Origin of the sequence: Salegentibacter agarivorans, assembly GCF_900113135.1 — a bacterium.
Lineage (GTDB): Bacteria > Bacteroidota > Bacteroidia > Flavobacteriales > Flavobacteriaceae > Salegentibacter > Salegentibacter agarivorans.
Map to the genome: position 1 here is coordinate 1 of NZ_FOOH01000008.1, position 115,343 is coordinate 115,343.

Here is a 115,343-nt window from a genome sequence, read left to right on the forward strand (position 1 = left end):
CAGCTGACCTCTCACAGTAAATCTTGTTTCAACCATAGGTTCATACGCTGTTTCGCCTATGTCTGTGAGATCTCCCGCGGTAAGACGTATCACTTTCATTCCATATATCCGCATCATTTACACCCTGATCTCCGTATAGCTTTAGGATTTCGCTTTGTAGTGCAAGCTCATCCAGATCAGATATGCCTCATATGATGTTCGTGTTCCTCGGACCGGAACTTTGCCGCCGGCTTCCTTCAGATTCCACCTCGCGGTGGACACCCTTGCCTTTGGCTAATGATAGGTAGCTATAAACCCTCATAACGGACTTGCACCGTCAAGTGATACGCCATGCACGGCGCACACTAAAAAACCCGAAGCTTTCACTTCGGGTTTTCACGCACTAATACTACTAAGATGATAGGCTTATCGTAATCGGTCCACAGATTTTACGAGATCTTCGTCCTTTTTAATGGCCTTATTGGCCAAAACAAGAAAAACGATAGAAATGATTGGAAGAAACATCCCAATACCCTTCTCTGAAATATCCATTTCTCCAGGTAAACTTAGCGACCAATAAACAAACACTCCTAGTAAAAAAAAGTTTAATAAGATATTTAGACGCCCCAATACAAATTGAAGCTTTCTATTTTTGAACATAAAAATACTCACCAAAGATAATAAAGCTGAAGCCAGAAATGCAATAAAAACCATAAGATAATCTTGTGCATACATAGCTACACCTTCACTATTTTCCCAAAGTGAAAATACGAAAATAAGTCCGCCGCTAATAATGGCAGCAATAAGTAAATATACTGTTTGTATTCTTTGTAGCATAACTTCTGGTGGAATTCGCGAACAAAAATAAAGATTCTTTTTAGAAATGCTATTTAAAATATTAAAATAAAGTTGTATACTTGCAGGAACATTTCGTAACCAATTCAAAACAGGTTACTTAAGTCTCCAAATTTTTTTCGATTCTTCCTCGAGAAGTTTAACAATCAACCCAAACACAAATTTATTCTTAATTATTCATGTTTGAAATTTCAGAATTAAAAGCTAAAAAGCTTCCTGAGCTGCAGGATATCGCTAAAACTTTAAATGTTCCCAAATTTAGAACTTTAAAAAAATTAGACCTGGTTTATCAAATCCTGGACTATCAGGCTGCAAATCCTAAAAAAGCTAAAGAAGCCTTAACCGACGATACTAAAAAGGAAGAAACTCCTAAAAGTGACGATCGTAGTAAAACTTCAGAAAAGCCACAACCAAAAAAAGGTGGCAAAATAGGAAGTAATAAAAAACCACCACGGGCTGCTGCAACCGCAGAAAACAAAGAGCCCCGCCCTGCAAGAAAGGAAAATTCTTCTCCTAAGAAAGAAGATGCGCCGGCAAAAGCCAGGGAACCAAAAAAGCAGGAACAAAAACCAAGGGAAGACAATAGTAATTCTTCTCAAGGTAAAAATAATCCTCGCGACCATAAAAAAGACACACGTAGCAATAATAGCAACAAAAACAATGGAGGCCGCGATTCTGGCAACCGTGACGGGCGAAACCGCTACCGCGAACCAGACTATGAGTTTGACGCGATTATAGAAAGTGAAGGTGTATTGGATATTATGCAGGATAACTATGGTTTCCTAAGATCTTCAGACTATAATTACCTTACTTCTCCAGATGATATTTATGTATCTCAATCTCAAATTCGCTTGTTCGGATTAAAAACAGGGGATACCGTTTTAGGGCAAATAAGACCTCCAAAAGAAGGTGAAAAATATTTCCCTTTAATCAAGATCAACAAAATTAACGGATTAGACCCGCAGGTAGTGAGAGACCGTGTTTCTTTTGAACACTTAACTCCGCTTTTCCCAAAGGAAAAATTCAATATTGCTGAAAAGCAAAGCAGCATGTCTACCCGTATTATGGACCTCTTTTCCCCTATTGGAAAAGGCCAGCGTGGTATGATTGTTTCCCAGCCTAAAACTGGTAAAACAATGTTGCTTAAAGATATTGCGAATGCAATTGCAGCAAACCATCCTGAAGTTTATCAAATAGTTCTACTAATTGATGAACGTCCTGAAGAGGTTACCGATATGCAACGTAATGTACGTGGGGAAGTGGTAGCTTCAACTTTTGATAAGGAAGCACACGAACATGTTAGAGTTGCTAATATCGTTTTAGAAAAAGCAAAACGTTTGGTAGAATGTGGTCATGATGTAGTGATTCTTTTGGATTCTATTACACGTTTGGCCCGTGCTTACAACACCGTACAACCTGCCAGTGGTAAGGTTTTAAGTGGTGGTGTAGATGCCAACGCGCTGCACAAACCAAAACGATTCTTTGGTGCTGCCCGTAATATTGAAAACGGGGGATCCCTTTCAATTATCGCTACCGCCCTAACCGATACCGGTTCTAAAATGGACGAAGTAATTTTTGAAGAATTTAAAGGAACTGGAAACATGGAGCTGCAATTAGACAGAAAAATTGCTAACCGTAGAATTTTCCCTGCAATAGATCTTACTTCGTCCAGTACACGTCGCGACGATCTTTTATTAGACGAGGCTACATTGCAAAGAATGTGGGTGCTGCGTAAATATCTTGCCGATATGAACCCAATTGAAGCTATGGAATTTATAAACGATAGAATTAAGCAAACAAAAAACAACGAAGAGTTTTTGATCTCGATGAACGGATAAAACCTTGTTAGTTATAAATTTAAAAATCCGGAAGCTTTTAGTTTCCGGATTTTTTTATGCTGAAATATTATTCTTTTAAACTATTCACATCTGAATCCTTCGCTACCAATCTAAAATTCTCAATTTTTTTACCCTTTAAATGCTTGCTCCATTTTTCCATAAGTGGAGCTTCCAGTTTAAATTCCCGGTATTCATCGGGATTCATAATTGGAATCCCTTTTATCATAGGGTAAATACGTTTGCATTTCTTACAACTTAAAAATCCCTCTATAATCTTCCCTTCCAAATCTTTTGAAATTGTTGTGAGTTCCAGGTCCTTTTTATCAAAAGGGCAGCATAATTTATCTATTGTTGAAGTTCTCATTTTTTATTTTTTTAAATTCTGAATTATAATTTTCTGCTGAAATTGAAGGGTTTTCGGCACTCATTATTCCTGAAATAACCGCTACGCCTTCAAAATCCAACTCTTTAAGCAAATGCATATTGGAAGGTTTAATTCCTCCCGCCAAAAAAATTGGCATTTCGGTAATTTCCCGGGCTTTCTTAATGATCTCAAAATCTACTAAATCACAACTATTTGCGGTTGAGGAAGGAAAAATGGAACAAAAAGAAATATAGTCCATGTTATTTCTATCGGCCCATTTTACAGTTTCCAGGTTGTTATTACAGGTTAATCCCAGTAAAGCTTTTGGCGGAATGTTATTTTTAATCTCTTTGAAATTATTGGGAATTTTATCAAAATGTATCCCGCTTGCTTCAGTTTGATTTAAAAGATCCCAATTATTATTCAGTAAAACAGGAACCTTATAGTTTTCACAAACTTTACAGATTTCATTTATAAGGGAAATTTTATTCTCTGCATTTTTGAAATTATCCCATATTTGAACCGCGGCAATTTCACTTTTAGCCATAATCTGCTTCAGCTTATTTATTAAAACAGTTTTCTGCATCTGCGGATCTACAACGAGGTACACCCCTTCTTTTATTTTCTTCTTTTTTATCATTTCCAGCCAGATTTAATTGCGGTAAAAAAGGCTTTCCAGTAAGGATCTTCAGATTTATATTCTAAATCTTTAATTTCATCGTTTTTAGCTATTTTAATTCCTTCTTCTTCACTTTTAATCTCACCAACCGCAGTACAGGCAATGTTTTCAGCATTTAAACGTGAAATTACCTGCTCTTCTTTTCCTTTTTCGCAAGATATTATCATTGAACCTGCCCCTATTATCTCCCTGTAATCCAGTTGGAATAAATCACAAACTTCCTTTTGCCAGGAAGTTACCGGCAAAGCTTTATCATAAATAATAGCTCCTTTTCCTGACGCTTTAACCATTTCATATATTGCCCCAAGCACACCGCCTTCAGTTACATCGTGCATAGCGTGAATTTCGGGAAATTTACTTCCTGTTCCTGCTGCTGTAAGTCCGTCTTTTAAAGACGAGGTTTGCCAAAACATTTCACGGCCTGCCGTATAAGTTCCTTTTCCCAGTTTATTCTTTATAGTTTCAGGAAAACTCAAGGTTAATAAGGCAGAAGATGATAAGGCACAGGTTTTGGTTACCAGAATTACATCATTTTCCTCTGCGGCTTTAGAAAGAATAATCTCTTTTTTGGGAGCCACACTAAAAAAAGTTCCTCCACCCGAAATTGTTGAATTCTGGCCTTCTACAAATCCGGTATGTCCGCCAGTTATAGCCACTCCAATTTCTTTACTGAATTGATGAATATAATTCCAGTAAGTTTTAAAATCATTCCTCGAAAGTGATGCCGGAAGATTCAAAACCATTTGCGCATATTGTGGAGCAAACCCGGTAGTAGCCATATCGTTGGCCATTAGATGTACCGAAAGCCAGGCTGATTCTTCCAGGCCGAGCGTAGGAATAAGTGACAACGGATCACTTGTGGATATTAAGGCCAGCTCGTTGGGTAATTCTATTAATGAAACATCTACCCCAAACTTTGGTTTTGTGCTGACTTCCTTACGAGTATGCCCGCAATTTTCCAGGATAAATCCCTCTAATTCTGCTTCGGCTATTTTTCCTAGTTTCTCACTCATCATTTTACATCTTTAAATTCTACATACAATCCGAAAAAATCACCATAGGGTAATCCCCATTGCTGAACTGGGAACCATTTTGGTAAACCGGTGCAAGACCATTCTATACTGTATTCCCGCCCCTGCAAGGCTTCTTCTATAATTTTAGTAAGTTTTTTGGGTGTATAAAAAGTTGCGGTAAGATAAAATGGATTGGCACCAAAAATTTCCTGGACGCGGCGACGAACTACTTTGGTAGAATTCCTGTTCATCATTCCAAGGGCTATACCGTATTTTCCAACCCTGGCTGCTTCCCGAATAACTTTTACGGGATCTTTATAATATTCAAAAGTGGTTATAAATGCGAGGGAATCAAAAGTATGATCTTTAAATGGCATATGATGGGAATCTGCCATTACCAGATCTCCCTCAAATAAATGTACGGCTTGTGATAACATTAGTGGGGAAATATCACCACCGGTAGCCTCAATTCCTATTTCTTTCCACCACCTGGTAAAACGCGTGGTTCCACAACCAAACTCGAGTAGGGTTTTAACGCGTTTATCTTTAGAAACAAGTTGCTCCATCACCTTTTTCTGCCAGACTTCGGCCCGTTTATATCGCCCTTCGTACCACTGCTCGTAGGTGTCGGTGTGTTTTCGGTTAAAAAACCATTCTTCCCGATTTTGCCAATTTTGATGATTTATGGGAAGTAATTCAAATCGACTGCTTTTCTCAATTTCCATATTTACTTTTTAAAAAAGAAAAACTCCACGCTACCCGGAAAATGCCAGAAAACATGGAGTCTTAAAATGGAAATTTTAATCCTGCATCCCTACGTTGGCATTATCCAAATCAGGTTTTCGGGTGTTATCTCAGCCTTGCGGCACCCCGTGCGTGAATTTATCTGTTTATACTAAATCTCTATTTATTAATTTTATCAGTTAATCGGGAGAAAAATACAAAATAAAGAAGGAAGTGGAAAGTTATTTCGGACTGAAAAATAATATATCAAATGTGTAATTACCCCTTTCTTCAGCAAAGCTGAATTCACTCCCAGTCCGCAGTACGGAGGAATTTAATTTCATCAAACTGAACTTGTTTCAGTTTCTAACATGTTACTAATTTTCACAACTTAGATCCTGAAATAAATTCAGGATGACGTAAAAAATTATAAGGGACAGCCGGTTCAAGCTCTAATCGGGACAGGCTTCTCACCCGGTGGTATTCTTCTCTGATTCTTTTCCATAAAAAAACCCCAACTTTTCTGTTGAGGTTTTTCTTTGAGCGGGAGACCGGGTTCGAACCGGCGACATTCAGCTTGGAAGGCTGACGCTCTACCAACTGAGCTACTCCCGCCTGCCCTGCAAATATAAAGTTTAAAGATTTCAAATTCCAAAGGAAAATTAAAATTTTTTGGGTGTAAAATGCTATCACCCTTGTATTCAGTAAAAAACCGGAGCTAAGCGATAAAATCTTGTTAAATGGGTAATGAAAAAACAAGTGTTCCGACAAATAAATCTTATTTTTAATGCCTAACAGTATATATCTTAAAATAATTTTTTATGAGCAATAAACCCGGTAAAACCCAGGACCTAATAGACGCAAAATTCCTTAAAGAACGTAAAATTTTTCTTTGGGGTGAAGTAAATGATAAATCGGCCAAGCACGTTATTGACAGACTTTTATATCTTGATATGGAAGGCGATAAAGAAATCCAGTTTTTTATTAATAGTCCCGGTGGATACGTAACCGACGGATTTGCAATCTACGATACTATGCAGAGTTTAAATAGCCCTGTTTCTACCATTTGCAGTGGTTTGGCTGCTTCAATGGGTTCTATCTTACTTTCAGGAGGAACCAAAGGCCGACGGTTTATACAAACCCACGGAAAAGTGATGATTCACCAACCTATGGGCGGTGCAAGAGGCCAGGCATCAAATATCGAAATTCAGGCGAACGAAATATTAAAAACAAGAGAATTAAGTGCTAAAATTCTTGCTGAAAACTGCGGACAAACCCCGGAAAAGGTACTCAAAGATTTTAACCGTGACTACTGGATGGATGCACAGGAATCTCAGGATTACGGAATTGTAGACGGTATTTTTAATAAATAGGACTATGGATATTAAACACCGAGAAAACGATAGTCGCGGAATGTTTTTCGTGGAGGACGAAAAAGGTATCTATGCAGAACTAACCTATACTAAAAAACCGGGTGATGTTCTTACCATAGATCATACAGAGGTAAGACCGGAACTGGAAGGCCAGGGAATTGCCACAAAACTCCTGGCGCATAGTGTAGATTTTGCCCGTGAGCACAACTATAAAATAGATCCTTTATGCCCTTTTGCCGAAGTACAATTTGACCGAAATGAGTCTTACAAAGACGTAAGGGCATAATTCCCCGTTTATCCCCAAAAGATCAATGAACCTGCTTTTTCCTATGAAGTTTTTTAAATTTTTAATGCTCTTTTTTTTCGCGTTTTTAATATCCTGCGGGGACGATAAAAACAGGGAGCCTGGCATTGAAACCGCTAAAGAGGAAGAAGCAGAAGTCATTGAAAAACTGGCTTCAGCCGATTTAATTGCCAGGAAATTTCCAGAGATTTCAAATTCGGTTGGAAATATCGCATTACAGCACGCTAATTTGCTCGACTCCATTTATTCAAAAAGAGATTATACACCAATTTGGACCGATAGAGCATTGCGGGAAGATCTTTACAGAAGTATTGAAAGAAGCACAGAAGACGGCCTAGAACCTGAAGATTATCATTTAACCTATTTACAAAACTCTTTAGCTAATTTATCGCAGTTAGATGATGAGGAACGCAGTCTAACCGAAATTATTCTTACCGATGCCTTTTTAGGACTTGCTTCCGACTATAATTCTGGTAAGCTGAATCCCAAAGAAATTTATAGTATCTGGGGAGTAGAAAGTAATAAAATTAATCTTCCCGGACTTTTGGAGTATGGAGTTCAACAAAATGATATTCTTGCCGCCATAGATTCAGTGGTACCAAAACACGAAGTTTACAAAGGTTTAAAACGCTCTTTGAAACAATACCGAGAACTTGCTGAAAACGAAGAAAATTCTACGATAATTTCCGAAGAAGGAGAAAACATTAAAGCCGATGAAAAAGATTCCCGCATTCCTAATATAAAACGTCGCTTAAAAGAACTGGGATATTGGGATAAAGAAATTATAGATACTGCTACAGTTTACGATGAAGCGCTTCAGAATGCAGTAAAGGAATACCAGGAGAAATATGGAATAGAAACCGATGGTGTGATTGGCGGCGGCACCATAAAAACTTTAAATAAAACTTATCAGGATCGGCTGGAACAAATACTGGTAAACCTGGAACGTTGGCGCTGGTATCCCAAAGATTTGGGAGATCAACATATTGTAGTAAATATTGCCAATTACCGCTTACATTTTGTTAGAAATGGAGATACTGTTGCCACACATCGCACAATGGTGGGTACGGAAGCTAGAAAAACCCCGGTTTTCTCTGATGAAGTAGAACATATAGTCTACAACCCCACCTGGACAATCCCTCCTACTATTAAGAGTAAAGATGTAATTCCTTCAGCAAAAAAAGATCCCAATTATATTTCCCGAAAAAATTACAGCATTTTTAATCGCAGCGGACAGCGATTAGCTCCCAGCGAGGTAGACTGGTCTTCATCTGAGGTAAAAGCTTATACTTTTAGACAGGAAGCAGGACCGGCAAATCCGCTTGGTTTGGTTAAGATTATTTACCCTAATGAATATATGATCTATTTACACGATACGCCTTCTAAATCGCTTTTCAACAAAAATTTACGGGCACAAAGTTCGGGGTGTGTTAGGGTACAGGATGTTTTAGAACTGGCAAAGATGCTATTAAGTGATCAACCAAAATATGATAATGAGAAGATTAAAGAAATTCTTGATTCAGGCAGAACCACTACAATTAAAGTTACCCAAAATGTGAAAGTGCACCATCTTTACTGGACGGCCTGGAACGAAAATGGCAGCACCCGTTTTGCAGAAGATATCTACAAAAGAGATGCTGCCATCTATAAATTACTTACTGCCAATTAATTTAGCAGCGAAGAATTATTTAAATAATTATTATCGTTTTTGTGAATATATACTACAGATTCCTCTTTAATAGTATCTATTACATCTTTAGCGATAGTATTTGGCACTGCGGGACAACCGTAGCTTCTTCCCAATCTTCCCAATCTCTTTATAAAACTGGGTTCGGCATAATCGGCTCCGTGAATTACCACATAACGCTTACGGGCGTTGCTGTTAAAGCCTTTTTCCATCCCATCTATAAATAGAGACAGGCCGTTTTTCCCATAGTAAGTTTCAGCGGTAACGTAAAATCCAAGGGAACTTTGCAGGGAATTCACGGTATTAGAAAATTTGGTAGCAAACTCACCACCGGTATTTTTTCCGTGGGAAACATAGGTGTTAAACAATACTTCTTTAGTTTCCATATTCATAATCCACATACGTTTTTTGGTAGAGGAAAGTCCGAAATCTATTACGGTAAGTATTTTTTTACCCACTTTACCAGTTTCGTCTAATTGTTCATAGCCTTTAATGGCCTTTTCGAACACAGGCATGGCAGGAACACTAATATTTTTGGTGGAAAATTCGCTATAAAGAGTAGCGACTTTACTTTCGAAATTTGATTTATTATCTTCAGGAATTGAAGAAGCGATTGCTTTTATTTCTGAATTTTCAAGCTTAGGTTTTAAATTATCTGTAGTTGTAAATGCAAAGGAAAAAGTTAGTATTGCAAATACAGTCAGAATTCTATAAATCATACACGTTGTTTTAAATTAAATGTTCTGTTAATTTATTCCAAATGTGATGCCAACATACAAAATATTCTCGATAATTAGATTTTTTAAGCCTAAGAACGGAAAATTTAACATTTTTAGACTTATAAAGCTAAACTTCAGCATATTACCACATCAATTCGGTGCTTTTTAAGAACGTAGAATAAAAGAGAAAAGTATTCCAAAGTACAGTGAAGAATGTTAAAATTTTAGTTTTTTTCAGAAGTAAATTGATTTTATAAGTTTTACAGAATCATTTTATAAGTAAATTTCTTCTAAAACCGCTTCCTCAATCCATATTTAATAAAACATTAGCGGGTGTGCATTTAGCATACCGGCAATTTGTTTTTATCTTTATGCCCAAATTAACTAATATTATGAATAAGAAAGTTCTACTAATGATTTTAGACGGTTGGGGAATTACGCAAAACCCCGACGTATCAGCTATTGCCAAAGCAAAAACCCCTTTTATGGACAGTATTCTGGAAAAATACCCGCACGCGGAATTACGTACCGACGGGATGCAGGTTGGCCTTCCGGAAGGACAAATGGGAAATAGTGAAGTAGGACATATGAATCTGGGCGCCGGCCGAATTGTTTACCAGGATTTGGTAAAAATAAATATGGCGGTAGAAAAGAACACTTTAAAAGACGAACCTGTATTGGAAGAAGCTTTTAATTACGCAATAAAAAACAATAAACCTATACATTTTATGGGGCTTTTAAGTGATGGTGGAGTTCATTCTCACATCAATCATTTAAAAGGACTACTTTCAGCTGCAGAAGAATTTGGTGTAAAAGAGAAATACGTACATGCTTTTACCGATGGCCGTGACGTAGACCCACATTCTGGGGAAGGTTTTATTAAAGAAATTGAAGAACACCTGGCAAAAACCAATGGTAAACTTGCATCGGTAATTGGGCGTTATTTCGCGATGGATCGTGATAAGCGCTGGGAAAGAGTGAAAAAAGCTTACGATCTTATTGTAAAAGGCGAAGGCACCAAAAGCACTAATGCTGCTGAAACCATTGCTAAAAGTTATAAAAACGATATTAGTGACGAGTTTATTGAACCCATTGTAATGACCAATGAAGCCGGCGAGCCGGTTGCAACTTTAAAAGAGAAAGAAGTTGTAATCTTTTTCAACTTTAGAACCGATAGAGGAAGGCAGCTTACCCAGGCTTTAACCCAGGACGATTTTCCTGAATATAATATGAAGAAATTACCGCTATATTATGTAACGGTAACAAAGTATGACGATAGTTTTAAAGGTATAAATGTAGTTTTCAAAAAAGATAATATTAAATCTACACTGGGAGAAGTTCTGGAATATATGGGCAAAAAGCAAATTAGAATTGCTGAAACCGAAAAGTATCCCCACGTTACCTTCTTCTTTAGTGGTGGTCGAGAAAAGCCATTTAAAGGGGAAAAGCGTTTAATGTGTAATTCGCCAAAAGTAGCTACTTATGATCTTCAGCCCGAAATGAGCGCTTTTGAAATTAGGGATAAAATTATTCCTGAACTTAAAGACGAGTCGGCAGATTTTATTTGTTTGAATTTCGCAAACCCTGATATGGTTGGCCATACCGGTGTTTTTGATGCTGCTGTAAAAGCTGTGGAAACCGTAGATTCTTGCGCTAAAGATGTAGCTGAAACTGCGCTAGAAAATGATTATTCGGTAATTATTATTGCAGATCACGGGAATAGCGAAATTATGATTAATGAAGATGGAAGCCCAAACACGGCCCATACAACCAGTCCTGTGCCATTAATTTTACTGGACAAAGACGTGAAATCTATTAAAAGTGGTAAGCTTGGAAACATCGCGCCGACTATCCTAAAGTTAATGGGAATAGACCAGCCGGAAATGATGACTGAAGACCCACTAATTTAATTGAAAAATGATAAATAAGGTATTATTGCTTTTTTTGGGATTCTCCCTAATTTCAGGCGAGGTTTCCGATAAAGAAGTAAGTATAGAAAATAAAAATTCAGTAGAGATTCTTTTAGGTGAATTCACGCAGGCCGATTTAGAGAAAGCACCGCATTCTCGGTGGTTCACTCCCGCTTATGAAAATTACAAACCTAAAAAAGAAGCTTTAAAAACTATTAAAAAGAATATTCACGATTATGAAATTCTAATGTTTATGGGAACCTGGTGTGGCGATAGCCGTTACGAGGTACCAAAGTTTTTTAAGCTTTTAGATGAAGTTAATTTTGATAGAAAAAACCTTAAAAATATTGCTGTAAACCGGGCTAAAAAAGCTCCCGGTGATCTAGATAAAGAATACAAAATTCATCGTGTTCCTACCATAATTTTTATGAAAGATGGAAAGGAAGTGAACCGTTTTGTAGAGTATTCTATAGAAAGCTTGGAAGAAGATATAGCCAAAATAGTGAAAGGGAAGAAATATACAGATCCTTATTCAGAATAAACAGGCACTTCTGAAGTTAATATTCGGTAAATCTTACTAATTTTGCGTTATGCCCCATACCTTAACCATTGCAGTAGATTTTGATGGCACTATTGTAGAAAATAAATTTCCGGAGATAGGGAAACCAAAGCTTTTTGCTTTTGAAACCCTTAAAAAGCTTCAGGAAGACGGGCACCGATTGATTTTATGGACGTACCGGGCAGAAGATAAACTGGAAGAAGCAGTTAAATTTTGCGAAAAAAGAGGTATTCAGTTTTACGCTATTAATAAAAGTTATCCTGAAGAGGTTTTTGAGGAAAACATAAGTCGTAAGATCCTGGCCGATATTTTTATAGACGATCGCAATATAGGCGGAATGTGGGGTTGGGGAGAGATTTACCAGCGATTGAAAGACAGAGCTATAATTAGAGAAAATAAAAAGCAAAAGAAGAGATTCGGTTTTTTAGGCCGATTTTAAATTCAGAATATGATAATTACCAAAAATCCTGAAGAAATAGAATTGATGCGTGAGAGCGCACTTATCGTGTCTAAAACCCTGGGAATGCTTGCGCCGCAAATTAAACCCGGAGTTACCACTTTGGAATTAGATAAAATGGCCGAAGAGTTTATTCGCGATCACGGTGCAGAACCGGGTTTTTTGGGAATGTACGATTTTCCCAACTCGCTTTGCATGAGTCCTAACGCACAGGTAGTACACGGGATTCCTAACGATAAACCTTTAGAAGAAGGCGATATTATCTCTATAGATTGTGGCGCTCTAAAAAACGGATTTTATGGTGACCACGCTTATACCTTTGAAGTTGGTGAGGTAAAACCTGAAGTAAAGGAACTTTTAAAAGCCACAAAAGAATCCTTGTATGTTGGTATTAGGGAATTTAAAATTGGCAACCGTGTTGGTGATGTTGGTTATGCCATTCAAAAATATACTGAAGACAGGGGCTATGGCGTAGTAAGAGAATTGGTAGGTCACGGCTTAGGTGCTGATATGCATGAAGATCCCGAAATGCCTAACTATGGTAAACGCGGTCGCGGTAAGAAATTTATAGAGGGAATGGTTGTGGCTATTGAGCCAATGATAAACCTGGGAACCAGAAGAATTAAACAATTGCCAGACGGCTGGACCATCTTAACTGCAGATAATAAACCAAGCGCTCATTTTGAACATGATGTTGCACTTGTAGAAGGTAAACCACAATTATTATCTACCTTCGATTATATTTATGAAGCTTTAGGAATTGAGAGTGATGAAGAAGATGAGTTTAAAGCCGAGGTATATGGTAAAGAAATTTAGAGGCGAAATTTGGAAAAGACTTCATAAAGAAGAATGGCAGGACCGTTTTGTTTATGATGTTTCCAACTATGGTAGGATCATTAGCTATGTGCAGAATCCTGATGGCGAATTAATAAATGGCGGACGCACAAATGGTTACACCAGTTTTTCACCAAGACTTCAAAATGGTAAGCATAAAGCATATTACGTGCACCGCATTGTTGCTGAACTTTTTCTTGACAAAAAAGACGACGATAAATTCGTAATACATAAGAATTTTAAAAAAGACGATAATCGTCTAGAAAACCTTGCCTGGACCACCCAGGAAGAATGGGTAAAACACCAGCATAACAGTCCTGGTGTAAAAGAAAACAAACGGAAGCGAAAGTTAAGACGTGTTGTTACCTATTCAAAACTTACCTATGCACAAGCGGTAATATTAAAAAAGAAACTTTTAGACCCAAAAAGAAAAACCAGGATAAAGGTTTTAGCAAAACAATTTGGAGTTTCAGAAATGCAACTTTATCGTATTAAATCTGGTGAAAACTGGGGCGATATAAAAGTCTGAATCGCGTTAGCAATTTTTAATGAGCAAGCTTTTTAAAGTAGTTTTAAACACCGTTCCAAGACCTTTGCTTATCAGGTTAAGTTATTGGGTAAAACCCTTCTTTAAATATGCGCTTCGCGGAAGCAAATACACCGATCCTATAGACGGGAAAAGCTTTTCTAAATTTTTACCATACGGATATATTAATCAGCGGGAAAATGTACTCTCCCCTTCTACCCTTTCCCTGGAACGCCATCGCCTACTTTGGCTTTATTTAAAAAATGAAACTGAATTTTTTAGTAAAAATCTTAAAGTATTACACTTCGCCCCAGAACAGGCTTTTTATAAACGCTTTAGAAAGCTGAAAAACCTGGATTACACCACTACCGACCTGAACTCTCCTTTAGCCGATGTTAAGGCTGATATTTGTAATTTGCCTTTTAAAGAAAATGAATTCGATTTTATTCTCTGCAACCACGTTTTAGAACATATCCCAAATGATACTAAAGCAATGCAGGAACTTTACCGCATTTTAAAACCCGGCGGTACGGCTATTTTGCAAATTCCGCAGGATTTAAAGCGGAAAACTACGTTTGAAGATAATTCAATTACCGATAGAAAAGAACGAGAGGGAATTTTTGGCCAATATGACCACGTTAGAATCTACGGCAGGGATTATTTTGAAAAATTAAGAAGTATTGGTTTTAAGGTAGAAGAAGTGGATTACACCAACCAATTATCTGTAGAACAAATCGATAAATACCGATTGGCAAAAGGGGAAGTTATTCCGGTTTGTTATAAATGAAAAAATAAATTGCACTTCAAAAAAGGAAAACTTTTATTAATCACTAAAGTTACCCTTGAGAACTTTTTCAATCGCTAAGTCTGAAAATTCATTATTTGAATAGAAGCTTTTATAAAACATAAATCTTTTAGTGGGGTAATTTAACTCATAATCTACAGGAACTCCTTCTTTTTCGTAAGCACGCCCTTCCCTATCCATATAAACTTCATTGGAGAGACTATATTCCCAGCCATTGGGAAGTTTTTTCCATAATATTTCTGAAAAGATTCCGGCACTTTTCGTACCCAAAATTTCGATATTAGAATAACTAAGGGCACCAAGCGCAAAAATTTCGGCAGCACTAGCTGTTACAGGACTTATTAATAAATAGATTTTCTTAGGATTCTGTGTTTCTGGTTGTAATGAAATTATTTGAGCAGGTGTAAATCCCTCTTTAGTTCTTGCCTTTATTTTTATAATCTCTTTGTCTTGAGCAACAAAATAGTTTAACAACTCTAAGGCTACAGTTTCATATCCGCCGCCATTAAACCTAAGGTCTACTATCACTGGATCGTTATCTTTTAAATCACTGAGAACCTTTTTCATAATCCGGTTAACCCCGTTAATTTCTTCTTGAAACTGCCCCAAAGGCTCTGCAGCGTATTTTCTCAAATTATAAATACTATCAAATTTAATTGTCTTTTGATATTCCTTCGGGACGTAATTCGCAAAATCATTCATATCGCTTATTCTTATATAACCAATATTAGAATCTTGCACAGTACCCCATTTTATTACCCCGTTATTATAAGAATTTATCTCTTTCAGGTAATTAGAATCTATATCTGATACTATGTCTTCCTGGGTAAATGAGTTTTCAACCGACTTAGATTGTGGCTTATTTTCCAAAATTGAATCTGGAATTTCAAGGTTTATATGTCCATCGTTGAATTTTCTTGTTATCTCCTTCAGCAGTAAAGCAAATTCGTGATTGGTTTGTACTTTTTGAACTTTTGGTAAATAATTATTATATACTTTTTGCCAGTCTAAATCTCTTTCTTCAAAAAACGCATAATTGTTATCGAAGGTTTCCCAGAATGCCTTGAAATTATCCTCGAAAGATTTCTCTTTTTTAGTGCTTCTCTTCGTGCATATTTCCGGTAGTTTTTCAGTTCTTTTAAACCTATAATCTACAATCCCACCCGGATTCAAAATTAATTGATCGTCAGTACTATTTACAATTCTAAACCTTCCGGCAAATTTCCCATCTACCAAAGTTGCGCAATCGTATTTATCAATATTAAAATAAGAGTAAGTAGAATCTTCAATTTTTAAAATTCTGTCATAACCCTCTTGGGTCCATACTGTATTTTTTAAGCTCTCAGGGATTTGAGAATAGAAATTTATTCCGGAAAATATAAAAATAAGAACGTATAATCTTTTAAATAACATTAAAGAAGTTTTAATAAAGACAATTCAAATTATTATTTGTTACACCTATATCTAAATGTCAAAATATTTAGTTGGTAAATTCTATTTCAACTAAATAATAATGTGGAATATTGAATTCTTTACCAAAATTATCAGGATCTATTTCTGATTGTGCGACTCTGCAATAGGACGCTGATCCGTCCGGGTTTCTATTTGGAGTAATTATTGCCAAAATGTAAAACGGATTATTTATATTTTTTTCCAGAACCGTTCTAGCTCCAAAGAAATCTTTGGCTACATAATTTCCATTATCCTCATCAATAGGAAAATATAATTTCTTACTCCCAAACCTATTGCCTCTAATCCAGGTTTTAAGATCTTCTCTCCCTATTTTACTAAGAAATTTAAATGATGTTTGGGTAGAATCTATTTTAAAGTAATCATTGCCGCTTTCATCAAATAAAGTGGTGGTATTTATTAAATCGCCATTGGAAAATTCTTTCATTCTTATCACAAAATACTTCCCCTTAATTGATTCTCCCTGAAAAGAAAATTCAGAATAATTAATATTTTCAAAATCAAATAAGGTTTGTAAATTTGAATCTTCCAGGCCGTTTTGTATGGAAACATTCACAACATCAGAATGCTCAATAGATTTTGCCTGAGCATTTGTGAGGATAGGAATTAGAAAAATGAGGAGTAAGAGTTGGTTCATTATGTTAAAGTTCTTAATTCCTCACCAATATAAGTTTTTACCACTAAATTCTATGAAATTGACATAAGGTATAAACAAATAACTTTAAAAAACGGTAAAAATTTACCTGAACGTACAGTTATAAATAAGTGAATGGGAGAAAACGCCACAAGAGTATCTAACGCAAAGCTTCCTCAAAACCGGTGGATGTAAAAACCCGAATACTTTCTTGCTTATCAACATAGATAAAATAAACATCTACATTATCCAGTTTTTCCAGCATCTCTAAGGATTTTTCATAACCTAAAGCCATAAAAGCGGTGGCATATCCATCGGCAAGAGTACAATTTTCAGCAAGGACAGATGCGCTGAGCAAATTGCTTTTTTCGGCTTTGCCGGTTAAAGGATTTATAGTGTGTACATAACGATTTCCAGTAATGCTGTCTATTCTGAATTTTCGGTAATTTCCCGAAGTTGCCATCGCACGATTCTTCAGGGCAAGTACCGTTTGTAAAGTACGTTCTGCTTCAGTTTGCTGCGGATTATCTATTGCAACGTTCCAACTGGATTCACGTTCTAAATTTTTGCCTTTGGCTACCAATTCTCCCCCCAACTCTATCAGGTAGTTTTCAACTTTCTTAGAATCTAAATATTCCGCGATTACATCTATAGTGTAACCTTTGGCTATAGCATTAAAGTCGAGATAGATATTCGGGTTTTCTTTTTGAATAGTATTATCACTGGATAACCTGACTTTCTCAAATCCCACCAGTTGCTTTATAGAATCTAAAACAGCACCATCAGGTTCATTTAAAGGCTTATTAGGGCCAAATCCGTATGCATTGACCAAACTACCTACCGTGGGATCAAAATAACCATTGCTTTCCTTAAAAATCTGCTTGGAAAGCTGAAATACCTCTTGGAAATGAATATCCACCTTTATATCCTCATTTCGGGTATTAATTCGGGAAATATCAGAATCATCCTGGTAGGTGCTCATTGAAGTATTGATTACTTCAAAAATAGAATCTAAAGCCTTTTCAGTATTAAAGTTTTCCGAAGAAAAATATTTTATCTGGTAAGTAGTTCCTAATGCTTTCCCAGTCTCGGTATAGACCTGGGGATTATCATTTTTACAGGAAAAACTAAGAAAAATAAGAAGAAGTAAAACTGAGATTTTTTTCATCTATATAAGATTAGCGGAAATTAATTAAACAGAAGTTGAACCCTGGCTGATACGGTAGGAATTAAATTTCTTGCCAGCCTTCGTAATTTACTACATATTCTTCGCCGTGCATTACCGGTTTTTCATAATCGGAAGAATTGGCCAGACCTACCCCGGCGTAAAAAGTACGGGCTTTAAATTTAACGGCATGGTCTTTTATAGATCTAAGAAACGTAAGATCATAATCTTTGGGATTATGCGGATATTCTATTGCCCTAACGATTACAAAATGCAGTTTCTTATCTCTTAATGCCACGAATTGCGGATCTTTTTTTAGCTCGCTATTAACTCCAAGAAATTCGTAACCCTGTGCTTCGAGCTCTTTTCCCACAATATTCATTGCAAGATTATGTAGTTCCTGATCGTTTAACTTTGCCATAGTGCAAAAATAAAAAATCCCGCTTTAAAAAGCGGGATTCTATTTTCATTAACCTCCAAAATCATCGAACCTTATGTTTTCGGGCGGCATTCCAAAGTCTTCACCCATTTTCTGAACAGCTTTGTTCATTAATGGGGGTCCACAGAAATACAATTCAATGTCTTCCGGTTCTTCGTGATGACTTAAATAATTATCTATTACAACCTGGTGAATAAATCCAACAAAACCGTCCCCTTCATCGTCAAGGCTTTCCTTCACCTTCCAGTTATCTTCTTCCATTGGTTCAGAAAGCGCTAAGTAAAATTTAAAGTTAGGGAAATCTCTTTCCAAGGCTCTAAAGTGTTCTATATAGAATAATTCTCTTTTAGAACGACCTCCATACCAGTAAGTCACTTTTCTACCCGTTTTAAGCGTACGGAATAAGTGGTAAAGGTGAGAACGCATTGGCGCCATACCAGCTCCACCACCTACATAAAGCATTTCGGCTTCACTGTGATTAATAAAGAATTCACCGTAAGGTCCAGAGATGATTACTTTATCTCCTTTTTTCCTTGAGAAAATATAAGAAGAAGCAATACCAGGATTAACATCCATCCAGGTATCTTTTGCTCTATCCCATGGCGGAGTAGCTACACGTACATTAAGCATTATCTCACGCCCTTCTGCAGGGTAAGATGCCATAGAGTAGGCACGTTCTACAGTTTCTGGGTTCTTCATTACCAGTGGACGAAGTTTAAACTTATCCCACTCTGCTTCAAACATATCTGGAGTATCGTGTTCTTCAGGGTGAGCAGTGATATCCATATCTTCGAATTTCACTTCACACTTAGGAATCTCTATCTGGATATAACCCCCAGCTTTATAATCCATATCTTCAGGAATTTCAACTACAAATTCCTTGATAAATGAGGCAACGTTGTAATTTCTTACTACAGTAGCTTCCCATTTTTTAATTCCGAATACTTCTTCCGGAATAGTGATTTTCATATCTTCTTTCACCTTCACCTGGCAACCTAATCGCCATCCCTGTGCAATTTCTTTACGGGTAAAGTGAGGCTCCTCTGTAGGAAGAATGGCACCGCCACCTTCTTTTACAATACATTTACACTGTACACAGGTTCCACCACCACCACAGGCAGAAGGTAAAAAGAGTTTATTATCTCCCAGGGTTGAAAGTAAAGTTCCACCGGAACCAACTTCCATATCCCTTTCCCCATTGACGTTTATGGTAACAGGACCAGAAGGCGCTAATTTTGCCTTTGCTCCCAGTAACACAGAAACCAATATAAGTATCAATGCTAAAAATACTACTATACTTGCTATAATAACTGTCATAATCTTTCTTTTGCGATTATAATTTAATTCCCATAAAACTCATAAAACCTAATGCCATAAGTCCGGTGATAATAAATGTTATCCCTAAACCTTTTAATGGGGCTGGCACATTAGAGTATGCTATTTTTTCACGAATAGCTGCAATACCAAGAATTGCAAGGAACCATCCAATTCCACTACCAAACCCGTAGGTGATAGCTTCGGTTATAACTCCAAAATCTTTTTGTTGCATAAATAGCGCACCACCAAGAATAGCACAGTTTACAGCAATAAGCGGTAGGAAAATACCTAAAGCACCGTATAATGCAGGAGCAAATTTCTCAACGATCATCTCTACTAATTGTACCATAGATGCAATTACCGCAATAAACATTATAAAGCTTAGGAAGCTAAGGTCTACATCGGCAAATTCGGCACCAAGCCAGGATAAAGCTCCAGGTCTTAATAAGTAATTATCCAGCAAATAGTTAATAGGTACAGTAATGGTAAGTACAAAGATTACCGCCGCACCTAACCCAACAGCTGTTTTCACGGTTTTTGACACTGCTAAATAGGAACACATTCCCAAGAAGTAGGCAAAAATCATATTTTCTATGAAAATACTTCTAACAAATAAATTTATAAAATCCATAATTTAGTTTTATTTAAGCTGTTGTGCTTTTAGTTCTCTTCTATCAGTTTACGGTTTCTGGCACGTTGCACCCAAATGAGCAAACCAACCACAATAAGTGCCATTGGCGAAAGCAACATTAAACCGTTATTTTCATAACCTAAAGCATATAGACCAGTAGAATCTGCTACTGTTGCTGCTTTATGTCCTAAAACTTCAAATCCGAATAATTTTCCTGATCCTAAAAGCTCACGGAAAAATGCAACGATTATAAGAATTAAACCATATCCTGCTGCGTTTCCTATTCCATCAAGGAAAGACTTGTAGACTCCGTTCCCTAAAGCAAAAGCTTCAAGACGTCCCATTACAATACAGTTGGTAATAATAAGACCAATAAATACCGAAAGCTGTTTACTTACATCGTAAGCGTAAGCCTTAAGAACCTGGTCTACTAAAGCCACAAGGGAGGCAACAACAACAAGCTGAACAATAATCCTGATTCTACTAGGAATCATATTACGCAGCATAGAAACAATAATGTTACTAAATGCCATTACAAATACAACGGCAATTGCCATAACCACTGCTGGTTCTAATTGTACCGTAATTGCCAGTGCCGAACATATACCCAGTACCTGTACGGTAATTGGGTTGTTATCGTCTAAAGGATCTGACAATAATTTTCTATTGCCTTTAGAAAGGAAGTGTTCTTTTTCTTCTGAACTAGATAGAAAAAGGATCATTTCTTTCTTTTTGGCTTCTTTCTCTTCTGAAATATTTTTTTTCTCTGTAGCCATAATTACTTTGTTGCAACTTTAATATCTGTTTGCTTTTTGAAGTAAGGCAGATAACGCTGAAGTCTTTCAGAAATCATATCAGAAACCCCGTCTCCGGTAATTGTAGCTCCCGATATTGCATCTACCTGGTTATCTTCTTTATCTGAAGGATCTATATCGCCTTTTACAACCGATACTCCTACAAGATTTCCGCTTCCATCAAAAATCTTTTCTTCGGCAAAACTTTCTTTAAACCATTCTTTGGTGATTTCTGCACCAAGACCAGGAGTTTCCCCAAGGTGATCAAAAGTAGCTCCTTTAATAGTATTCACATCATCTTTTAAAGATATGTAGCCAAAGATTGCATTCCATAATCCATTACCTCTTAAAGGAACTATGTAATATTTTTCTCCTTCATATTCGGCAATATAAAGTGGGAAATTCTGCTCTTCATCTTCCCTCTTAATTTCCTTGGCCAAATCTACCGTAAAGGCATCAACATCTTCTCTTTCTTCTCCCTGGTAATCAAGAGTAACTGCTTCTGTAATATAACGGTTGTAAAGCTCTTCAGCTCCTGCCCTGTCGGTTTCAACACCAATAGTAGCAAGAATACTCTGCATCTTTTCCTGGCGTACGTTTTCTCTTTGAATAGGCTGAAGTGATGTTGCTGTAAAAGCCAATACTGAGGCCACAACAATCACCATAATCACCGCAAAAAGAAACGTATAGCCGTTACTATTTGTTTTATTTACTGATTTCTCTTCCATAACTAAACTGTTGTTTTCACCTGTGCGGTGGCGGATTGAATTCTTTTCTTTCTACGCTTAATATTCGATTGAATTACATAGTGATCTATCGTAGGCGCAAAAACGTTCATAAGTAAGATTGCAAGCATTACCCCTTCTGGATATGCCGGGTTAAACACCCTAATCATTACCGATAGAAAACCTATTAAAAATCCGTAGATCCACTTTCCTTTCAATGTTTGTGCTGCCGATACAGGATCTGTAGCCATAAACACAATACCAAACGCAAGTCCTCCTATTATTAGGTGCCCGTACCATGGGAAGTTTGTAAGTTCGTTGCCGGTAACTCCCATTGCAGGTAAAGCGTTAAAAATAAGCGCCATTGCAGCGGCTCCTATAAATGCACTTAACATTATTCTCCAGCTTCCTACTTTTGTTAGAATTAAAAGTAAGGCTCCTACAAGTATTAAAAGCGTTGAAGTTTCGGAAACCGAACCTGGAATAATTCCGTAGAACATATCCATCATTCCATAACTTACATTATCTCCTGCTGCCAGAGAACCAAGAATTGTTTCTCCAGAGATTGCATCTACATTACTTGCCTCACTAACCCAAACCTGGTTACCAGACATATAAGTAGGATAAGCAAAAAAGGCGAATGCCCTTGCTGTAAGCGCCGGGTTAAGAATATTCATTCCTGTTCCTCCAAAAGCTTCTTTACCAATAAGTACAGCAAATACTACAGATAATGCCAACATCCAAAGTGGAAGGTCTATAGGCATAATCATAGGAATTAATAAACCTGTTACCAGGTAACCTTCGTTAACCTCGTGCCCTCTAAAGATGGCAAAGGCAAACTCAATTCCCAGTCCTACTGCATAAGAAACCACGATCATTGGAATAAATTTCAATGCCCCGTGGCCAAGTGCTTCCCAAAAGGTAAATGCTTCACCTAATTGAGAAAAGTGCTGGTAACCTGCATTCCACATCCCGAAAAGTAAAGCCGGAACAAGTGCAAGCACCACTGTTATCATCGTACGCTTTAAATCTACTGCGTCACGAATATGAGCTCCCTTTTGCGTGGTATGATTTGGGGTAAATAGGAAAGTATCTATTGCGTTAACCGCAGGCGCATACTTTTCATATTTTTTTCCCGGTGCAAAGGGCTCCTTTATTTTGTCTAATCTTTGTCTAATCCATTCCATAATTCTACTGCTTTTTAACCTACTTCAGTAATCATTAAATCTAAACCAAGACGAATCACCTCCTGAATTTCAATCTTAGATGTATTCACATATTCTACCAAAGCAAAATCTTCAGGAGCTACTTCATAGATCCCAAGATTCTCCATTTTCTCAATATCCCCGGCCATACATGCTTTTATAAGCTGCATTGGGTAAACATCCATAGGTAAAACTTCTTCCATTTCGCCTGTAACTACAAGAGCCCGCTCTTCACCATTTAAATTTGTGGTAGGCTTAAACTTCTTGTTTGGAAACAAAAAGGATAATGAAGTTCTTGAGTTAGAGTGAATGTTATTATATGTAAATGGCAACCAACCAAATGCCCTGTAATTATTTCCTTCAGGAATTAGGGTTACTTCGTTAGAAAAGAAGCTTATGTGTTGATCGTAGGCTAATTTAAGTCCGGTAAGTACGTTTCCAGAAATGATACGTACATCTTCATCAACTTTATTGATGATATCTGCCACCTCAGCGCCAATTATAGTAGAGAAGTATTTACGGTTAGTGGCTTCACTTCCTGTTACGGCAACGGTTTTATCGGCTATAAATTTTCCGGTTAGGAAAACGTTACCAATAATAGTTACATCTTCAGGATTCACTGTCCAAACTCTATCTCCCTGATTAATAGGATCTATTTTATGAATTTGAATCCCAACATTTCCTGCCGGGTGCGGTCCTTTTACAGTATGAAGTTCTACGCCCTTAATATCTTTTAAATATTGTGCTGAACTTGCATCTACAGCCAGGTGAACTTTACCCGGAGTAAGTTTTTTAAGCGCATTTACTCCTTCTTGAAAAGCAGCTATCTTATCTTTTAAGATAAAGCCCCAATCTGGAGCTAAAGGCGCCGTACTTACTGCAGAAATAAAGATAGCCTTTGGCGTATCTTTAGGATCGGCTACAATATCGTAAGGACGTTGATTAATAAATGCACCGCAACCGCTTTCTAAAACGCGTTGTTTTACAGCTTCCGCATCAGAAGAAGCAGCGTCCATTTTTCCAAAATCTCTGTAAGTGTCTTCAGGATCAGCCTCAATAATCACTTCCATGATTTTACGCTTCTCACCACGCTTAATTGTCTTAAGCGTCCCGCTAACGGGGCTGGTAAAACGTAATTCATCAGTGTATTTTGAAAAGAAAAGTTCATCACCGGCAAGGACTTTAGCTCCTTCTTTTAAGACCATTTTTGGTACCAAAGCATGAAAATCTGGCGGTTTAATTGCGTAGGTTTTAGACCTTGGAGCTTTTACAAGCTCTTTTTCCGCCTCCCCTTCTAATTTTAGAGATAATCCTCTTTTAATTCGAATGTCTTTTGACATAGGATGGAGTGTATGTTAAAAATATTATGTTTTAAGTCGTGCAAATTTAGGAATTTTAACTGCACTTCTCCCAAGAAAACAAAGAATTTTAAGCACTTAAAACTGTTAAAATGAAATGTTAAAAATTGCGGAATAAGATTTGTAAGTACATTTGCGTAGATTCTGTTTTAATGAAAAACTATTTTATATTCTTTTTTGTAACAATTTTCTCGCTAAACCTGGCTGCCCAGGTTGTAGAAGAAACACTTCCGCCCAGTTATATAAGAAGCGTTCAGCTCTCAGGAAACAGTCAAAGCAATATGGGAAATCCTATTTTGCAACTTGGAGAACAGCTTTCTCTAAAGTTTGACGATATTATTGGTGACGAAGCCGATTATTATTATACCATAGAACATTATAATTACGATTGGACGCCTAACCAACTGGCAAAATCTGAATATTTAATTGGTTTTGATGATATTAGGATTTTTAATTATTTGAATTCTTATAATACGCTTCAGCCCTTCTCGCATTACGAGCTCAAAATTCCCAATGAAGATACCGGCGGATTTAAATTAAGCGGAAATTATATGATAAAAATCTTTAACGGGCAGAAAGAACTGGTTTTTTCTCGAAAATTCATGGTTTACGAAAATATTGCCCGGGTTAGGTTAAACCTTAGACGTTCCAGGGATTTGAATTTTATAGATGAAAAACAAGTGGTGAATTTCAATATAGAATCTCCAGACTTGATACTTAAAAATCCTGATAATACGGTGAATGTTCTCATTACACAAAACCACAATTTAAAGACCGCAATTAAAAATATAAAACCACAGTACACAGTGGGGAACGACCTGGTTTACCGTTACGATTCTGAAACCGCTTTTTGGGGCGGCAACGAATATATTCAGTTTGACAATAAAGAATTAAGAGCCTCTTCTGCCGATATTAGTTCAGTTTCACTTAACGAACTTTATCATCATTATCTATTTCCAGATCGCACCCGTGCCAATGAACCTTACACATACAATCCCGATATTAACGGGCAGTTTGTAATAAGAAGCCTGCCTGCAGAAAATCCTTCAATTGAAGCTGAATATGTTTGGGTTCATTTTAAACTTCAAAATTATTCTGAATTAAATGGAGGCGAAGTACATATTTACGGAGGTTTTAATAATTTTACTTTAGATAAAAGCACCCGACTTACTTATAATGAAGGAAACGATCTTTATGAGGGAGCCAGGTTATTTAAACAAGGATTTTATAATTATAAATATGTTTTAAAACGGCCCGACGGAACTATTGATGAAGGCTTTTTTACCGGAAATTTTGACGAAACCGAAAACTCCTACCAGGTTTTGGTTTATTACCGAAGTCCGGGCGCAAGATACGACCGTTTAATTGGGGTGGGTTCAGGAAATTCTACCACGATTACCAATTAGATTGAGAGACTAACCAACTCGTTACAAAAATGGCAGGTAGCAGATACGATTTAAAGTACAGGGGCACCAAATGTCTTAACTGTGAACATCCGCTGGATAAGAGTGATAAATATTGCCCCAACTGTGGACAATTAAACAGCACTAAAAAGTTAAAATTCGATGATTTTTTTACAGAATTTTTCTCCGGTATTTTTGCCTACGATTCCCGTTTTCACCGCACCATACGAGTTTTATTATTTTCTCCCGGGAAAATTTCTAAAGATTATATCCAGGGAAAAAGAATGCGGTATGCAAATCCCTTTAAATTTTACTTAAGCGCTTCAATTATCTTTTTTCTGATCTGGGGCTTTGGAAATTCTTTTGATATAGAACCCATAGTAAATGATGACGAAATTGAAGAATTAGTTCAGGATAGTATTACCGGTCCAAATATGATTCCTACGCCCGGCGGGAAAGAAATTAATCTCGACTCCTTAATTATAAATCAACAACGCAACGCCAAAAAACCTTACCGGGAATTTTACAAACCTCACGAGGAGCTGGATACCATGAGTTACCTAGACGCCGGGAATTTAAAATTTGATCTTTACTCAAGGTTTTATAAAGAAACAACCATTAGAAATGCCGAAACTGCCATGGACAGTCTTTCATATCCGCAAACCAGCTATAATCACTGGCTCTATAAAAAAGCGGTAGATTGGAATACTTTAAAGGAGAATCCTGGGTTGTTTTTAAATTATTTTATCAATAAACTTCCTTTTATCATCTTTTTCTATTTGCCGGTTTTCGCACTATTTATCTGGTTATTATATATTAGACGACCTTTTAATTATATTGAGCATTTAGTTTTTACTTTTCACGTACAAACCACCTTTTTTATACTATTAAGCCTGGCGCTATTCGTAGATTACTTATTTCCGGGCAACTGGGCATTTATACTTTTCAACTTTATTTTTGCTTTTTATTTATATAAAGCCTTACGTGGTTTCTATTGCCAGGGGCGTGTTAAAACGATTGTAAAGTTTATGCTCTTAAACTTTATATTTTTTATTTTAGCGGGAATCGCTACAATAATTTCAATTTTAGCATCTTTTGCCATATATTAAGATATGATTCAACAAGTTACAAGAGGCATAAAAATTTCGGTCCACACCAATTTTGAAGGTACTTTTTTAAAGAACCTTGGCTCTCGTTTTGCCTTTTCTTATCATATAACTATAGAAAATCAAAGTAACGATTCAGTACAATTAACTTCGCGTTTCTGGAAAATTAAAGATGCTTTACACAATACCGAGATTGTACAGGGTGAAGGCGTTATTGGACAAAAACCGGTTTTAAAACCCGGGGAATCCCATACTTACCAGAGTGGCTGTTTGCTTAGTTCTCCTTTTGGATCTATGAGTGGTTACTATAATATGGTAAGCTTTACCTCAACCCGAAAATTCAGGGTTAAGATTCCTACTTTTAAATTAAGCGCCCCATTTGCTTTAAATTAAATCCCGGTAAATTCTTTATTACTTATTTTTCCCTGTTCCAGGTCTTCATATTTAAAATTCAATTTTCCCGGTAAAAATTCTATCTGGGAAATACTCTTGGTTTTCAAAAAACCTCGATCAATTATCAAATCTTTCTCTTTATCACCTTCTCCTGCAGAATGATGAAATTCCCATAGATTTTCAGCAGAAAGATTTCTTTCTTTTTGAAACTTAGAAAACCATTCTTCCCGCAGTTTTTTCATGGCTGAAGTATATAAAGGAGAAGAAGACCATATTTGTGGCTGAAGCGGCAATTCTTTAAAATGTTTCTGCGCTCCATCCCAAACAAATTCAGCAAAAAATAATTCTGAGGACCAATCGGCTATCACTACTGTGAAGGGTTCTATGTTTTTGAGATTGTAGTTTTCAATTTCGGTTTTAATATCTTCAGCAATTAGCCAGTCTTTTAATACCACGCCCCTGCTTTTTCGATAAGAATCTTCGCGTTTATGAGCTTCAAAACCGCCATTCATCAAACATAAAACCCGTTGTTTTTCACTCACACCAATCCAGCTTCCACCGGCCACGGCATCTTCAGGAAAAAGTAATAAAGTATTTTTTTCGATTTTAAAATCAGGCGGATAGGTTTCCCGCTCCGTAGCTTCGTCTCTATTAGATGTTAAGATAAATCCGTTGGAATTTTTGAAATGAGGCGTGAGACTTATGGTGCACATAAAATTATCTTAATAAAAGTATTGAATTTACAAAAATAGTTAAGCTTTCGTGAATGCGCCTTCATAAGGATTCAAAATCACCTAAATTTTTTACCTTTATACTCACAATAATTAAAAACCAAAAAAACATAAAATAACTATGGGAAAAGGATTTTTTCACGTTCCACAGGCGGTTAACGAGCCGGTAAAAACTTATGCTCCGGGAACCCCGGAAAGGGAAGAAGTTTTACTCACTTATAAAGATCTCTACAATTCCAATATGGAAGTACCACTTTATATTGGATCTGAAGAAATAAAGACAGGAGATACTGCAGATATTCGTCCTCCTCATGATCATAAACATAAAGTAGGAACTTACCACCGCGCCAAGAAGAAGCACGTTCAACAAGCGATAGACGAGGCTTTAAAGGCCAGAGAAAAATGGGCAAAACTGGAATGGGAACAACGTGCTGCGATTTTCTTAAAAGCAGCCGACTTAATTGCAGGGCCTTACAGATCAAGAATTAACGCTGCCACTATGATTGGGCAGTCAAAAAATATATACCAGGCAGAAATTGATTCAGCTTGCGAACTTTGTGATTTTTTACGTTTTAACGTAGAATATATGTCAGATATGTACAATGAGCAACCTGAATCTTCTGACGGAAACTGGAACCGAGTAGAATATAGACCATTGGAAGGTTTTGTATACGCAATTACACCTTTCAACTTTACCGCTATTTCTGGCAACCTTCCTTCAAGTGCAGCCCTTATGGGTAATGTAGCTGTTTGGAAACCCAGTGACAGCCAGATTTTCTCTGCGCAGGTGATTATGGAAGTATTCCAGGAAGCCGGTCTACCAGATGGTGTAATTAATATGGTTATGGGAGATCCTGAAATGATCACCAATACCGTGCTTGACAGTCCTGATTTCTCCGGAATTCACTTTACAGGAAGTACAGACGTATTTAAAGGAATTTGGGGTAAAATTGGTAACAACATCAATAAATATAAAACCTACCCAAGAATTGTAGGAGAAACTGGTGGTAAAGACTTTATTGTGGTTCACCCAACTTCTAACGCAAAAGAAGTAGCTACGGCAATTTCCCGTGGTGCTTTTGAATACCAGGGACAAAAATGTAGTGCCGCTTCAAGAGTTTACCTTCCAGAAAGTCTTTGGCCAGAGATTAAAGAATTTGTGAAAACAGATTTAGAATCTTTTAAAATGGGTTCTCCAGAAGATATGTCTAACTTTATTAATGCAGTTATCCACGAAGGAGCATTTGATAAACTGGCAGGCTATATAGACCGCGCCAAAAAAGACAAAAACGCTGAAGTAGTAATTGGTGGAAATTATGATAAATCTGAAGGTTATTTTATTGAACCTACCGTTATTCTCACCTCAGATCCTCATTATACTACAATGGAAACCGAATTATTTGGCCCAGTGGTAACCATCTATGTATATGATGATAAAAACTACAGTGAAGAAAAGTGGAGAGACTTACTAAAAACTGTAGATAACACCAGTATTTACGGACTTACTGGAGCAGTTTTCTCTGGAGACCGTTATATGGCGGCAATCGCTACCGACTTACTTCAAAATGCTGCAGGTAATTTCTATATAAACGATAAACCTACCGGCGCAGTAGTTGGACAGCAACCATTTGGTGGTGCCCGCGCCAGCGGTACTAATGATAAAGCCGGTTCTAAAATGAACTTACTAAGATGGGCTTCAGTTAGGCTGATTAAAGAAACTTTTGTACCAGCAAAAGATTACAGATATCCATTTTTGGGAGAATAATTCTGTAAAATATAATTTCAAAAAGCCACAGTTTAAAAGCTGTGGCTTTTTTATTTAATAATTTTTGAAAGTTAATTTTGTATTTCCTCCTGCTTTAAAATCCTTACAGACTACTAATTTTCAGTACTTCATTAATTTTAGTAGGAAAAATCGTAAAATCAGTAGTTAATCGAATAAAACTTCACTTCAACGATAATCACTTAGAACGATTTTTTAAAGTAGTATTTTTAATTGTTAATCGACTTCACCCCAGGGACTTATCGTCTCAAGCCATTTAACCTTATACCCCTACGTATTTTTTTTAATCGGCTAATCCATTACAATTATGGGAAAAATACTACTCCTAATATTTATAATAGTTCCTTTAGGTATTTACGGGCAGGCCTGCCCCAACTCGCTAAGTATAAGTTCTAACAACGGCAGGGAAATTTGTGCGGGAGAAGAAGTCACTTTCAGCGCCACGGCAGATACTGGCAGTAATCTTAATTATCAATGGCAAATTAACAATACGAATACTGGCCCTAATGCCGCCGAATTTACCACCAGTACTCTTTCACATAATGACCGCATAAAAGTTATTGTGACCAGTGATGATGATACAGAATGTAACCTTACCAGTGATTATATTCAGATGACAGTAAACCCCGTTAGAGTAGGAAGCGCGGTGATTGCAGCCAATTCAGAAGAAATTTGTCCCGGTGACCTCATCAGCTTTAATATAGCATCTTCTTCAAATACAGGAACCAACCCAGATTATCAATGGCAGGTGAATGGTGAAATTCAAGGTTCAGGCAATTCTTTTTCCGGAAACTTAGTTGAAGGAGATAACGTACAGCTTTTAGTAAGTTCCAGCTTACCCTGTACAGAAGATTTTTCCAGTAATGTTATTAGTATAAGCGAAAAAGACGGTCCACCGGCAAGTATTGGAAACATCCAGGGAGAAATAAGTATTTGTCCGGGCATAAGCACCACTTATAATATTTCAGCAGTAAATTTTGCTGATTCCTATATATGGGAATTACCTGAGGGTTGGGATGGTAGCAGCACCGGCACCAGTATAGAAGTGACCACAGGAAGCCAGGGAGGAGAAATTAGTGTAAGAGCTATTAATGATTGTGGGGAAACTGAGCAGACACTTTCTGTAAATGTGGAACCGGGTGCCCCTACTCAGCCGGGAGGAATTTCCGGCAATACTGAAGTATGTCCCGGCACCCCTGAAAGTTATTCAATAAGTGAAGTTCCAAATGCAGAGTCTTACCAATGGATTGTTCCTAGCGATTGGAGCGGCAGTAGTACCACTAATACAATTGACCTAACAACCGGGAATCCAGGCAATACGATTTTAGAAGTAATCGCTATAAATACTTGTGGAGAGAGTATTGCACGTGAGTTAAACATCACTGTGCAAGCAGATATTCCTAATACCCCTGGTAACATTTCTGGCGTGAACCAGGTTTGTCCGGGTATTATAGAAACCTATTCCATTTCTCAGGTTCCAGATGCTGAAAGTTATAATTGGACAGTACCAGCAGGTTGGACTATAAATGGCGATGCAAATTCAAATCAAATTAGCGTAACCACCGGGAATTATGATCAAAACGGAAACATTAGCGTTACAGCTGTAAATTCCTGTGGTGAAAGCGAAGCAAATAGTCTAGCAGTAAATGTAGACTATGGAACTCCTCCCCTTCCCGGTGAAATAAGCCTGCAAATAGCAGACGGATTTGAAGTGATTTGTCCTGAAAGTTCTTTAAGTTTTTCAATTTCTGAAATGAATGAAGCTGAGTCGTACACGTGGGACCTGCCCCAGGGCTGGACTATAGTTTCAGGTCAGGGTACACCACAAATTCAGGTTATCAGTGGGCAATATGGAGAGAGTGGAGAAGTTAGTGTTTCAGCAACTAATAACTGCGGTACAGGTAATTTACAAACCCTGGAGGTAAATATTGATCCACCTGCCCCAGTAATTGAGAATATCCAAATAACCGGGGAAGTTGAAGTTTGCGCAGATGCAACTCAATTGGAATATAGTATTCCCCAAATTAGCTACGCTGATTCTTATGAATGGTCATTACCCTCCGGCTGGGTAATTACTTCAGGAGAAAACACCAACAGTATTATTGTTAGTGCCTCTCCAACTTCCGGAAACATTGAAGTGTTTGCCAAAAATGAGTGCGGTGAAAGTGAGATAATTAGTCTGGCAGTAACAGCCGTAAACGATGTGCCAAATCAACCCGGAACTATCTCTACAGATTTGGGAATAGATGCCATTTGCCCACCTCGTAATGATATCTCTTTTAGTGTTCCTAATGATTCTGAAGTTGATTATTATCGTTGGATTTTACCTTCGGGATGGGAAATAGTAAGTGGCGAGAATACCAATGCAATTCTTGTGAATGTTACTAATAGTGCTCCTTATTCAAATGAAATAGTAAAAGTAGTGGCTGGAAATATTTGCGGTGAGAGCACTGAAAGTCAATATTCAGAAATTACGGTTTCTGATTTTGTAATAACCGATCTTGGAGAAAACCAGGATCTATGTTCTACCACTACGGCCGTTCCAATTGATGTAACTATTGAATTTGGAGGTTTCAAAAAATTTAAACCTGCATTTTCACATAATGGAGGGGGAAGCTTTACAGATATTCCACCTATTACAAATAATTATCCTAATAATTTTACTATCCAATATATACCAACCTCAGCCGATTTTGGTCAGGAAATAACTATCACAGTGAATGTGCCAGAACCAGAAACCAATAAGAACGATCCCGATGCTTGTGGAGATGGTTATGCTGAAGTTACTCTCTACTTTGCACCAAACCCTACGGCCAGTTTCCTAACAGAGAATCATGATATTTGTGAAAATTCAACTACAGGTATTACACTTTCAGGTACACCCAATACTCAAGTCACCTATACTGAAAACGGAACCACAAAAACCATAGATTTAAATGAGAATGGGGAAGCCGTTTTTAATTCCGGGAATCTCACAGAATCTACCACCTATGAATTAGTAAGTACATCATACCAGGAAGAACCCACTTGCGTTCAAACGCTTTCCGAAAGCCTTGAAATAACCGTAAATCCGGTTCCTTCAGTAGAATTAGTATATGAAGAATCTATATTCTGTGAAGATGATGACCAGGCTAAATCAGTGACTTTTGAAAATACCATCGGAGCTTATGAAAACGGAACTTTTAGCGCTGAACCCGGGCTTCAGATTGATCCCGGCACAGGAACAATAAGTCCTTCCAGTAGTGAACCCGGTGATTACAATATTACTTATACAATTCCGGCAAGTTTAGGTTGTGAACAGGTATTAATTACCACTACCATCAGCATTAAAGAAATTCCTCAAGTAGACTTTAGCTATGAGACGCCAATGTGCTCGGCCGGTGATTCAACCAAAGAAGTAACTTTAACGGGTAGCGGAAATTACCAAAATGGTTCATTTACGGCAGAAGCAGGCTTATCTATTGATGCTAATACGGGAACTATAAATCCATCTGATAGCACGCCAGGAACTTACACGGTAACATATACTACTCCTGCTGCCGATGGGTGTAATGAATATGAATTTACAAGTGAGGTAGTAATTACTGAAATTCCAACTCCTGAAATCACATACGATTTCAATGAATTTTGTAAGGGTGATTCCTCAACTTTCACTCCTGCGATTACCGGAGGTGGGGCAATAACCGGAGGTGCTTTTTCTTCGACCTCAGGTTTAGCGGTTAACGCAGAAACCGGTGAAATAAATCCGGCAAACAGTGATCCAGGCACTTATACAGTGACCTATGTCTTAGAAGCTTCAGCGGGATGCGAAATGATTTCTACAGAAACTGAGATCCTAATTACAGAATTACCAACAGCAACTTTAAATTATGCCGGGCCTTTTTGTGCTTCAAATAATACACCTCAACAAATAAATTTTTCGGAAGTGAGTGGAACTATTGCCGGCGGAACTTTTTCAGCTTCTCCTGTGGGACTTTCAATTAATGAAAATTCCGGAGACATTCTCCCCGGCTCAAGTGATCCGGGAGATTATACAGTCACATGTATTATAGCAGCTGCGGGAGGTTGCGAAGAAGTATTTTTAACCACTAATGTAAGTATTACCGAAGTTCCTTATGCGAGTATTTCTTACAATGCACCATTTTGCAGTTCAAATAGTGAAAACTTTCCTGTTAATTTTGAAGAAACACCAGAGCTTTATAAAACCGGAACTTTTTCTGGAAGTCCCGGTTTAGTTATAGATAGTGAAGGGAATATTAATCCTGCAGCAAGCGAACCCGGCGAACATACCATAACATATACACTTCCAGAAATTGATGCCTGTACTGCTTCAGAAGTTACCACCAACATCATAATTTATGAAGCTCCGGCAATTACCTCTCAACCATTTAGTGTAGGGATTTGCTCTACAGAACCCAGTGAACTTTCTGTAGTTGCAACTGGTGATGAACTTCAATATCAATGGTTCCGGGATGGAGAAGCAGTTTCAGGAGCTACCGAAACCACTTTATCTTTTAATAATACCACTTCCCAAAACGCCGGCGAATATTTTGTTGAAGTTAGTGGACCGGCAGGTTGTTCACCGGTTATTTCAGAAACCGTTAGCTTAAACGTAGATGAAGATATAATTATAGAAGAACCTGTGACCGAAGTGCCGATTTGCGGAGACGGTTTTTCAGAAGTTACCATGAAGTTTATTGCCCATGCTAACGGTGCACCATTAACTTTCACCTGGTATAAAGGAAATTCCATAGTAGATGATTCCGATGAAAATATTACAATCACTACTCAACCGGCCGATGAAAACGGCAGGTATGCTGGTACATTGGAGATAATAAATGTCACTACCAATTACAATGGCGACTATTATGTGGAAGTTCAGGGGCCGGCAGAATTCACTTGTTCTACCGCAGTGACTAATCCTTTTCAATTACGTTTAAATGAAGTACCGGAACCACCTACGGTCGCAAATTTTGAATATTGTCAATATGAAGAAGCTCCTGCTTTAAGCGTTCTGGCAGGTGAAAATCTTACCTGGTACGCCACTGAAACCGGTGATGATGCTTTTCCTGAAACTCCGGTGCCGAGTACCGATGAACCGGGAGAAACCATTTATTGGGTTACCCAAACACCAGATGTTTGCGAAAGTGAACGTATAGCAGTAAGTGTAAATATTAAAGAAAAACCTGCAGTTCCCGAAACTACAATTGTTATAGAATATTGTGAAGGCGAGACAGCCAATCCTCTTGAAGCTGTGGTAGCGGACTCGGCTAGTTTAAATTGGTATGATGCTGAGGAAAATCTGCTTTCAGAAGCGCCCCTGCCCAATACTGAAAGTATGGGAACGTTCCAATATTACGTTTCTCAAAGTCTAAATGATTGCGAAAGCGATAAAGTTGCTATTGAAGTCCTTATTCATGAGTTACCAGAAGTTACCATAACCTCTTCTGAAAACCTGGTGTGTGCCGCATCGTTGGTAACATTAACTGCGGAGGGAGCTGATACTTACGTTTGGTACAATGAAGCCGATGAAGAAATTGGCACTACCGCTTCCCTGGAGGTGAATCCGGAAATAACTACTACTTACAAAGTGGTTGGTACAGGGACTGGAGAATGTTCTACAGCCGCTGAAATTACCATTGAAGTAGATCAACCCAGCGATGCCGGAACCATATCTGGAGAAACCAATGTTTGTACTGGAAATAATTCGGGAGAAATTGCATTGTCTGGTATTAATGGTGAAGTAATTCGTTGGGAATTCACAGAAGATAATGGTGAAACCTGGGAAACCATAGATTTAGAAGAATCGGAAATTTCTACAAGCTATACTTATCAAAACCTTATCACAACCACCGGCTTTAGAGCTGCGGTACAAAATGGAGTTTGTGAAGAAACTATTTCAGAAACAATATATATACAGGTAGATGAACGTCCAATTGGCGGCGAATTAAATTTTGCAGGTTTCGACCGATTATATACCACTTGTGAAGATCCAGAATTTTTAGAAGACCTGGTTCTTTCCGGCCATACCGGGCAGGTAGTTGCCTGGAAATACCGAACTGCATCACAGGCCTCTTTTCAAACTATACCAGGGGAAAACGGCAATGTCCTTTCTTCAGCAATTATCACCGGGTTGGTTGGTAACGAAACATTAATTTTTCAGGCTGAAATAGTAAATGGTTCCTGTACTAATCCAGTGGTAAGCAGAACGGCTATTTTAAGTGTAATCTCTTCTAATATTGAACCTGCTCCCGTAACTGTGAGTGAGAATTTAATTTGTTTGGGAACCGATGTCACTTTAAGTGCCGAAACGGGTTATCAATCTGGTGACGGAGTAAATGATAGTGGTAATTTTGATAACGCTTCAATAAATCAACAGGGTTGGAGAATTATAAATTCTAATGGAGTTGAAGAAAACTTTGAAACCAGCGCAAACAATACCGCGCCCAACGTTTGGCGCAGAGTGACGCCAAGGGAATTTATTACAGCAAACCTTACATCCCCGTACAACACCTCATATCAATTATTTGATCACAGTTTAGATGACGGAAATAAAGGTTTTTCCCTGGTTTCTGGCAATAACACCTCTACTATGGAGACCAATGTATTTGCTTTAGACGGAATGGACTCAGGTATTTTAACTTTTGATCAGGCCTACAACCTTACCGATGGAGCCTCTATTGAAGTTTTAATTTCAACAAACGGCGGCAGTACTTACACCTCATTATATAGTAATAACGGGGATCCTTCAAGTGGGAATTATAATAATTTTGCCTCGGGAACGCCTATTTCACGACCTGAAAATAAAATTGAAATTGATGTGGGCGATTATATTGGGCAAAACAACTTAAGAATAATGTTTAGTTATGTTGGAGCCAGACAGGGTGATGTATGGGCTATTGATAATATTATTTTACCCGATGGACCACAAAATGTTGGTGTAGTTTGGGAAGACACTACAGATCCTGATACTCCGGTTATTATTGGTACAAATAATTCAGAAATCTGGGAACCTACTGAAATTGGATGGAATGTCTCTGTAATTACCACAACTTTAGAATATACAGGCGGTTCTTGCGCTACTGCTACCAATAATGAAGAAATTAAAGTTTTTGTTTACGACCAATATACTTCTACCGTCCAGGCTGAAACCGGGAGCTGCGGAGTTTATTCTGCACAATTATCTGCCACAGTAAGTAGCGAAGCTCAGGGCGAAATCACTTCCTATCCTACCCTGGATGGATATATTGGAAAATGGGTAGTAGAAGGGCCCACAGGCTACGAATTTTCAAATATTGATCCGAACAATGAGAGCGATCCTATAAACAACCCGAATGCTATTTTCACCTCGCAATCAGAAAGTCCGGAAAGCTATACTATTACCTGGGTTTTAGAATCAACTGAAACGGACGAGAATGGAAATTTAATTGAAAATGAAGCTTGTTCACCAATTTATGAAACTGCGGAAGTTATTTTTGAAGATTGTATTGCCCTTGATTTTGATGGGTTAAACGACTATGTTGATTTAGGCGAAACCTATACAGGAAATTACAGTTTAGAGGCGTGGATTCGGCCTGAAGCTTCAACAGGAACTATTATTAGCGGGCCTAACTTCAAAATTAATTTAGAAAACTTACCGGCTGGAATTAATACAAATTCCCGTTGGTATCATATTGCTGTTTCTAATAATACTCTTTATATAGACGGAATTGAAAGCGGTAATTTTAACCTCGGAAATGGTGGTGAAAGAACCCTTATAGGCGCTAGCTGGAATAATATCACTAGTAGTGCTGAAAATTATTTTACCGGCTGGATAGAAGAAGTCAGAATTTGGAATACTGCTATTACCGTAGAACAAATAAGGTTTATGATGAACCAACGTCTCTACAATAATGGTACTCAAATGGGAGTAGAAATTCCTATGAATGTACCGCAAGGATTAGGTTTTGCTGACTTAGCGGGATACTATCAATTATTAGCTCAGGAGGAACTTGTAGCCGGAGGAACCACTCCCGATTTGGCACACAATGCCATCCCTGGCAAACTTAAAAATATGGAAACGCTCCAGGAAAATACGGCGCCCCTGCCCTACACTTCACGAATAGACGGGCAAACCTGGGCTACTAATAATACCTGGACGCATTTTGAAGTTTGGGATGCGCCAAACAGCACAGGAATAAATGGAGATCCAATTGAATGGAATATTGTTAGAACTTCTCACAATGTTAATTCAGGAAATAAAGATATTAGCGTTTTGGGATTAATATGCGAAGAAAAAGAATTGGAAATTGCCGATCCCAGTGATGCGATGGATGAATATAATAATGGAAAATTTCTGCGTATTACCCATTATTTGAAATTAGATGGAATAATAAATTTAATTGGCGAATCCCAACTTTTGCAGGATGAGGGTAGTATTTTGGAAGAGGCCAGTAGTGGTTACTTAGAGCGAGATCAACAGGGCACCCGTAACAGTTTTAACTATAATTACTGGAGTTCACCGGTTAGTGCACAAGGAAGTAGTAATAATTCGCCATATACCATTTCCACAATCTTGCGAGATGGCACAAACACACAGAATCCTTTAAATATAGATTTCAGAGGAGGTCATGCGGCAGCGGACCAGGCCCGAACATCTCCTATTATAATAAGTGCCTACTGGCTACATGCTTTTAACGGCAGAGCAAACCAATATGGAGACTGGGAACATATTGGAGCTAACGGGACCCTTAACACCGGCGAAGGGTTTACTATGAAAGGAAGCTCGGGTACGGCTTCAATTCTGGAGGAACAAAACTATGTTTTTACTGGTAAGCCGCATAATGGCAGAATTGAATTAAACATTGGTCCAGATATGAATTACCTGGTAGGCAACCCATATCCGTCGGCACTAAATGCCAACGAATTTATCCTGGATAATCTAAAAGATGTTACCGACGGAAGAAATTCACAAAATGTTTTTAACGGGGTGGTTTATTTTTGGGATCATTTTGGAGCAGAAAATACTCATATACTTAGGGAATATGTGGGTGGTTATGCAGCATATTCACTGGCTGGCGGGGTGCAGGCAATTTCAAATGATTATCGCATAAATGCTAATGATGCCAAGGGGACAAAAACCCCGCAACAATTTATTCCTGTAGGTCAGGGATTCTTCCTAAACACAAGGTTAGATGAAGAGAATTCAGGAAATATTACAATTGCAGGAGGTGATGTTATTTTTAAAAATTCCCAGCGCCAGGGTGTTAGAGAAAATGTGAGCAGTTCAATTTTTCTTCAACCTCTTGCCAAATCAAAAAATATAAAAGCTCAGGATAACGATGAAAGAGCAAAAATTAGGCTTAAATTCCATTCTCCAAAAGGTTACCACCGGCAAATTTTAGTTACCCGAGATGTTAATACCAGCAATGGTTTTGACCTTGGTTATGACGCTCCTTTAATAGAAAATAACCAGGAAGATATGTACTGGCTTATAGATTCCTCGAAAGTTGTGATTCAGGGTGTTCCCAATTTTAACACAGATCAGGTCTTACCTATTGGTGTAAAAATAGCCGGAGATGGGTATTTTAAAATTCATATAGATAGTCTTGAAAATTTCCCTGATGAAATTCCGGTTTATTTAAATGATAAATTACTGGATACCGTGCATGATCTTAAAGAAAAACCTTATGACGCTCTCTCTCCGCCGGGTAGAATTCACAACAGGTTTCAAATAATCTTTACGAATATTAAAGCGATTCCCGAAATTCCAGAAAAACCTGATTTAAGTTCAACAATAGATTTTAAATATAATGACGAAACTTATGAACTTAGAATTGATAATCCTGAACTGATTGAGATATCTGAGGTTCATGTATTTGATTTAAGCGGAAAACTTGTACAGACACATACTGATATTCCACTACAAAAACAGAACATTTTAACAATAAATCCCGTAGGCGCCAGTGTTTATATTGTAAAACTAATTACGGCCGATGGAAACAGAAATAAAAAGTTTATTATGAAATAAGAAGGTCTTTTCTTACAATTAAAACCTTTCACCCTATTTAATTTGCATTTCATCTGATTTTTAGAGAATTAAGCTATGTTTCTGACTTAATTTCTTGTTAAAATAGTTTTTTTATATGTAATTTTACCACTTGTAACATTTTAGTTGCCTATGGGTAAAATTACTCTCCGGTTTTTATTAATAATGCTTATTTACGGCTTGTTCATACACGCCGTAAATCCGCTATTTTCTAATATTTCCTATGGGCCTGAAAAACCAGTTTTAAAAGATAAAAATTCTGAAAATTTCTTTTTTGTTGGTTTCTATTTAAATGCAGCCCCCACTATTACCGCTCCTGGTGATAAGACAGTCAACAATAATTCTGGACAATGCTACGCTTCAAATGTAGAGTTTGGAGAACCTAGTATTTCAGGTACAACCAACTCCCCTGAAATTTCGGTAAATGGCAATAATATAAATCCTGCAACTTATGAATTTCCTGTAGGGAATACTACCATAACCTGGACCATAACCAACGAAGAGGGAACAGATAGTGACACCCAGATAATTACTGTTATTGATAATGAAAACCCAACTGTCATTGCACCTGGAAATGTCACCAAAAATACGGACAACAATGAATGTACAGCATCTAATGTAAGCCTGGGAACACCAAATACAAACGACAACTGCGGAATAAAAAATACTACAAATGATGCGCCTTCGGTTTTTCCTATTGGAGAAACTACCGTAACCTGGACGGTAATCGACAATTCCGATAATACTGCAACCGCCACACAAACAGTAACTGTAGTTGATAATCAAAATCCTACAATTTCCGCCCCCGCGAATTTGAGCGTAAATACAGATAACAACGAGTGTACGGCCTCTAATGTAAGACTTGGAACACCAAATACAAACGACAACTGCGGAATAAAAAACACTGCAAATGATGCGCCTTCGGTTTTTCCTATTGGGGAAACTACCGTAACCTGGACGATAACCGATAATTCCGATAATACTGCAACCGCCACACAAACAGTAACTGTAGTTGATAAGCAAAATCCTACAATTTCCGCCCCTGCCGATGTTAGCGTAAATACAGATAACAATCAGTGTACAGCCTCTAATGTAAACCTGGGAGCACCAAATATAAACGACAACTGCGGAATAAAAAATACTACTAATGATGCGCCTTCGGTTTTTCCTATTGGGGAAACTACCGTAACCTGGACGATAACCGATAATTCCGATAATACTGCAACCGCCACACAAACAGTAACTGTAGTTGATAAGCAAGCACCAGTTAAACCATCATTACCAGATATCAGTTGGACATGTGGTAAAGAAATTACGGATTTCCCAACAACTACCGATAATTGCGACACAGAAATTACTGGAACCACCGGTGATCCTCTTGAATTTGATTCTTATGGAGAATATACTATAACCTGGACTTTTACTGATTCAGCAGAGAATTTTGTAACTGCGGAACAATTAATTTCTATCCCTGAACCTACTGTGGAAATTCCGGAAATTGATGGCAACGAATATTGTAATACAGAAGAAGTTCCCGGCGTAATTTTTACCGGAAATGACTTAGCAAATAAAAAATACGAATGGTTCTACGACACCGATATTAATGCAAATATTGGCCTGGCTTCAAGCGGAAATGGCAATATTCCTGAATTTTCAGCAATTAATAATACTAGTAGTCCAATAGAAGTAAAATTCACTGTAATTCCATTTGGGGGAAATTGTGAAGGAGAAGAAAATTATTTTTTTATTACAATTAACCCTACTCCCTCTGTTACTACACCCAACGATATTGAAATTTGTGAGGGCGAGACAGTTAATACTATCGATCTTTCCGGTTTTTCGGTAACGGGAAGTACCGTGGAATGGACTAACGATAATCCAAATATAGGTCTTGGTGCTTCGGGCACCGGGAATATCAACCCATTTACAGCAAATAATAATACCGACGAGCTGCAAATAGCGACTATTTCAATAGTACCATCGGCCAATAACTGTGTTGGCGAAATACAAACTTTTACTATAGAAGTTAAACCAAAACCTGAATTAGAAACGCCTGTAATCCCTGAACTATGTAACGCTGCGCCCACTGAAGCAATACCTTTATTGGGTAATGTTACAGGTATTACTTATGATATTTCAGGAGGTTCTACTATAGGACTTTCCAACCGAACCAACGTTACAGAGATTCCTGTTTTTACCCCGGTAAATAATTCAAATATTCCACGAAATACTACTCTCACCATTACTCCAAAGGCTAACGGATGCATCGGAGAGCCGGTTGAAATTGCTGTAACTGTAAAACCTAGTCCGGTGGTAGATGCTTCATTTACCAATCAAATTTGTTCAGGAGAAATAACAGATATTTCATTGGCAAGTGCTGTAGCCAACACAGGTTTTACCTGGACGGTTGATGCCCCGGCAGGTATTGAAGGCGCAATAAATGGAAGTTTAGCCGGAGAAGGAACAATTGAACATGAACTTACTAATAATACTTCCCAGCCCCAAAATGTTACTTACAGAATTAGCCCCGAAGCAGAAGGATGTACAGGATCAACAATTCCGGTTGTAATTACGGTAAACCCAACGCCGGAGTTTGAAATAAACCTACCTGAGTGTGTATCAGCAGTTGACTTTACAGATACTGCAATTAAAACCAATAACTCCTTAAATTATACCTACTGGGAAGATGCGGAAGCTACCATAGAAATAAGTAATCCCACTGAAGTTAGTTTGGGCACTTATTATATTAAAGGTGAGAGTACACAGAGCTGTTCAACAATAGAAGAGGTTATTATTAGCCAGATTACTCCTGAACTAATAAGTTCAATTGCAATTAATGAAATATGTTCTGATGCTGCATTTTCTTATGAATTTGATAGTAATATTCCTGTTAAAAATTATTATTGGGTTCGAAGAGAAAGAGAAGGAATTAATGGAACTGAAAGCGGCGAAGGAAATATTGAAGATATATTGACTAACAATTCTGAGGTAACTATTACCGTAGAATATGAAGTTATAATTGAGGCAGAGAATGGTTGTGTTATAGGAGAAGAAAATCCTATTATTCTTGAAGTCCCTGTAAGTCCCACTCCTAATTTATTAGGTGATAAAAGCTTTGAAGTCTGCAGCGGTCAGGAGTTTACCACCAATAACAGTTTAAATATTTCCAACTCTTCAATTTCTTGGGAAATGGTACCAAAAAGTGGTATAAGCGCTTCACGGTCTTCTGGTCAAGGTGTAATTAGCACAACCTTAACCAACTCCACTGAAAATAGAATAAATAGAGTTGAATTCGTATATAATTTCGCTTACGGAAATTGTAACCCCAAAACGGAAAGTGTCTTTATCGATGTAAAACCTGCTCCAAAAGTTGAGGCTGGGGTTTCTATGTCAAATCAATCCGAAAATGATGCTGTACAGGAAATAGAAATCTGTTCCCCTTCAAGCCCTTCTGAAATTAATGATATAAAATTATATTCCAGTTCTACATTAAATCAGGAAACGGCTGAGCCTATATCTTTAAATTATAGCTACGAAAATGGATTGCAAGGATGGTCAGGCTCAAATTGGATGAGAGGTTCAAATGGTTCATTGGCTTATGAGGATTGTTTTGTTTTCTGGGGCAATAGGTATTGTTTCAACCGTCAATTTTTTAACACACGAAATGGCAACAGATTCTTGTTATTAGACGCAACCAATAATATTAACAACCGTTGGATCTCAAGCCCAGCTATTAACACAGTGGGCCAAAGTAACGTCCGATTAACCTTTGATCACTATTTTAGAAATTCCAATGGTAGAGGTTTTATAGAATACTCTATAAATGGTGGAGGTAACTGGCAGCGTATTGAACAGAATCATAGTTATAATAATCCACAAGGTTCTCCAGGAAACTTCACTTCTTCAGGGGAATTCGCTCTCCCCTCGGGGCATGAAAATCTAATACTGAGATTTCGTTATAATGGCGGTGGAGATTACAGAGATTATTGGGCGATTGACAATTTAAATATTACGAGTGAATCAGCAACTAGTTCTTCTGTTCACTGGACACGTTCTGATGATCCCCAATGGCTTATTGAAGGTAAACCAAATTTACTCCCTGAAGATATTGGTCAGCTGAGTGAAACTACAGTTTTCACTGCTACTTACACTTACGATATTGAAAATGAAAATATTTGTAATCAAGGGAGTAATTCTGTAAAAGTAATTATAAAAGAACCCTTACAACCAACAATCGTAGCTGATTATTGTGTGTTCGAACAATCAAATAAAATAAGACTGTCTGCTGATCAGAATTATGACAGCTACAGGTGGGAATCTGGAGGTGAAACAATATCCCATAATTCCTCCATAGATATTAGTTTAGCCCAAACTTACACTTTATACGTTACCAGGGATGGCTGCGAAGCCTCCACATCTCTAACTCCAAGTGAGAATTTAGTTACAAATGGAGATTTTGAAGATGGAAATACCGGCTTTAATACAGTTTATAGGTATGTTCCTCCGGGTGGGGATTTATACCCCGAAGGAGATTATGCTGTTGATGATAATGCCAGGGATTATCACAACGATTTCTACGGTTATGGACATGGGGGTTCCGGGAATTTCATGATCGTAAATGGAGATCCAAGCCAAGGTAGCGTAGTGTGGCAAACAGATCCTATAGCCATTTCTACTGACACAGACTATTATTTTAGTGCCTGGACTTCCAACTTAGTTGCCCGAGAAGAAGCAAGGTTAAGATTAATTATAACATTACCTGGACAAAACACCCCCCTAGCTGAAAGTAATTTGGGGGATCTTACTGGTTTAGCTCGAGGTGAATGGATTCAATTTTATAACCCCCAGGTATGGAATTCTGGTTCTAATACTCAAGTTGTACTCAAAATTGTTAATGAAAATCCAGTAAGAGATGGTAACGACTTTGGGATAGATGATATTTCATTTTCTGCTTTTAGATCTTTTGATTTCGAATTTATCCCTGAAAATAATGGCCCCATTTGTGAAGATGAAACTATAGAATTGGCAGCAAACCTGGATGGCGGTAGGTTTCCTATAACATTTAACTGGACGGGACCAAACGGATTCACTAGATCAAAAACTATAAATGAAGAAAGTGAGCGTGTAGCGGCAGATACAATTCAGATCCCGAACGCTACAGCTGAAATGGCAGGGGAATATTCCTTACAAATCACCGATTTCTATGGCTGTAATTTAGAATCTAAAACTACTACGGTAGAAGTAGTTGAAAAAGCCGTGGTTTTTGCCGGAGAGGATATGGAAATTTGCTCCAACGAACCGATTATAGATCTTTCTTCAGCTTCAATAATGCATCCAAGTATAAATTCAGGCTTCTGGAGCACGGCAGCGGGAGATAATTCACGATTTACCGATCCTAATTTAATCAGCACTACTTACACCCCCAATGAAGAAGAAATTGCTTCGGGCGAAATAGAATTAATATTAACTTCTAATGAAGACGCCGGGGCGGTTTGTGAAACTGTAAGTGATACTATAAATATTATTTTCAATATTAGTCCGGAATCGGAACTTATTTCGCAAGATGTCAGCTGTTTTGAAGGAGATAATGGTGAAATAGAAATCAATATTATTGAAAATACCGGCACAGCGCCATTTACATTCCTCTGGAGTGATGGCCAAACGGGAAGAATTGCAGAAAACCTGGTGGCTGGAGATTATTATGCAGATGTAACCGATGCTAAAGGATGTACAGTAAGAACAGACACGATTACAATCCAGCAACCTGAAGAATTGATTGTAGGGGCTCCAATTGAATTGGAAGAAGCATCCTGTTTTGATGATTTTGGCGCTGTAGTTTCCATCCCTGTAAGCGGCGGACTTTTTGCTGAAGAAACGATTGATCCTGAAAATATTCCTTACATACTTGACATACTAGATGCTGAAGGAAATCAAATTAATTTAGGGCAGGAACAGATAAGTTATGATATAGCGACAGAACGCTTTATAATTTCAGGACTGCAAGGCGGAAAAGGATATACCTTCCTGGTAAGTTCCAGCGAGAATTGCGCTGCTGAAGTTAAAACCTTCACAACCCTTACTCCTCCTGAAATAAACGCCGGCGAAGTTCCTGAGATTTCCGAATGTGGAATAAAAACACTTTGGCTAGCTGCTTCTCCTATAGATCCTGAAATAGGCGCGGGCTCCTGGTCTTATAATAATGGAGAGACTGCATTACTTGGAGATCCTAATAATCCGAATACCAGTTTTACGGGCCAGCCGGGACAAACCTATACGCTTACCTGGAGTGTTTCTTCTAATGCAAATGAAAGCTGTAGCGTGAGTGAAGAAATTGAGATCACCTTCCCTCCCTCCTGTAGTCAATTAAACTTTGATGGAATTGACGATTTTGTAGATTTAGGAGACAACTATAATATTAATTCGAGTTTTTCTATTGAAGCCTGGGTAAAACCACATTCAATTTCAGGCACAAAAACTATTTTGTCTAAAAGGTCTGCAGACAATATGAATGCCGGCTATGATCTTTTTCTTAATAATGGCTCCCCAACATTCCGTGTTAATAATAAGAGTGTAGTTTCAGGAAAAAAAATAAATACAGATCGTTGGTTTCATATTGCTGCGGTTTATAATCAGGGTTCAGTTCTTAGAATTTATATTGATGGTATTGAAATTCAAACAAATACTACAAATATTCCTCAATCAATAGGAGCAACCGAAACCCCTGCGCTTATTGGTGCTGCTTTTACCGCAGATGAAACTATAGAAAGTAAAGATCACTTTGAAGGTTATATTGAAGAAGTTAGACTTTGGAATACAGCAATCTCAATCGAACAAATAAGATTCTTTATGAATCAACGTCTTGAAAAAGACGGTGCAAACGTGAGTGGTACTGTACTCGGCAATAATTTAAACTTACCAAACGCCCCGGAAAATGTTCTATGGACCAATTTAGTAGGTTATTATCAGCTTCTTGCACAGAGTGATCTTATTAGCGATGGATTTACCGATAACCTTGGTAGTGTAGGTGAATCAGCCCATGGATTATTGAAAAACATACAGGAAATGCAGGAAAACACCGCTCCGGTTCCATATATCCTTTACACCAGTGGACAAGAATGGTTTAAGGAGACAACCTGGGACTTACCTACACAAATAGATGGTAAAAATATAACTAAAAGAGATGTCTGGGATCCACCCAGCAGTCAGGGGATTGATAATAGCAGAATAACCTGGAATATCGTAAAGCTTTCTGAAGATATAGAAAACCCGGCTACTCAAAATAACCAAAATAATATAAGCCTACTGGGTTTAATTTCTGAAAATGGAACGCTCAATATGAAAGGTGAAAATAATATGGGGGGAAGCCAAACCGGGTTCGGAACCGGAAATGCATTAACTATTACCCATTATCTGGAGCTAAACGGTTATATTGACCTTAATGGTGAATCTCAATTAATACAAACAGAAGGCAGTGAAATTAGTGGTTCCGGCGGCCTGGAACGGGATCAACAAGGTACCGCAAGTAGCTATAATTATAATTACTGGAGTCCTCCTGTTTTACCAACTTCTAATAGCCAAAACTATAAAATTAACCAGGTGATGAAAGACGGGTCTACCGTGGGCACAAAAGACTTCCAAAGTATCAATTTTAAATGGTCGCATACCCACGCCGATGGTCCAAAAGCAAGTCCAGACCCCATTAAAATAAGTGATTATTGGATTAATGCCTTTAGAGCCAGGAAAGCCAACGAATATAGCCAATGGGAACAAATTGGAAGCTATACCGCTTTAAAACCCGGCGAAGGCTATACTATGAAAGGGACAACGGGAGATGCAAGAATAATTGATATGCAAAATTATACTTTTAGTGGTTTTCCGAATAATGGAACTATTGAAGTTAGCGAAATTCAGCAGGGACAAAATTATCTAATTGGGAATCCTTATCCCTCTGCGATTAGTGTGGAAGAATTTATATTGGATAATATTAAAGATAGCGGAGGGCGTAATGAAAAAAATCTTTTAAATGGAGCCGTTTATTTCTGGGATCATTTTGGGGGCCACACCCATTACCTGTCACAGTACGTGGGCGGCTACGCTGTAAGAAATTTAATAGATGGAGTTGCGGCTATTTCCAACGATGCCAGGATTAATGCTTCCGGCGCCCAAAGCACCAAAAAGGCCGGACCATATATTCCAGTAGGCCAGGGATTTTTTGTAAACACTACCCTGGATACCCAGGCTGAAGATATTGATGACTTTGGGTCGGGAAATATTGTTTTTAAAAATAGCCAACGTGCTTTTGTAATGGAGCGAGGGCAAAGTTCTTCTTTCTTTCTAAAACCACTCGATAATACTAAAACCAGTAAAAATACTGATGAAAAAAGTGCAGATAGCCGTTATAAAATAAGACTAAAGTTTCATTCTCCTACCGGCTATCACCGGGAAATTTTGGTGGGCGCAGATGCCAGAACCAGCCAGGGCTTCGATCTCGGTTTTGATGCCCCTTTAATAGATAAAGGCAAAGAAGATATGTATTGGGTAGTTGGGGAAGGCAATTATGTAATCCAGGGTGTACCTCATTTCAACCTCGACCAAAGGTTACCTTTGGGTATTAAAATTGCCGAAGAAAAAGAGTTCAGTATAGAAATTAGTGAATTACCTAACCTTCCAGATATTATAGAAATCTATTTGCGTAACAATAGTGACAGTACGTATCACGATTTACGAAAGGAAGCTTTTAAAGCTACTTTACCTGCAGGAGAATATAAAGATTTATATGAAATTGTTTTCCAGGATTTAACCAGCACTCGAAAAGATAAAGAACCCGGGGAAGGACCTGTAGATTTTTATTATTCCATGGAGAACAGGGAATTTGTAATTAACAACCCTGAAATTCATAAAATTGAGCATATAAATATTTACAATATTGCAGGCCAATTGGTAGATCAGCATTTTGGAATACCAGACATTAAAGAAATTTATATTCCGCAGAAAAAATCCTTGAGCACCGCCGTTTATATCGTAAAAATCTTTACTAATGCAGGAGATTATGCCAAAAAAGTAATTATTAGAAAAGACTAAATTTCTTATTAATATATTCCTGAACTACTTTTTTCTCATAGAGTAATCCTAAATTACTTATCGGTTTTTAGACGCTATTTTTTATCCTAAATCTGATTTAATTAAACATTTCCCACTTAAAAGAACAAAAATTGAGCTCTAAAGACGTTACTCTCTGAGAGCTTTTTTTATTGAAGGTAGTAGCCTATCTACTTACTACTAAAATCAAATTTCAGAAATTAATTAATAGCTATAGATTGAAAATTATTTAAAAGAGAAAGATTTTTCCTACATTTAGATATTATTTATTCTTCCAAATGGTCTTTTGTCTGATATTAAAGGTTTTATATCTGTAATTTTGGCTTAAAATCCTGTTAAAATAGATTTATTATATGTAATTTTATCCTCTGTAATAATACAGTCGCCTATGGGTAAAATTACTCCCCGGTTTTTTTTTATAGTACTAATTTCTGGTTGGTTCCTACTCTCCGGAAATACGCTATTGGCTAATATTACATATGGGCCCGAGAAGCCTGTTTTAAAAGAAAAACAACAAAAGAATTTATTTTTCGTTGGCTTTTTATTAGAGCTTGCTCCCTCTATTACTTTAAGCGAAAATACTCCCGCAAATTGTAGCGATGCCCAGGACGGCGCATTAAATATTGATGTTTCCGGCGGAGTTTCTCCCTATTCGTATTCCTGGAGTGGACCGAATAATTTTTCGAGTACTAACCAGAGAATCTCCGGTCTTGCTCCCGGAAATTACACTGTAACGGTAACCGATAGTAATGAAGATACAGCTAATGCCAGTTTTACCGTCGAATTTGAAGACCTGGAAGCTCCTACCGTTAATTTGAGAAATATTGAAGTTGAATTAGATTCGAACGGTTCTGTTTCAATTCAGGCGAGTGATATTGATAATGGTTCTTCAGATAACTGCGGAATTGATCAAATCGCCATAAGTAAAACAAATTTTAACTGTACTGATGTTGGAGATAATACGGTAAGCCTAAGCGTAACTGATATAAACGGAAATACCGCTACAAAAGATGCTATCGTTACAGTAAAGGACAATATTGCTCCGAATGTTATCACGCAGAATATCACCGTTCAATTGGATGAAAACGGTACTGCGATTATAACCGCAGATCAAATAGACAATGGCTCTACTGATGCCTGCGGAATTCAATCAACTTCACTGGATATTTCCACATTTGATTGTACTGATATTGGTGCGAATACCGTTACTCTTTCGGTGACCGATAACAATAATAATACGGCAACAAAAAATGCCACCGTTACCGTTGAAGATAAAATTACTCCTCAGGTAATCACACAAAATATCACCGTTCAACTTGATGAAAACGGCGCTGCCAGTATAACCGCAGATCAAATTGACAATGGTTCTACTGATGCCTGCGGAATAGAATCAACTTCACTGGATATTTCCACATTTGATTGTACTGATATCGGCGCGAATCTTGTCACTCTTTCGGTAACCGACAACAATAATAATACGGCAACAAAAAATGCCACCATCACCATTGCAGATAATATTACGCCTCAGGTAATCACACAAAATATCACCGTTCAACTTGATGAAAACGGTACTGCAAGTATCACTGCAGATCAAATAGACAATGGTTCTACTGATGCCTGCGGAATAGAATCATCTGTCGTGGATATTTCCACATTTGATTGTACTGATATTGGTGAGAATACTGTCACTCTTTCGGTGACCGATATTCATAATAATACGGCTTCAAATACAGCTATAGTAACTGTAGAAGATAAGATAAAACCAGTTTTACCCACCTTGTATGACATTACCTGGGGTTGTGAATATACTGTGGAAACTCCTGTTGCAATTGATAATTGTGGAGGTGATATTACCGCTGAAGCTAACAGATCTACCACTTTTACTGAAACCGGTTCAATTATATGGACTTTTACTGATGCTTCAGGAAATTCAGCGAGTATAGAACAAAATATTACTATCAACCAAATAGAAGTAAATGTTCAGGTTGATGATATTTTATGTAATGGGTTTGCATCGGGCGAAGCACAGGCCATTGTTACCGGTGGAGTTGGAGAAATTACTTATGATTGGGGAGAATTAGGAAATGGGGCAGTAAAAGATGGATTAAGCCCGGGTACCTATTCGGTTACAGCTACAGATGTAAATGGATGTTCTGCAACCAAAGACTTTACCATTACTGAGCCAGATAGTTTTATTGAAATAACCAGTATCAGTATCAACAAAGGATGTTTTGAAGAAAATAACGCTTCAATTACTGTTGAAGCTCAGGGAGGAACGGGGCAATTAACTTACAACTGGAGTAATGGACAGACTGGGGCTACGATTAGTAATGTAAACAATACAGCTTCTTCCAATAATCTTTCATTAACAATTACCGATGAAAATGGATGTTCTATTGAAGAAACTATTACAGTCTACCCGCCAGAAGAATTAGTAATTACAAATATTGTTGATACTGAAACTAATACTTTTGGTTCTGCTACCGGAACTGCTACTGCAATTATTGAAGGCGGAACAGCTAATTTCGAATTTCTATGGTCTGATGGGCAAACAGGGCAAACGGCAAGTAACCTGGCTGCCGGAACGTATAGCGTGATAGTAACTGATGCCAATGGATGTACCGATGAAGAAACGATTACCATAATAGACCCACTGGAAGCTAGTATGATTCCAACTTCCAAATGTTTAAGTGATGAAGGCGGATTAAGAACTTCAACTTTTCAACTCGATTCTGTTCAGGGAGGAATTGCACCTTATACCTATAAATGGGATTTTGGAGGTGAAACTGCAGAATTTAGTGATACCAACAATCAAACTGAAGGTCCCGGAGTACACGTAGTTAATTATTTAGAAAGTGCAGTCTATCCTGTTTCTCTTACAGTTACAGATTCAGTTGGGAATGAATACACTGAAGTATTTAACCATTACGTAGGTGAATGTTTTGAACCCTGTGGACAAACGGAGAATTTAGATTTCGAATTAGATACATTTTATATCGGGAAAGAGGACGGCAGCCCACTTACGGGTGCCGAATGTGCAAGTTACAGTGGAAAGCGCTATATATATCTTCGTATAGAAAAAAATGCGAATGCATATAATCCCTCAATTGAATTTATTTATTCAATATCACAGGGTGGAGAATTTATTTCTGAAGAAAGAATTACTGGTTGTATAGATATAGGGAATGATAAAATACCCTCACTTTTCAGAATTGGAGAAATAGAAAATTGGTCTTGTGGAAATGCTATTACTCTGGAAAGTTTTTATATGGATTGGACCAATAATGCTAATAAAAAATGTGGGGATGTTCGCCAAAGAATGTGCGTATCAACTAACGAAAACGATGAAATTCACTTTCCTTTATCGGCAAGAATAGAAAAAATTAAGAATTTTTGTTATGGAGATGAAAAAGGATCAATAGAAATCATACCAACCGGCGGTGTTGGCACCTACCATTACGAATTACAAAATACGCTAACCGGCGAAATTTATGGTCCTAAAGACACCCGAATTTTCCAAAATCTACCGGCCGGAACTTACAAAGCAATGGTTCATGACGATAATGAAACTTATACTGTAAATAATATTATCATTACCCAACCCGAAAATGCACTTTTACTGGAAGAAATAGACCAGACACCCTTAGTATGTTTTGGAGGAAGTAATGCTACTGCGACGGTAGAAGCTTCTGGCGGTACCGCGCCATACACTATAGTTTGGGACCATATTAGTCAAACTTCAACAGAAACTACAGGTACCGCTAATAATCTTTCTGCTGGCACTTATGCAGTAAACGTGGTTGATGCCAATGGTTGTGAATTTAGCACCGAAGTAACTATTGCCCAACCTGAGGAATTAATTGCCAATGCAGGAGAAGACAAGACTTTAGAATGTGGTGTAAATCAGGTAAAATTAGGGGCTATTTTTGAAGGCTACACTAATCCCAGAACGCAAGAGGAAGAATTTGGAACCTGGCGAATTATTAATGGCCCCACGGGAGCGGTAATATCAGATCCAAACAATCCAGAAAGTCTTTTTACCATTACAACAACTGGAACCTATACCCTGGAATGGACTATCCCCTGTGGAAGTACAGATAGAGTTAAAATAATTTTTAGTAATTGCAGCACTATAGATTTTGACGGAGTTGATGATTATATAGATTTTGGAAATAATCTTAATCTTACCTCAGGATTTACCTTAGAAGCCTGGGTAAAACAAGATCAAAACGCTACCACTTCAATAAAAACTATACTTTCTAAAAGGGATAATGCCAATCTTAGTACGGGAGGATATGATTTAATTATTGAAAATAACACCCCTAAATTTAGATGGAATAATGAAGTTATTTCATCAACTCACCAAATTGATTCAGACCGCTGGTATCACATTGCGGTAATTCAGGGTGGAAATGATGCCGGAATATATATTGATGGTATTAAAACTGGTGAAAGTGCTCCCGGCATACCCAGCAGTATTGATAATAGGTTTCTAATTGGAGCTATGAATGATAATACTTTAAAACCTCTTCCCTCTCACTTTTTCCACGGTTGGATTGAAGAAGTTAGAATTTGGAATACTTCTTTAAATCTGGAGCAGCTTAAATTCATGATGAACCAACGAATCAAGAATAATACGAATGTTAGAGGTGAAATAATACCTTTAGATGTCCCAAATAATTTAAAGTGGGAAACTCTAAAAGGATATTACAGGCTTATAACCTCTGAAGCTACCAACGGTATTACCAAAAACAAAATACCAAATGGTATTGACGGCCGATTAAAAAATATCCAAAGTACACAGCAGAATACAGCGCCCCTTCCATATATTGCTACCGGTGGTGACTGGTGGAACATTAATTCGTGGAAACAACCCCAGGTATGGGATACTCCAAACAGCACCGGTGTAAATGGGGAGCGAATTAACTGGAATATCGCCAGGTTAGACGGCAAGACCTTAACTAATGCCCCAACTACAGATAATTCAAATAGTATAACTTTATTAGGGCTTTTAGTAGATGGAGGTTCATTAATTATGAATGGCACCAACCATACTTCGGGCAACGAATTATATATTAGTCGTTACCTCGAACTAAACGGGCATATAGATCTTAATGGCGAATCACAATTAGTACAACCCGAAAACAGCCAGATTAGTGGTTCCGGAAACCTGGAGCGCGATCAACAAGGTACTGCAAGTAGTTTTAATTATAATTACTGGAGTTCCCCGGTAATTTCAGATCCTACAAATACTACTTATAAAGTAAACCAGGTTATGAAAGATGGTTCTACCCTGGGAACAAATAAATTTCAGAATATCAACTTTAAATGGCCACACACTCATGCTGATGGACCAAAAGCCAATCCTATTAAAATAAGTGATTACTGGATTAATGCTTTTAGAGCCAGGGCAGCCAATGAATATAGCCAGTGGGAACAAATTGGTAGCTACACCGCTTTAAAACCAGGCGAAGGCTACACCATGAAGGGAACCGAAAATATAGATATTGCTGAAGGAAAACTTCAAAATTATACTTTTAATGGTTTTCCAAATAATGGAATAATAGAAGTTAGCGAAATTAGATCGGGACAAAATTACCTACTGGGTAATCCTTATCCATCTGCCATAAGTGTAGAAGAATTTATCCTGGACAATATTAGGGATGGTGAAGGCCGTAACGATAAAAACCTTTTAAATGGAGCTGTCTATTTCTGGGATCATTTTGCCGGTAAAACCCATTACCTGGCACAGTATGTTGGCGGCTACGCCGTACGCAATTTAATAGATGGAGTTCCTGCCGTTTCTACCGATTCCAGGATAAATGCTTCGGGTGATGAAAGCAACAAACGTCCTGGCGCCTATATCCCTGTAGCTCAAGGATTTTTCGTAAATACTACACAAGACCCTCAAGCAGGAGGTTTTGGTAGTTTTGATACGGGAAATATCATCTTTAAAAACAGTCAACGTTATTACGAGACAGAACAGAGCCAAGAAATTTCATTTTTTCTACAAGCTCGGGACAATTCAAAATCTAAGCAGGAGACAGAAGGAAAAAGCGAGGATGGACGATATAAAATAAGGTTGTTGTTCCGTTCTCCTACCGGTTATCACCGGGAACTTCTTGTTGGCGCAGACGCCAGAACCAGTCAGGGCTTTGATCTTGGCTTTGATGCCCCATTAATAGATAGAGGCCCTGAAGATATGTATTGGGTCGTAGGGGAAGGAAAATATGTTATACAGGGTGTGCCCCACTTTAATTTAGACCAGGTGCTGCCTTTAGGCTTTAAGATTGCCGAAGAAAAAGAATTCATTATAGAAATTGGAGAGCTTGAAAACCTACCGGAAATCACCGAAATTTATTTACGGGATAATAGCGATAGCACCTATCATGATTTACGGAAAGAGGCTTATAAAGCTACTTTACCTGCAGGGGAATACCAGGATTTATATGAAATTGTATTTCAGGACATCACCTCAACCCGGGAAGATAAAGAACCCGGTGAAGGCCCTATTGACTACTTCTATTCAATGGATGAAAGAGAATTTGTGATTAGCAACCCCGAACTTCATGAAATTGAACATATCAATATATACAATATCACAGGTCAATTAGTAGATCAACACTTTGGAATACCAGATATTAAAGAGATCCATATTCCGCAGAAAAAATCTTTAAGCTCGGGAGTTTATATTGTAAAGATTTACACGAGTGCAGGCGATTACGCTAAAAAGATAATTATTAGAAAAGACTAAGGTTTATACTTTAAAGGAAGATAAACCACTTTTTTAGTGTCGTAGAATTCTTCCTCAAAATAATCACGGAGTTCATAAATTCTCGCCTTCGGATAATCGCGAAGTTCTACGGTGAGATCTCCGCCTTTAAGGTAAAGTATTCCGTTTTTGAGTTCGTGCTGACTTTTCTTCGCAATTTTTCCTTTAGTCCAATGCACAAAAGTAGGCATCGCTGCCACTGCCCTGCTTACTATAAAATCGTAGTTTCCTGAAATCTCCTCTACCCTGGCGTTAGTAGTTTTCACATTGGTAAGTTGTAAGCCTTCTACAACTTCGTTTACTACTTTCATCTTTTTTCCTATAGAATCTACTAAATGGAAATTGGTTTCCGGAAATAATATAGCCAACGGAATTCCTGGAAATCCGCCGCCTGTGCCTACATCTAAAATATTTGCTCCCGGATTAAATTGCTGAATTTTTGCAATTCCCAGAGAGTGTAAAACATGCCTGAGATAAATTTCATCTATATCCTTACGCGAGACCACGTTAATTTTAAGGTTCCAGTCTTTATAAAGCGATTCCATTTGCGCAAATTTCGCAGTTTGGTCATCGGTTAAATCGGGGAAGTATTTTTTTATTAAATCCAAAGTTTTCACAATTTCCGCAAAAATACATAATTTGGTGCTGAATTTGCAGCCTATATTAATACGGTATAGATTATAGATTAACTATTTAAATATTTTACCTTTACCGCTTACAAAAATTACATGGAAAACGTTCAAAATCATATTAAATTCTCTCGAAAGGATTCCACAAAATTCTTTAGAATCCTTAATAAAAGAGTAAACAGTTACTTTAAGGATAATAACATTAGAAAAACAGGAAACTGGAAACTGCATTTAAAGGCAGTATTTATGTTTTCTTTGTTTTTAACCCCATACTTTTTAATTCTCACCCTTGATATTTCACAGTGGTGGATGCTGCTCCTTACCGTAGTAATGGGCGCCGGAATGGCAGGAGTAGGAATGAATATTATGCACGATGGTAACCACGGCTCCTATTCATCAAAAAAATGGGTAAATAAATTTATGGGTGGCACAATTTACGTGCTTGCCGGCAATGTTTATAACTGGCAGGTACAACACAATGTTTTACACCATACTTACACCAATATTCACGGCCACGACGAAGATTTAGATGCCGGAAGAATTATTAGGTTTTCTGAACACGCTAAATGGTACAGTTTTCACCGTTTTCAGCATTATTATTCTGTATTTTTATATGGGCTTTTAACTTTCAACTGGGCTTTAACCACAGATTTTAAACAGACTAAAAATTATCTAAAGCGAAAACTTTCTTACGGAAAAATGCCAAATCCGGTAACGCAGTGGAGCATTATCGCGATCACAAAACTTATTTATGTTTCTATTTGGATCGTAATTCCAATGCTTATTTTATCAATTGCCTGGTGGAAAATATTAATAGGCTTTTTCGTAATGCATTATACGGCAGGATTAATTCTTAGTATTGTGTTTCAATTAGCCCACGTGGTTAAAGAAACCGAAATGCCTTTACCAGACGAAACCGGCTCTATGAAAAACACCTGGGCCATTCACCAGCTGTTTACTACGGTTAATTTTTCAACTAAAAACAGAATCGTAAACTGGTTTACCGGCGGATTAAACCACCAGGTAGAACACCATATTTTTCCGAATATTAGTCATATTCATTATACTAACATCGCTAAAATAGTAAAGGAAACTGCTGCAGAATGCAATCTTCCTTACCACGAATATAAAACCACACGCGCAGCAATAATTGCCCATTTTAAACATTTAAAACAAATGGGTGCGAAACCTGCAATTTCGTAAATTTTCTTAAGGGCCTGGTTCTTAAGATTGAGATTAGAAAAGTAAATTCGTATTCCAATGTGAACCTTTTCCGGTCTCATTAAGTGAGTAATTAATTAGTAACCAATTAAAGAATGCAAGAACAATTATCCAACCGAATTAACAACTTAGCAACTTCCCAAACTTTGGCTATGGCTGCAAAAGCGCGTGAACTTAGAGCCGAAGGGAAAGACATTATTGGGTTAAGCCTGGGAGAACCAGATTTTAATACCCCAGATTTTATTAAAGAAGCCGCAATTCAGGCAATTAACGACAATTACAATTCTTATACGCCAGTAGACGGTTATGTGGAATTGAAAGATGCCATAATCAAAAAGTTTAAGCGAGACAACGATCTTACTTACGAGCGTTCTCAAATTGTAGTTTCTACAGGTGCCAAACAATCTTTGGCAAATGTAGCAATGGTTTTATTAAACCCGGGAGATGAAGTTATTTTACCCTGTCCTTACTGGGTGAGCTATGCTGAAATAGTAAAACTTGCTGAAGGTGTACCGGTAGAAGTTCCAACTTCGGTTGAAACCGATTTTAAAATGACTCCCGAGCAACTTGAAGCTGCAATTACTCCAAAAACAAAAATGATTTGGTACAGCTCTCCCTGCAATCCCAGCGGAATGGTTTACAGCAAAGAAGAACTAAGAGGTCTTGCCGATGTGCTTAAAAAATATCCCGATATTGTTATTGTAAGTGATGAAATTTACGAACATATTAATTTTGTAGGGGGGCACGCTTCTATGGCCCAGTTTGAAGATATGTACGATCGTGTAGTTACTGTAAACGGTGTTTCTAAAGCATTTGCAATGACCGGTTGGAGAATTGGTTATATAGGCGCACCGGCCTGGATTGCCCGTGCTACCAATAAAATGCAGGGCCAAATTACCAGTGGTGCTAACTGTATTGCCCAACGCGCAGTAATTACAGCTTTGGAAGCTCCCGTGAGCAAGATTAGCTATATGGTAGACACCTTTAAATCAAGGAGAAAACTTATTATAGATCTTTTAAACGGAATTGAAGGTTTTGTGACTACAGAGCCCGAAGGCGCTTTTTACGTTTTCCCAAATGTTTCTCATTTCTTCGGAAAAACAATTAAAGGTCATAAGATTGAAAATGCTACAGATTTCTCCATGTTTTTACTGGAAGAAGCCCTTGTAGCCACCGTAACCGGAGATGCTTTTGGGAATCCTGATTGTATTAGAATATCTTACGCGGCAAGTGAATCTCAAATTGAAGAAGCAATGAAACGAATTAAATCAGTACTTTCTGAAGCATAATTTCATTTGAAGAACATATTACAATCCTGATGCGGATAAAACCCATCAGGATTTTTTTATTCTGAATCTTTAGAAATTTCAGCTACCTATTTCTCCAGAAGAAAGGAGTTAACAAAATAAGGACGGTAAATAGTTCTAACCTTCCTATTAGCATTAAAAATGCGCACCACCATTTACCAATCGGCGGAAGAATATCAAAATTATTTACCGGGCCAAGTGCGCCAAAAGCAGGGCCAATATTCCCCAGGGAAGAAGCCGCGCCTCCAATAGCTGTTTCAAAATCGAGCCCTAATCCTCCTAAAACTACAGAACCGATAATAAAGGATAGCATATAAAGGATAAAGAAACCAAGTATATTAAAAGTTACTCCTTTTCCAATAGATTTTCCGTTAAATCGCACCGGAAGAATTGCGTTGGGATGTAACGCACGTTTAAATTCAATCCCACCATTTCTTATCATTATTATATGCCTCATTACCTTTACTCCACCGGCGGTAGACCCTGCAGAACCTCCCAAAAAGAACATCCCAAAAAAGAGAATAGTAAGAAATGGTGTCCACATAGTATAATCGGCTGAAACAAAACCGGTGGTGGTTATAATAGCTAAAACCTGAAAAAGCGCATGTCTAAAAGCACTCTCGGCTTCTCCCCAAACCATAGGATGATCTATTTGAGACAGAGCTACATCGGCTTCAAAATAAATAAATGCCGAAGCCACTACTGTAAAAATACCTATAAAATAGAAATACCATTTAAACTCATCGTCATGCAAAACTTTTTGAACCCTGCCTTTAAAACTATAATAGCTTAAAACAAAATTGCTCCCCGCCAAAAACATAAAGAGCATGATGATGTATTGAATAATTGGCCTGTCATTCCAATAGGCCACGCTAATATTTTTGGTTGAAAAGCCCCCGGTAGAAAGTGTGCTTAAAGAATGATTTACAGCATCAAAAAAGCTCATTCCTGCTACTTTTAGCAAAATTGTTTCAGCAACCGTATAGCTCACATAGATTAACCATAGACGCTTGGCGGTATCGGTAATCCTGGGTTTTAACTTATCGGCACTTGGGCCTGGAGCTTCAGCAGCAAATAGCTGCATCCCTCCTATTCCCAGTAAAGGTAGAATTGCAATGGCTAAAACTATAATTCCCATTCCTCCAATCCAGTGGGTTAAACTTCGCCAGAAAAGAATTCCTTTGGGAATAGATTCAATATCATTTAAAACCGAAGCTCCCGTAGTGGTATAACCAGACATGGTTTCAAAAAAAGCATCGGTAAACGCAGGAATAGATTCGCTTAACACATAGGGTAGCGTTCCGCTTAGAGCCATAAAAATCCAACCAAAGGATACAATTATGTAACCTTCACGTTTTTTTACTTCTTTACGGTGGCCCCGGGTTGTAAACATTAGAAGCACCCCTAGGAAAAGGGTGATAAAAGCGGCTGCCAGAATATGTACTGTTACCCCATCTTCATAAAACCAGCTCACTAAAACTGCCAAAAGCATAAAACCGCCGTTACATAAAAGCAGCAGTCCCATAACGTGCAGGATAATCTGGTGATTAAGTCTTGGCATTAGAGAAAGAGTTTTTCAACCTTTTTAATAGATCTTGGCAAACAACACACTACAATACGGTCTCCCCGGGTAATCGTAAAATCTCCCAGCGCGATAATCCCTTCGCCATCTCTTATAATTCCTCCAATAATTGCCGACCGCGGGAAATCCAGATTCTTAATTTTCTTATTACAAACCTGCGAATTTGGTTTTACAATAAATTCAAGTAGTTCAGCATTCATGTTATTGATCTTGGTCATCGCTACCACTTCCCCTTTTCTAACATATCTAAAAATATTATTGGCGGCAAGAAGCTTTTTATTGATCAAGGTATCAATCCCAATAGAATGACTTAACTGGTAGTAATCCATATTCTCTACCAGAGAGATGGTTTTTTTCACACTCTTAGATTTCGCAACCAGGCAAGACATAATATTGGTTTCAGAATTACCGGTAACGGCGATAAATGCATCCATATCGTGTACATTTTCTTCTTCCAGTAACTCTACGTTTCTACCATCGCCATGAATAATTAGCGCATTGGGAAGTTCATCAGCAAGATCGTAAGCCTTCTCTTTATCGCTCTCTACCAGTTTAACGTGAAAGTTATTTCTGCATAAATCTTTAGCGGTTTTTTTACCAATTTTACTTCCGCCTAAAATCATTACATTTTTAATAGAATGTTTGGTTTTACCGGTAAGTTTATAAAGGTTTTCTACCCCGCGTTTTAGCGTGATAAAATTTACCTGGTCTCCTTCTTTAAATTGTGTATCTCCACGCGGAATAAGCGTATATTGAGTCCCATACCTCTGAATGGCGATAGGCACAAAATTAAGATCTGGAAAAATATTAGCGGCTTCTTTTACCGTTTTGCCTACAAATAGCGCGTTTCGGGACAGGCTAAGACCTATCATGGTTAAAGCGCCATTTTCAAACTCATAGCTATCATTAAATGCTGACTGATTCAGGAGCAAAGCAATTTCTCTTGCTGCAAGGGCTTCAGGAGAAATTAATTCATCTATCCCAAAACTGGTAAAACCAATTTCCTCTTTATTCTCAAGAAATTCGGTATTTGAAATACGGGCTATGGTTCTTTTGGCTCCCAATTGTTTAGCTAAAACACAACAGGTAATATTAGTAGCTTCGCTGGAAGTTACGCTTATAAGCATATCTACATGCTTCACCTGTGCATCTTTTAAAATTGAGATTGAAGTTGCATCACCTTTTATTGTTCTAATATCTAAATGCGTATCAGCATAAGTGAGATTATCCCGGCTGGTATCAATAAGTGTGATATCCTGGGACTCAAAAGAAAGCAATTTTGCCAAATGAAAGCCGACTTCACCTGCTCCGGCAATAATTATCTTCATATAACAGCTTGAAATTGAAAAGAAGAACAAAGGTACAGTATTTTAGACAAACCAAAAACCAAAGCATCTATCAACAAATTCTAAAAGTTTCAACCTCAATTATTTCATATCGTGTATCTTTGACCCAAAATTGTTATTATGAGTAAAAAGGTTACTCCTTATCAGGATTCCGGTCTTAATAAGAAAAAACAGGTGGAACAGATGTTTGATAAAATATCTGGTAATTACGATGGGCTAAATCGGGTAATCTCTATGGGAACCGATGTAAAATGGCGCAAAAAGGTAATTGCACTGGTTAAAGCCCAGCAACCAAAGGCTGTTTTAGATATTGCTACGGGAACTGGAGACCTTGCCATACAAATGGCAGATATTAATGCTGAAAAAATTGTTGGCCTGGATCTTTCTGAAGGAATGCTGAAAGTAGGCCGAAAGAAAATTGCAGCCAAACAGTTAACCGATAAGATTGAAATGGTACAGGGAGACTCTGAAGCCTTACCTTTTGAAGATAACTCGTTTGATGCAATTACAGTTGCTTTTGGCGTTCGTAATTTTGAAAATTTAGAAAAAGGATTATCTGAAATTCAAAGGGTTCTAAAACCCGGCGGAATTTTTGTAGTTTTGGAGACTTCTGTCCCTACCAGATTTCCGTTCAAACAAGGTTATAAATTATACTCCGGCTATATGTTGCCCCTCATTGGGCGGGTATTTTCTAAAGACCGTGAAGCTTACTCCTACTTAAGTAAAAGTGCCGCTGCATTTCCTTATGGAGAAGCGTTCAACAATATTTTAAAGAAAACGGGGTTTATAAATGTAGAAGATAAACCACAAACTTTTGGGGTTGCAACCATTTATACTGCTTCAAAATAAAACTATGAAGAAACTTTTTGTTATTGCCCTTCTTTTTTGCGTTCAGTTTGGTTACGCGCAAATTTTTGGAGGAGATAAAATTATAAACAACGAGAACTTTGATAAGCAACGTTGGTCCTGGGGCTACTACCTGGGATTTAATACCTACGATTTTAAATTTAAATATAATGATGAAATAACCTCTAATGGTAATGATCTTATTATAGAAAAAACCATGGGGTTCAATGTTGGGCTCGTTGGTAATTTAAAATTGAATAATAACCTGGATTTACGCCTGGAACCTGGCGTTACATTTAACACCCGTAACTTCAGGCCTCCATATAGCCAGGATATAGAAGAGGTTAACTCTACTTATGTCCATATCCCATTACTATTAAAGTTTTCGGCCGATAGGCATAATAACTTCAAGCCTTTTGTAGTAGGAGGTTTATCTACTTCTATAAACCTTTCCAGTAATGAGAATAATCCAGATGTGGCTACGCGATTAAAAACCAACAATTATCATTATGAAGTGGGACTGGGAATAGACCTTTATCTTTATTATTTTAAATTCTCCCCCTCAATAAGAGGAGTTTTCACAATAAATAATGAAATGGTAGAAACCCAGTATCAGGTAGTTGATGCAATGCGCTCCCAGGCTGTATTCCTCAACTTTACCTTTCAATAAAACAGCTACATTAATTTGTAAAACTTTTTCGCTTAAATTCACTTAGTAGAATTGCAGTTGCGGTCGCCACGTTTAAGCTTTCAGTAACTTTAAGCTCACCAAAACGCGGGATACTTATTTTTCTTTGAATTAATTCTTCAATTTCAGCTGAAATCCCATTGGCTTCATTTCCCATAACCAGGATTGCTTTTTCTACGGTTTCGCTTTTATAAATATTATCCCCTTCCATAAACGCCCCATAAACCGGTAGTTCAGAATTTGTAAGAAAACTTTTTAAATCGCAATAAATAATATTCACCCTCGCCAAAGATCCCATTGTAGCCTGTACCACTTTAGGATTATAACAATCTACCGAATCCTGGGAACAAACCAAATTGGTTATCCCAAACCAATCGCAAAGCCTTATGACGGTCCCTAAATTGCCGGGATCGCGAATACCATCTAAAGCAAGAGTTAGGTTTTCTTCGGGAACGATTTTTTCTTCCGGAATTTCAAACAATGCCAAAGCAGTTTGCGGAGTTTTAAGAAAACTGATTTTCTTAAGATCGCGCTCCTCAATTTTCTGAATTTCCTCAGGTTTCAGTCCAAAATCTGCATTTAAAGTAAAGAGCCGGTTCAGCCTAAAATTAGAATTTATAAGCTCACTAATTGTTTTAAAACCTTCGGCTACAAAAAGTCCGTGTTTATAACGGTATTTTTTTTGTGCAAGACTGGTTATTAACTTAATTTGGCTTTTACTAACCATACAAAAAATGTAATTTTGATCTCTTAAAAATGTGTGTTTGAATCGGCATTTCGCAAAAATATCATTATTTTTTTTAAGCCTGCTTTTTTTAATTTCCTGTAATGCCGTTAAACGCGTAGAGGGTGATGATAAATTGCTCACTGAGAATGAAATTTTCGTTAACAACGAAAAGATCAAAGAGGCACGTATTTACAATCAACTTTACCAGGAGCCTAATACCAGTTTCCTGGGAATACCGCTAAGACTACATTTTTACAATCTCGCCCGGCCAGATATTGATTCTATTTTAAGTGAAAAATACCTTCAAAATGAAAGCAAAAAAAATACGCTGGTAGATATTCTTTCCTATAAACAGTTTGAGAAATTTCTGCACTCCCGAAAATCTTTTAACGAGTGGATAAAAAGAACCGGGGAAGAACCTGTTATTGTAAGTGAAGAAGAAACCCGGAAATCGGTTAACCGGCTCGACTCCTGGTATTGGAACAATGGTTGGTTTAATGTAGAAACCGATTATGAAATAATTCCTTCGGAAAATAAAAAAAAACGCGCCCGTGTTGAATATGAAGTAACTACCGGAGAGGCCTATCACTTAGACTCCATTACCACAAATATTGCATCTAAAGTTATCGATTCTTTATACGAGCTTCATAAAAACGAATCCATAATTAAAGAAGGAACACAATATAAAACCTTAGATATAAATGAAGAACGAGACCGCTTAACTTCACTTTTTAGAAACAACGGGGTTTATAATTTTGACCAGGAATATATAAGTTTTGATGCCGATACAATTAATACCGGTGGAAAAGTTAATACTACTTTAATTATAAAAAACCGATTTGCCTCAGAGGAAGACACCACATCCCGGGTGCCTTTTAAAATTCACGAAATTAGCAAGGTTAATATTTTTACCGATTATAAATACGCCAATAGAAATCAGCCATTAACCGATAGTGTTACCACCGAGGAAGGATATACCCTTTATAGTTTTGACAAATTGCGTTATAAACCCGAAGCAATAACCGATGCTGTTTTTATTAAACCTGGAAACACCTATAGCGATATTTCCCGTTCCCGAACTTACAATCGATTAAATTCTTTGCGGGTTTTTAAATATCCCAATGTACAATTTACACCAGATCCTGCCGATTCTACCCGCACCGATTTGGTTGCCAATATTTTTCTAACTCCGCAGCCAAAATATTCCCTCGGTTTCGATTTTGATATTTCCCAAAGTAATATTCAAAAATTTGGTATTGGCGGCGGTGGCTCCCTCTTAATAAGAAATATATTTGGCGGTGCCGAGAATTTTGAAATTTCTGGACGTGGAAGTATAGGTTCGTCTACAGATGCTGCAATAAGCGGAAATGACGATCACTTTTTTGATATTTCAGAAATTGGTGCCGATCTTAAACTCACTTTTCCCAGGATTTTCCTACCAATTAATACCGAAAAATTTATTCCTAAGTATATGCAGCCCTTTACTTCACTAAGTTTAGGAGTAAGTACACAAAACAATATTGGTTTAGATAAAAGAAATCTTTCGGGAATTATGAATTACCGGTGGAACCCTTCTCACCAGCTTTCTAACCGTGTAGATCTTTTAAACATTCAATATGTAAGAAATTTGAATATTGATAATTATTTCAATGTTTACCGAAATTCATACAACGATCTTAACGAGATACTCCAGTCTGGTAGTATCGTTACAAATCCGGACTATTTAAATGAAGAAGGCTTGTTAAGCATCCCTACCGGCGCCGAGAGTTTTATTCGTGATGTTTCTAATAACACGGGAGGCACTACTGGTTTGAATGAGGATCAAGCTCAGTTAGTAAATAATATAGGTGAAAGAAAAACTCGTTTAACAGAGAACAACCTCATATTTGCGTCTAATTACACCTATTTATGGAACACAAAAAAGAATCTCTACGACCAGGAATTTACCCGCTTTAGGTTTAAAATTGAAACCGCAGGGAATGTACTTTCCGCAGTTTCTTCTTTAGCCGGTTTTGAGAAAAACGAGAATGGAAATTATGATGTATTAGGTGTAAACTTCTCTCAGTATATTAAAACCGAACTCGATTTTATAAAGCATTGGGATATGGGGCAGAGTAATATTCTGGCCTTTCGGGCTTTTGGCGGGGTGGCCATACCATATGGCAACGCCAATAGCATCCCTTTTGTAAGAAGTTTTTTTGGCGGCGGCCCCAACGATAATAGGGCGTGGCGTGCTTACGATCTTGGCCCCGGCAGTAGCGGTGGCCGTAACGAATTTAATGAAGCCAATATGAAATTGGCTTTTAATATGGAATATCGCTATAACCTTTTTGGTTCCTTAAATTCGGCTGTTTTTGTTGATGTAGGTAATATCTGGAATGTACTGGATATCGTTGAAGATGAAGATGCTACTTTTGAATCGCTTTCCGATCTTAAGAATATTGCAGTAGGCTCCGGTTTCGGACTTAGATACGATTTTAACTTTTTTGTTCTCAGGTTTGATATTGGCTTTAAAACCTACGACCCAGCCCAGCCAGACGATAAACGCTGGTTTAGAAATTACAACTTTAATAATGCTGTATACAATGTAGGGATCAATTATCCTTTCTAAGCCAACATATTTTCTTATTTTTGCTTTTCTAATTCAACTAAAATTATGAGTCACAACATTAAACCAGGCGTAGCCACAGGAAAAGAAGTACAGGAAATCTTTAATTATGCTAAGGAAAAGGGATTTGCCCTTCCGGCAGTAAACGTTATAGGTTCCAGTAGTGCAAATGCAGTAATGGAAACCGCCGCAGAACTAAATTCACCCGTAATTATTCAATTCTCTAATGGAGGTGCCCAGTTTAACGCTGGAAAAGGACTTTCTAACGATGGTGAAAAAGCCGCTGTTGCAGGGGCCGTTGCAGGTGCAAAGCATATTCACGAACTTGCTGAAGCCTACGGTGCTGTAGTAATTCTACATACAGACCATTGTGCAAAAAAATTGCTTCCCTGGATAGACGGAATGCTTGACGCCAGTGAAAAACATTTTGAGCAATTTGGGAAACCTCTTTATAGCTCGCATATGATAGATCTTTCTGAAGAATCTCTTGAAGAAAACATTGAAATCTGCAAGAAGTATCTTGAAAGAATGAGCAAAATGGGCATGACCCTTGAAATTGAACTTGGGGTTACAGGTGGTGAAGAAGATGGTGTAGATAATACCGATATTGATTCTTCTAAACTATATACCCAACCAGAAGAAGTTGCTTACGCTTACGAAGAATTAAGCAAAGTTAGTGACCAGTTCACTATCGCTGCCGCTTTTGGTAACGTACACGGAGTTTATAAGCCAGGTAACGTAAAACTTACCCCGGTAATTCTTAAAAACTCTCAGGAACACATTACTAAAAAATACGGTGTAGAAGAAAATCATATAGATTTTGTATTCCACGGAGGTAGTGGTTCTACTGTTGAAGAAATTCGCGAAGGAATTAGCTACGGAGTAATTAAGATGAATATCGACACCGATCTTCAATACGCTTACCTTGAAGGTATTCGTGATTACATGGGTGAAAAGAAAGATTACCTTGCTGCGCAAATTGGTAATCCTGAAGGAAGCGATGTACCTAACAAGAAATATTACGATCCAAGAAAATGGTTACGTGAAGGAGAAATTACTTTCAAAACCCGACTTAAAAAGGCTTTTGAAGATCTTAACAACGTAAATACTTTATAAATCTAATTTTATAACAGCTGGAATTTTTTTAGAATTCCGGCTGTTTTTATTTTAAGTAAAACTTTCGGTTTATCCCTATATAAATAAACTGAAACCTGAAACCTGAAAATAAATGGCTTGGTTTAAAAGAACACAAAAAGGAATTCAAACCCCAACAGAACACAAGAAAGATGTTCCAAAGGGACTTTGGTACAAATCACCAACCGGCAAGATTGTAGATGCAGAGCAGCTGGAAAGCAATTTTTATGTGAGTCCGGAAGATGGCTATCACGTAAGAATTGGAAGTAAAGAATATTTCAAAATCCTTTTTGATGATAATGAATTCAAAGAATTGGATAAAGATATTACATCTAAAGATCCTTTGAATTTTAAGGATACCAAAAAATACACCGATCGTTTAAAAGCAGCCCAGGAAAAAACCGATCTTAAAGACGCAGTACGTACTGCAGTTGGAAAATCTAAAGGAAGAGAATTGGTAATTGCCTGTATGGATTTTAGATTTATTGGTGGTTCAATGGGATCTGTAGTAGGTGAAAAAATTGCCCGTGCTGCAGATTATGCGTTAAAAAACCAACTCCCTTTAATGGTGATTTCTAAATCTGGTGGCGCAAGAATGCAGGAAGCAGCTTTATCTTTAATGCAGTTGGCAAAAACTTCGGTTAAATTAGCCCAGCTTGCCGAGGCACGTCTTCCTTATATTTCTTTAGCCACAGATCCTACAACTGGAGGTACCACGGCTTCTTTTGCAATGTTAGGTGATATTAATATTTCTGAACCCGGCGCGTTAATTGGATTTGCAGGGCCTCGTGTAGTAAAAGACACTACCGGGAAAGACCTGCCAAAAGATTTTCAAACTTCAGAATTTCTTAAGGAAAAAGGCTTTTTAGATTTCATTACCCACCGGTCTGAGCTTAAGAATAAAGTAAACCTCTATTTGGATCTTATTCAAAATCAACCGGTAAGAGCTTAAAATAAAATAGAAAAAGATATTCTATAAATAGGTAATTATTTAGAAAGTAGTATCTTTGCCGCCTGACGGAAAAACTGTCAATACATAAAAATCATTAAAATTAATATTGGAATGTATTTAGCCAAAGAAAGAAAAGAAGAAATTTTTGAGAAGCACGGAAAAAGCAAAACCGACACTGGTTCTGCTGAAGGACAAATTGCTTTGTTCACCTACCGAATCTCTCACCTTTCTGATCACTTAAAAAAGAATCGTAAAGACTATAACTCAGAGCGTTCTTTGGTAAGACTGGTTGGTAAAAGAAGGAGCTTGCTTGATTACTTAATGAAGAAAGATATTATGAGATATCGTGCTATCGTTAAAGAATTAGGATTAAGAAAATAAATTTCAAAAGGGGGCTTTACGCCCCCTTTTTTTTATATAATAGTAATTTGTAAATTACTTGGGGCGAATTCTATTAAATTAAATAGAAACAAGCCCTGAAATATTTTAAAACTCGATTATCGAGTAAAATTGTCGCTCAACGAGAGTAGTTTTTCATTGGTCTACACAACACACAACAACACAACTTCCGGCCGTCCGGTATTGGCGGAGACCATTGTATAACAAGATCTGGTGAAGTTATTCAGATCATTAGAAGAATTCAAAATTATTATGATTCCACAAACATTTAAAGAGGTTATCGATTTAGGAGATGGAAGAGAAATCTCTATCGAAACCGGAAAATTAGCAAAACAGGCCCACGGGTCGGTTGTTGTTCAAATGGGCAACGCCATGTTGCTTTGTACTGTAGTATCTTCTTACAAAGAAAGTACTATGGATTTCTTTCCATTAACTGTAGATTACAGGGAAAAATTTGCTGCCGCAGGTCGTTACCCAGGTGGTTTCTTTAAAAGAGAAGCAAGACCAAGTGACGGTGAAGTTTTAACAATGAGAATTGTAGACCGCGTTTTGCGCCCACTTTTCCCATCAGATTATAGAACTGAGACTCAGGTAATGATCCAGTTGATGTCTCACGACGAAGAAGTTATGCCAGATGCTTTGGCAGGACTTGCTGCTTCGGCCGCTATTCAGCTTTCAGACATTCCTTTTGAAACCGCTATTTCTGAAGCTCGTGTAGCCAGGATTAATGGTGAATTTGTGATTAACCCAAGCCGCAGCCAGTTACTGGAATCAGACATCGATATGATTATTGGTGCTTCTTCAGATTCTGTAATGATGGTTGAAGGTGAGATGAAAGAAATTTCAGAAGAAGAAATGGCTGAGGCTATTCAATTCGCTCACGAACACATTAAAAAACAAATAGACGCTCAATTGCGTTTAGCTGAAGCTTTTGGTAAAAAACCGGTTAGGGAATATGCCACTGCTGAAGAAAAAGAAGATATAGAGAAAAAAGTTCGCGATGCGGCTTACGATAAAATTTACGAGATTGCTAAAGGTGGTCACGGTAAAAAAGAACGTAGCGAAGCTTTTTCTGCAGTAAAAGACGAAGTTTTAGCTTTATTTTCTGAAGAAGAATTGGAAGAAAATGAAAAGCTGATCAAAAAATATTATAGCAAAACCGAAAAGGAAGCGGTAAGAGAACTTACTCTTGCTGAAGGTATTCGTCTTGATGGTAGAAAAACCGACGAGATTAGACCTATCTGGTGTGAAACCGATTATTTACCATCGGTACACGGTTCGGCTATTTTCACTCGTGGGGAAACTCAGGCTTTGGCAACTGTTACTTTGGGAACTTCCAGAGAAGCAAATACTATAGATATGCCAACCCACCAGGGTGAAGAAACTTTCTACCTGCATTATAACTTCCCTCCATTTTGTACAGGAGAAGCATACCCAATTAGAGGTACTTCAAGACGTGAAATTGGACACGGAAACCTTGCACAACGTGCATTAAAAGGAATGATTCCTGAAAACAATCCTTACACTGTAAGAATTGTTTCTGAAGTATTGGAATCTAACGGTTCTTCTTCTATGGCAACGGTTTGCGCGGGAACTATGGCAATGATGGATGCCGGGGTTAAAATGAAGAAACCAGTTTCTGGTATCGCTATGGGATTAATTTCTGATGGTGAGCGTCACGCTGTACTTTCAGACATTCTTGGGGATGAAGATCACCTTGGTGATATGGACTTTAAAGTAACCGGAACGGCTGATGGTATTACCGCTTGCCAAATGGATATTAAAGTAAAAGGATTGCCTTACGAGATTTTAGTAAAAGCACTAAAACAAGCTCGTGCAGGTAGACTTCATATTTTAGAAAAACTGACTGATACTATCGCTGAGCCAAACGAAAATGTAAAAGCTCACGCTCCAAAAATCATCACCAGAAGAATTCCTAACGAATTTATTGGTGCACTTATTGGACCTGGAGGAAAAGTAATTCAGGAACTTCAGAAAACTACAGGAACTGAAATCGTTATCAACGAAGATCCTGTCACCGAAGAAGGTATTGTTGAAATTCTTGGAACTAAACAGGAAGGAATCGATAAAGTTCTTGCTAAAATTGAATCTATCACTTTCAAACCTGAAAAAGGAAGCGTTTACGAAGTAAAAGTAATCAAGGTCCTTGATTTTGGAGCTGTGGTAGAATATCTTGATGCTCCCGGCAACGAGGTTTTACTTCATATTTCTGAACTGGCCTGGGAACGCACCGATAATGTTACCGATATTCTTAATGTTGGTGATGTAATTGATGTGAAATATTTTGGTGTAGATCCTAAAACCCGCAAGGAGAAAGTTTCAAGAAAAGCTTTACTTGAAAAACCTGAAGGTTACCAGGCAAGACCACCTAGAGATAACGATCGTAACGACAGAGGTCGTGACAATCGCGGTTCTCGAGATAATCGTGGCCATGATGATCGCAGAGGCAGAGATAATAAAGATCGTAGAAATAACGATTAATTAGTCTTAAGCTTTATAAATTCAAATCCCCGGAAAGTAATTTTCGGGGATTTTTTTATGCCGTTTATTAGGAGTCTTTTTAATCGTCAAGCTGAACTGGTTTCAGCTTCTAACCTGATATTAAGTTAGATCTCCGAATAAATTTCGGAGCAAGCTCTGAAACGACCCCGAAGCTTCGGAATAGAATGACGAAAAAGGATATTTTTGAAATTCATATTTTAAATATTTCTACAATTTTTTCTGCGTTAGAGATCGTAGCGGAAAGCCCACAACGAGTGGAACGAGCGCGGGCTTGCAGCTTAAAGCCCGACCCGCAGGGTAACGCCCAAATAAAATTAATTAAGGTTTTTTGTAACATTTCGACTACTCCTTGCGTATAAACTAGTACAAGAGCTATTCATAATTAAAATCCAAGGAGACGATAGATGAGACAACTTAAGATTACGAAGCAGGTAACAAACCGTGAGACTGCTTCGTTAGACAAGTATTTGCAAGAAATTGGTAAAGTTGATCTAATTACTGCCGATGAAGAGGTAGAATTAGCACAACGAATTAAAGCGGGTGATGACCGCGCTTTAGAAAAATTAACTAAAGCGAATTTACGTTTTGTGGTGTCGGTAGCAAAACAATATCAAAATCAGGGGTTAACCCTACCCGACCTTATTAACGAAGGAAACTTAGGATTGATTAAAGCTGCGAAACGTTTTGATGAAACACGTGGTTTTAAATTTATCTCCTATGCTGTATGGTGGATTCGCCAGTCTATTCTTCAGGCACTGGCCGAGCAGTCGCGTATTGTTCGTTTACCATTGAATAAAATTGGATCTATTAACAAGATCAACAAAACTTTTGCTTTCTTAGAACAATCTCACGAGCGCCCTCCAAGTGCTGAAGAAATAGCGAAAGAGCTGGACATGACGATTAATGATGTAAAGGAATCTATGAAGAATTCTGGCCGTCACGTCTCTATGGATGCTCCTTTGGTAGAAGGTGAAGATTCTAACCTTTACGATGTATTACGTTCCGGGGAATCTCCAAATCCTGATAAAGAACTTTTACACGAATCTCTAAGAACCGAGATTGAGCGTGCTTTAGAAACCTTAACTCCGCGTGAAGCAGATGTTATTCGTTTGTATTTTGGTCTTGGAGACCAGCATCCAATGACGCTTGAAGAAATTGGTGAAACTTTTGATCTAACAAGAGAAAGAGTTAGACAGATTAAAGAAAAAGCGATTAGAAGATTGAAACATACTTCCAGAAGCAAGATCCTAAAAACTTATTTAGGATAAGATATTTAAGATGACAACAGTTAATGCCGGCGACGGCCGGCTAACATAACTGTTCGTTTTTTGATTGATGAATGACCCCGGCGTGATGAACCGGGGTTTTTTCGTTTTTATACGCAACCTTTTACACATTACTCCATCTTATATATAAAAAGAATATTATGAAGTTAATTTGTAGAGTTTTTATTTTGGTTTTTGTCTTTTCCTCCTGTAATAAAGATGACGAAATTCAAAGCACCGATGAGTTACTTCCAAGAATGGATTGTATAGATATTGAAGAAGAACGTGCTATTATAGCCGAGTATATCAGGAAAGAAGGCTTTATACTCGTCCCAGAAGAGGGTTGTCCAGTTTTCAGAATTGACGGTGATTTTAAAACAGAAGAAAATTATTTAGATTTATGGATTTGCAATTTGCCGGAAGAGTTTCAGGAAAATAATATAGAAGTCATTTTTAGCGGTTATCTATATGAAACCTTCGAGAATGAAGATGTATGTGCACAAATCTTTGAACTTACCGAAATCAAACTTCGCCAATAAAAATCCGGTTTACAATATAGTATCCAAGGCAATATCTCCAAAAAAATATAACACAAGCTAATCTTTTGTTAATCACCCACTCTTCTCTTTAATACATTTTCAAATTCTAATATCTTATCCTTTCTTTTAAATAGATTGAGGATATGAAAGAAGGAGGTAAAATTTTAATTGTGGGTGCTTCAGGATCTCTGGGTACAGAAATTATACATTTATTAACTGAGGAAGGGAAAGAAATTAGGGCATTAACCCGCTCTGATAAAGGCATTTCAAAACTTTCAAAGTATACCGATGATGTGTGGAAAGGTGATGCAGCTAAAGACCAGGAAGGGATTAGAGGTATCACAAAAAATATTACCACAGTAATTTCTGCACTTGGAAAAAGTGTGAGTCTATTTACACCTTCCGAAGAATCTTTTATGGAAAGTGATTTTAGAGCAAATAGAAATCTCCTGAAAGATGCTGTTAAACACAGGGTGAAGCGTTTTATTTATGTATCTATTATGGGCGCAGATTCTTCTAAAGATTTCAGCATAGCCCGCGCCCATAAAATGTTTGAAAAAGAACTAAAAAGTTCGGGGATAGCCTATACAATTGTAAGGCCGGTAGGCTTCTATTCGGGCTTAAATGATCTTGCTATAATGGCCAAACGCAAAGTAATTCCTTTAATTGGCTCGGGAGAAGCAAAAACTAACAGTATTCATCATAAAGATCTCGCTAAAGTTGTGGTTTCGTTTATTACCAATGGTCCCAAAATCGCAAAAGTAGGCGGCCCAAATGTACATACCAGGCGTGAAATGGCCGAAATGATAAAAGAAATTGTTGGCGGAGAAATTATCGAAATCCCCGAACCTATGGCTAAAATAAGTGCCAGCCTGGGTTTGCCAAAAATCTTCAGTGAAGGAATTAATGATAAACTGGATTATTTTACCTTTATTACTACTAACGATATGATTGGGGAATCTAATGGGGAAATTTCCTTTCGGGAGTATCTTGGAAATCTCGACCTTAAAAAAATCACTTAATGTCTTTAAACTACGATGCTATTATAATTGGGAGCGGCTCTAATGGAATTTCAGCCGCGATATATTTGCAACAAAAAGGACTTAAAACAGCCATTTTTGAACAGGCAGCTACTCCCGGTGGCTCCACAAGAACCCAGGAATTAACCTTACCGGGATTTAAACACGATGTAGGTTCAGCCATATTACCAATGGGATTTGGCTCTCCCTTTTTAAGAAGTTTACCTCTTGAAGAACACGGCCTGGAATGGATATTTCCCGAAATCCCATACGCTCATCCCTTTAGTGATGGTAGCGCACACGCCTGTTATACGGATATAAGAAAAACTGCAGCTCAATTAGGCGATGATGAAGCTTCCTATTTCAAATTATTTGAACCCCTGGTTAAAGACTGGGGAAAATTAGAAAATGACCTTTTGGGTCCATTAGGAATTCCAGACCATCCGCTGGATCTTATGAAATTTGGTTTGAAGGCACTTCCATCGGCTAAATTACTGGCCAAATACTATTTTAAAAATGAAAAGTCGAGAACATTCTTTTACGGTTCTGCTGCACATTCAACCTTACCACTAAATAGCCTTGCTTCAGCATCATTCGGACTTGTATTAAGTACCATGGCGCATAAATATAACTGGCCATTTCCAAAAGGCGGGGCGCAAAACTTTGTAAATAGTATGTTGAGTTACTATACTTCTATTGGCGGCGAATTACACCTTGAAAAGAATATAACTCAGCTGGATGAACTTCCGGAATCGAAAACTTATTTATTCGATTTAACCCCGAAGCAATTATTAAAAATTAAAGGAACAGATTTTTCCAGTATTTATAGAAAAAGAATGGATTCTTTTAAATATGGTGCCGGTGTTTTTAAAGTAGATTGGGCGCTAAGCAAACCCATTCCATTTACTAATGAAAAATGCCGGAAGGCGGGAACGGTACATATAGGATTTTCTGAAGAAGAAATGGAGAATTCAGAGCAAAGTATACATCAAGAAAACATGACGCAAACTCCTTATGTACTGGTAGCGCAGCATAGTATTTTTGATAGCACAAGAGCTCCGGAAAGTCAACATACGGCCTGGGCATATTGCCACGTTCCGAATGGTAATACCGAAGATTTTTCAAAGATAATTGAAGATCAAATAGAGCGGGCCGCCCCTGGGTTTAAAAACTGTATTTTAAAAAAATCTACTATGAATTCGGTGCAATTGCACGCTTTTAATCCTAATATAATTGGTGGTGATATTAATGGTGGAAAACAGGATATCACCCAGCTTTTTACCCGGCCCATTATAAAAATATCGCCTTACTCCACTCCTAATCCAAAAATTTATATTTGTTCTTCCTCTACACCGCCAGGCGGTGGCGTACATGGGATGTGCGGTTATAACGCAGCCCGTAAAGTAGAAAAAGATCATTTTCAGTAATTTAGAGTTTACTGAATTCACACCGGTTCTAGAATTTTTTAAATAAATTTTCACGGTATAGAATTTCAACATTTCTTAATTTCAGTTACTTTTGAGTTCAACAACTCTTAAATAATTATGCGCTACGCAATAAGTTATGTGAGTACCGCTAACCCGGCACTTTCAGAAACTGAAATTCAGGAAGCTTTAGATTTTAGTAAAAACTGGAATAATAATCACAATATCACCGGTATTCTTTTATATTCACAGGGAAATTTTTTCCAGGTTCTTGAAGGGGAAGAACAACTTTTAAAAGATTTGTTTGATAGAATAAAAGCTGATGAACGCCATCATAATGTTATAACAATTTTCCAGAAGGAAATTCCAAATATTCAGTTTGATGGTTACGAAGCAGATTTTATTTCTTTAGATGACAGGTATAACGACGAAAATTTTGAAACTTATCTTGCGCAAATTAGTTTGTTGAATCCTTCTATTCAAAGTTCAGTAAAGTACATCTTAAATAAATTTACAGAAGGCATCAAATAAGTATAATCTTGTTATTTTTGTGTGCACACTTACAGCACAACACTTATGACAACAAAACTTATTGCCCCCTCTATTCTTGCTGCCGATTTTGGTAACCTTCAGCGAGATATTGAAATGGTGAATAAAAGTGAAGCCGACTGGTTTCATATAGATATTATGGATGGCGTTTTTGTACCGAATATTTCTTACGGAATGCCCGTACTGCAGGCTATTACCAAGCACGCCGAAAAAACTATTGATGTTCATCTTATGATTATAGATCCCGATAGGTACATCAAGGAATTTGCGAAACTGGGAGCCGATAATCTTACGGTACATTATGAAGCCTGCACGCATTTACACCGAACGCTACAGGCCATAAAAGCTGAAGGTATGCAAGCGGGAGTAGCTATAAATCCGCATACAAGCGTAGATTTATTGAAAGATGTGATTCAGGATATCGACATAGTATGTATAATGAGTGTAAACCCAGGTTTTGGCGGGCAAAGCTTTATTGAGAACACCTATCATAAAATTCAGCGTTTAAAGGAGCTTATTGTAACCCATAATGCTTCTACTTTAATTGAAATTGATGGTGGGGTAACTAATGAAAATGCTTCTCAACTCATAAAAGCCGGTGCCGATGTTTTGGTTGCCGGGAGCTATGTTTTTAAAGCTGAAGACCAACTGGAAACCATAAAAGACTTAAGACAACTTGCAAACTCCTAAGAATACTTACGATGTTATAATTATTGGCGGTGGCCCAATTGGTATTGCCTGCGCCCTGGAAGCCGAAAAGAAAAACCTTTCCTACCTCATCCTGGAAAAAGGCTGCCTGGTTAATTCTTTGTATCACTACCCTACCAATATGACTTTCTTTTCCACTTCAGAAAAACTGGAGTTGAATGGTATTCCATTTATTAGCAATAATCCCAAGCCCAGAAAAGCTGAAGCTTTGGAATATTATAGAAGGATAGCAACTTCAAATAAAATTAACATCAATTTATTTGAAAAAGTTACCGGAGTAGAATCTAAAAACAATTTTCATAATATTACTACCATAAAAAACAACTACACCGCTAAAAATGTAGTGGTGGCCACAGGGTTTTATGATATCCCGAATTACCTAAATATCCCCGGGGAAGACCTACCAAAAGTGGCTCATTATTATGGGGATCCTCATTATTATGCAACCCAGAAAACTATTGTAGTGGGTGCCAGTAATTCTGCTGTAGATGCTGCTTTAGAAATTTATAGAAAAGGCGGAGAAGTAACCATGATTGTTAGAAAGGAAGAAATTGGCAGAAGGGTGAAATACTGGGTGCGCCCCGATATTGATAACCGAATTAAAGAAGGAGGCATTAAAGCACTTTTCAATGCTAATTTAAAAGAAATACGAGAGACCGAAGTGGTTATTGAAACTCCCGAAGGTGAACAAACCCTGGAAAACGATTTTGTGTTGATGCTCACAGGATATCGCCCAAACTTTGAATTTCTAAAAAAAATGGGGATTAAATTGTCTAATGACGGAAGGAAAATTCCGCAGTATGACAACGAAACTATGGAGACCAACGTGAAGGGAATTTATCTAGCCGGGGTAATTTGCGGAGGTGTAGAAACCCACAAATGGTTTATAGAAAACTCAAGGGTGCACGCCAAAATGATTATGGAAGATTTGGCACAAAAAGCTGAAGCCTAAAGATCTTCTAAAAACTCTTTTAGCAAAATTGCGTGATTTTGTGATTTATCTTTAGAGCCGTACAAAAGGACCAGCGTTTTTCTTTGGTCTACTTCTTCTAAATCACTTAAAATCTGACTCTTATTTTCCTTTAATTCGCTTTTATAGTTTTTGCTGAATTCATCCCAGGAAATTTTATTTTCGTGAAATTTCTTTCGTAAATCATCACCGGGAGCCCATTGTTTATACCAGTAATCCAAATGTGCTTCTTCTTTAGAAATTCCGCGTGGCCATAGCCTATCTACCAAAATCCTAATATTATCTGAAGCTTCTTTATTCTCGTAAATTCTTGAAATTTCTATATTCATAACAGTAAAAATAAAAAATCGCCTAAATAGTTTTTAATCCGTCATTCTGAAATTAATTCAGGTTGAAGAAAATAAGACTATTTAGGCGGTTATTCTATATTTGATAAAAGCGTTTTACCTACTCATCAATACAACCTCAGATGAGTTAAAAATTTCATTTCGGTTTAATAGTTTTCCGTAGAATTCTAAATCGCTTTGCTGATTTCTAAAGGATTTATCTAACCATTTACCTGCTTTATTTACCGGAATTTTATAAACCTTAATTTCAGGATAAGTGTCGGGAGATTCAGATTCGTCTATCCCAATTTCAATTTGTTTTTTCTGTTTATTGTAATAAACATATTTAGCCAGGAAATTGTGTTTAATTAAGCTTATAAACTCATCTGGTAATTCCTGACAGGTTTCGCATTCCTCTACATATTGTTTCACTAATTGCTGCAGTGAAACTCTAATTTCGTTGGTATTTAAATAAGATGCCATAGGTGTTAGTTTTTGTAAGTTTTATATGGCTAAATTATGCGGAATGTTCCTGTAGGAAAATTTTTTATAGGTAGTTTAACTCTATTTTGTTAATATATCTAAATTATCAGGGTTTAGTATCATAAAAGTTGACACGAAAACCTTTTCGCTATAAAGGTTTTGCAAATTTTCCTCATTTTTACCTTAACTTTCTATTAATATTATAATTTTTTTTGCAATTAAATACCAATTGTTCCCGTGGATTCTGTAAGGAATCTTACGACATTTCGGCTACCTTTAAGCACAAAAAGAAAAACCAATATGTCTTTAAATATAAGCGATATCCCCTATTCTATTCTTGAATTAGCTACGGTAGCTAAAGATTCCAGCGTAAAAGAAACTTTTGATCAAAGTCTTGATTTAGCCAAAAATGCCGAAAAAATGAGCTACACCAGGTTTTGGTTGGCAGAGCATCATAATATGGTGAGTATTGCCAGTTCAGCAACATCGGTGCTAATAGGGCATATTGCTGGCGGAACAAAAACAATTAAAGTTGGTTCTGGCGGAATTATGCTTCCAAACCATTCGCCGTTAATCGTGGCCGAGCAATTTGGAACTCTGGGCACACTTTATCCCAACCGAATAGACCTGGGACTGGGAAGAGCTCCGGGCACCGATCAGGTTACCGCACAAGCCATTAGGTCTGACCGCATGAAATCGGTTTTTAAATTTCCGGAAGAAGTAAAAGAAATTCAGAAATATTTTTCGCTAGAAAATGCAAAGGAACAAGTTAGAGCCGCAGTAGCTGAAGGTGTGGAAGTGCCAATTTACATTTTAGGTTCCAGTACAGATAGTGCCCACCTGGCCGCAGAGCAAGGTTTACCCTATGTTTTCGCCAGTCATTTTGCACCCGCACAATTGCACCAGGCACTTAGTATATATCACAATAATTTTAAGCCTTCCAAATTTTTGGAAAAACCTTATACCATTGCCGGCGTAAACATAATTGCTGCTGATACTACCGCTAAAGCGGAAAAAATCTCTACTTCTCTAATAAAAATGATGCTGGGCGTAATGAGCGGAAATATTGATTATATGCAACCTCCGGTAGAATTTACGAATGAGCATAGGGACATTCTTGCACATCCAGGCTTTCAGCGTATGCTCCAATATGCCTTTATTGGTGATGCCAAAACGATTAAAGCCAAAACCGAAGCATTTTTAAAAGAAACCGGTGTTAACGAAATTATGGCAGTTTCGCATATTTACGATCATGCAGACCGGCTAAGATCTTTCGAAATATTTTCGGAAATTATGAAAGGAAATATTTAAACTGAGATAAGATTTTATATTTAATCCTAATCGTGTTTAAAAGCAGCCATCACCCTAAAAATATGCATAATTGCCGGGAAAACTGCATCCATAGATTCTTCAGCACCCTTGGTGGACCCCGGAAGGGCAAGCACAAGGGTGTTTCCAATTAATCCCGACACCGAGCGTGATAACATTGAGTAAGGTGTTCTATCCTGCCCGTAGGCTCTTATAGCTTCCTCAATACCTGGAATAGGACGTTCCAACATTGGCTGAATAGCTTCCGGGGTGACATCGCGCGGAGACAGGCCGGTGCCGCCGGTTAATATCACCAGGCTCACTTTTTTCGCGCATTTTTCTCTTACAAGGTTTTGAATTGTTTCCTTTTCATCTGGAATAATCTGGTAATCTTCTACAGCAACCTGGTAAGCTTCAAGCTTTTTCATAATCACCTTGCCGGCCTTATCATGCTTTTCTCCCGCCGATATAGAATCGGAACACACAATAACCGTAGCTGATATCTGATTTTCCTCTACTACCTTTCGGTAATCTGTTTTTCCACCTTTTTTCTCCAGTAGCTTAATTTTTTCAATACTTATTCCTTTATCAATAGGCTTTAGCATATCGTACATCGTAAGGGCTACCACAGAAGCTGCGTGCATAGCTTCCACTTCCACTCCGGTTTTATAAATGGTATGTACTTCAACATTAATATAAATCTCAAGGTTTTCAATATGGTAAGTAATATTTGTATACTCAACCGGTAAAGGATGGCAATCGGGAATCATATCGCTGGTGCGTTTTGCAGCAAAAAGGCCAGCTGTTTTTGCCATTTCAAACACATCACCTTTTGGGACAGTTTTTTCTTCTACGGCTTTAATCGTATCAGCGCTACTTACCTTAACTACCGCTTGTGCTATTGCTTTACGTAAGGTGTTGCTTTTATGAGTAATATTTACCATTTTTCCTTTTCAGTATTTAAGTATTCACTTTCCAGTTTTCATCGCTGTTTTTCAGCAACTCTTTTCCCCAAACAGGTAACTCATTTTTAATTCGTTCTACCAATTCTTCGCAAGCATCTATCGCCATTTTTCTATGTTTAGAAGAGGTAAATACAAAGAGGCATATTTCGCCTGTTTTCACTTCGCCCAGGCTGTGATAAATATGCATACAGGTTAAATTATATTTTTCAAAAATAGCTTCTCTTATTTCAAATGCTTTTTGAAGCGCCATTTCTTCATAAGCAGTATACTCAATAGCTCTCACTACACTGCCATCTTTTTCATCGGCCCGTACCTGCCCCAAAAAAATAGAATGTGCGCCAATATTGGTTTTGCTACTGTGATTTTGAATAGACTTAGCTATCTTTTCTGAAGAGATAGCTCCGTCTACAAAAATATTTTTAGGTTTACGTGTCATATTCATTAGAATTTAAAGGTGAAGCAGGGTCTAAAATACCTCCTTCTACTGAAAATATTTTCTTTTCGGGAAATTGCTGTTTTAATTCTTTTGCAAGTTGGGAGCTGCGTTGTCCCGATGCACAAAACAAAAGAATATTTTCATAAGCTGATAGCGATTCAGGATTATTCCTTATTTCTCCCATCGGTTTTTTACTTAAATATTCTTTCTCAAAAAATGGTTTTTCTCCGGGTTCCCTGATATCCAAAAGTATACTATTATTCATATTACGCGTCCAGTCCAGGGCTTTTTCCCAGTTTATACCCTCTGCGATTCCGCAGTTGATATTATAGTTTCTGTTCTTAAAATACTTTTCAGATTTCGGTAAATTTTCTCTGCCTTTGGGATTATGCTGAATGGCCACCTCATAAAATGAAGTATTTTTAAGATTAAAAAAAAGTATTTTTCCTGAAAGTACTTTTCCCACTTCCGATAAAATTTTTATTACTTCTGATGCCTGTAAGGTGCCAATAATTCCCGGAAGAACTCCTAAAACCCCGGTTTCAGCACAGTTGGGAATTTGATTTTCACCGGGCGGATTGGGATAAATATCCCGGTAATTTAAAGCAACATCTCCAAAATTAAAAATCATTAATTGGCCCTCATATTTATAAATAGCGCCCATTACCAATGGTTTATTTAGTAAAACGCAGGCATCGTTTACAAGATAGCGGGTTCCAAAATTATCGGTCCCGTCTACTATAACGTCAAATGAAGAAATAATTTCCAGGGCATTATTGGTGTTTAAAAAGTCTGAAAAAACTTCAAAATTTAAATCGGGGTATTTTTGTTTTAGAATTTCGGCAGCAATAGCTGCTTTAGGTTTGCCGGTATGCTGATGTCCAAAAAGGGTTTGTCTATTAAGATTAGACTCACTTATTACATCGCCATCTACGATACCAATAGTTCCAACTCCGGCCGCCGCCAGATGTAATAAAACAGGACACCCTAAGCCACCGGCTCCAACTACAAGAACGCGGGCCCGGGAGAGTTTTTCCTGGCCTTCTTTACCAAAATCTGGTAATATGGTTTGGCGCGAAAATCTACTCATCCTCCAGAAAATGGTGGTAAAAGTGCAATTTCCTCATTTCCTTCAAGCGAAGTATTTTGCTGAATAAGCTGCTGATTTACTGCCAGGGAAAAATCCAGTTCTTTCAAGTCTGGATATTCATTATAAAGGCTATTCAATAATTCTTCAGTATCCTTTTTCTTTGGAAATTCAAATTCCTGCTCAGGCAACTTTTCAGCAATCATTCCAAAAGCTTTCACCGTTAATCCTTCCATTTCTTTTCTGCTTCTTTTCGTTCTGTCTCAGTATTGATATTATTAAATATCTTACCCGATTTCTCGTCCTCGAAAGGTAACAAAACGTGTTGATTTTTCAGAATGAAATCGGTCATTTTTAGTTCTCCTTCAGTGATACTTTTCTTAATTTTTTCCTTTAAAATTACGGGATATACACTAAACAACGGGTTTATTTTCTGATTAGATATTGAGGCAATTATCTGTTCCTTTTCGGCATTATTTAATAACTTTTCAATGGCTTCCGCAGTTATAAAAGGCATATCACAGGCAATAAGTAACACCATTTCTGCCCGGGTATTTTCCATCGCTGTTAGTAAACCTCCCATTGGTCCTTTATCAACAATAACATCATTATAAACCGGTAATTTAAACTTTTTATAAGCCGAATTATTAGCGATTATTTTTGTGGGGATTTTCAAAAGTTTCAATTCACGTAGCACGTGGGCTATCATTGGTTCTTTATTTAGAGAAACCAGGCCTTTATCCCGGCCCATTCGGCTGCTTTTGCCACCGGCGAGTACAAATGCTTCTATGTTTAAATAATTTTTCAGAAAAAGATTAATTTAAGTGCTGCGCCGGCCAGAACAAATGTCAAAAGGTGTTTTACCAGTTTTACATTGAATCTTAAAGCGCCAAAATAACTACCCAAAATTCCCCCAAGCACCGCTGGCGGAATAAGGATCCAGAGCGATTTGTTATCTATTAGATTAAAGCCTGTGGTTCCCAGGTAACCGGCCACCGAATTCACAAAAATGAATAAGGCACTTAATGCTGCCGTCTGCCTTATATTAGTCCATCCCAACATAAGCAATAGTGGCGAAAGGAGAATTCCCCCGCCAATTCCTATAAGTCCGGAAAAGAAACCTATAAGAATCCCAATAAATGGAGGCATCCATATTTTATCTCTCAGAATTGTTTTATCATTCTTCGGAAAAACACCCAGAAAATTCAATACCGGAAACAGTAAAAGTACACCCAGAATATTTTTATAAATCGAGGATTCCACCACTACCAATCCGCCTATGAAAGCGGCAGGGACTGAAAAAACTACAAGCTGTAAAAACAGGTTGTTAGGAAATTCACAAGATCTGCGATGGTTCATAAAAGCAATAAAGGAAACTGCCATGTTGAGCAAAAGGGCGGTTGGCCTAATTTCTTCAGGTGCAAAACCGGCAAGGGCGAGAATCATAAGATAACTGCTGGCCCCACCATGTCCTACCGAAGAATAAAAAAAAGCTGCTACCGGTAACAGCACAAACAAATATGGTAGAAATTCGCTTTGCATTTATCAAAACTTATAAATAATCTTAAAGGTCGTAAACTTTTACTTTTGTTCCTGCGGTCACTACCGAATTTTCTGCGGGTAATTCTAATAGACATTCTGCCGTAGCAAAAGCTTGCAGATTAAAAGATTGCTGACCTTTTAAAAGTTCTACTTTGTCGCCATTTTTTTTGCCCTTCATAAAGTGAGTAAATCCAGTTTTTTTCGGGATGTCTTCAGAAATTTCCAGGTTGTGATCTGCTTCCCATACGGCGGTTTTTCCCAGCCAAAAATTAATGCTCGGTCTAACATATTGAATAAAACAACTGTGAACCGAAGCCGGATTTCCCGGTAAGGCTAAAATTAATTTTTTATCTTTTTTTCCTGCAAACATTGGCTTTCCGGGGCGCTGTTTTATCTTATAAAAAAGTTCTTTAACCTTAGCGGTATTTAAGCACTCTTTTACAAAATCGTAATCTCCCACTGAAATCCCGCCACTTAAAAGAAGAATATCATTTTCAGAAAGTGCTAAGTCGATAATTTTTTGAAGGCTATCTTTATCATCCTCGGCTTTGTAACTCTTAATTTTCCTTACACAACTTTCTTTTAAAAGTGCTTCAAGCATAGGCCCGTTAGAATTATATATTTCTCCATCTTTTAAAGGTGTCCCAGGTTCTTTCAATTCGTTCCCTGTAACAATAAAACCAACTTTTGGAGGAGAAAATACCTTAACCTGTGCAACTCCAACCGAAGCGAGTAGCCCAATTTGACCGGCACCTAAAACCTGGCCTTTTTCAAGGATTAAAGAGTTCTTCTTAGATTGAGAACCTTTTAGCCTCACATTGCTACCGGTAGAGATTTTATCTCCACTATAAGAGATTTGCCCTTCTTCAATTGTTTCTATCAATTCCTGCGGAATTACAGTATTGGTCCCTTTAGGAATTTTTGCTCCCGTAAAAATACGAGCAGCTTTACCTGGTGCAATATTAATTTCTGAAGTATCTCCTGCCTGAATTGTATTTGAAACTTCCCAGCTTCGGTTAGTTTCCTCAAAATTCATCGCATAGCCGTCCATTGCTGAATTATCAAAAGAAGGAACATCAATGGGAGAATAAATATCTTCAGCAAGTATTAAGCCCAGGCATTCACCAAGGCTTTTTTCTATAATTTGTCCCTTTTCTGAATTTTCAGAAAGGATTTTTTTAGCCTGTTCTACTGATATCATCCGCCAATTCTAATCATACTTCGATTCTCCAGTTGAGTAGTCTCGGTGTCTTTATACGATTTATTAAACTGGCCTCCCATCACTGCATGTTTCTTTAAAACCGATAATCTAATGAGTGGCTCAATATCTTCGTCTTTTCGGAGGGTGCCCAATAGATCCATTTCGTCTTTACCAAAGAGGCAATTTTTCATTTTTCCATCGGCTGTAATTCGCATACGGTTACAATCGCCGCAAAAATGCTCGGTCATAGTAGTGATAAAGGCAAAAGTACCTTCATGACCAATGGCTTTGTATTTTTTGGCAGTGGCATGAGGTTTGTCTTTCAACTTCACCATATCATATTCGGCTTCTGCCCATTGTAGCATTTGAGTTGCTGTAATCACTTTTTTACTATTCCAGTGATTTCCTTCAAAAGGCATAAATTCTATCATACGTACATGTAAAGGCAAATCCCTGGTTATTTCTACAAAATCCAGGATTTCTTTTTCAATTACCCCTTCAATTGCTACTGCATTAATCTTAACCCTAAAACCTTCTTTCAGCAATAATTGAATATTTCGCCATACTAAATCAAACTGATCTCTCTTAGTGATCCTTTTAAAAGTTTCGGCATTTAAAGTATCAAGGCTAACATTTACCGCGCGTATTCCGGCAGCTTTAAAGGCGTCTATAAACTTATGTACAAGTACAGCGTTGGTGGTAAGGCTTATTTCTACCGGAAGTTTGGAGAGCCGGGTTAAAATTTCCCTGAATTCTTTTCGCACAAGAGGTTCCCCTCCTGTGAGCCTTATTTTATTAACTCCCAGGTTTACAAATTTGGTTGCAATTTTTTCAATCTCATCAACCTGCATGAGATGTTTATTAGGTAGGCATTGTATGTTCTCATCGGGCATACAATACTGGCAACGAAAGTTGCAGCTATCTGTAAGCGAAATTCTTAAATAATCATGTATTCTTTTATGGTTGTCTACTAACATCCACTCGGGGTTTATTGTTTGGTTTCTTTTTTAAGGGTTCGGGTAGATACCGCAGTACCCAAAAAGAAGCTAAGGCCATTAATAGCGATCCTACAAACGTAGTAATTGCAAAGAACAAATTACCTTCTAATGCATTATTAAGCGCACCAAATAAAAACCATATTTGTATACTTACAAACAGAATTTGCAATAGAATAATACCGGTCATTATGGTATTAGTCTTATTGGGATGTGCTTCGTTTTGCGATGTTCTAAAATCACTCATTACAATATATTTTGATCCTCATTTTCTTCTTTTACGTATACTTTCCCTTCTTTTACCACCACTTCTAATTGAGGTAATGGTCTTGGAGGTGGCCCTTGCAATACCTCACCGGTATCTGCACTAAACCAACCGTTATGGCAGGGACATTCTATTTTATTCTCGTCCTTACGATATCTTACCGCACAGGTAAGGTGGGTACATTTTTGTTCAAAAGCACGCCATTCGTTTTCTTTTAAATGAATGAGAATATAAGGAATTTTTTTGGCTCCATGAATTTCAAACTGAAACATTTCGCCTACTCCAACTTCATCTTCATTAACTACAAAATGTTCCCCTTCCAGCTTTTCTGCCGGAAAAGCCATTGCCTTAATTACAATAAAACCATTGCTTAAGGCAAAAGCGCCTGATAATAAACCGAGAAATTTTGCAAATTCCCTTCTACTTACGTGCGTGCCACGCCTGGTTTCTATAGGGAAATCACTTTTCCAACTTGGTTCCCTTTCAGAATTTGAATCTTCCTTTGCCATAGTATTTTAAGTTATGGGATAATTAACTGATGTGTACCTTTAGGCATCATCACATTTACTTTTGTATTTACTTCCTGCTGTCCAAAAAGGAAAGAATTTACAGGCTCGCTGTCTGGCCTCATTCTTTCTATTTCTTCTTTAGTACCAAAGAAAAGCGCCTGACTTGGGCATACGGTAGCACACATTGGCTTTTTACCCGCACTGGTCCTGTCGTAACACATATTACATTTCATCATAAGTTCGGCTTCTTCCATTTTCTTTGGAACTCCAAACGGGCAGGCAAGAACGCAGTTTGAACAACCTATACATCTTGAAGTGTTTGCAGAGTGTACAACTCCAAACTCATCCTGATGTATTGCATCTGCCGGACAAACATTTGCACAGGTAGGATCTTCACAATGCATACAAACCTGTACGGTAGTTTGCGGGCTTTTTTCCCTATCTACATAATTCACGTGAATCATACTTTCCTGGCCATTCGTTTCACATTCAGCACAAGCCATTTCACAGGCATGACAACCAATACAACGTTGCATGTCTACGAAAAAGGCCATTTCCTGATCATAATTTGTTTCCGGCATAATTGTTTGTTTTAAAGGTTAGGTTTTTAATTTCTTTCTCTGTTTTATGTTTTCTAATTTGAATTAAAATTATTAGCCACGATATTATAAAATGCTATCCTGGACAGCTGCTTCTGTATTTTCAAATTTCCACTCTCTCCTCTTTTCTGTTGATTCCTGTCTCTTATTACTCCTCCTACAATGAACTTTGATAAGCAGTATCAGTAAGATGTTGAGAACCTTTTTGCCCGGTTTTCTCTAGCTGACAGGCGCAAACCTTAAATTCAGGAATCTTAGAAACAGGATCTAAATTATCTATAGTTAGTTGGTTGGCTGAATGTTTTCCTCCCCAGTGATAAGGTATAAATACCGTATCTTCTCTAATGGTTTCTACCACGTGCGCCGGGAATTCTGCTTCACCTCTTCTGGTTTTCACTTTAATTAGATCGTGATTTTCTATTCCATACTGAAAAGCAAGTTTTGGATGTATTTCCAGTAAAGGCTCAGGGTATTGATCTATTAATTTTCCAATTCTTCTTGTAGAAGAACCGCTTAAATATTGGGAAACTACCCTACCCGTAGTTAATACTACCGGGAATTCTTTATTCGGCATTTCTGAAGCAGGACGATAACTTACAGGATTAAAGTGAGCTTTTTGATCTGCGGTTGCAAACTTTTTATCTTCCCATAACCTGGGAGTTCCTGGGTCATCTAAAGTTTTACACGGCCAGAATATTCCCATATTGTCCACCACTTTTTTATAGGTTATTCCGTAATAATCGGCTGTACCACCTTTTGAAGCTACTCTTAATTCGTTGAAAATATCCTCACTGGTAGCAAAATCGAATTTATCCTTTTCTCCCAGCCTGGCTGCTAATTCCATAATAATCTCGCCGTCTCTTCTTGTGTTTTTAGGTGGAGTAATAGCTTCATTAATTTTCACAACCCGCCCTTCAGCAGTAGTTACTGTTCCTTCTTCTTCTTCGTGCAGGGATCCCGCCATCACAATATCGGCGTGACGAGCCGTTTCACTTAAAAAAGTATCTATACAAACATAGAATTCGAGTTTTTCCAGAGCTTCCCGTACAAAATTGTTATTTGGAAGTGAAACTAACGGGTTAAAACAAATAGAGATCATCCCTTTAATTTCTCCACGATGAATTGCCTCAATTTGTTCGTAAGCAGATAAACCTTTACCCGGCATATCTTTTTCATCTATACCCCAAACTTCTGAAATATATTTACGGTGTTCGGGATTTGTAATGTCCCGGTTACCGGGCAATTGATCACATTTATGCCCGTGTTCTCTACCTCCCTGGCCGTTACCCTGGCCGGTGATGGTTCCGTAACCGCAGTATGGTCTACCAATTCTTCCAGAAGCCAATACTATATTGATACAGCTTAAAACATTCTCTACTCCCTTGGTATGGTGCTCAATTCCGCGGGCATGTAAAAGGAAGCTGGTGTTTGCTTTCCCCCACATTTCAGCGGCCTGGTAAATTAAATCTTTAGAAATTCCCGTGTGCTCTTCAGCCCAGTCCAGATCATAATCTTTTACAGCATCAATCGTATCCTGGAAACCGGTGGTATGGTTATCAATAAAGTCATGGTCTAACCAGTCGTTATCTACCATAATTTTTAAAATAGCTCCAAAAAGTGCTGAATCACCTCCCGGCCTTACCGGTAAATGAAGGTCTGCAGTTCTTGCAAGCGGAATCATTCTTGGATCTACCACAATAAGTTTGGCGCCATTATCCCTGGCCTGCCATATATAATGCGTTAAGGTTGGGAAAGTTTCACTTACGTTTGCCCCGGCAATAAGAATTACTTCGGCATGTTTAAGATCTGCCCAACTATTGGAAGTCCTGTCAAGTCCAAAAGCTTTCTTGTTTCCGCCCCCGGCGCTTACCATACAGAGGCGGCCATTATAATCAAGATTGGCTGTTTTTAAAGCTACCCTGGCAAACTTGCCAATCATATAACTTTTTTCATTGGTAAGCGACACCCCAGAGAGCATCGCAAAAGCATCTTTGCCGTATTTCTCCTGTATTCTTTTTATTTCGTTTACCGTTCTGCCCATGGCATGCTCCCAGTCTACAGGTTTAAAACCTTTCCCTTCTACTCTCTCTACAGGATCCATTAGCCTGTCCGGGTGATTGTTCTGCATATACCGCATAACCCCTTTTGGGCATAAACGCCCCTCGTTAAAAGGAAATTCTTCCCAGGGTTCAAAACCGGCGATTTTATTGTCTTTTACTTTTAATTTTATTCCGCATTGCATTCCGCAGTAACAGCAATGAGTTTTTACCAGCTTATCTGGTTCTTTATTCCCCTGAAATCCCGTCTGGGGAGCATAAGCCTTATGCGGCCCGTGCTTTTCTATAATTTTATCTACTGAAACTGGAAGTTTTGCCATTTTCTTTTTCTTTTTTCTTTTTTAACCGAATAATTTTCCGCCTTCCTTTCTGGCTTTTAAATGCGCTGTAGCTAAAGCGGAACGTTTACCTTCCGGACTTAAATCCATATGATTCCTTCCACCTTCCTTGTCATAATTAAAACCAAGCTCTTTAGAAACCTTTTTAAGATCGTTTATATGAGTTTGGGTGGCAAACTCTTTTCCGGTATGAGGGCAGGTGGCCATACCTCTCCGTTTACCTTCGGTTTTATAAAGATTTGCTCCTAATTGCGCCAAACGCTGATAGATATGAAAGAATTTCCCGAATGGAAGCCATACCAGGAATAGTACCACGGTAATCGCATGGGTTACCGCCATAAACTGATAAGTTTTCCCTTCTAAAAAGGTATAATCGTAAGAAATGCCCAAACCGGTAACCGAAATAGCGATTAAAAGAATTAAGGGCAACCAGTCATTTTCAAAACTTTGGGTGGCGATTAATCCTCCATCGGTAAATCTTCTCTTCATCATCATAACTGCCCCAATAGTAACCAAAACCGAACACCAAACCAGGCCGTGAAAAGCAATAAATGCAAGCGGAGAGCCAAGACTAAATGAACCGGCTTCAAATCCGAATAATAAGGCGTAATAGGTAGTTTCATCACCGGGTTTAAGTACAAAATGGATCCAGCCAAAAGTTAAAGGAACTGTGATGGCAAAAGCTAATAAGCAACCCGTTGCCAACATAAAATGCCCAAACCATCTTGTTCTGCTTCTGTAGGCGATGAATCTTTGAAAAAGAATATTTCTAAAGAATAACTTTGTTGAACGCCATAAGTATGGAAAAAAGTATTTGCTAAACAAAAACTGCATACTTCTGCGCCAGTAAAGTTTTGTTGGTGGCCTTTGAATCCAAACTGAATACCTGTAAGCAATTCCAAAAATTGCAAACACAGTACCTATTAAATATGCAATTAATGCAGGGTCAAAGTTTTGAAGATTTCTTGAACCAATTAGCACCAAAGCAATGGTAAGTACCGCTGCGATAGTTGCTTTTATTAAGGCCAGCCGGTTTAAGGTTTTAAAAAGTCTGAACATAGGTATGTAGGCTTTAACAATTCTTAAAATTGAGGGTGTTATAAATATATAGATTTTGAGAAGCTTTCTTCAAGCATATTTCGTTAATTCCAAATAATTTAAACTCAGTCTAAATTATTACAGGTTCTACAATTTTGATTTTCAGTTATTAAGAATAAAGTATAAAATTTTACAAATTATTTGATTTTCAGAAGACGAAATTGAGGAATACTGCGAGAGCAAAATATGATATATATCAGGTTTTTGATTTAACTTCTTATTTAAAGTCAACTCATATAAGGATATAACTGAAACTGAACGATTTAAAAAAACCTCCCCGACCTGTGGGCCGAAGAGGTTTTATATTTTAAGGAAATTTTGAAATGATTAGCATTCAATTCCAGATCCAGCCCTGTCATAATACCACCAGTTAAGTACCAGACAAATAACATAATATACGCCAAATCCGTAAAGAGCAAATTCAGGTGTTCCCATTTGAATTTGTTCTCCAAATACCTGTGGAATTATAAAAGCACCATACGCCGCAATGGCTGAAGTCCAACCAAGTACCGGCCCTGCTTTTTCTTTACTAAAAATGTAAGGTATACTTCTAAAAGTAGAGCCGTTTCCTATTCCCGTGGTTACAAATAATACCATAAAAGAAGCAAAGAAAGGCCACCAGTAAGCTTCTGGGGTTGCACTGTCCCTGGCCTGAATTACAAAATATGCTACCGCCAAAGTGGCGATAACCGTCACCAAAGTACTATAGGTAGTTACCCTGGAACCGCTATTAATTTTATCAGACAACCAACCGCCAACAGGTCTTACAATTGCTCCTAACATAGGACCAATAAAAACCCAGGTAAGGAAATCGGGCGCATTTGGATTTACATACTGCGGATTGGCAGGATCTGTATATACAAAGATATCCTGACAAAGTTTAGGAAACGCAGCTGAAAATCCTATAAAAGAGCCAAAGGTCATGGTGTATATTATGGTCATTATCCAGTTATGCTTATCGTTAAGAATAGAAAACTGTTTGTTAAGGCTCTGCTTAATATCGCCGGGACTCAGATATTTCATGAGCAGCAGTGTAAGTATTACCACCACAGGTAACACAAGCCACATATTAATCTCAAGCCCTACCAGTAAATAAGAACCTACCGCGGCAGCCACCAGGCCAATGCCCACCATAAAAAGCGTTTTTGCAATTCCCTGAAAAGTAGTGGGAAGTTTAGGGGTACCGGTAATAACATTGTTCATTCCAAAGTATGCGGCTACGGCAGCAACCACAATAGGAATCCATATCCACCCGGCATTCTGGAGACCGGCAAGAGGTTGGTCTTCTACAACTTCCCCTCCACTTCCCACTGCAGAAAAAAGAAAGATTCCTATAACAAAGGGAATCATTTTTTGCATAATCCCAACGCCGAGATTTCCTATTCCCGCATTTAGACCAAGAGAAGTTCCCTGAATTCTTTTCGGGAAGAAATAACTAATATTACTCATAGAAGAGGCAAAATTTCCTCCTCCAAAGCCCGATAAAAGGGCAAGTATAGCAAAGGTTAGGTATGGTGTACTTTGATCTGAAAGCGCATATCCCACTCCAAAAGCAGGTATCAACAAAAGTGTAGTTGTAGTAAACACCACGTTACGACCTCCTCCCAGTGCAATAAGAAAAGAATTAGGAATTCTAAGGGTTGCGCCGGCGAGACCAGCAATTGCCGGTAAGGTGTAATATAAATTATTGATTACGGCCAGTTGTTCTTTGACCATTGCTTCAGACATATCTGGAGTGATCATTCCAAAATGAAAATTAAATTCTTTCATTTTGGTAGTAATAATACTCCACATCATCCACACCGCGAACGAGAGTAGTAATGCCGGGATAGAAAGCCACAGGTTTCTATAGGCTACTTTTTTACCTTTTTTCTCCCAAAAATCGGGATCTTCAACATTCCACTCATCAAGGTTAGTATTCATAGTATTCAGGGTTTAGTCTATTTTTTATCATTTTTAGCTTCAATTTGGCGCATCAGTTTTGGTTGTTCTTTATGCATCATTTTTTGAATAGTTCTATGCATCCACCAAAGACAAATTACCGAGAGTACAAGGGTAAACATCCAGGCGCTGGTCCATAGCCCCGAGCCGTCTAACAAATATCCGAAGATAATAGGGCACACAAATCCACCTAAACCTCCCAGGACTCCAACCATTCCTCCTACTACCCCTACTTCATCCGGAAAATATTCAGGAATATGTTTATAAACTGCTGCTTTTCCTACACCCCAGATACTTCCTAAAATGATAACAAGGAAAGTAAATACCCAAACATTGGCCTCAAAGAATATTTTGGTTTCTCCGCTGGCCAGTAATTCCTTTTTCTTTACCTGTTGCCCTTCTTCTACCACCGGCTCCTGCCAGGTTTCTTTCTTCGGAAATACAAAAGCACCTTCGGCTTCTTCAAAATCTGTCTCATTTTTAGGAATTACATCATACTCAATTCCGGCAACGGTAATTTTTGATTCTGAAACTTCGGTAACCTCTCCGGCCTGTTTGGCCATTATTCCGTTTCCGGGTGAGTAAATTTCCATTTTGGGAAAAATCAGCAAAAAGCTAATTGCAAGAGAAGTTCCTAAAACCCAGTACATCACTTTACGGGCTCCCCATTTATCTGACATCCAACCGCCTAGCGCTCTAATAATTCCTGAAGGGAAACTAAAGGCTGCTGCCAGTATCCCGGCTGTCACCAAAGGGAGATAATAGACGTTTACATAATAAGGCACCAGCCATTGCGAAAATGCTACAAAACATCCAAAAACCAGGAAGTAATACAGGCCAAAACGCCAAACCCGAATACTTTTAAGAGGCTGCATAAGCTTCTTTATTGTGCGCTGAGTTTCCGGTTTTTTATTTTTGGCAAATACCACAAAAATAATTGCCATAACAACCAGAATGGCAGCATAGATCACGGGAAGAATTCTCCATTGCTCCATATCTGCGCCGTTGTTGGTTAAATTCTGAAGAATTGTGGGTGCAAATAATGTGGTTAATGCTGCCCCTGCATTTCCGGCCCCAAAAATACCAAGTGCCCTGCCCTGCCAGTCTTTTTCGTACCAGACTGAAGTATATGCAATACCAACGGCAAAACCAGCCCCTGTAAGACCATAACCAAAACTGCACAAGGCAAATCCAAGGAAAGAATCTACATATTGTAGTAAAAACATAGGAATTGCACTAACCAGTAATAGGCCACCAAAAACCCATTTTCCACCAAATTTATCGGTCATAATTCCTAAGGGCAATCTAAAGAGCGAACCAGTAAGTACCGGTATCCCCAGAAGCCATCCAATTTGAACCGAACTCCAGTCATAAGCGCCATTATCTACGAGAAAGGTTACCGTAACCCCGTTAAACATCCAAACTGCGAAACAAATGGTGAATGCCAGGGTATTTAAAAAGAGCATTCTATGAGAAGTAGAAGAAGGTTTACCCATATTTATTGGAGCTTTTATTATTTTATCAATTATATAATCTTAAAAAGAGAATATTCTATATTTTTTAATTTATTGGGTGCAAACTTCAAAATTTAGCATCCTGTAAAAAATGATCATAGTCATTAATTTGAAAACTTTCCAAAACATAAAATCATCAACACCAGGCCTCTTCCCATTTTTAGAAGTATAAATTCTGAGAATTAAGTTTTCCAAATTCTTTCTTCCCTACCAAGATAAAAATTTTAAATAGCTTATAAAAAACAGGTATTTATAAAAGGAATAGTTATAAAACTATTATAGTTTAGCCGAAAATTCTGAAAAAGGCCTATTAAAAGATAGACAAACTATTTAAACCGGATTAAAAAGTGAAAATAAAGACTAAAAGAAAATTAATCAGGTCGCTGGATGTGCTGGACAAACCCTTAAGGTTTAATCCATTTGTATTTAGCCGAAATTTCTTCTTATGGGCACTACTTGGGGTTGTGGGTGGTATAATTTCTGGCGTGTACTGGATTGCCCTGGAAATGGTGATGCACGGACTGGCTTTTTTCGAAGGTTGGCAGGTAATACCAACTATGGCTTTGGCAGGTTTACTGGCCGGTTTAATTATTCATCTTATTGGAGACCCGGGAGAAATTCAGTTGATCGTAAATAATATCAGGTTTAATAAAGGAAAGCTGGACCCAAAAAATAATCTTTCCATGGTTTTGTCTTCTTTGCTGTGTGTGGGAGCCGGAGGGAGTTTAGGCCCTGAGGCACCCCTGGTACAGGTAACCGGATCTACCGGAAGCTGGCTGGGAAAAATGTTGAGATTAAAAGGAGAAGAATTACGATCTCTAAGTATTGCCGGAATGGCTTCTGGTTTTACCGCGCTTTTTGGCGCTCCCCTGGGCGGCAGTCTTTTTTCTTTAGAAATTTTGCATCACAAGCATGCTGCAGCATATTATAAAGCAATAATGCCCGCTTTTGTGGCCAGTTGTTTTAGCTATATCATCTTTGCGCTAATTATACATCTTGGGATAGGTCCAATCTGGGATCTTCCTTCCTATATTATGGAAGATAAATTCGATTTTGCTTATGCGGTGCTCTTTGCAGTAGTGGCAACGTTCCTTGGTTGGGTCTTTATTTTCTGTACAAAGTTTTTAAAATCGGTTTTTTATAAGCTGAATTTTCCAATATATTATAAAACTTTAATCGGCGGAATCATTCTCGGCATTATAGCTTTTTATTTTCCGATAACCCGGTATTTTGGGCATCACGAAATCAACGATCTTCTACTAACCGACTTTGATTTAGAGTTTCTTGTGGCTATACTCCTGGTTAAGATCCTTGCCATTGCAATTACTGTTACTTCGGGTTGGCGGGGCGGATTTATTATTCCCCTATTCTTTGTAGGCGCAAGCCTGGGATTAATTATTCACCAGCTTTTCCCATCTACTAACCTTTCTTTAGCAGTTGTTACCAGTATGGCTGCTATAAATGCCTGTGTAACCAGAACCCCAATGAGTACCACTATTTTACTCGCAACTTTAACGGGATTTGGATATTTTATCCCCATTCTTTTTGCCAGTTTAACGGGATATTTTCTGGCGCCAAGAATTCCTTTTATCTCGTCACAGGGAGATAAAGAGAATGCAGTCAAATAAAAATATAAAACTTATGGTATTTAAAAGAAAATTCTTAAGCCCAAAACGGATCTTTCCAGTTTTCTTCTGAAAAAGATAAGCTCTGATGCTGCTTTTCGAGTTCTGCCAGCTCTTTTTTATCGCTAATTTCTTTGAACAGAATGCGTTCTTCAAAACGTATGTGCGCAGCCAGTTCCTCTTCCAGTAAATTGAGTACTTTTTCATCGGCACAGCCACAACTTAATAGCTTTCTAATGCGCCGGTGATTCGCAAGCGCTCTTTTTACTCTTACGTTATAACCAAGTCTGGGGAAAATATATTTTTCTTCAATTTCAAAATGGGGCTCCAGGTAATGTGTTTGAAACCAGTTGGTATACGCTCTTATTCGTTCCAATTCAACATCGTTCTCCAAACCTTCCCGAATTCTGGAACATACCTGCAATGCATGATGATGTTCCTCTAATACCAGATTTAATTTTGAAGATTTTTTTGTTGAAAAATTAACCCCTGTACTCATTATATTTTTTTATACCCACTTCTGCGGAAATCGATTCTTGTTATAAACTGAAACTTGATAATTAAAATTGAATTAATTTTCCCAAAAATGATCCTGCCAGTCGTCATCAGAGAATTGGATTCCGTTATGATGCTTTTCAATATTTGCCAGTTGTTCAGCTGAAGCAACTTCCTGAATTTCATTAAAAAGAACACGTTCTTCAAACCTAATATGGCTATCCAGTTCTTCTTCAATATTATTTAAAGCAATCTCAACTTCAGTATCCTGGGAAAACAATCGCTTTAGCCGGCGATGTTCTTTTAAAGCTCGTTTAACAAGTTCATGATCATTGCCCAGTACAGGAAATATATGTTCTTCTTCGGCTTCAAAATGCGGATCGAGATAATGAATTTTAAACCATTCGGTATAAGCTTTTATTCGTGCAACCTCCACCTCTTTTTTTACGCCCTGTCTTATTTTCCAGCACAACAATAAGCCGTGATGATGTTCCCTGCTAAGAGGTTTAAGAGCTTCATGTCGCTTAATTGGCTTCTTCATAGTTTTTATTTTTTATTTCCTATAAATCCAATGAAAATATTGGATTTATTAGAGTTCAAATTTGCCCAATTATCTACTCAAAATTTATGAGTCGAATCATATTGTTTTTTTAAGATAGGTATTGTTGATTGACTTTCCTGCCTTTTACCTTAAAAAACAAAACCCCTTGATTGCTCAAGGGGTTTTAAGTTATTGCGAGTGATAAGTATAATTGATTAAAATCACATCGTTTTTTGCACGGATTCTTATTAAATTATTCTTTCTAAAAGTTATTTTAACAGCTTAAAATTCTTTTCTCAAATTAATTCCTGCTCCGTAAAGGGGTTCAGCCATATTGCTTAGTTCAACTCCAAATTGCAGATTCAATTGCACAAAAGATTGTAATACTTTAATATCAAATAATCCCGCCAAAATATCCCGGTTAGGGGTATAATACCTACCGTACCTACCTTCGTTATGAGAAAAACTCAGTAGCAACTTCCAAGGATAACTCACAAAGTAATTGGAGAAATTTCCGGAAATTCCCAGGTGATGTACACTAAACTTACTATTTACTACCTGGTCTAATTCTTCATCGTAGGTAAAAAAGGGAAGTCCTATAATTCTACGTTCATAAGTAAAACCGGAATGATAGGTTAAGAAATTATTGAGGTAATTATCGGCCCCATGAGGAGATCCGGCATTGATACTTTGGTTTCGGGTATAGAAAAATTCATATAAAATACCATTAACCAGTCTTTGGTTATCTTCAAAATCCAGAAAAAATCCATATCTCCCATCGGGAAAATTCGCAAACCGGCTACCCGAGCCATCCTCAAACATATGATTGTAGATAAAACTTAATTCAAGTTCCCGATTAATCTTTTTGCTAATTTCCAATTCATAGGTACCTAAATGATTGCCCAATACATTCGCCTGGTCACCTCCCACAGCATTCTCCCCACCTTCCCTTCCGGAAATCACTTTTATATAATCTGAAAACCCGTCGGGTTGTGGTCCTGACTTGGGGGAATCCCCTGCCCATTGTGCAAAATGCCGAACCACTAATTTAAGCTGAAAATCGGGATTAGGTTGGTATACAAAATTGATGCTTTTATGATGCAATCTCGCTCCTTTTACAAAACGATCATCGCCCATTAAATATTCACTCCAGCTGGCTTCAAAACCATAGGCTGACTCCGGAGTAAAGAAAATCGTACGATTTGTTGATAAAGATACTCCCGGCATTGGCCTGGCGTTTAAGGACCATAACATATTTTCATTAGTAGCACTTAAACCTTCATACAACTCTTTTTGCTGCCTTCGGCCAATTACGGCTTCAAGCCAATCGGTATTAAAAGCCGCATAGATTTCATCCAGGAAAATTTCATCATGAACCCCATCCTGATATAAGACACCGACGCCAATCTCCAGGGAATTTCCGTTGCTAAATTCATTGAAAGTCCTTCCCGAAATCCAACCTGAAATATTCGTATTTTCAGAAACCCGGCCACGTTGGTTATGGTGCATCCAGAAAGGAAGCTTTTCTGCTACCCCTTCATAAATATAAGCATTCAAATTAATTGAACCTTCAAAATCCCACTGGGCATAGGTGCTGTAGGTTATCAGACTAAAAAAGCTTAAAAAAAATATTTTTTTCATTAGGCAGAGAAATTTAGCCTCGAAAAGTTCCAATTCAATTATCAAAAAAATCTAACTTTAAGAAAAACATAAATAGATTAAAATATTGAAGCTTTGTTAAATAAACGTTTTAAGAAAGGTTTTTTTTCTTCTCCATAAGCATAGCCGTACTTATTTCCATAACCAAAATTCACCAACTTTACATCGTTTAGTACAAAACTAAGGTTATGGAACTTTCCATCCTCTTTTGAATCCACAGCAAACTGTAATAGTTTCTTTTCGGTATAGCCTGCCCTAACCACATAGAGTGTAATATCTGCCCACTTATTGATCAGAAAGGTATCAGTAACCAGTAAAGAGGGGGCGGTGTCTACAATTACGTAGTCATACATTTTTTCAAGTTCCCTGAACATCTCTCCGGTTTTCTTTCTTCTCCATAATTCTGAGGGATTAGGCGGAATTGTACCCGACGGCAAGAGTTCTAAATTAGGATTATCAGAATTAGTTGATCTTATCAGATCTTTAAGCAAAAGCTTATCATTGGCCAGATAATCACTAACCCCTACATGCTGTCTTGCGTCCTTTTCAAACCGTTGCAATTGCGGATTCCTAAGATCGGCTCCTACGATTAGAACTTTTTTATTGGTATTAGCAAGGGTAACTGCCAGGTTAAATGACACCAGAGTTTTCCCCTCACCTTTTACAGTGGAAGTGACAAAAATTGTATTTCCTCCGCTCTTATCACCAGTATTTAAAATAAGATATTGCAAGTTAGTATGTAATATCCTAAAGGCTTCTGCCAAAACACTACGATCGTTCTTCAAGACCATCTCACTGTTCTTTTTTTCTACCCTTGGAATCTCGCCTACCAAGGGAATTTCCTTGGCCTGCTTTTCTAAGTCTTCCCTACTCTCTACCTTATTGTTCAATAAATTTTTCAAATAAATAATTGAAAAGGGGATCAATACCCCTAATAAAAGCGAAGCAACCAAAATAATACTTGGTTTTGGAGAAGTAGGTTCGGCATCACTATAAGCGCTATCCACGATTTTTGCCTTAGGAGCGGTAACAGCCAGGGACAAGGAATTTTCCTCTCGTTTTTCCAGTAAAAATAAATAGAGCGCTTCCTTAATATTCTGTTGCCTTTCAATTCCCCTATATTGTCTTTCTTTGGAAGGAATGGCCGATATTTGCGATCCTATTAAGGCTGCCTGCCTATCTAGATCTTTCTGTGCAATAAGTAGATTACTTCGCATTCTTTCCAGGCTTTGTAATACATTTCCACGCATCTGGTCTATCTGGGAATTCAGTCTTAAAACCACGGGGTTTTCTTCTGTAGAAGCACTTAATATTCTATTCCTTTCTAAAACCAGGGTATTATATTCTTTGATCATCTCGTTAACTCCGGATTCCTGAATTCCAAGATTAGCTGGCAAAAGGTCAATTGGTCTATTGCCCTTTAAATGCTCCAGCATCGCATTGGCTAGTTCTAATTGGGTACCAACTTCCTGTTGCCGCTTTTTATATTCACTGGCATTTTCAATAAACAATTCAGATTCGGCTTGAATATCGGTCAGTTGATTAGCTTCCTTAAATGATTCCTTCCCTACTTCCACAGAATCGAGTTCCCGATTGATTATACTCAAACGTTCATCAATAAAAGCCGCCGTATTTGTTGCTACCAAGTTCTTATCCTCAATAGCCTGACGATTATATTCTAGAATCAATTGATCAAGAATATCCTGTGCTTTTTCTTTAACGGGATCCTCTAAATGTAATTCTAAAAGACTAGATTTCTTATCGGTTAAATTCATCTGAACCCCTTCCCGGTATTTTCTTACCACTGCCTCCAAGGGACTAAACTGTACAGTAACTTCTGGGCGTTTTGCTTCCAGTTCAAATCCTGTATTTTCTAAAGTAATATCTGCAAATCCAATATTTAAAACCTTCCCAAATTCCCCTTTAAAAATCTCATCGGTTTGGGTATTTATTAATTCAAAATTGGTTTTAGATTTTGGTCTAATTGCAAATCGATTTCCGAGTTCTTCGTTGATGACATTTCTAAGGATTTCTTCTTCCATTTGCAGTACTGTGACCTTAAATGGACTTGCACTATAGAGCTCTTCGGCTTTTAAACCACTTTCTTCATAATACGTGATATTTAGATCAAGGGCTTTTATCGTTTTGGTCATTAAAGTTTTAGACCTGATGATACCTATCTCGTTTTCGATGCTGCTGGCACCCATCCCCCCTAAAAAACCGAGATCGGCAAAAGCAGCCATTTCAGAAGACGGGCCTTTACTTTCTTCATCCTTAATAATGATACTGGCTTTTGTTACATATTGTGGAGTAGTAATTTTAAAATATACGATTCCAAATACAACACAAATAATAACGCCTATAATGAACCAGGGCCAGAACCTTAAGTATTTATCCAGTTCTTCCCTGAAATTCATTTCTTCTTCATGCGGTCTATTTGGGGTATGTTTTTTTTGGGACATAATTTATTATCTGGTTAAGAGTACAGCGACAGAAACTATAACTGATGCGATAGAAATGTAGACACCTGCATTCCTGTTATAACTTGCACTTTGCATTTGGGGGCTATTGGGTTCAACATAAACTACGTCGTTTTGTTGTAAATAATAGTAATGGGAATTTATAATATCCCCATCTCCAAGGTCAAGATAGGCGTGGGTTGTTCTTCCATTTTCTTCTCGCATCACTAGTATATTATCCCGTTTTCCATAAATACTCATATCACCCGCAAGACCTAAAGCCTGAGGCAAAGTAAAATAGTCATCCTGCACCTGGAAAGTACCGGGGCGGTTCACCTCTCCCAATACGCTGATCTGAAAATTCACTATCCTAACATTTACTATAGGATTTTGTATATATCTTTTAATTTGATCTTTTAATTTGTCAGCCAGCTCTTCCTGGCTATAGCCGCTCGCATTAACCTCTCCAAGAAATGGAAAGTCAATAAAGCCCTTCTCACCCACTAAATAGGTTTGTAATTGCTGTCTGCCAGTAGCACTTAATCCCATTTCGCCTCCATCCTGTGGAACGCCAATAACTGGAAGGTTAAAGGGTAATGCAGCTTCTTGTTGAGCTGCCGCCACGCTGATGGTAAGTAAATCATTGGGTTTTATTTTTAAATTCTTATTAGTTCTCTCTTCCATTTTTGCTTCCGCCTCTTCCAAACCTTGGAAGTAAACAATCTCCTGCCTTGAAACACAGGAGGATACAAATAAAATACAGAAAAAACCTAAGACTGATAATCGAAAGAAATGGGGTAATTTCATTTATTTTTTTTTGCGAATATAAAAGTTAATATTAATTTTTATTGATTAATATGGGAGATTTAAATCGTTTACCACAATAATTTCCTATCATTAATAATGAAGAGGATTTAATAGAAAGATTCCGGTGAACACATTATATTCTCTCTAGCTTTACAAGTGTGAAGGAATTTTTAATGAGAATTGGATACTGCCAAGCCACTTTGCTTTCTGTCACCTTTTACTCCTTTGGTTCTTTCATTGAAACTTTTTCTTTCTGCTCTCTTTTTTAATGCTTCAAACCCAATAGCTATTACAACAAAAACTCCTAACATGACCAGGCTCATCCCGATACTTTTTAGGTCACGACTGATCATAATATATAAGGCTATTATTACACAGTTCAATCCGCCAAGAACAAAACTGGCCTTTTTATGACTTAACCCATTATCGAGTAAAACATGGTGCATATGATTACGGTCGGCTTCAAAAGCGGTTTTGCCGTTTCTTAAACGAATAATAATAACACGTAGGGTATCAAAAATTGGTAAGAATAAGACCGCTAAAGCAAATAGTAATCTATTTTCAGGCACAAAACCCTCCCTCATTAGAGGTTCAAAAGGCTTCATAACTAAAATCTTAAGACTTAAAAAAGCTATCATAAAACCCATAATGAGACTTCCCCCGTCACCCATAAAGATTTTTCTTTTTCCTCGAGAAAAATTAAACCTTAGGAAAGCACCCAAAATTCCTATCATGCACAAGCTCAGTAACATAAAATAAGGATGTCCAGTAGTATAAAAAACCAATGCATAAGTAAGGGATATTAAAATTCCAGTAATTCCAGCCAGACCATCTATTCCATCTATAAGATTATAGGCATTAATTAAGGCTAACACGATGACTCCTTTTAAAGCATAGCCCAACAGCATCGGGATCTCAAAAACTCCTAAAAAACCATACAGACTGGTAAGCTGAAGTTCTGGAGAAAAAATAATAAAGCCCACGGCGAATAACTGACTAACAAATTTTAACCGTGCAGAGGAGATCACCAGATCATCCTTTAAACCTGCCATAAATAAAAAAGTAAGACCTATAATAAGGTGGTTTCCAGTAGGAGAAGTTCGCAGGCCCTGTAAAACACTTATAATCAATATCAGTACCAGAAAAAAAGCAACCCCCCCAAATGGTGGAGTAGCAGCTGTATGCGAACTTCGTTCATTAATCTCTTTCATTAAGTTTTTCTCCCGGCTTACCCATAAAACCTTCGGAGTAAAATACCAGGTAAGACAAAAAGCCAATAAAAATACGCCCCAAGCAAAAAAGAAATAATACTGGTGAAATAAGTTTAATAAAATGTCCTTATCTAAAATGTTCATAAAAGTAGATTTTGATTAGTAACACCAATCTGAAAGATCTCGATTTTATTTTCCCTCGAATAAACAAGGAATTGGAGAGAAACTAATTACTGGTTTTATACAAAGATTCTGGAGTAGCTTCAAGCTTTAGTATTTCATTATAAGTATTTAGAAGGCCATCCCAAATTACCTTAGAATCAAAATTATTTTTAACCCATTCTGCACCATGTTGACCTAAATGTTTTCGCAATTCTGGGTTAACAATCAATTCTTCTAATTTTCCCTCCAGCCGTTTGGAATCTATTTCTGGAACCAAAATTCCAGAAACATTTTGATTAATACTCTCCCGGCAACCAATGACATCAAATCCAATTACAGGCACTTGCATCGCAGCTGCTTCAATAGCAACATTTCCAAAACCTTCTCTATGACTTGGAAATGCAAAAATATCTGAAGCAGCATAAAAATCTTCTATATCTTTTTTCCAACCAGCTTCAAATATTTTCGGATTTTCTTCAATTAACTTTAAAACCTTTGAATCCAAAGGGTCAAATAGATCATATTTTCCTTGAATTAAAAGATAAATATTTGAATGTCGATGCGACAATTCTTCAAAAGCATATACCAGTTCATTAATGCCTTTATCTTTTCTTATCCTTCCTGAATATAAAATAAGTAAATCCTCTTTATTAAGATTATAATTAGTCCTGATCAGTTCTCCTTTGACAATATTCTGTTGATTTCTTGAAAATTTGCAAATGTCCACCCCATTACTAGAACCTGATCCTATTGTAAAAATTTTTTCTTCCTTGCAGACACCTTTGCTAATAATATCCTTTCTAAGCTCGTGGGAAATACAAAAGACTTTTTTGGAATTTTTACAGACAAATTTTTCTATAAACTCATAAAATTTTCTTTTAAATCCTGTTGAACTTTCATAAGCTCTACCTCGAAGGGTATAAATAATATTTTTATGAAAAGTAATTTTACCAGCTAGCGTACCTATTAAAGAAGCTTTTGGAGTTGAAACACTTATTATATCAAATCTGTTAAATAAAAAGAACCAACTCAAATGGAATAAACTTAAGAGGTCAAGAAATGGGGAAGGGGGTCTTTTTAAGTTAATTACCTTGGTCTTAACCCCATCTTGTCGCAACCAGCTATGTTCTATGCCTTCCGGGGCAATACCTGTCACTTCATATCCATTAGCCATTAAATATTTAAATTGATCTTTATACAGACTATTTAAGTTCATAGCAGAACCTATAACTATACAAATTCTTTTTTTATTCATACTACTCTGAAATATCTTTAATAATCCTACTTCCTGGATTTTTCGAATTCTGCTCTGGAAGAAAATGAGGCTTTTGTATCTATATTATCTCTAATAATTTTTGCGGGAACGCCTCCTACTATTTTATTATCTGGAGTGTTTTTAGTAACCGAAGCATTAGCAGCAATTAAATTTCCCTTTCCAATTTTAACACCACACTTCACTGAAACATGGGAAGCTAACCAGGAACCTTTTCCGATTAAAACCGGTTTTGCTATACTTCCCCCAAAACGTACTGAATTATTGTTAAAGACATGTTGTGTTGTACTTATAACAACATAAGGAGCAAAAATAACTTCATCTTCGATTTTCAAACCCGCCATTGCATTTAACCAGCAACCTTTAGCAATATAAACATGGTCTCCAATTTCTAAACCCTGCGGATTATTAATCACAACACCACTGGCAATTGTAAAATTTTTACCACACTTCTTTACAAAAAAGCTTGCCAAAAAGCCTCTCACTCTAATGCTTATCCTATTATCGGGAAGTAAGCCTGTTATTAAAAGAACAAACCATAATGGTAGCACATATCTCAATTGATTTTTAAGCTCTCTCATAGAATTTCTCTTAATGACTTCAACAATTTGTAACGTTTATTTTGAAGTATCCCATTTTCGAACTCCTTTGCCCTATCTATATTTATTAGACTTATTTGCCCTAACTCCTCAGTAGAATAATTATTTATTAAACAAGTCAATTTATTAGCTATTTGTTGGTAGTCTCCAACAGTAAATAAATATTCTTCATCTAATAGTTCTGAAATACCGCCTCGATTTGAACCTAAACATATAAGTCCTCTTGCCATAGCTTCTATAAGCGCTCTAGGCATTCCCTCATTGAAAGATGGAAGAATAAAAAATTGTGCTTTATCCAATAATTTTACAATATTATTAAAACCCGTAACCTGGCCATGGAAAACCACCTCGGAAGAAAGTCCTAATTTCTTTACAAATTGTTCGCAAGCATTACTAGTTGGACCATCACCTACAAAATCCAGTTTAGCCTGTGGATACTTTGCAGAAATTATTTTAAAAGCCTGAATTAAGTCTTTTTGGTTTTTTAATGGAATAAAAGAACCTATGTGAATTATCCTTATCGATTTTTTGAAATCAAATATTTTAGACCTTTTCAAAATGTATCTACTTTCTAAGCGTATGCTTGAGATAGACTCTGTAATCTTGTCTTCTTTTATAGGATATTTCTGCTGCAAATGCTTTATACTAACGTAGCTCCCCGTTACTGCATGGTAAACGATCTTTCTTTTTCTATTTTTCAGAATATGTCCTAAAACCATAATGGGGACCCTCTTGGCTAAGGAATCTTCTGAAGAAATCATAGCATCCTCTGGGTCTCCTATGGATTCAAATATGTAAGGTAAGTTTCTGGATTTATTCTGACAGAATATTTCCCAGGCCGCCATAGATGGCAATCTAAAACAAAAACTATCTGTATCGAAAATTGCTAATAATTCTTCTTTTATATAGCGATTAATATTTAGAAACCAATTAAGACCGTGCTCATTGGGAAGGCTAATAAAGTTAATTCCGGGTCCGCTGGATTTAACCCACCTATTATCTAAAACCTCCATTTTTTGCACCCTGCAAACAATATCAACCTTATCGAAAACATCCAAATAATTTTTAAAAAAATTATAATCAAAAACGTAGTCATCAAACATTTCATCTCCATAATTAAAAAATCGATGATCCGTTACAATCGTAATCTTCATAATTATAGTTTAGAATAAAATTTCTCGAACCACTTTTTTGCAGAAAAATGGCTAATTGCCCAATCTTTAATTTCCAATCCATTCATTTCGCAGTTCATAATTTTCAATATGGCATCTACAGCGAAATCAATATCAAGAGGAGGCACAAGCATAGGATGTAGTTTTTTGGGTACAGTTTCCTTTATTGGAGCAATATCTGAAGCTACAAAAGGAACTCCTGCGATCATCGCTTCAATTAAGGCGTTGGGTTGACCTTCATTAATAGAAGGAAAATAAAAGCAATTTAAGCTATTCAGAACCTTAATTACATCTTGCCGGTAGCCCATTAATTTTATTTGACGAGCCAAACCTTCTTCTTCCACTCGTGCTTTTAGTTGCTTATCAACATCTTTACCACACAGAATGAAATATACATTCACCTGTCTTTTACAAAGTGCGACAGCGACCTCTATAATCGTATTGTGGTTTTTAGCTTCGTTGAACCTGCCTATATGCCCCACCACAAAACCATCACTTGGAATTTCTAGTTTTTCCCTTAAATTTTCATCGCTATTTAAAAACTCAGAAGCCCTGATGCCATTATAGATTACTTCAAATCTGGAATCTTTTTCCCAACTTCCTTCGTGAAAAAAATTCATGGCTGCTTTAGAATTAGCAAGAATATCGGTAGCTACCAAAGGCAACTGACTATTGATGACCTTATTATATAGCAATTTTACAGGTGTTTCTTTAAACCTGTTATTTGATCCTCTATGGAAAGCGATTCTTTTTTCTATCCCGGACAAACGAGCTAAATATAGCGGAATAGTAGCGAAGTTACCGGTGAAATCGCACACCGATTCGAAACCACCCCTGGTAAAAATTTGATATAAGAGATAAAATTTTAATGGATTAAAGTATCCTATTTTTATAGGAATAATATTAGCTCCCAACTCGTCAAAATCATTTTTCAAATCTCCCGCATAACCCCCTTTACAGACCACAGTGGCCTGAATATTGTCTTTATAAAAGCTAATAAACCTTAACAAGTAATTTTCAAGTCCCCCTGCGTTTAGCCCCGTAACTAAAAATGCTACTTTTTTCATTTATAAGCTTAAGAAATCTTGAGGAGTTATTTCCCGAAAGAACATAAAAAACGAGGATAAAGAATATAAGGTTAAATAGCTGGCTTCAAGATTATAACGTAGTATAATTAAATTGGAAACTAAGTTTAATACCAATAATCCCATTGTAATTAAGATGGGTCTTAAAGATTGGCTTTCACGATACTCATAAATTAGCAGTAAGACAAAAATTACTTTTACAAGGATTAAATATCTAGAGTAGACATTGGTAATTGAATAAAACAAGTTTACCACGCCAAAGCTTAAGAATAACAAATTTCTAAAAAGGGATTTTCTTTTAATAGTAAAAATTAAAAACATATAGGCATAAATACTCCAGGCTATAGAAAAGAAATATACAAGAATGTAATTTGGTGAGCCTTCTCTGATCCCTCGCTGAACAAAATCCTGTCCTTCCAAATATAATTCTGCTTTTTTGGCATAACTTCCTGTAAAATCTAAAAAGCTGAAAATCGATACAACATCTTCTTTAGGTAGTACAAATGCTATAAATGACGCCAAGAAAAAAATCTTATATAGATTATAATTTTTCGGAAAATAATATAGAATAAAATATATAGGAATAAATAGTGCAGTACTGAAATGAGTAAACAATGCAGCAATCAATAATAATATCGCACGAAAGTTATTTCCTTTAAATAAACCATTATAAAAAGCTAATAAAACCCAGGCAGCCCCAAAATAAAAGCGAATTCCCGATAGTAAATGATCTAGTGAGAAGGAAAATAAAACAATCAGAAAACATAAAAAATAGCTCCTCTTTGTGAAATTAAAATTTTCGGTAAGCTTATTAAAAAGATAAAAACAAACTCCAACGGTAAAGGAGGTAACGCTAAATAATAGCAACTGTAGATATAAACCTGATTTAGCGGTCAAATAGACCAAAAAATGAAGTATAAAATCTGGCCTGTTATGAACACCTAGATATTTGATAAAATCTTTAAAATCAAATCTTTGAAACTCAATATACATCTCAAAATATCTTGCCCTATCGTTAGAGACGCTTGGTATATATAAGTAACTCAAAAAACCAAAAATGAGGATCAATAAGTAGATACTAAATTGAGATTTTTTATAAACCCCATATAGTATAGCAGGCAAGGTCAGAAACGGACTTGCAATAAAAAAGACAGTTTTGGCCAATTTGTCTTCTTTCATACTATTTTTGAATAAACTTTGAGTCCTCCATGGACAATAAAAAATTCTTTTTTTCCTTAAAATCCATTCCATAAGTTGGTAAACTTATTTTTTGAATTTTATCCACGAATGTTTTGGTTTCTCCTACAATTTTCGCCGGATTTCCTGCTACAATTAAACCAGCTTCTACAGTTTTAGTTACTACAGAACCGGCACCGACGATTACGTCGTCACCAATTTTTACTCCAGCCATTATTTTGCTATCAGCACCTATGTATGTATAATTTCCGATTTCTATTTTACCAAAATAATCCAGCTTTTGATGTTTTTTCCTCTGGGACCATAAACCTCCATGGGTGTAAAAAGAAACATCTTTGGCAATTCGACAATGATCACCTATAGAAATAAGATAGGCTTCTGAGGAGAATTTCTTAGTCGAAATTAAACAACCAGTGCCTATTGTAACTCCTACATGTCTTGCATATTTTTCTGGTGACCAAAAAGTTTTTTTATAAAAATTAAATATTCTACGTATCACTTTTTTATAGTTTTGAATACAGCTATTACATCTTTTTCTAGCTTTGATACTTGAAATATTCTAATGGAAAATATGAAAATAAACAGCAAAACGGGGATTAGGTAGAAAGATTCATGATTTTCAAACTCAAAGCTTCTATTCAAGAAAGATCCTATTAAAGCCGTACCGATTCCAATTAGAGCTACTTTTACTACCAAAATTATTTCGTGCCAGGAAAAATTATTTTGCACCTTACGGGATTCATAATAATTGATGAAAAAGCTAATAATACTAGTAACTAAAAATCCATATAAAAGAATTTCAATACTTTTAGAAAATACTCCTACAAATATTGATACGCTCTGAATTGACTTCTTAATGATTTCTAGATAAAGGATTTTCTCGGTTCTATCAAATACTTTAAAAATCACCCTATTAAACATTTCTTGCATATAGAAAAAGGATGAAACGATTAAAATTTGAATATAGAATACAGCTCCCAACCATTTTTCTCCGTATAACAGTAAAGTGATGTTTTGAGCATAAAAATAAATTAACAAACAAATAAGACCTACCGTTATAGTAAATAATTTAACTATGCGGAGATAATATTTATTAAATTGTTTGGAGTCATCCTGCAATTTGGATAAAGATGAAAAAACAACTCCCAAGGTTGTTGATTTTATGATCTTAATCGGTACTTCCTGTATTTTTTTACCCTGATAATAAAAACCAGTTTGGCTTATTGCGAAATATTTCCCAAGAATTAACTGATAAATATTGTCAAAGACGGAATTAATAAGAGAGGCTAAAGTAGTGTTTACTCCAAACTTATATAAATTCAGAAAGGATGTTTTACTAAAAATAATTTTTGATACTGGTCCTTCAAAAACCCATAATAACACTGTTAGAAGGAATGCTGTTACGATATGCATAATAACAATAGCCCATACTCCCCAATTATAAAAAGCCAATACAACACCTATTGTTGATGCAGTAAATATTGCAACGAACTCATAAGATGCTTTCTTTTTAAATTTTAAATGTTTTACCAGTTTTGCGTTCTGAATTATTTGAAAAGCATTGATCAAAATGACGCTAGATGTGACTATCAAAATATTCTTTAGTTCTTGATCGTCATAAAAATCCGCAATAACTCCCGAGAATCCTATTAGAAGCATCATTAAGGCAATTGAAACCCCTAAGTTAAAAATGAAAACCGTCGAGTAATCTCTTTCGGTAGCGTCATTTTTTCTTATTAAAGCCCCTGATAAGCCTGATTCAGTTAAAACCTTAGCGGTCACAATAAAAAACATTATTATCCCTACCTGCCCAAATTCATAAGGAGAAAGGAGTCTCGCAAGAATAATATTTGCGACAAGTCCGATAAACATATAACCAAATTGACCAAAAAAAGACCAAAAAAAACCATTAACAATATCTCTTTTAAAAGCTTTAGTCATTTTAAAATCAAAATAAATTTTATCCTACAAAACATTGAAATTTCCAAACTTCTTTTCAACGGTAAGAGTAAATAAAATAACTCATCAATAGCGGGCTACACCCTCCCAGATTCTGTTTCAAACTAAGGCCTAGCTCAGTTCTCCTTTGTTTTTTGGTGTATATCGTAGGAATATGGTATATAAACGAAACCTTTAGATCCGGTGAAGTTTCAATGTGTGAAATTTGAGAATTATGTTTAACTAAATATTATTGCAAATACTTTTAAAACAAGAGCGTGGCTATAAACATTTTTTCAAATGTTTCCTTTTAGCAATTTTAGCTTTGGCTTTTCTCCGACGGAATACGGATATGAACTAGATCATAAAGACTTTAGTTCTTCTGCAGTTGAAGGGCATTGCAGAAGTTTCGGTTTGTTCGTCGATGGCCTTTATTTTTACGACCAAAGAAAATAGATTTGTGTTTCTATAATGAGTTATTATTTTCACACTTAGAGATACTGATACCAACTATTGATAATTTGGGAACTGAATACGGCTTCGCCACAGTGAGTCACATTTGACTCTCGCTAAATCCTAAATTGATGTTAAACTTTCTTAGACCTATTGCCAATATTAACGAAGACAATTTGAAAAAAATTATAGGAAACATTAGTGAATAGGGCTCTCCATTGATTGCGCAAATATAATACGCCTCAAAAGGCACAGACAAGCTTTATTTGTTAATTTTTTTAAGAATTGTACACCATCAGAAATTAATTCTTTGTTCACTTGAAGGAATTGCATCAGAAATTATGGAAATTTATTTTCTTCAACAATATATTGCCCTTCGGTAGACTTTAGTTTCCATTGTAGGCTAACAAATTCGTAAGACTTTACCTGAGGTTCCTCTTCAAATAAAGAATCGTCATTACTGCAGGTTGCAAATCCAACTGATAAAACTAATCCGAGAACTAATCTGCTAAACTTCATTGTTTTCGTTTTAAGTAGAAATAATTTTCGCTTTTTTACAGTGAAATTTTCTTTCTGTTTTCCGGTTCCACTCAATAAGTGTAATTTGTTTGCAATTTGTGACAGAATTTAAAAATAATCGGTAGTTAATTTTAAAATTGGTATTCCATGGAGTATTATTTTTATGTTATGCTCGTCTCTGGTTGAAGATTCTCACTTCTATGTTTTTATTAGCTTCAGCCTTTGGAACGAGGACGTGATAGGTGATAACAGGTGCTATCATCGCATCATTTTGAATAAATGTTACATATAAATTCCGACCCTCTGTACAGCTTTCGATAAAAGAATAATCTATAGCATCATTTCCCGAGGTGAGCTGAACCTTCCCGATGATCAAATCGAAATTTGTAAAATCAATTAGTGTTGGATCACAGGTTCCGGTAATCTTATCTTCGTATTCTGCAATGTTAGTAATGAGCTGAAACTCCTCTGTAGTAGAGATATCTAAACTGTATCTGGTATCATTACATGCATATTCTTCTTCCATGCTGGTAATCGCAATTCTAGAGTTTTCACAGGAGTCATCTGAATTACAGCTTAAAAGAAAACATAATGCCATACACAGCATCCAAAAATAATGTTTCATTCGGTTATTTATTTTATAGATGCGCAAATGCAAAAAAGGTTGCGTTAAAACTTGGATGAATTTACTTTTTTAGCTTAGGGTGGAGGTGTGGGGGCTTGTACTTCCGATTGCATGTAAGTTGGTTAGTATAACAGCTTCTTAGCTTTATCCTTAAAACTGCTAAGGATGGAGAAAAGCTTAAAAATATCAAGATACCACCTGCCTATTAATTTTAAAGCAGGCATATAATTTAAAATAGGAGAACTTCTATTAAAATTTGTCAATTCGCTCTCCCTGATGTAAGAGAAGAGATCAATATCCAACTCGAGTAGGACATCGCCGCCCTAGGGGAAGTAAAAATTAACGCCGGAAATTATAATTATACTACGGAAAGAGAAGGCACTGGAAGTATAGCCAAAGTAACCGGGGCAGATATTGAGGTGCAGCCAATTGTAAACCCAATACAAGCCTTGCAGGAAGAATGACAGGAGTTGAAAATCACTTAAACCGGAGGCGCACCTGGTAAAAACATATAGTGCTTAAAGTATATACAGGAATGTGATAGACCTCAGGTCTTTCCAATATTTTTTAACAGTATAATAATGAGGACCAAATCTATCTGCTGTTTTCCTAGGTTTTTAATGTTATCTCTTATAAGTTCTGCAATTTTGTTTAATTCAAGTACTGTGATGCCTCCCTAAAGGTTTCACTCATACAAGAAGTCCGTCAATTTTCCCTATGAGTTGGGCTTGGCCGCCCACTAACTATTATTTTCCTATCGCTCCAACCGGCTCCACTTTCATAACCTCAACTATTTTTCCTTTAGAAGTATCCCCACCTGGTGGGTGTTTCATAAATCTTCAAGCAAGGCATTACTTGATTCCCAGCCTTATAATTTAATGCCTACTCCATACTCAAATAATCATTTTAATAGCTGTTTCCATTATTTAGATTTCTTTACTTACACAACTACAAAACCTTCCCCATAGGCATCTTCTTCAGTAAGAAAAACCCCATCTAAAACCTCCAAGGCTTTGGATTCTTCATTTAGGTAAAAGTAAAAGCATTTTGTTCCTTCTTTTTCCAGGTAGGCTGCATTTGTTTCTTTGAGAATAGCCCCGGAAACCGCGCAGTCCTTCTTTTGACCATCATCAAATTTTAATCTTAATATATGCACATTATCAATTTCCTTTTGAAGCTGTGTTCCATCTTCCAATTCTGCTATTAATTTAAAAGGTTCTTCAGGTTTTGAAACCTCAATAACGTCAGGAACCTCAAAGGACTGTTCCCAATGGTACTTACTGTTATTCTCACTTTCTTTTCCAAGATGAAATTGGTCGGCAAATTCCTGGGAATAGTCTTCGTTAATGCATTTAAAGTTTAGTTGAATTTTCATGGTAATTAAGTTTAAGCCATTGTAGTTGTTTTTGTTCAAGCGGAAAGTAGATTTAGCTTCAGGTCTCCAGGAAAAAGTACTGTACAAAATATCAAAATGTAAAAACCGTTCTTTTTTATCGAAGGTCGTTTTTCCATTCATTTAAGTAAGAAGAAATTTGTTTAAGAATTTTTAAAAGAGCGGAAAATAAAAAAATCTAATAGAAATTTCTGTTTTAAGATGATGAAAAGTAGGGAAATTTTTATTTTCTTACTAAATATAAATTCTTCCTCCCTTCCTTTTTAATTTTGAGATATTTTTCAGAATTAAGTCTCCTTAAAATGGAAGAAACATTCTTTGAATCAATAGTAATATCAAAATTTTCTTTTAATTTCCCTACTATATCTCTAGTACTTTGCCAAGTATTAAAATCGCCTTTTTTAATTAAATCTTTAATTCTGATAGTTAATCTGGATTTTTCTTTTCGATTAGGAGATAGTTCATTTTTCGCTTTTATTGTTAACTCGACGTCTAAAATTTCTTTAGGATGTAAATTTAATGCAAAACATACCTCTACGAAACTTGATAAAAGCGCATCTTGACCGTTTTCGATCTTTACTACAGTATTATAGCTTAATCCCGCTTTGTCAGCTATGTCCGTTATTTCGAAATTCTGCTTTTGTCTTTCCTCAGTTATTTTTGCACCAATTGTTTTAAGTGCCTTTTTACATAAGTATTCTGCCATATTCAAATTGACAAATACTATTGACGACAAAAAATATCTCGTAATTAAATTTTGTCGTTTAAAATTTTTGTTTATATTTACTTGATATTAATATATTTGCGAAACTTCTTAAAGTAAAATATTAGAAGCATTCGCTTTGAATCTCGCGTCAGAAAACTGGTAATTTTCAAACAAACCACGAGAGGATGAGCAAGGATGCTCACGACCCGGGCGTGAGTTTGCTGCTTATTGTGGTTTTAAGGTATACCAGTGCCTCTGATGCAATAAGACGAGCTCTCACGCCTTTTTTTTATTTTAAAACTGGCTATTTCTCTTCTTTTTCAAAGTAATCTTCTACAATTTATTATAAAGTCTCGCAGCCCAGAATGCTCTATTTTGGCGACCTAAAATTGTGTTCTAATCTAAACCTATTGCGGGATGGGTGAAAATCAAAAAAATCTCGTAAAGGGGGCTCCTCGCCCTCAAAGAGGATACTATGCCTGAACGGGAACAGGTGAAAGTCCCGTGGGTAGCTGTTTTTATGCCCTATTTTAATACAGCCTGGGTGGGAAGCCCCTCGGCCCCCATTGGGGAATAAAAAGTGGGCCTCTGGGAAAAATTTGATTTGGTTAATAGGTGCTAACGGGTAGGGCCGTTAGGTTTAGCAA

General features: G+C 37.2%; 90 protein-coding genes, 1 tRNA gene and 1 riboswitch. Of the genes, 35 read left to right on the forward strand and 56 right to left on the reverse strand.

Annotation, left to right across the window (positions count from 1 at the left end; translation table 11 throughout):
* Positions 1-405: 405 nt before the first annotated feature.
* The gene (locus tag BM084_RS07265; RefSeq protein ID WP_075328032.1) at positions 406-816 is read right to left on the reverse strand and encodes a DUF4293 domain-containing protein; all 411 of its coding nucleotides are present in this window, start codon (positions 814-816) and stop codon (positions 406-408) included.
* Between the two features lie 197 nt (positions 817-1,013).
* Between BM084_RS07265 and rho the strand changes: the two genes are divergently transcribed.
* Entirely contained in the window at positions 1,014-2,672 is a 1,659-nt protein-coding gene (rho, locus tag BM084_RS07270) for a transcription termination factor Rho (RefSeq protein WP_075327818.1), read from the forward strand.
* A gap of 67 nt (positions 2,673-2,739) precedes the next feature.
* Here the strand turns inward: rho and BM084_RS07275 are convergent, their stop codons facing one another.
* The 5 genes from BM084_RS07275 to BM084_RS07295 form a co-directional block, all read right to left on the reverse strand.
* Positions 2,740-3,036 carry a Trm112 family protein gene (locus BM084_RS07275; protein ID WP_075327819.1) on the reverse strand — a complete coding sequence of 99 codons (297 nt, stop codon included), beginning with the start codon at positions 3,034-3,036 and terminating at the stop codon, positions 2,740-2,742.
* Positions 3,014-3,676, reverse strand: coding sequence for a thiamine phosphate synthase (locus BM084_RS07280; protein WP_075327820.1), 663 nt, complete (start codon positions 3,674-3,676; stop codon positions 3,014-3,016). Before BM084_RS07280 ends, BM084_RS07275 begins: the two co-directional genes overlap by 23 nt.
* The gene (locus BM084_RS07285; protein ID WP_245764356.1) at positions 3,673-4,731 is read right to left on the reverse strand and encodes an AIR synthase-related protein; all 1,059 of its coding nucleotides are present in this window, start codon (positions 4,729-4,731) and stop codon (positions 3,673-3,675) included. Before BM084_RS07285 ends, BM084_RS07280 begins: the two co-directional genes overlap by 4 nt.
* Positions 4,728-5,453, reverse strand: a complete 726-nt coding sequence (locus tag BM084_RS07290) for a class I SAM-dependent methyltransferase (protein WP_093303989.1) — start codon at positions 5,451-5,453, stop codon at positions 4,728-4,730. Before BM084_RS07290 ends, BM084_RS07285 begins: the two co-directional genes overlap by 4 nt.
* 69 nt (positions 5,454-5,522) lie before the next feature.
* A riboswitch (TPP riboswitch) is annotated at positions 5,523-5,611 on the reverse strand.
* A gap of 382 nt (positions 5,612-5,993) precedes the next feature.
* Positions 5,994-6,066 (reverse strand) — tRNA-Gly (locus BM084_RS07295).
* A gap of 206 nt (positions 6,067-6,272) precedes the next feature.
* Between BM084_RS07295 and BM084_RS07300 the strand changes: the two genes are divergently transcribed.
* Genes BM084_RS07300 through BM084_RS07310 form a run of 3 tightly spaced genes read left to right on the forward strand, consistent with a single transcriptional unit; the run spans position 6,273 to position 8,797 of the window.
* Positions 6,273-6,824 (forward strand): ClpP family protease, encoded by a 552-nt coding sequence (locus tag BM084_RS07300; RefSeq protein ID WP_075327823.1) that lies wholly within the window; start codon positions 6,273-6,275, stop codon positions 6,822-6,824.
* A gap of 4 nt (positions 6,825-6,828) precedes the next feature.
* On the forward strand, positions 6,829-7,110 hold the full coding sequence (locus BM084_RS07305) for a GNAT family N-acetyltransferase (protein ID WP_075327824.1): 282 nt from the start codon (positions 6,829-6,831) through the stop codon (positions 7,108-7,110).
* A 43-nt stretch (positions 7,111-7,153) separates the two neighbouring features.
* On the forward strand, positions 7,154-8,797 hold the full coding sequence (locus BM084_RS07310) for a L,D-transpeptidase family protein (RefSeq protein ID WP_177195674.1): 1,644 nt from the start codon (positions 7,154-7,156) through the stop codon (positions 8,795-8,797).
* Here BM084_RS07310 and BM084_RS07315 read toward each other — a convergent pair.
* Positions 8,794-9,534, reverse strand: a complete 741-nt coding sequence (locus tag BM084_RS07315) for a murein L,D-transpeptidase catalytic domain family protein (RefSeq protein WP_075327826.1) — start codon at positions 9,532-9,534, stop codon at positions 8,794-8,796. The two genes, BM084_RS07310 and BM084_RS07315, sit on opposite strands and share 4 nt — an antisense overlap.
* 392 nt (positions 9,535-9,926) lie before the next feature.
* Between BM084_RS07315 and gpmI the strand changes: the two genes are divergently transcribed.
* The 6 genes from gpmI to BM084_RS07345 are packed head-to-tail and all read left to right on the forward strand — an operon-like array spanning position 9,927 to position 14,607.
* Complete coding sequence (gene gpmI / locus BM084_RS07320) at positions 9,927-11,444, forward strand: 2,3-bisphosphoglycerate-independent phosphoglycerate mutase (protein WP_075328033.1); 1,518 nt, start codon at positions 9,927-9,929, stop codon at positions 11,442-11,444.
* Between the two features lie 7 nt (positions 11,445-11,451).
* Positions 11,452-11,985: a TlpA family protein disulfide reductase gene (locus BM084_RS07325; protein WP_093303998.1), complete on the forward strand. Its 534-nt coding sequence runs from the start codon at positions 11,452-11,454 to the stop codon at positions 11,983-11,985.
* Between the two features lie 49 nt (positions 11,986-12,034).
* Entirely contained in the window at positions 12,035-12,442 is a 408-nt protein-coding gene (locus BM084_RS07330; protein ID WP_075327828.1) for a BT0820 family HAD-type phosphatase, read from the forward strand.
* A 9-nt stretch (positions 12,443-12,451) separates the two neighbouring features.
* On the forward strand, positions 12,452-13,276 hold the full coding sequence (gene map, locus BM084_RS07335; RefSeq protein WP_093304001.1) for a type I methionyl aminopeptidase: 825 nt from the start codon (positions 12,452-12,454) through the stop codon (positions 13,274-13,276).
* Positions 13,260-13,823 (forward strand): HNH endonuclease signature motif containing protein, encoded by a 564-nt coding sequence (locus tag BM084_RS07340; RefSeq protein WP_075324649.1) that lies wholly within the window; start codon positions 13,260-13,262, stop codon positions 13,821-13,823. The genes map and BM084_RS07340 overlap by 17 nt, the downstream gene beginning before the upstream one ends.
* A gap of 19 nt (positions 13,824-13,842) precedes the next feature.
* On the forward strand, positions 13,843-14,607 hold the full coding sequence (locus BM084_RS07345) for a class I SAM-dependent methyltransferase (RefSeq protein ID WP_093304004.1): 765 nt from the start codon (positions 13,843-13,845) through the stop codon (positions 14,605-14,607).
* 36 nt (positions 14,608-14,643) lie between these two features.
* On the opposite strand, the gene BM084_RS07350 is transcribed toward BM084_RS07345, so the two are convergent.
* The 10 genes from BM084_RS07350 to BM084_RS07395 form a co-directional block, all read right to left on the reverse strand.
* Positions 14,644-16,038, reverse strand: coding sequence for a S41 family peptidase (locus tag BM084_RS07350; protein WP_093304006.1), 1,395 nt, complete (start codon positions 16,036-16,038; stop codon positions 14,644-14,646).
* A 67-nt stretch (positions 16,039-16,105) separates the two neighbouring features.
* Positions 16,106-16,732 (reverse strand): hypothetical protein, encoded by a 627-nt coding sequence (locus BM084_RS07355; protein WP_075324652.1) that lies wholly within the window; start codon positions 16,730-16,732, stop codon positions 16,106-16,108.
* Positions 16,733-16,889: 157 nt separating this feature from the next.
* The gene (locus BM084_RS07360) at positions 16,890-17,897 is read right to left on the reverse strand and encodes an FAD:protein FMN transferase (RefSeq protein WP_093304009.1); all 1,008 of its coding nucleotides are present in this window, start codon (positions 17,895-17,897) and stop codon (positions 16,890-16,892) included.
* A gap of 61 nt (positions 17,898-17,958) precedes the next feature.
* Entirely contained in the window at positions 17,959-18,315 is a 357-nt protein-coding gene (locus tag BM084_RS07365; RefSeq protein WP_093304012.1) for a Na(+)-translocating NADH-quinone reductase subunit F, read from the reverse strand.
* A gap of 48 nt (positions 18,316-18,363) precedes the next feature.
* On the reverse strand, positions 18,364-19,650 hold the full coding sequence (gene nqrF / locus BM084_RS07370) for an NADH:ubiquinone reductase (Na(+)-transporting) subunit F (protein ID WP_075324655.1): 1,287 nt from the start codon (positions 19,648-19,650) through the stop codon (positions 18,364-18,366).
* 16 nt (positions 19,651-19,666) lie between these two features.
* The gene (nqrE, locus tag BM084_RS07375; RefSeq protein ID WP_075324656.1) at positions 19,667-20,281 is read right to left on the reverse strand and encodes an NADH:ubiquinone reductase (Na(+)-transporting) subunit E; all 615 of its coding nucleotides are present in this window, start codon (positions 20,279-20,281) and stop codon (positions 19,667-19,669) included.
* Between the two features lie 29 nt (positions 20,282-20,310).
* Positions 20,311-21,057 carry an NADH:ubiquinone reductase (Na(+)-transporting) subunit D gene (locus BM084_RS07380; protein ID WP_075324657.1) on the reverse strand — a complete coding sequence of 249 codons (747 nt, stop codon included), beginning with the start codon at positions 21,055-21,057 and terminating at the stop codon, positions 20,311-20,313.
* A gap of 2 nt (positions 21,058-21,059) precedes the next feature.
* Entirely contained in the window at positions 21,060-21,803 is a 744-nt protein-coding gene (locus BM084_RS07385; protein ID WP_075324658.1) for a Na(+)-translocating NADH-quinone reductase subunit C, read from the reverse strand.
* A gap of 2 nt (positions 21,804-21,805) precedes the next feature.
* Positions 21,806-22,987: an NADH:ubiquinone reductase (Na(+)-transporting) subunit B gene (locus tag BM084_RS07390; RefSeq protein ID WP_075324659.1), complete on the reverse strand. Its 1,182-nt coding sequence runs from the start codon at positions 22,985-22,987 to the stop codon at positions 21,806-21,808.
* Positions 22,988-23,001: 14 nt separating this feature from the next.
* A complete protein-coding gene (locus tag BM084_RS07395; protein WP_093304016.1) occupies positions 23,002-24,345 on the reverse strand; it encodes a Na(+)-translocating NADH-quinone reductase subunit A in 1,344 nt (447 codons plus the stop codon).
* Positions 24,346-24,515: 170 nt separating this feature from the next.
* Between BM084_RS07395 and BM084_RS07400 the strand changes: the two genes are divergently transcribed.
* The 3 genes from BM084_RS07400 to apaG are packed head-to-tail and all read left to right on the forward strand — an operon-like array spanning position 24,516 to position 27,265.
* Positions 24,516-25,769 (forward strand): type IX secretion system plug protein, encoded by a 1,254-nt coding sequence (locus tag BM084_RS07400; RefSeq protein ID WP_075324661.1) that lies wholly within the window; start codon positions 24,516-24,518, stop codon positions 25,767-25,769.
* A gap of 29 nt (positions 25,770-25,798) precedes the next feature.
* On the forward strand, positions 25,799-26,875 hold the full coding sequence (locus tag BM084_RS07405) for a DUF3667 domain-containing protein (protein ID WP_075324662.1): 1,077 nt from the start codon (positions 25,799-25,801) through the stop codon (positions 26,873-26,875).
* A gap of 3 nt (positions 26,876-26,878) precedes the next feature.
* The gene (apaG, locus tag BM084_RS07410; protein ID WP_093304019.1) at positions 26,879-27,265 is read left to right on the forward strand and encodes a Co2+/Mg2+ efflux protein ApaG; all 387 of its coding nucleotides are present in this window, start codon (positions 26,879-26,881) and stop codon (positions 27,263-27,265) included.
* On the opposite strand, the gene BM084_RS07415 is transcribed toward apaG, so the two are convergent.
* Entirely contained in the window at positions 27,262-27,978 is a 717-nt protein-coding gene (locus BM084_RS07415; protein ID WP_075324664.1) for an NRDE family protein, read from the reverse strand. The two genes, apaG and BM084_RS07415, sit on opposite strands and share 4 nt — an antisense overlap.
* 139 nt (positions 27,979-28,117) lie before the next feature.
* Here BM084_RS07415 and pruA point away from each other — a divergent pair, with 139 nt between their 5' ends.
* The 4 genes from pruA to BM084_RS07435 all read left to right on the forward strand — a co-directional run bounded on the left by pruA (position 28,118) and on the right by BM084_RS07435 (position 55,659).
* Positions 28,118-29,761, forward strand: a complete 1,644-nt coding sequence (gene pruA, locus BM084_RS07420; protein ID WP_075324665.1) for an L-glutamate gamma-semialdehyde dehydrogenase — start codon at positions 28,118-28,120, stop codon at positions 29,759-29,761.
* A gap of 325 nt (positions 29,762-30,086) precedes the next feature.
* Positions 30,087-39,788 carry a T9SS type A sorting domain-containing protein gene (locus BM084_RS07425; protein ID WP_093304023.1) on the forward strand — a complete coding sequence of 3,234 codons (9,702 nt, stop codon included), beginning with the start codon at positions 30,087-30,089 and terminating at the stop codon, positions 39,786-39,788.
* A 150-nt stretch (positions 39,789-39,938) separates the two neighbouring features.
* Positions 39,939-48,887: a LamG-like jellyroll fold domain-containing protein gene (locus BM084_RS07430; RefSeq protein WP_093304027.1), complete on the forward strand. Its 8,949-nt coding sequence runs from the start codon at positions 39,939-39,941 to the stop codon at positions 48,885-48,887.
* Between the two features lie 406 nt (positions 48,888-49,293).
* On the forward strand, positions 49,294-55,659 hold the full coding sequence (locus BM084_RS07435; RefSeq protein WP_093304029.1) for a LamG-like jellyroll fold domain-containing protein: 6,366 nt from the start codon (positions 49,294-49,296) through the stop codon (positions 55,657-55,659).
* Here the strand turns inward: BM084_RS07435 and rsmG are convergent.
* Positions 55,656-56,285, reverse strand: a complete 630-nt coding sequence (rsmG, locus tag BM084_RS07440) for a 16S rRNA (guanine(527)-N(7))-methyltransferase RsmG (protein WP_075327829.1) — start codon at positions 56,283-56,285, stop codon at positions 55,656-55,658. The genes BM084_RS07435 and rsmG overlap by 4 nt on opposite strands.
* 120 nt (positions 56,286-56,405) lie before the next feature.
* Here rsmG and BM084_RS07445 point away from each other — a divergent pair, with 120 nt between their 5' ends.
* Positions 56,406-57,509 (forward strand): fatty acid desaturase family protein, encoded by a 1,104-nt coding sequence (locus BM084_RS07445; protein ID WP_093304033.1) that lies wholly within the window; start codon positions 56,406-56,408, stop codon positions 57,507-57,509.
* 113 nt (positions 57,510-57,622) lie between these two features.
* Entirely contained in the window at positions 57,623-58,816 is a 1,194-nt protein-coding gene (locus BM084_RS07450) for a pyridoxal phosphate-dependent aminotransferase (protein WP_075324670.1), read from the forward strand.
* A gap of 82 nt (positions 58,817-58,898) precedes the next feature.
* On the opposite strand, the gene BM084_RS07455 is transcribed toward BM084_RS07450, so the two are convergent.
* Both BM084_RS07455 and trkA read right to left on the reverse strand, forming a co-directional pair.
* Entirely contained in the window at positions 58,899-60,395 is a 1,497-nt protein-coding gene (locus BM084_RS07455) for a TrkH family potassium uptake protein (protein WP_093304036.1), read from the reverse strand.
* The gene (trkA, locus tag BM084_RS07460; protein ID WP_075324672.1) at positions 60,395-61,744 is read right to left on the reverse strand and encodes a Trk system potassium transporter TrkA; all 1,350 of its coding nucleotides are present in this window, start codon (positions 61,742-61,744) and stop codon (positions 60,395-60,397) included. The genes BM084_RS07455 and trkA overlap by 1 nt, the downstream gene beginning before the upstream one ends.
* Before the next feature lie 138 nt (positions 61,745-61,882).
* Between trkA and ubiE the strand changes: the two genes are divergently transcribed.
* Together ubiE and porT are read left to right on the forward strand one after the other, a co-directional pair.
* Positions 61,883-62,611, forward strand: a complete 729-nt coding sequence (ubiE, locus tag BM084_RS07465) for a bifunctional demethylmenaquinone methyltransferase/2-methoxy-6-polyprenyl-1,4-benzoquinol methylase UbiE (RefSeq protein WP_075324673.1) — start codon at positions 61,883-61,885, stop codon at positions 62,609-62,611.
* 4 nt (positions 62,612-62,615) lie between these two features.
* Entirely contained in the window at positions 62,616-63,278 is a 663-nt protein-coding gene (gene porT / locus BM084_RS07470) for a type IX secretion/gliding motility protein PorT/SprT (protein WP_075324674.1), read from the forward strand.
* A 10-nt stretch (positions 63,279-63,288) separates the two neighbouring features.
* On the opposite strand, the gene BM084_RS07475 is transcribed toward porT, so the two are convergent.
* Positions 63,289-64,023, reverse strand: coding sequence for a TrmH family RNA methyltransferase (locus BM084_RS07475; RefSeq protein ID WP_093304038.1), 735 nt, complete (start codon positions 64,021-64,023; stop codon positions 63,289-63,291).
* Between the two features lie 31 nt (positions 64,024-64,054).
* Between BM084_RS07475 and tamL the strand changes: the two genes are divergently transcribed.
* From tamL to BM084_RS07535, 12 genes are all read left to right on the forward strand, one after another.
* The gene (tamL, locus tag BM084_RS07480; protein ID WP_449415954.1) at positions 64,055-66,634 is read left to right on the forward strand and encodes a translocation and assembly module lipoprotein TamL; all 2,580 of its coding nucleotides are present in this window, start codon (positions 64,055-64,057) and stop codon (positions 66,632-66,634) included.
* A 45-nt stretch (positions 66,635-66,679) separates the two neighbouring features.
* Positions 66,680-67,747, forward strand: a complete 1,068-nt coding sequence (gene fbaA / locus BM084_RS07485) for a class II fructose-bisphosphate aldolase (RefSeq protein ID WP_093304045.1) — start codon at positions 66,680-66,682, stop codon at positions 67,745-67,747.
* A 112-nt stretch (positions 67,748-67,859) separates the two neighbouring features.
* A complete protein-coding gene (gene accD, locus BM084_RS07490; RefSeq protein ID WP_075324678.1) occupies positions 67,860-68,717 on the forward strand; it encodes an acetyl-CoA carboxylase, carboxyltransferase subunit beta in 858 nt (285 codons plus the stop codon).
* Positions 68,718-68,828: 111 nt separating this feature from the next.
* Complete coding sequence (gene rpsO / locus BM084_RS07495) at positions 68,829-69,098, forward strand: 30S ribosomal protein S15 (protein WP_057480454.1); 270 nt, start codon at positions 68,829-68,831, stop codon at positions 69,096-69,098.
* Positions 69,099-69,368: 270 nt separating this feature from the next.
* Positions 69,369-71,618 carry a polyribonucleotide nucleotidyltransferase gene (locus BM084_RS07500; RefSeq protein ID WP_075324679.1) on the forward strand — a complete coding sequence of 750 codons (2,250 nt, stop codon included), beginning with the start codon at positions 69,369-69,371 and terminating at the stop codon, positions 71,616-71,618.
* A 425-nt stretch (positions 71,619-72,043) separates the two neighbouring features.
* On the forward strand, positions 72,044-72,907 hold the full coding sequence (locus BM084_RS07505; protein WP_011708302.1) for a sigma-70 family RNA polymerase sigma factor: 864 nt from the start codon (positions 72,044-72,046) through the stop codon (positions 72,905-72,907).
* Between the two features lie 158 nt (positions 72,908-73,065).
* Positions 73,066-73,443, forward strand: coding sequence for a hypothetical protein (locus BM084_RS07510; RefSeq protein ID WP_093304048.1), 378 nt, complete (start codon positions 73,066-73,068; stop codon positions 73,441-73,443).
* A 143-nt stretch (positions 73,444-73,586) separates the two neighbouring features.
* Positions 73,587-74,465 carry an SDR family oxidoreductase gene (locus BM084_RS07515; protein ID WP_075324681.1) on the forward strand — a complete coding sequence of 293 codons (879 nt, stop codon included), beginning with the start codon at positions 73,587-73,589 and terminating at the stop codon, positions 74,463-74,465.
* Positions 74,465-75,889: a phytoene desaturase family protein gene (locus tag BM084_RS07520; RefSeq protein ID WP_093304051.1), complete on the forward strand. Its 1,425-nt coding sequence runs from the start codon at positions 74,465-74,467 to the stop codon at positions 75,887-75,889. Before BM084_RS07515 ends, BM084_RS07520 begins: the two co-directional genes overlap by 1 nt.
* A 117-nt stretch (positions 75,890-76,006) precedes the next feature.
* Positions 76,007-76,417: a BLUF domain-containing protein gene (locus BM084_RS07525; protein WP_075324683.1), complete on the forward strand. Its 411-nt coding sequence runs from the start codon at positions 76,007-76,009 to the stop codon at positions 76,415-76,417.
* A gap of 45 nt (positions 76,418-76,462) precedes the next feature.
* Positions 76,463-77,125 (forward strand): ribulose-phosphate 3-epimerase, encoded by a 663-nt coding sequence (gene rpe / locus BM084_RS07530; RefSeq protein ID WP_075324684.1) that lies wholly within the window; start codon positions 76,463-76,465, stop codon positions 77,123-77,125.
* Positions 77,112-78,095, forward strand: coding sequence for a YpdA family putative bacillithiol disulfide reductase (locus tag BM084_RS07535; protein ID WP_093304054.1), 984 nt, complete (start codon positions 77,112-77,114; stop codon positions 78,093-78,095). The genes rpe and BM084_RS07535 overlap by 14 nt, the downstream gene beginning before the upstream one ends.
* On the opposite strand, the gene BM084_RS07540 is transcribed toward BM084_RS07535, so the two are convergent.
* Both BM084_RS07540 and BM084_RS07545 read right to left on the reverse strand, forming a co-directional pair.
* The gene (locus BM084_RS07540; RefSeq protein ID WP_075324686.1) at positions 78,092-78,442 is read right to left on the reverse strand and encodes a DUF488 domain-containing protein; all 351 of its coding nucleotides are present in this window, start codon (positions 78,440-78,442) and stop codon (positions 78,092-78,094) included. The genes BM084_RS07535 and BM084_RS07540 overlap by 4 nt on opposite strands.
* Before the next feature lie 114 nt (positions 78,443-78,556).
* Positions 78,557-78,922 (reverse strand): hypothetical protein, encoded by a 366-nt coding sequence (locus BM084_RS07545; RefSeq protein ID WP_075324687.1) that lies wholly within the window; start codon positions 78,920-78,922, stop codon positions 78,557-78,559.
* 300 nt (positions 78,923-79,222) lie between these two features.
* Between BM084_RS07545 and BM084_RS07550 the strand changes: the two genes are divergently transcribed.
* On the forward strand, positions 79,223-80,233 hold the full coding sequence (locus tag BM084_RS07550; protein ID WP_075324688.1) for an LLM class flavin-dependent oxidoreductase: 1,011 nt from the start codon (positions 79,223-79,225) through the stop codon (positions 80,231-80,233).
* 26 nt (positions 80,234-80,259) lie between these two features.
* Here the strand turns inward: BM084_RS07550 and moaCB are convergent, their stop codons facing one another.
* From moaCB to BM084_RS07625, 15 genes are all read right to left on the reverse strand, one after another.
* Positions 80,260-81,174, reverse strand: coding sequence for a bifunctional molybdenum cofactor biosynthesis protein MoaC/MoaB (moaCB, locus tag BM084_RS07555; protein ID WP_075324689.1), 915 nt, complete (start codon positions 81,172-81,174; stop codon positions 80,260-80,262).
* A gap of 16 nt (positions 81,175-81,190) precedes the next feature.
* Complete coding sequence (locus BM084_RS07560) at positions 81,191-81,631, reverse strand: molybdenum cofactor biosynthesis protein MoaE (RefSeq protein WP_075327830.1); 441 nt, start codon at positions 81,629-81,631, stop codon at positions 81,191-81,193.
* Positions 81,621-82,721 (reverse strand): HesA/MoeB/ThiF family protein, encoded by a 1,101-nt coding sequence (locus tag BM084_RS07565; protein WP_075324690.1) that lies wholly within the window; start codon positions 82,719-82,721, stop codon positions 81,621-81,623. The genes BM084_RS07560 and BM084_RS07565 overlap by 11 nt, the downstream gene beginning before the upstream one ends.
* Complete coding sequence (locus BM084_RS07570) at positions 82,718-82,954, reverse strand: MoaD/ThiS family protein (protein WP_075324691.1); 237 nt, start codon at positions 82,952-82,954, stop codon at positions 82,718-82,720. Before BM084_RS07570 ends, BM084_RS07565 begins: the two co-directional genes overlap by 4 nt.
* Positions 82,942-83,538 carry a molybdenum cofactor guanylyltransferase gene (locus tag BM084_RS07575; protein WP_317040653.1) on the reverse strand — a complete coding sequence of 199 codons (597 nt, stop codon included), beginning with the start codon at positions 83,536-83,538 and terminating at the stop codon, positions 82,942-82,944. Before BM084_RS07575 ends, BM084_RS07570 begins: the two co-directional genes overlap by 13 nt.
* Entirely contained in the window at positions 83,523-84,260 is a 738-nt protein-coding gene (locus tag BM084_RS07580; protein WP_075324693.1) for a sulfite exporter TauE/SafE family protein, read from the reverse strand. The genes BM084_RS07575 and BM084_RS07580 overlap by 16 nt, the downstream gene beginning before the upstream one ends.
* Positions 84,261-84,282: 22 nt before the next feature.
* Complete coding sequence (locus BM084_RS07585) at positions 84,283-85,461, reverse strand: molybdopterin molybdotransferase MoeA (RefSeq protein WP_093304057.1); 1,179 nt, start codon at positions 85,459-85,461, stop codon at positions 84,283-84,285.
* Positions 85,458-86,438 carry a GTP 3',8-cyclase MoaA gene (gene moaA, locus BM084_RS07590; protein WP_093304059.1) on the reverse strand — a complete coding sequence of 327 codons (981 nt, stop codon included), beginning with the start codon at positions 86,436-86,438 and terminating at the stop codon, positions 85,458-85,460. Before moaA ends, BM084_RS07585 begins: the two co-directional genes overlap by 4 nt.
* On the reverse strand, positions 86,419-86,703 hold the full coding sequence (locus BM084_RS07595; RefSeq protein WP_075324696.1) for a DUF6755 family protein: 285 nt from the start codon (positions 86,701-86,703) through the stop codon (positions 86,419-86,421). The genes moaA and BM084_RS07595 overlap by 20 nt, the downstream gene beginning before the upstream one ends.
* Positions 86,703-87,230, reverse strand: a complete 528-nt coding sequence (locus tag BM084_RS07600) for a QcrA and Rieske domain-containing protein (RefSeq protein ID WP_075324697.1) — start codon at positions 87,228-87,230, stop codon at positions 86,703-86,705. Before BM084_RS07600 ends, BM084_RS07595 begins: the two co-directional genes overlap by 1 nt.
* Before the next feature lie 11 nt (positions 87,231-87,241).
* A complete protein-coding gene (locus BM084_RS07605) occupies positions 87,242-87,811 on the reverse strand; it encodes a 4Fe-4S dicluster domain-containing protein (protein ID WP_075324698.1) in 570 nt (189 codons plus the stop codon).
* 175 nt (positions 87,812-87,986) lie between these two features.
* Positions 87,987-90,206, reverse strand: a complete 2,220-nt coding sequence (locus BM084_RS07610) for a molybdopterin oxidoreductase family protein (protein WP_093304061.1) — start codon at positions 90,204-90,206, stop codon at positions 87,987-87,989.
* Between the two features lie 21 nt (positions 90,207-90,227).
* Entirely contained in the window at positions 90,228-91,283 is a 1,056-nt protein-coding gene (locus BM084_RS07615; RefSeq protein ID WP_093304064.1) for an MFS transporter, read from the reverse strand.
* Positions 91,284-91,649: 366 nt separating this feature from the next.
* Positions 91,650-93,245, reverse strand: coding sequence for an MFS transporter (locus tag BM084_RS07620; protein ID WP_177195675.1), 1,596 nt, complete (start codon positions 93,243-93,245; stop codon positions 91,650-91,652).
* A 17-nt stretch (positions 93,246-93,262) separates the two neighbouring features.
* On the reverse strand, positions 93,263-94,759 hold the full coding sequence (locus tag BM084_RS07625; RefSeq protein WP_093304070.1) for an MFS transporter: 1,497 nt from the start codon (positions 94,757-94,759) through the stop codon (positions 93,263-93,265).
* A 365-nt stretch (positions 94,760-95,124) separates the two neighbouring features.
* Between BM084_RS07625 and BM084_RS07630 the strand changes: the two genes are divergently transcribed.
* Entirely contained in the window at positions 95,125-96,405 is a 1,281-nt protein-coding gene (locus tag BM084_RS07630) for a chloride channel protein (protein WP_093304072.1), read from the forward strand.
* Between the two features lie 34 nt (positions 96,406-96,439).
* On the opposite strand, the gene BM084_RS07635 is transcribed toward BM084_RS07630, so the two are convergent.
* The 17 genes from BM084_RS07635 to BM084_RS07715 form a co-directional block, all read right to left on the reverse strand.
* Positions 96,440-96,901: a hemerythrin domain-containing protein gene (locus BM084_RS07635; RefSeq protein ID WP_093304075.1), complete on the reverse strand. Its 462-nt coding sequence runs from the start codon at positions 96,899-96,901 to the stop codon at positions 96,440-96,442.
* A gap of 72 nt (positions 96,902-96,973) precedes the next feature.
* Positions 96,974-97,438, reverse strand: coding sequence for a hemerythrin domain-containing protein (locus BM084_RS07640; protein ID WP_093304077.1), 465 nt, complete (start codon positions 97,436-97,438; stop codon positions 96,974-96,976).
* A gap of 282 nt (positions 97,439-97,720) precedes the next feature.
* Positions 97,721-99,079 (reverse strand): capsule assembly Wzi family protein, encoded by a 1,359-nt coding sequence (locus BM084_RS07645; RefSeq protein ID WP_093304079.1) that lies wholly within the window; start codon positions 99,077-99,079, stop codon positions 97,721-97,723.
* 77 nt (positions 99,080-99,156) lie between these two features.
* Positions 99,157-101,559, reverse strand: coding sequence for a GumC family protein (locus BM084_RS07650; protein WP_093304082.1), 2,403 nt, complete (start codon positions 101,557-101,559; stop codon positions 99,157-99,159).
* Positions 101,560-101,565: 6 nt separating this feature from the next.
* Positions 101,566-102,363: a polysaccharide biosynthesis/export family protein gene (locus tag BM084_RS07655; protein WP_093304084.1), complete on the reverse strand. Its 798-nt coding sequence runs from the start codon at positions 102,361-102,363 to the stop codon at positions 101,566-101,568.
* Positions 102,364-102,533: 170 nt separating this feature from the next.
* Complete coding sequence (locus BM084_RS07660) at positions 102,534-103,718, reverse strand: glycosyltransferase family 4 protein (protein ID WP_093304087.1); 1,185 nt, start codon at positions 103,716-103,718, stop codon at positions 102,534-102,536.
* An 82-nt stretch (positions 103,719-103,800) separates the two neighbouring features.
* Positions 103,801-104,991, reverse strand: a complete 1,191-nt coding sequence (locus BM084_RS07665) for a glycosyltransferase family 4 protein (RefSeq protein ID WP_093304091.1) — start codon at positions 104,989-104,991, stop codon at positions 103,801-103,803.
* 26 nt (positions 104,992-105,017) lie between these two features.
* Positions 105,018-105,590: an acyltransferase gene (locus BM084_RS07670; protein ID WP_093304094.1), complete on the reverse strand. Its 573-nt coding sequence runs from the start codon at positions 105,588-105,590 to the stop codon at positions 105,018-105,020.
* Positions 105,587-106,762: a glycosyltransferase gene (locus BM084_RS07675; protein ID WP_093304097.1), complete on the reverse strand. Its 1,176-nt coding sequence runs from the start codon at positions 106,760-106,762 to the stop codon at positions 105,587-105,589. Before BM084_RS07675 ends, BM084_RS07670 begins: the two co-directional genes overlap by 4 nt.
* Positions 106,763-106,764: 2 nt before the next feature.
* A complete protein-coding gene (locus tag BM084_RS07680; protein WP_093304099.1) occupies positions 106,765-107,847 on the reverse strand; it encodes a glycosyltransferase in 1,083 nt (360 codons plus the stop codon).
* A complete protein-coding gene (locus BM084_RS07685) occupies positions 107,848-109,044 on the reverse strand; it encodes an EpsG family protein (protein ID WP_177195676.1) in 1,197 nt (398 codons plus the stop codon).
* Position 109,045: 1 nt separating this feature from the next.
* Positions 109,046-109,561, reverse strand: a complete 516-nt coding sequence (locus tag BM084_RS07690) for an acyltransferase (protein WP_093304105.1) — start codon at positions 109,559-109,561, stop codon at positions 109,046-109,048.
* Positions 109,558-111,003 (reverse strand): lipopolysaccharide biosynthesis protein, encoded by a 1,446-nt coding sequence (locus BM084_RS07695; RefSeq protein WP_093304109.1) that lies wholly within the window; start codon positions 111,001-111,003, stop codon positions 109,558-109,560. Before BM084_RS07695 ends, BM084_RS07690 begins: the two co-directional genes overlap by 4 nt.
* A gap of 789 nt (positions 111,004-111,792) precedes the next feature.
* Positions 111,793-111,972, reverse strand: a complete 180-nt coding sequence (locus tag BM084_RS07700) for a hypothetical protein (protein ID WP_143083629.1) — start codon at positions 111,970-111,972, stop codon at positions 111,793-111,795.
* Between the two features lie 166 nt (positions 111,973-112,138).
* Positions 112,139-112,597 (reverse strand): hypothetical protein, encoded by a 459-nt coding sequence (locus tag BM084_RS07705; RefSeq protein ID WP_093304115.1) that lies wholly within the window; start codon positions 112,595-112,597, stop codon positions 112,139-112,141.
* A gap of 940 nt (positions 112,598-113,537) precedes the next feature.
* Positions 113,538-114,113 carry a hypothetical protein gene (locus BM084_RS07710; protein WP_093304117.1) on the reverse strand — a complete coding sequence of 192 codons (576 nt, stop codon included), beginning with the start codon at positions 114,111-114,113 and terminating at the stop codon, positions 113,538-113,540.
* Between the two features lie 100 nt (positions 114,114-114,213).
* Positions 114,214-114,696 carry a helix-turn-helix domain-containing protein gene (locus BM084_RS07715; RefSeq protein WP_093304120.1) on the reverse strand — a complete coding sequence of 161 codons (483 nt, stop codon included), beginning with the start codon at positions 114,694-114,696 and terminating at the stop codon, positions 114,214-114,216.
* Positions 114,697-115,343 lie beyond the last annotated feature (647 nt).

Excerpts from the sequence above, each read along its gene's own strand:
- BM084_RS07265 (WP_075328032.1), bottom strand. The coding sequence starts at position 816 with ATGCTACAAAGAATACAAACAGTATATTTACTTATTGCTGCCATTATT.
- rho (WP_075327818.1), top strand. The coding sequence starts at position 1,014 with ATGTTTGAAATTTCAGAATTAAAAGCTAAAAAGCTTCCTGAGCTGCAG.
- BM084_RS07275 (WP_075327819.1), bottom strand. The coding sequence starts at position 3,036 with ATGAGAACTTCAACAATAGATAAATTATGCTGCCCTTTTGATAAAAAG.
- BM084_RS07280 (WP_075327820.1), bottom strand. The coding sequence starts at position 3,676 with ATGATAAAAAAGAAGAAAATAAAAGAAGGGGTGTACCTCGTTGTAGAT.
- BM084_RS07285 (WP_245764356.1), bottom strand. The coding sequence starts at position 4,731 with ATGATGAGTGAGAAACTAGGAAAAATAGCCGAAGCAGAATTAGAGGGA.
- BM084_RS07290 (WP_093303989.1), bottom strand. The coding sequence starts at position 5,453 with ATGGAAATTGAGAAAAGCAGTCGATTTGAATTACTTCCCATAAATCAT.
- BM084_RS07300 (WP_075327823.1), top strand. The coding sequence starts at position 6,273 with ATGAGCAATAAACCCGGTAAAACCCAGGACCTAATAGACGCAAAATTC.
- BM084_RS07305 (WP_075327824.1), top strand. The coding sequence starts at position 6,829 with ATGGATATTAAACACCGAGAAAACGATAGTCGCGGAATGTTTTTCGTG.
- BM084_RS07310 (WP_177195674.1), top strand. The coding sequence starts at position 7,154 with ATGAAGTTTTTTAAATTTTTAATGCTCTTTTTTTTCGCGTTTTTAATA.
- BM084_RS07315 (WP_075327826.1), bottom strand. The coding sequence starts at position 9,534 with ATGATTTATAGAATTCTGACTGTATTTGCAATACTAACTTTTTCCTTT.
- gpmI (WP_075328033.1), top strand. The coding sequence starts at position 9,927 with ATGAATAAGAAAGTTCTACTAATGATTTTAGACGGTTGGGGAATTACG.
- BM084_RS07325 (WP_093303998.1), top strand. The coding sequence starts at position 11,452 with ATGATAAATAAGGTATTATTGCTTTTTTTGGGATTCTCCCTAATTTCA.
- BM084_RS07330 (WP_075327828.1), top strand. The coding sequence starts at position 12,035 with ATGCCCCATACCTTAACCATTGCAGTAGATTTTGATGGCACTATTGTA.
- map (WP_093304001.1), top strand. The coding sequence starts at position 12,452 with ATGATAATTACCAAAAATCCTGAAGAAATAGAATTGATGCGTGAGAGC.
- BM084_RS07340 (WP_075324649.1), top strand. The coding sequence starts at position 13,260 with ATGGTAAAGAAATTTAGAGGCGAAATTTGGAAAAGACTTCATAAAGAA.
- BM084_RS07345 (WP_093304004.1), top strand. The coding sequence starts at position 13,843 with ATGAGCAAGCTTTTTAAAGTAGTTTTAAACACCGTTCCAAGACCTTTG.
- BM084_RS07350 (WP_093304006.1), bottom strand. The coding sequence starts at position 16,038 with ATGTTATTTAAAAGATTATACGTTCTTATTTTTATATTTTCCGGAATA.
- BM084_RS07355 (WP_075324652.1), bottom strand. The coding sequence starts at position 16,732 with ATGAACCAACTCTTACTCCTCATTTTTCTAATTCCTATCCTCACAAAT.
- BM084_RS07360 (WP_093304009.1), bottom strand. The coding sequence starts at position 17,897 with ATGAAAAAAATCTCAGTTTTACTTCTTCTTATTTTTCTTAGTTTTTCC.
- BM084_RS07365 (WP_093304012.1), bottom strand. The coding sequence starts at position 18,315 with ATGGCAAAGTTAAACGATCAGGAACTACATAATCTTGCAATGAATATT.
- nqrF (WP_075324655.1), bottom strand. The coding sequence starts at position 19,650 with ATGACAGTTATTATAGCAAGTATAGTAGTATTTTTAGCATTGATACTT.
- nqrE (WP_075324656.1), bottom strand. The coding sequence starts at position 20,281 with ATGGATTTTATAAATTTATTTGTTAGAAGTATTTTCATAGAAAATATG.
- BM084_RS07380 (WP_075324657.1), bottom strand. The coding sequence starts at position 21,057 with ATGGCTACAGAGAAAAAAAATATTTCAGAAGAGAAAGAAGCCAAAAAG.
- BM084_RS07385 (WP_075324658.1), bottom strand. The coding sequence starts at position 21,803 with ATGGAAGAGAAATCAGTAAATAAAACAAATAGTAACGGCTATACGTTT.
- BM084_RS07390 (WP_075324659.1), bottom strand. The coding sequence starts at position 22,987 with ATGGAATGGATTAGACAAAGATTAGACAAAATAAAGGAGCCCTTTGCA.
- BM084_RS07395 (WP_093304016.1), bottom strand. The coding sequence starts at position 24,345 with ATGTCAAAAGACATTCGAATTAAAAGAGGATTATCTCTAAAATTAGAA.
- BM084_RS07400 (WP_075324661.1), top strand. The coding sequence starts at position 24,516 with ATGAAAAACTATTTTATATTCTTTTTTGTAACAATTTTCTCGCTAAAC.
- BM084_RS07405 (WP_075324662.1), top strand. The coding sequence starts at position 25,799 with ATGGCAGGTAGCAGATACGATTTAAAGTACAGGGGCACCAAATGTCTT.
- apaG (WP_093304019.1), top strand. The coding sequence starts at position 26,879 with ATGATTCAACAAGTTACAAGAGGCATAAAAATTTCGGTCCACACCAAT.
- BM084_RS07415 (WP_075324664.1), bottom strand. The coding sequence starts at position 27,978 with ATGTGCACCATAAGTCTCACGCCTCATTTCAAAAATTCCAACGGATTT.
- pruA (WP_075324665.1), top strand. The coding sequence starts at position 28,118 with ATGGGAAAAGGATTTTTTCACGTTCCACAGGCGGTTAACGAGCCGGTA.
- BM084_RS07425 (WP_093304023.1), top strand. The coding sequence starts at position 30,087 with ATGGGAAAAATACTACTCCTAATATTTATAATAGTTCCTTTAGGTATT.
- BM084_RS07430 (WP_093304027.1), top strand. The coding sequence starts at position 39,939 with ATGGGTAAAATTACTCTCCGGTTTTTATTAATAATGCTTATTTACGGC.
- BM084_RS07435 (WP_093304029.1), top strand. The coding sequence starts at position 49,294 with ATGGGTAAAATTACTCCCCGGTTTTTTTTTATAGTACTAATTTCTGGT.
- BM084_RS07445 (WP_093304033.1), top strand. The coding sequence starts at position 56,406 with ATGGAAAACGTTCAAAATCATATTAAATTCTCTCGAAAGGATTCCACA.
- BM084_RS07450 (WP_075324670.1), top strand. The coding sequence starts at position 57,623 with ATGCAAGAACAATTATCCAACCGAATTAACAACTTAGCAACTTCCCAA.
- BM084_RS07455 (WP_093304036.1), bottom strand. The coding sequence starts at position 60,395 with ATGCCAAGACTTAATCACCAGATTATCCTGCACGTTATGGGACTGCTG.
- trkA (WP_075324672.1), bottom strand. The coding sequence starts at position 61,744 with ATGAAGATAATTATTGCCGGAGCAGGTGAAGTCGGCTTTCATTTGGCA.
- ubiE (WP_075324673.1), top strand. The coding sequence starts at position 61,883 with ATGAGTAAAAAGGTTACTCCTTATCAGGATTCCGGTCTTAATAAGAAA.
- porT (WP_075324674.1), top strand. The coding sequence starts at position 62,616 with ATGAAGAAACTTTTTGTTATTGCCCTTCTTTTTTGCGTTCAGTTTGGT.
- BM084_RS07475 (WP_093304038.1), bottom strand. The coding sequence starts at position 64,023 with ATGGTTAGTAAAAGCCAAATTAAGTTAATAACCAGTCTTGCACAAAAA.
- fbaA (WP_093304045.1), top strand. The coding sequence starts at position 66,680 with ATGAGTCACAACATTAAACCAGGCGTAGCCACAGGAAAAGAAGTACAG.
- accD (WP_075324678.1), top strand. The coding sequence starts at position 67,860 with ATGGCTTGGTTTAAAAGAACACAAAAAGGAATTCAAACCCCAACAGAA.
- rpsO (WP_057480454.1), top strand. The coding sequence starts at position 68,829 with ATGTATTTAGCCAAAGAAAGAAAAGAAGAAATTTTTGAGAAGCACGGA.
- BM084_RS07500 (WP_075324679.1), top strand. The coding sequence starts at position 69,369 with ATGATTCCACAAACATTTAAAGAGGTTATCGATTTAGGAGATGGAAGA.
- BM084_RS07505 (WP_011708302.1), top strand. The coding sequence starts at position 72,044 with ATGAGACAACTTAAGATTACGAAGCAGGTAACAAACCGTGAGACTGCT.
- BM084_RS07510 (WP_093304048.1), top strand. The coding sequence starts at position 73,066 with ATGAAGTTAATTTGTAGAGTTTTTATTTTGGTTTTTGTCTTTTCCTCC.
- BM084_RS07515 (WP_075324681.1), top strand. The coding sequence starts at position 73,587 with ATGAAAGAAGGAGGTAAAATTTTAATTGTGGGTGCTTCAGGATCTCTG.
- BM084_RS07520 (WP_093304051.1), top strand. The coding sequence starts at position 74,465 with ATGTCTTTAAACTACGATGCTATTATAATTGGGAGCGGCTCTAATGGA.
- BM084_RS07525 (WP_075324683.1), top strand. The coding sequence starts at position 76,007 with ATGCGCTACGCAATAAGTTATGTGAGTACCGCTAACCCGGCACTTTCA.
- rpe (WP_075324684.1), top strand. The coding sequence starts at position 76,463 with ATGACAACAAAACTTATTGCCCCCTCTATTCTTGCTGCCGATTTTGGT.
- BM084_RS07540 (WP_075324686.1), bottom strand. The coding sequence starts at position 78,442 with ATGAATATAGAAATTTCAAGAATTTACGAGAATAAAGAAGCTTCAGAT.
- BM084_RS07545 (WP_075324687.1), bottom strand. The coding sequence starts at position 78,922 with ATGGCATCTTATTTAAATACCAACGAAATTAGAGTTTCACTGCAGCAA.
- BM084_RS07550 (WP_075324688.1), top strand. The coding sequence starts at position 79,223 with ATGTCTTTAAATATAAGCGATATCCCCTATTCTATTCTTGAATTAGCT.
- moaCB (WP_075324689.1), bottom strand. The coding sequence starts at position 81,174 with ATGGTAAATATTACTCATAAAAGCAACACCTTACGTAAAGCAATAGCA.
- BM084_RS07560 (WP_075327830.1), bottom strand. The coding sequence starts at position 81,631 with ATGACACGTAAACCTAAAAATATTTTTGTAGACGGAGCTATCTCTTCA.
- BM084_RS07565 (WP_075324690.1), bottom strand. The coding sequence starts at position 82,721 with ATGAGTAGATTTTCGCGCCAAACCATATTACCAGATTTTGGTAAAGAA.
- BM084_RS07570 (WP_075324691.1), bottom strand. The coding sequence starts at position 82,954 with ATGGAAGGATTAACGGTGAAAGCTTTTGGAATGATTGCTGAAAAGTTG.
- BM084_RS07580 (WP_075324693.1), bottom strand. The coding sequence starts at position 84,260 with ATGCAAAGCGAATTTCTACCATATTTGTTTGTGCTGTTACCGGTAGCA.
- BM084_RS07585 (WP_093304057.1), bottom strand. The coding sequence starts at position 85,461 with ATGATATCAGTAGAACAGGCTAAAAAAATCCTTTCTGAAAATTCAGAA.
- moaA (WP_093304059.1), bottom strand. The coding sequence starts at position 86,438 with ATGTTAGTAGACAACCATAAAAGAATACATGATTATTTAAGAATTTCG.
- BM084_RS07595 (WP_075324696.1), bottom strand. The coding sequence starts at position 86,703 with ATGAGTGATTTTAGAACATCGCAAAACGAAGCACATCCCAATAAGACT.
- BM084_RS07600 (WP_075324697.1), bottom strand. The coding sequence starts at position 87,230 with ATGGCAAAGGAAGATTCAAATTCTGAAAGGGAACCAAGTTGGAAAAGT.
- BM084_RS07605 (WP_075324698.1), bottom strand. The coding sequence starts at position 87,811 with ATGCCGGAAACAAATTATGATCAGGAAATGGCCTTTTTCGTAGACATG.
- BM084_RS07610 (WP_093304061.1), bottom strand. The coding sequence starts at position 90,206 with ATGGCAAAACTTCCAGTTTCAGTAGATAAAATTATAGAAAAGCACGGG.
- BM084_RS07615 (WP_093304064.1), bottom strand. The coding sequence starts at position 91,283 with ATGTTCAGACTTTTTAAAACCTTAAACCGGCTGGCCTTAATAAAAGCA.
- BM084_RS07620 (WP_177195675.1), bottom strand. The coding sequence starts at position 93,245 with ATGAATACTAACCTTGATGAGTGGAATGTTGAAGATCCCGATTTTTGG.
- BM084_RS07625 (WP_093304070.1), bottom strand. The coding sequence starts at position 94,759 with ATGGGTAAACCTTCTTCTACTTCTCATAGAATGCTCTTTTTAAATACC.
- BM084_RS07635 (WP_093304075.1), bottom strand. The coding sequence starts at position 96,901 with ATGAGTACAGGGGTTAATTTTTCAACAAAAAAATCTTCAAAATTAAAT.
- BM084_RS07640 (WP_093304077.1), bottom strand. The coding sequence starts at position 97,438 with ATGAAGAAGCCAATTAAGCGACATGAAGCTCTTAAACCTCTTAGCAGG.
- BM084_RS07645 (WP_093304079.1), bottom strand. The coding sequence starts at position 99,079 with ATGAAAAAAATATTTTTTTTAAGCTTTTTTAGTCTGATAACCTACAGC.
- BM084_RS07650 (WP_093304082.1), bottom strand. The coding sequence starts at position 101,559 with ATGTCCCAAAAAAAACATACCCCAAATAGACCGCATGAAGAAGAAATG.
- BM084_RS07655 (WP_093304084.1), bottom strand. The coding sequence starts at position 102,363 with ATGAAATTACCCCATTTCTTTCGATTATCAGTCTTAGGTTTTTTCTGT.
- BM084_RS07660 (WP_093304087.1), bottom strand. The coding sequence starts at position 103,718 with ATGAACATTTTAGATAAGGACATTTTATTAAACTTATTTCACCAGTAT.
- BM084_RS07665 (WP_093304091.1), bottom strand. The coding sequence starts at position 104,991 with ATGAATAAAAAAAGAATTTGTATAGTTATAGGTTCTGCTATGAACTTA.
- BM084_RS07670 (WP_093304094.1), bottom strand. The coding sequence starts at position 105,590 with ATGAGAGAGCTTAAAAATCAATTGAGATATGTGCTACCATTATGGTTT.
- BM084_RS07675 (WP_093304097.1), bottom strand. The coding sequence starts at position 106,762 with ATGAAGATTACGATTGTAACGGATCATCGATTTTTTAATTATGGAGAT.
- BM084_RS07680 (WP_093304099.1), bottom strand. The coding sequence starts at position 107,847 with ATGAAAAAAGTAGCATTTTTAGTTACGGGGCTAAACGCAGGGGGACTT.
- BM084_RS07685 (WP_177195676.1), bottom strand. The coding sequence starts at position 109,044 with ATGAAAGAAGACAAATTGGCCAAAACTGTCTTTTTTATTGCAAGTCCG.
- BM084_RS07695 (WP_093304109.1), bottom strand. The coding sequence starts at position 111,003 with ATGACTAAAGCTTTTAAAAGAGATATTGTTAATGGTTTTTTTTGGTCT.
- BM084_RS07700 (WP_143083629.1), bottom strand. The coding sequence starts at position 111,972 with ATGAAGTTTAGCAGATTAGTTCTCGGATTAGTTTTATCAGTTGGATTT.
- BM084_RS07705 (WP_093304115.1), bottom strand. The coding sequence starts at position 112,597 with ATGAAACATTATTTTTGGATGCTGTGTATGGCATTATGTTTTCTTTTA.
- BM084_RS07710 (WP_093304117.1), bottom strand. The coding sequence starts at position 114,113 with ATGAATGGAAAAACGACCTTCGATAAAAAAGAACGGTTTTTACATTTT.
- BM084_RS07715 (WP_093304120.1), bottom strand. The coding sequence starts at position 114,696 with ATGGCAGAATACTTATGTAAAAAGGCACTTAAAACAATTGGTGCAAAA.